Below are 115343 nucleotides of genomic sequence, written 5' to 3'. Positions count from 1 at the left end.
AAAAAAATCGTACAAACCCCCTGGTCATCTACCAAAATGGCCTCATTTCCGGGCGATTCCCTAACTTTTTTTGGGAATGATTCAAGCTGTTTTTCCCATAAGAAAATCGGCAATGACCCGGTAGGTGGCTCTGCCAACGTTCGCACGTAACCAACTGAGGTGGTCGCTTCCGGGATGAACAGTGCCAACACCAGTAAAGAAACGCCGAAAACCATTTTTCGAAACAGACACATGGATTAGGAGAATATGTAGTACTTATTCTAATTTCGAAATAAATTCGCAAATTACAAAACATCAAAATCGACCTGCCCTGGATAATCGTCCCCTCAATTTGTCAATGAAAAGGTATTTTTGACGGCTTATCACCGTCTAGAGAGCGGATAATATCCGCTAGCAAAAAAAAATATTTATTATTACTTATTATATTTGCCCCGAATTTAAGCTAAATCTATCCTTTGTGAAAGCATTCAATGTCAAACCCAAACCAATAGTCGATCAATCACTCTCATTGGTAGATAAGGTGGAACTTAATCTTCGGGAATATTTTACAGAAGCCAACCTTCAGCCGGGTGATTCCATCCCAAAGGAGGCGGAATTAGCCGCTTCCATGGGGGTGAGCAGAACCGCCTTACGGGAAGCGTTGTCCAGACTTCGGACCCTGGGTTTGATTGAATCCAAACGAAATCGGGGGATAATCCTGACCCAGCCAGACATTCTGGGGAGTTTTGAGCGAGTACTGAATCCCATGCTTTTGGACAGCACAACCCTCCAGGATATTTTTGAACTGCGCCTGGTCCTGGAAATGGGAATCGCCGATTTGCTCTACATTCGAAAAACGAAGGAAAGCATCCAAAAACTGGAAATACTCGTAGAAAAAGAGGAGAACACCAAAGATCGGTTTCTAAAAAATCGATTTGATGCCGAATTTCATTCCATGTTGTACGAAATATCCGGTAACCAAACCCTACTACGCTTTCAGAAAATGTTGTACCCCATTTTTAATCTGGTTCACAGCGGGCAAATCATTGGCAAAACGGCCGTTAGGAATGCCGTTTCGCACCGGGATTTACTGCAGGACCTAAAAGTAGGCACGCCCTCCAGCTTTCGGGAAAAAATGAGTGTGCATTTAAAAGTCTATTTTGATAACGTAGACGAATAATGAGAAGGCAAACATGGTGTTGCCTTCTCGTTCCTGTATTTCTTCGGGCGATCACGCGTTTGCCTACGGTGCCTCTACACGCTGCCTGGAAACCCCCAGACCATCTATGCCCAATTCTACTTCGTCGCCTGCCTTCAAATACCTCGGTGGCTTGAGCCCCATTCCTACCCCGGCGGGTGTTCCGGTGCTGATGATGTCTCCCGGTAACAGGCTCATGTATTGGCTAATGTAACTTACCAGCTGCGGTACGTTGAACACCAAATCAGAGGTCGTACTGTCCTGCATGGTCTCGCCATTTACCTTCAACCACAGGCGTAATTGGTGGGGATCCGCTATTTCATCCCTACTCACCAGGTACGGACCCAAGGGGGCGAAGGTGTCGCAGCTCTTTCCTTTTACCCATTGCCCGCCATGGTGCAATTGAAAATCCCGCTCGCTGACGTCGTTGTGCAGCACGTAGCCAAATACATGATCCATGGCGTCTTCCTCTGAAACATAACTCGCCTTCTTACCGATAACAATTGCCAACTCTACTTCCCAATCCGTGGCTTTGGAATTTCTGGGAAGCCTGATGGGATCAAAGGGACCGGTCAGCGCGGAGGTAGCTTTCATAAACAATACTGGCTGCTTGGGAACCTCCATCCCGCTTTCTTTGGCGTGCAGGGAATAATTCAATCCCACGCACATAATTTTCGAGGGGTAGGGCACCGGAGATCCCAGCCGCTCGGACGGAGCGATCTCCGGGCAGGAAGAAGCGTTGGCTGCAAGCCACTGCTTAAGTGCCTCCAGGCGATTCGGATCGCCCAAAAATTCAGCCGTCCAATCGGCACCGAAAGCCGAACAATCCAGCAATTTTCCCGAGTCAGTAACAATTCCGGGTTTTTCATTCCCCGCTTTTCCAAAACGAATCAGTTTCATGGGTTATTTTAGTTTTATAGTTTTAATATTTACATTTTTAGTTTACAAAAGCCGCCGTCTACCAGGTAATCTGCTCCCGTCAGAAATGCGGCTTCGTCGGATGCCAGGAAAAAGGCCATATTGGCCACTTCCTCCGGGCTACCCATTCTTCCTACCGGTTGTGTGGCCGCCAGTTGATCGAAAACCTCCTTTTCCTTTCCGGGATAGGTTTTGGCCAGGTAGTCGTCCACAAAGGGCGTATGAATCCGTGCGGGAGAAATGGCGTTGCACCGGATATTGTCGGTTACATAATCCCGGGCAATGGTCAAGGTCATATTCAATACGGCTCCCTTGGACATGGAATAGGCAAACCGGTCGGGTATACCCATGGTTGCAGATACCGAAGCCATGTTGATAATGACACCCCCTCCCTGGGATTTCATCCGTCCAATAACCGCTTTGGAGCAATGAAACACCCCCTTGATATTTACGGCATACAAGCGATCCAGGTCTGCCTCCCCCGTGCTTTCCAGGTTTCCAATATGGGAAATGCCGGCATTGTTTACCAGAACATCGATGTTCCCTGGAATGCTATCCATTACCGCCTGCACCTGTGCCCCCACGGATACATCTGCCTGCCGGAATTCTACCTCCAACCCCGCTTCTTGTAATTCCCTACTGACTTTTTGCCCGCTGGCCTCATTGAAATCCAGCAGGTACACCCTTGCACCTGCGCCAGCAAATTTTTTAACGATAGCAAGTCCAATGCCACTGGCCCCGCCGGTGACGACGATCGTTTTTTCGTTCATAAAGTATTTTCAATTATCTAGTTACGGATGAGTTAAAATCCTATTTCCCAAGCATGGGAAATAGCCGCTTTAGGTCCTCCTCGGTTGGCTGTGACCCGTATTCACACACTTCAAATGCTTCCGCGTACCCAACCTGCTCCGCCCGGGCAGACCCGTACCACTTTTCCAGGTTGCTTCTGACCGCAGGTGTAATGCTTCCAAATCGTTTTCCCTTGAGCCATTCTTTTCGCTCCTCTTTCCCTTCGGGAACTTCGTCTGCATAGCCACCAATCCAGGGCAGCCATTCATAAAACTGGGACACGTGTGCGTCCATGCCGTCAATCTTTTTATCGATCACCTGGGTAATATCAATCGCTACGTGTGGTTCAAAGGGGTTGGGCTTTTGGAAATGATCCTGGAAGTACAAAAAGACCGGGTTTTTTCGCAAGGGAGGCGTATCGGGAGCCACGTTGGGTACGCCGACCATGTAGGCGGCATCCTGCACCAACACACCCGTATAGCGGTGGTCAGGGTGGTAGTCATTTGGGCGTGGCGCGATGACTACATCCGCATCCCATTCGCGAATCTTACGGATGATCTGAAGACGGATTTCAAGCGTGGGAAGCAATTCACCGTCGTGGTTATCCAGTACGTCGTAATCCACGCCCAGCCGCCGGGCTACTTCCTGGGTTTCCGCAATACGCCTTTTCGCCAGCATGCCTCCTCCCTCTTCCATGTGTCCGGCATCGCCATTGGTCACCGAAACAAATTTGACCTTGTGCCCCATGGCTACAAACAAAGCGGCAGTACCGCCACCTTTAATGTCACAATCGTCCGGGTGGGCGCCGATCATGATGATCCGAAGGGGATCTTCCTGGGCCTGAACCCCAGCAAACGATACGAGGAATACGGCTAATGCAAAAACAGTAAATTTCATACGCTGATTAATGGGTTAAATAAAAGATAAAGTTTGAAGATAGTCAATTCGCACAATTTTGCCAATCCGCAATTCCAAAATATCCGGAATATACCCCTTGCCCGGAACTTATTCCTTATCTTTGCAGCCTAAAATTTTCAACGAAAAAAGCCCCATACACATGCTTCAGGTAAATGAAATCAGAGATAATTTCGATCGTGCCTGCGAAGGATTGAAAAAAAGAAACCTTCCTGAACCCGAATCTTTACTTCAGGAAGTGCTAAAACTGGACGATAAACGGAAGCAGACCCAGGTAGAGCGGGACGGCCTGCAAGCCGAATCCAACGCCATGGCCAGACAAATCGGGCAATTGATGAAAGAAGGTAAAAAAGAGGAAGCCGAGGCCGCCAAACGCCAAACAGCAGCAATTAAATCAAAGGTAAAAGCGCTGGAGGAGGACTACGCGACCTGCGAGGAATCACTAATCCGTCTGCTTTATACAATCCCCAATGTTCCACACCCATCCGTCCCGGCGGGAAAATCTGCTGAGGATAACGAAGTAGTTTTGCAAAAGGGAACCATTCCCGCGTTAACAGGTACGCAAAAAATGCCCCATTGGGAGTTGATCAAAAAATACGATATCGTGGATTTCGAATTGGGTGTTAAAATAACCGGCGCTGGGTTTCCCGTGTACAAAGGCAAAGGAGCCAAATTGCAACGAGCGTTGATAAACTTTTTTCTGGATGAGGCCGAAAAGGCAGGCTACAAGGAGGTACAACCCCCAATCTTAATCAACGAAGAAAGCGGCTATGCCACAGGTCAATTACCGGACAAGGAAGGGCAGATGTACCTGGCTGGCGCGGATGGGCTTTACCTGATCCCCACGGCCGAGGTACCCATCACCAACATGTACCGTAATGAGGTGCTTAGTGAAAGTGATCTTCCCAAAAAGAATGCCGGGTACACACCTTGTTTCAGAAGAGAGGCCGGAAACTGGGGAGCACACGTGCGGGGGCTAAACCGGCTGCATCAATTTGACAAAGTCGAAATTGTTCAAATCACCCACCCCGACCAATCCTATCCGAGTCTGGAGGAGATGAGCCTACATGTGCAGGGGCTGCTGCAAAAATTGGAGCTGCCCTACCGCGTGCTGCGCCTTTGCGGAGGAGACATGGGGTTCACGGCTGCCCTTACCTATGACATGGAGGTCTTCTCTGCAGCGCAGGAACGCTGGTTGGAGGTGAGTTCGGTGAGCAATTTTGAAACCTACCAATCCAATCGCCTAAAGCTCCGCTTCAAAAATCAGGACAAAAAGACCGTATTGGCGCACACGCTTAACGGCAGTGCTTTGGCATTGCCTCGAATTGTGGCAGCTCTACTCGAAAACAACCAAAGCGATCAGGGCATACGCATGCCGCAGGTGTTGGTGCCCTACCTGGGCTTCGAATGGATTAGCTGATTCCCAGCCTTTCTTTCCACTCCTGTACTTCCGCATAAGCCCGGTCGACGACAAGCCGTTGATCGGGGGTAAGCGGTTGGTTGGCACCCCGGCTTGTCAACTCCATTTGCAAACCCGATTTGTTTAGGTAATACCGGGAAGATAGCTGGTAATTTGCGGTGATCCGGGTCTCCATCTCCCGAACCTTCTCCTGAAGCCAATCCACGTCTTCCCTTCGTTCTGGGTCAGTGGCATGTTGACACATCCAGGCGATCACTTCGGGGTAATAATTCCCCGCTATTGGAGACAAACCGGCCGCTCCTTCGCGAAGCGACCCCACGGCACTTCCCATATGGGCGTTGTACAGGTCTAATCCACTACCCCGGGATGCAGCCAATTTTTCACGAATGGCATCGATATCTTCCGTGGTATCTTTATGGTATACCAGACGATCCGTTTCCAAAAGAAACGCCAATACCTTCCGGGACAAGATCCGTTTGTAGGGCCTTGGACATTCGTAGGTTCCCAAGGCCAGGGATTCGGTTTGGCCGAGATAATCCTCCAAACGGCGAATCATTGCCTCGTCCGTCTCGGCGGCCTCTGCAAAATGAGCGGTAATGCAAATGACCGCATCCACGCCAGTGTCCGCAAGCCGCTTGGTAAAATCAGCTTTTTCCCCGGCATTGCTGCCAAAGGATCCTGTGGAAACTACGGGAAACCGACCATTGACCCGTTTTACAACGGTTTTTGTGACCCTCAGGCGTTCTTCTGGTGTTAATTCATACATTTCGCTACTCAGGCAGTTAGCAAACATGCCCTTTGCTCCCGCTTCCAGGTAATGGTCGGTCAAAGCTTCCAATCCCTTGTAGTCGATGGATTTGTCCATTTTATACGGCGTCAGCATGACCGGTACAAAGGACTTTTGATCGGCTGGAAGGGTGGTTGCATTCTTCGCCTGCAGCCCGGGTAGTGGGGCTGTACCTGCGGCCATTCCTACGATGAGGTGCTTTAGAAATCTTCTCCGTTGGGCAAGTCCTGTGCTCTGCTTTTCGTTCATCTCAATTAGCTAAGGTTTGAAATTTGTTCCGTTCAGCGTCAGCCGGAAAAAAACGCGGAAACTTCTGCTGTACACGTAGGATACTTCTTTTTTGCAATTTGGGCTAATCCTCACTTGCCATGACGTAAATTAATCCCCTATCTGCCCGAAAGTATATCGGGCTATCCCTATATTTGCCCGGTATGTGGAAGGAAATTATCCTATTGGTAAAGAAAGAGGCGGTACTGGAGTGGCGCCAGAAATACGCCATCAATGGCATCCTCCTGTATGTGGTCAGCACCATATTCGTCGCCTACCTTAGTATGGGAGCGGGTAAGGGAAACCTGGGGGTTCCCGTATGGAATGCGCTGTACTGGATCATTATCCTGTTCTCTTCGGTGAATGCCGTGGCAAAAAGCTTTGTACAGGAACACCAGGGAAGGCAATTGTACTACTACATGATTGCTTCCCCGGAAGCGATCATCCTGTCCAAAACCATTTACAACACCCTTCTGACGCTGGTGCTGGCCTTACTCGGTTACCTGGTATTTGGCCTGGTATTTGGCAACCCGGTTGCCGATCAACCGCTGTTTTTGCTCAACCTACTCCTGGGAGCCATTGGCTTCTCGGCTTCGCTTACCATGGTATCTGCCATTGCTTCGAAAGCCAGCAATAACGGCACCCTGATGGCAATTTTAAGTTTTCCCGTCTTGATTCCCATTTTGCTAATGGCCATTCAGGTTTCAAAAAACGCGATCGATGGTTTGGACAGGGAAATAAATCTGGATAAAATCCTTACCCTCCTTGCCATCAACGCCATCGTAGCCGTTTCTTCGTACATTCTTTTCCCTTACTTGTGGCGCAGTTAGTACGCCTTTTAGCAGCAAAAGGAGCCACCTTCTCGGATGCTTTGACCGATAAGCAAATAAACCAGACAAATGTGAATAAATCACGTATAAACCTTTAATTTTGCCTGCGGTTATACCAAGTAATACCTTCCTTTTTTCAAGCAGCGCGGCCCTCCGAAAACTCTTCCTTACCCGAAGATCGTTTACCGGAAGTAAGCGTTCCAGAAAAGGCAATATTGCTCAAAATTTGATCGTCTATGAAAACTTACTGGTGGAAAATTCTGGCTATTCTCTTACTGGCTTACACCATCGTAGCGGGACTGCTGATAGAGGTGCCTCGACTTCCGATTCTAAACGAGACCATTCGCGCGCTTTTTTTTCACGTCACCATGTGGTTTGGGATGCTGCTAATGCTGATGGTTTCGGTGTATTACGGCGTCAAGCATCTTCGCACCGGAGAATTAAGGTACGACGACCTGGCAGTGGAGTTTACAAACACGGCCATTCTCTTTGGGGTGGTAGGGATTAGCACAGGAATGATCTGGGCAAAGTTTACCTGGGGCGACTATTGGACCAATGACCCAAAATTAAACGCTTCCGCCATTGGCTTGCTCATGTATTTTGCCTATTTGGTCTTACGTAACTCGTTGACCGACGTGTACCAACGGGCCAAAATAAGCGCTGTATACAGTATTTTTGCATTTGCCGCATTCATCCCCTTGATTTTCATTTTACCCCGCCTGACCGATAGTCTCCATCCGGGAAACGGTGGAAATCCAGGGTTTAACGCCTATGACATGGATAGCAAGCTGCGAACGGTATTTTACCCCGCCATTATCGGGTGGACCCTATTGGGAGCCTGGATCAGCACCCTTCGCGTCCGTTACAGACGTCTGGAAAGAAAATTAGAAGACCATTTGATCAATCAATAACATGAAAAAATACATCGTTGCAATGCTTTTACTGGCAAGCATCAGTCTGAAAGCGCAGGACAAAATAGGCATCACTGAGGAAGATTATCAGAACTCCTCCGTTCAAATGGCAGATGGAATGCGCTCGGATGGAAAAATATACGTTTTAGTTACCATAATTGGAATTGTTTTGGGGGGAATTCTGGTTTATGTCATACAGACAGACCGGAAGATCAGCGGACTAGAGAAAAGATTTAACAAATAAACCATGAAAAGAGGACATATTATCGGCCTGGGAATCATTGGGCTGGCCATTATCATCATCATTACCTCCATCGGAGATGCCAGCACCTACGAAAGTTTTTCCACGGCTAAAACGATGGCAGTCAACGGCAAAACCGAGGCTATCCACGTGGTGGGCGAGTTAAAAAAAGACCGGAATGGAGAGGTAGTGGGCATCGAAGTTGGTCAGGACAAAACCTCCTTTACCTTCATTATGGTTGACAATGACGGGACGGAACAGCAAGTGTACTACAACGAACCGGTTCCGGCGGATTTTATCCGATCCGAACAAGTGGTAGTCATCGGCACCTACAAGAGCGAGGAAATGTTTGTCGCGGACAAAATCCTCATGAAATGTCCTTCCAAATACCAGGAAACGGATGTCAAAACCGCCTCTTCATAAGACTGCCGAAATTTCGCACACCTTTAAAATTACGTAACACATGATGAATACCTTTATGGGTAACCTGGGCCATTTCATGGTAATTCTGGCTTTTGTCAGTGCCTTGGTATCGGCTGTTTCTTACTATTATTATACCCGTGCAGGCGAATTGGAAAAGGCATCCTGGCGAAATTTCAGCAGGATCACGTTCTACATCCACGGAATTGCATCGGTAGCCATCGCGTTTTCCTTGTTCGAAATCATATACAATCACCGGTTTGAATATTTTTATGCCTATTCGCATTCCTCCATGGGATTGCCGGTTCATTACATGATCTCGAGTTTCTGGGAAGGGCAGGAAGGAGCATTTATCCTCTGGATTTTCTGGAACGTGGTATTGGGCCTGGTCGTTATTCACACCAATAAATTTTGGGAAGGCCCTGTCATGCTGGTATTTATGCTGGTACAGGCATTTCTCGTTTCCATGATTCTGGGTGTGGTCATCGGCGACCTAAAAATCGGAAGTTCCCCGTTTATGTTGCTACGGGACGTATCCGAAGCCCCGATCTTTCAGATCAATCCGGAATTTGTCCCCGAGGACGGCACGGGATTAAATCCGCTTTTGCAAAATATTTGGATGGTCATACACCCTCCCACGCTTTTCTTAGGCTACGCTTCCACCCTGATCCCCTTTGCCTTCCTGATGGCCGGTCTTGGGCTAAAAAAATACGCCGAGTGGATCCGTCCAGCGTTGCCATGGGCCATTTTTTCCGCGATGATTCTGGGGATGGGCATCATCATGGGGGCTTACTGGGCCTATGTTACGCTCAATTTCGGCGGATACTGGAATTGGGACCCTGTTGAGAATGCCGTGTATGTTCCCTGGCTAATCATGGTAGCAGCTATTCACACCATGATCACGTTTAAAAAGAGTTCCACTGCTTTGAAAACCTCCATGGTACTGGTGATCAGCTCCTTTATTCTGGTATTGTACGCCACGTTTTTGGTCCGAAGTGGGGTATTGGGTGACTCTTCGGTGCATTCCTTTACCGATTTGGGCCTCTCCGGGCAGTTATTGATTTACATGCTCTTCTTTTTAGCCGTGGCAATCTTCCTGGCGGTCAGGGAATGGAAACACATCCCGACTTCGGAAAAAGAAGCTTCTGTGTATTCCCGGGAATTTTGGATTTTTATCGGTGCAACTACCTTGGGTTTAATGGCTTTTCAGGTCATCGTACCTACCTCCATCCCGGTTTACAACGCCCTGGTGGAGAGCTTTGGTGGGCTCTCTAATTTGGCGCCTCCAGCCGATCAGATTGGTTTTTACACCAAGTTCCAACTCTGGTTTGCCGTGGCTTTGGCCTTGCTTACCGGTATCGGGCAGTTTTTCTGGTGGAATAAAATGGATAAACAGGATTTGAAAAATGCCCTGGTTACGCCCTATATCGTATCCATGGTACTGGCCGCCCTGATCATTACCATTGGAAAAGTTTACGATATCACCTATATCGTGATCGTTTTGGCAGGGGCTTTTACCATCGTAGCCAATAGCACCATACTCATCAAGCTTCTTAAAAAGAAAACATTCAAACTCTCCGGAGGCTCCCTCGCACACATTGGACTGGGCATGGTGCTAATTGGGGTGATGTTTTCTTCCGGGTATTCGGACACCATTTCCATCAACATGTCCGGCTTGACCTATAAAAAAGACTGGGAGGACGAGTTGAACAAAGAAAATGTACTTCTCTGGATCAACAAGCCCCTGCAGATGAAAGAATATGAGGTCATCTACCGAGGCAGGTACAAGAAGGTAGTAGGCGTCCCTGGATATGTCAAAGCGGATGCGCTGGAAGCCACCGGCGAAATTAACCAATCCATAGCCGTACGAGACATCGCTGTAAATGACCAACTGTACCACCAGAAAGGAGATACGGTGAAGTTGGTACTGGAAGAAAACTCCTATTTCAAGGTGGAGTATTACCAGGAAGACGATCTGAAATTCACCCTGTTTCCCATGTCTCAGCCAAACCCCACCATGGGGTTGATCTCTTCGCCGGATTCCAAACGATACCTCACCCGGGACCTCTACACGCACGTTTCCGCAATCAACGACTACGAAGAACCGGAATGGAAAGAAGGCGATCGGGTAAATGCAGCTCCCGGGGAACAGTTTTTCATCAACGATTTTGTTACCCGCTTTGAGGGAGCCGAGGTGGTCAATGAGTTGGATGGCCTGCCGCTGGAAGAAGGAGACGTGGCGGTGAAGGCCAACCTTACCATCCTAGACTACGACGTGGAGAAAAAGCTGGCGCCCATTTTCCTGATTCGAGGAAATCAGGTAGGCAAAATTCCGGACATCGACAATGACCTGGGAATTCGGGTAGAGGTGGAAAACATTGTCCCCGAGGAAAACAAGTTTGTCTTCAAGGTAGACACCTACCAAAAGGACTACGTGGTCATGAAAGCGGCGGTGAAGCCCATGATCAATGTGCTCTGGTTGGGCACCATCGTGATGCTCATTGGGTTTTCGGTTGCGATTTTCCGTAGGTTTGACGAATTTCAGAAAATGAAAAAGAAGGGACTGGAATAAATGTCGGCGCTTTACTTGAACGATTATCCCAACCCCCAATTAATTTTGGGGGTTATTTTTTTTAATTTGCCGGCATGAAATCAAGCCGGCCGACCGCATGGCATACCCTTAAGGGAATTTATGCCGCATGCGAGATGCAACCGAAGGTAGGGACAGGCATAGTACCGCTTAACGACAATAATAAACCCCATGAAATACAAGCTAGCAATTATCGGGACCGGAAACGTGGCCTACCACCTTTCAGCAGCCCTGGAAAGCGCAGGGCACGTCGTGACCGAAGTCTACGGAAGAAACCTCGCTGCTGCCGGGCAACTTGCCTCCCGGCTTTACGGGACCGAGGCATGTGACAGCCTGGATTTCACCGAAAGTGCCGCACGCATCTACATCCTTGCTGTCAGCGATGCCGCCATCCCGGACATCGCCGAAGCCATTCTGCTCCCGGAGAGGAGTACCCTGCTGCACACCAGCGGAACACTTCCCCTGGATATTCTGGCCTACAGTTCGGCCGACTATACGGGGATCCTCTACCCCCTGCAAAGTCTAAGCAAAGGAAGAGAAATTGGTTTTGAAGAAGTCCCCTTTTTATTGGAATCCGAAGAGCCAGAAACCCTGAAAATGCTCAAAAACATCTGTAAAAGCCTTTCTTCCCCCAGTTATCTGGTCTCTTCCGCCAAGCGCCGGTCCATTCATATCGCCGCTGTTTTTGCCGCAAATTTCACAAACCATATGTTGCTACTGGCAGAATCTCTGATGAGGAAGCAAGGTCTCGATTTCAACATGCTGAAACCACTGGTGGTGGAACAAATCAACAAAAGCCTGCAGATGGGGGCGCGCGCTGCCCAGACAGGTCCGGCGGTACGAGGCGACTTCGACACCCTGGAAAACCACCTCCACTACCTTTCCTCTGACGAAAAACTGGCAGAAATTTACCAAGTGATCTCTCAAAACATCATTGACAGTTATTGATATTCCGTCAGCGGTAGCCATTTTATTTAATCACAAATGATGGGGATTTTTTCCGGGAAATAGTATCCTCATTGGTCCTTTTGTCGTTATTTTGTACCATGAGAAAATTGCAGGCATCCCCGGTCTTTACGTTTAGTGCCTTTGTGAAGATTATTCGCCCGGGAAACCTGCTCTTGGTGGCATTTGCCCAGATCATGACCGCTTTTTTCCTGATCGAAACCAGCCGCTCGGGGCAGCCGGTTTTGCTGGATTATCACCTATACCTCCTGGTCACTTCCACGGTGATTCTGACTGCCTCGGGATACATGATCAACGATTACTACGATGTGAAGATCGACTACGTAAACCGACCCAAAGCCGTGGTCATTGGGAGAGGAATGAAGCGGAGAATGGTCATGATTCTACACACCGTAATGAATCTGGTGGGTATTTTACTAGGGGTGCTGGTGCACCCAAAGATCGGTGCCATTACCTTTATTGCTGCTTTCCTGCTTTGGCTGTACAGCAATTCACTCAAGCGCCTCCCCTTTATTGGCAACCTTACCGTCGCGTCACTTACCGGCCTGGCCATTTGGATTGTAGGACTCTATTACCAAAAATCAGAGCTACTGATCCTTACCTACGCCTTGTTTGCCTTCTTTATTAATCTAATCCGGGAAATTCTGAAAGACATCGAAGACCGAAATGGGGACCGAAAACACGGCTGCCGGACCCTCCCCATTGTATTGGGCTTCAGAAAGACGAAACAAGTTATTTTCATCATCGCTTTCTTTTTCGTCGCAGCCATTCTCATCGTGACCTTCCGGCTTAACGAACCGCTTTTATTCTTTTATTTTGGCATTCTAAGCATATTTTTCTGCTTGTTCATGTTTAAAATTTACAAAGCCGACCGCAGGTCTCATTTTACAGAATTGAGTAAACTGTCTAAACTACTCATGCTAACTGGTATTCTAAGCATGAGCTTTCTTTAATCTTTTCGCACATTACTGTATATTGGAGGATGAAACACGTTTTGATACAATTCGCCTTCTTTGGTCTTGGTTTCCTTTTCTTTGCTTGCCGATCCGAATCCGGCGACACAGAAAATGGTGACCCTGCAGCCACCAATCCATTCCCCAAAGAAATCATCTCCTTTTCTCCTCTGCCTGACAACCCCATATTTAGCGGTACAGGTGAAGATACCTGGGACCGAAAGATCCGGGAAAGGGGGTTTATCCTAAAAGAGGAAGACGGGTATCACCTGTGGTATACGGGTTTTGAAGGATACGATCCGGGCACCATCCTCAAACTGGGCTATGCCTTTTCGGAAGACGGCTTTCATTGGGAGCGTTCCGACGCCAATCCCATTTTCGAAGAAAGCTGGGTAGAAGACATGATGGTTTGGAAAGAGGGAGAAACGTACTACATGTTTGCTGAAGGAAAAGACGACATTGCGAAAATGCTGACCTCTACCGATAAAATCCATTGGGAAAACCAGGGTAGCCTGGATATCCGAAAAACCGACGGGTCACCCTTGGACGAAGGTCCCTATGGTACGCCCAGTGTTTGGGTGGAAGACGGAACCTGGCACCTGTTTTACGAACGAAACGACCAGGGCATCTGGTTGGCCACCTCCACCGATCGTAAGGTATGGACCAACGTACAGGACGATCCGGTGATCCGTATGGGGCCGGAAACCTACGATCAGTACGGGTTGGCAGTAAATCAGGTAATTCGCTACCAAGGCTACTATTACGCCTACTACCACGGTACCTCACTGGAAGACTGGAGTGACTGGACGATGAATGTTGCCGTGTCCAGCGATTTGATTCACTGGACAAAATATCCTCAAAATCCCATCACTGGGGACAACAAATCAAGTGGCATATTGGTCCACGACGGCGCCCGGTTTCGGTTTTACACCATGCACCCTGAGGTAGTGGTTCATTTCCCTTCGGAGTAGCCGCTGGTTTTTTCCACACGTGACCTAAACGCCATTCATTTTCCTTTGTAATTTTGTAGCTGAACCAAAACCACCGCTTATCTTGAAAAACATTGCCATTCTAGCCTCCGGAAGTGGGACCAACGCCCAAAAAATCATGGAATACTTCCGCCAATCTCCCAAGGGAAAAATTGTCTTGCTCGCCTCCAATAAAAAAGAGGCCTACGCACTGGAACGAGCAAAAATGTTTGACGTTCCTACCGTTGTTTTTTCTAAAGCCGACCTGAAAAACGGAGGCTTGGCAGAAACACTTCGACACCACCAGGTGGATTTGCTCGTTCTTGCCGGGTTTTTGCTGCAAATCCCACCTGCGCTGATACAGCAATTCCCGGACAAAATCGTCAACATCCATCCTGCCCTACTCCCCAATTATGGTGGGAAAGGCATGTACGGGATGAACGTTCATCAGGCTGTGAAGCAAGCAGGAGACAGGGAAACCGGTATCACGATTCATTTAGTCAACGAGAATTACGATGAAGGAAAAATCGTTTTTCAGGCAGCCGTTCCGATTGCCGAGGCGGACAGTCCCGAGCAAATCGCCGAAAAAGTACACGAACTCGAACACAAATACTACCCAAATGTGATCGAAAGCCTGATTTAATGCCCTGATTTTTCTAACTTTGCCCTCTTAAACGAATCAAACTAGTTTACTTACCGATGAATTTTCCGAACTATTGGCGGTAAAGAGTTGGATCTATTGCCTGCTTCGGAAAAAGAAAAAAATAACGAACCTAATGGCTGAAAAGAAAATACAATCTGCACTAATTTCTGTCTTTTATAAAGACAACCTTGAGCCCATTATTGCCCTTCTCAAACAACAGGGCGTGAAAATATATTCTACCGGAGGCACCCAGAAGTTTATCGAAGAGCAAGGTGCCGACGTCACTCCTGTAGAGGATCTTACCGGCTATCCCTCCATTTTTGGAGGAAGGGTAAAAACCCTCCACCCGAAGGTATTTGGAGGAATCCTCCACCGAAGGGCAAACGACGCGGATGTGAACCAGGCAACAGAATATGCCATTCCAGCGATCGATTTGGTCATCGTGGACCTGTATCCGTTTGAAGAGACCGTGGCATCGGGTGCACCGGAAGAGGCCATCATTGAAAAAATCGATATCGGCGGAATTGCCCTTATTCGTGCTGCTGCAAAAAATTTTCAGGATGTGACGATCGTAGCCTCCCGGGAACAATACGGAGAATTGGAAGAAAAGCTCCGTTCCCAAAATGGAAGCCTTTCCTTAGGAGACCGAAGGTACTTTGCTGCCCGGGCTTTTCAGGTTTCTTCGCATTACGATAGCCAGATCTTTACCTATTTCAACCGGGAAGAAAAGATTCCGGCATTGAAGGTCAGCGAAAACAAGGCCAAACAGCTTCGATACGGAGAAAACCCCCATCAGAGCGCTCACTTTTTCGGTGATTTGAGCGAGTTGTTCGACCAATTAAATGGAAAAGAGCTCTCTTACAACAACCTGGTTGATGTAGATGCTGCTGTGGCACTAATCGATGAATTTCCAGACGAAACCGCATTTGCCATTCTCAAACATACCAACGCCTGTGGGGTAGCATTGGGGCAAACGGTGAAGGAAGCCTACGAAAAGGCCTTTGCTGCGGATACGATTTCTGCTTTTGGAGGGGTATTGATTACCAACAAGCCCGTAGACCTACCGGCAGCAGAGGCCATGCATGGCCTGTTCTTTGAGGTGTTGATAGCACCGGACTATGAGGAAGCTGCATTGGATCTCTTGAAAGGGAAGAAAAACCGAATTCTGCTGAAGCAAAAAATCAAACTCACTGGGACACATCAGGTAAAAACACTTCTGAACGGCTTTGTTCAGCAAGACAAAGACCTGAAAACGGAAAGCAAGGCTGATTTTGAGGTGGCAACCAAGAAAGCGCCTACGGCCGACGAGATGGACGCCCTGGTATTTTCGCTGAAAATTTGCAAACATACCAAGTCCAATACGATCGTACTGAGTAATAAAGATCAGTTGTTTTCCAGCGGGGTGGGTCAAACCAGCCGAGTGGATGCCCTGAAACAAGCCATTGAAAAAGCACGGGAATTTGGCTTTGATCTGCAAGGTGCAGTGATGGCCTCCGACGCCTTTTTCCCTTTTCCAGATTGTGTAGAAATAGCCGATCAGGCGGGAATTCGGGCAGTCGTTCAGCCAGGGGGCTCTATAAAAGACAAAGAAAGTATCGACTACTGCGATGCACACGGTATGAGTATGGTAATGACAGGAGTCCGTCATTTCAAGCATTGATACGCCGTATCCTTTTGCCAGCTGCAACCTGTGGCACAGGCTGAAAAAAAATTCAGCGAAGGTTTTCCCCTTCGCCGAATTTTTCCTGGTTTCCAAATAATTACGAATAAATAGGGGAATGCTTAACGGAATAAATCCGAAATAAGGTACTATTTTTGTGAGCACCCGTTCTTTTAAAGGGCCGAAATGTGCTAACTTTAAAGAACCAATAATCATTTAATTTAGAAAGGACCAAGATGGGATTATTTGACTTTTTTTCCAGTGACATTGCCATTGATTTGGGTACAGCCAATACACTTATAATTCATAAAGAGAAAATAGTGGTGGACGAGCCATCGATCATTGCGATCGATAAGACCAATAATAAAGTGCTCGCCGTGGGCAGGGAAGCCATGAACATGCACGAGAAAACGCATGAAAACATCAAAACCATCCGTCCCTTAAAAGACGGTGTTATCGCCGATTTTTACGCGGCGGAACAAATGATCCGGGGCCTCATTAAGATGATTCCTGGACACAACAAGGGCATGTTTCCCCAATCCCACCGGATGGTGATCTGTATTCCGTCTGGCATTACGGAAGTAGAAAAAAGAGCCGTACGGGATTCGGCCGAACATGCGGGTGGAAAAGAAGTCTACATGATCTACGAACCAATTGCCGCTGCTATAGGTATCGGGATTGACATCGAAAAACCGATGGGTTCCATGATCGTTGATATTGGAGGAGGTACCACAGAGATCGCCTTGATCGCCTTATCTGGGATTGTGGCGGATCAATCCATCCGGGTGGCCGGCGACACGTTTACCAAAGACATTTTGGACTACATGCGCCGGCAGCATAACCTGCTGATCGGCGAACGCTCTGCAGAAAAGGTCAAAATTGCGATTGGTTCTGCCCTGACCGAATTGGACGATGCGCCGGAGGATTACGAAATCCGGGGTAGGGACTTGATGACAGGTATTCCGAAAGTCATCAAAGTCTCGTATTCCGAGATTGCCTTTGCATTGGACAAATCGGTTTCGAAAATCGAAGAAGCCGTTTTAAAGGCATTGGAGATTGCACCGCCGGAGCTCTCTGCGGATATCTACGATAATGGCATTCACCTGACGGGAGGCGGCGCATTACTCAAAGGCCTGGACCGGCGGTTGCACCAAAAAACCAAATTACCGATCCATATTGCAGAAGACCCGCTACGCGCAGTGGTCAGAGGCACCGGAAATGCATTGAAAAATATCAATAATTTTAGAACCGTACTCATGACGTAAAAGCAGAATGCAACAAATAGTTTTATTTTTATACCGTCTGAGGGCACTTATTCTTTTTCTAGTCCTGGAGATGTTGGCCGTAGGGATCGTTTTCACACATAATTCACCACAGGGTGCCGTTTTTTTCAATAGTAGCAACAAACTGACCGGAAACCTGCTTGCAGTGAAAACCAATTTCATGTCTTATTTTTCGCTCTACACCGTCAACCAATCGCTGGCAGAAAAAAATGCCTCTCTGCTCAACCGGCTAGACCAACTCACCCCCGTTCGGGATTCGGTGGAGTTTACGCTGGATAGCGTCCTGGCCAATTCCTTCGAATTCTGGTCGGCCAGAGTGATCAATAACTCCATTCACCTCAGCCAAAATTACCTGACACTCAATAAGGGAATCATTCACGGAATAAAAGAGGGAATGGGGGTTTTTAATGAACAAGGGGTAATCGGCCGGGTGAAGGGGACAAGCACTCATTTTTCTTCGGTCATTTCCGTATTACATACCGACCTATTGATCTCCTCCAAAATCAAGGATACGGAAGTCATCGGGTCCACCAAATGGGACGGACTCAAATCGGATGAGGCCAAATTGCTGTATGTACCCCGCCATGTAGAGGTAGTCCCTGGGCAGGAAATCGTCACCTCGGGATACAACGCCGTCTTTCCGGAAGGAATATCCATAGGAAAAGTAAAAGAGGTCAGACCGGGGGTTGATGGGAATTACCTGGACATCACCCTGACTTTAAGTGCCGATTACAGCCGGTTGAATTACGTCTATTTGGTAGAAAACTACCTTCGGGAGGAATTGGATAGTTTGGAGATAGAAAACAGCGCCCCAGGACTATGAGCTCAGGTAAAATTTTAAAATACAGTGGTAGTTTTTTGGTCTATTTCCTGATTCAGGTATTTATTCTCAAGGATTTGGTCTTGTTTGGCTATGCCTTTTGTTTTCTCTATGTGTTTTTTATTTTAAGCCTTCCGCACGAAATGCCGACCATTCCGCTCATGCTTATTGGTTTTTTCATGGGGCTGCTCATCGATTTGTTTTACGACAGCCTGGGCATGCATGCGGCCAGTGGCGTGTTGGTGGGGTTTATCAGAAACTCCTGGATCAAGGTAAATACGCCCACTGGGGGCTATGACGACAATGTACCACCTACGTTACTAAACATGGGCATTGGTTGGTTTTCGTTTTATAGCCTGCCATTGTTACTGCTTCACCACTTGCTGTTTTTTTATATCGACAGTTTAGGAACAGAAGTATACCTGCCACTCGTTATACGTGTAGTAAGTAGCACCGCTTTCACGTTTATTCTTGGAAGTATCGTGCAAGCAATATTTTATCGAAAAGAAAGGGTACTATAAATGTATACAGGTAGGTCGTTGGTTGTTGCAGTCAGCATTGGGTTGATAGCATTTGTGCTGTTGGGAAAATTATTTTTAATTCAGGTTACGGATGACAGCTATTTGAGGAAGGCGGAAAAAAACGCCATCCAACGTGTCGTGGATCATCCCTACCGTGGACTGGTATACGACCGAAACAATTCGCTTCTTGTTTTTAACGACCCGGTTTTTGACCTGATGGTGATCCCACGGGAATTTCACCTGGAAGATACGGCCAGGTTTTGTGAGCTTTTCGGTGTGGAAAAGGAGCTTCTGGTTACCAATTTCAACGCGGCAAAAAAGTATTCCTGGGTAAAGCCCTCGCCACTGATCAAACAGATTTCCAAAGAGGAATTTGCGGGAATTCAGGATTTCCTCATCGATTACAAAGGACTGTTTGTCATGACCCGCTCCGTTCGGTCCTATCCCCAATCGGCAGCTTCCAGCGCACTTGGGTATATCGGAGAAATCAATGCTTCTCAACTTAACCGCGACAGTTCGCAGTATTATTCCCAGGGGGATTACGTAGGTTTGAGTGGAATCGAATCCTATTACGAGCCCGACTTGCGGGGAAAAAAAGGAGCCAAATACAAGCTGGTAAATGTGCGGGGGATAGAAAAAGGTGCATTTAAAAATGGCGACCTGGATACACTGTCCCTCCCCGGAGAAAACCTGCAGTCCACCCTGGACCTGGATTTACAAGTTTATGGGGAAAAGCTAATGGAAGGAAAGCGGGGTTCCGTAGTCGCTATTGAGCCAAAATCGGGAGAAATCCTGACCATGATTTCTGCCCCTGTATACGATCCCAACATTCTTACCGGAGCTAAATTTGGCCAAAATTACCAATCCCTCAACCTCGATCCGGAGAAACCCCTTTTCAACCGGCCCATTATGGCCATGTATCCCCCGGGGTCCATATTTAAAATTGTTCAATCGCTAATCGGGCTGCAGGAGGGTATATTAACCCCTAATACGACCTTTGCCTGCAACAAAGCCCTGGTAAACTGCCACGAACACGCCAGCCCCACCAACCTGTTTGGAGCCATTCGAAACTCCTGCAATCCCTATTACCATCAGGCATTTCGACAGATAATCAACCGGGAAATTTCCCCGAACACCTACAAAGACACCCAAATCGGCCTGGATCAATGGGGAGAATCGGTTAGGAAATTCGGATTGGGTGAGCGCCTGGGTATCGATATCCATGGTGAAAAAGGAGGGTCCATCCCTTCCAGCCAGCTGTATGACCGCATTTACGGGGAGGGACGCTGGAAGTATTCGACCATTTATTCCCTTTCCATTGGGCAGGGTGAAATGCTGGTGACCCCCCTTCAAATGGCCAACCTGGCGGCAATATTTGCCAATAAAGGATACTACTACACCCCGCATTTGATCAAGGCCATCGGTGGGGATCCGTCCCGAATTCCCGAAAAGTTCAAAACCAAGCGGTACACAGGGATTGATTCGGTTCATTTTGATTTGATTCAAGATGCCATGGAAGCGGCCTTATCCGGTACTGCTTCCCGGGCAATCATGAAGGACATAGCCATCGCTGGAAAAACCGGTACGGCACAAAATCCGGCAGGTGAAGACCATTCGGTTTTTATCGCATTTGCCCCGAAAGAAGATCCCAAAATCGCCATTGCGGTATACGTAGAGAATGCGGGATGGGGAGGCCGGGCCGCTGCAAGTACGGCGAGCCTTTTGATCGAAAAATACCTGACCGGAGAAATTAGTAGGCCCCTGTTGGAAGAGTATGTATTGGCCGGTGATTTTATTTATTAATTGAGACAGAAAGAAACATATTTCGATCGGATCGACTGGGTAACCATCGCGTTGTATTTTGCACTGGTTTTAGTGGGATGGCTCAACATTTATGCGGCCGTCTACGACGAGCAAAATGCCACGTCGATTTTTGACTTTTCCATCAATTCCGGGAAACAGCTGGTGTGGATTGGAACCGCCATCCTGTTAATTGTATTGATCATGGTTGCCGATTACAGGCTCTTTCAGAATCTGAGTTTGGTACTGTACCTCTTTTTTGTCGTCATTTTGTTCTTAACCCCATTTATCGGAAAGGAAATCAATGGACAGCGAGCCTGGTTTGAACTGGGTGTTTTCCGGCTCCAGCCCGCAGAGTTTGCAAAATTTGCCACCGCTTTGGCCCTGGCAAAACTCATGGAAAACCCCACCTTTGACTTGAGCAAACTGAGCTATCAGCTGAAGGCAATAGGCATCGTCTTGCTTCCTGTTTCCTTGATCATGCTCCAGCCGGACACGGGTACGGCCATGGTATACAGCTCCTTTTTTATCATGCTTTACCGGGAAGGAATGCCACAAAAGTACTACGTGTTTTCCCTTGGCTTGATCGGCCTGTCGGTAGTCACCCTTGCTGTGGAGAATTCCTGGTACGTATTCGGAGGATTGGGCTTTTTGGTGCTATTATTGGTACTGGCGAGCAAAAAATCCTGGAAAAATATGCTGGGAATAGTTCTTCTGGGGCTGCTGATGGCAGGCTACTCCTACAGCCTGGACAAGGTGGTAGAAAAACTCCCCCCACACCAGCAAAACAGAATCATGGTTCTTTTTGATCCCGACGTGGACCCATTGGGTGTCGGCTGGAACGTAACCCAGTCCAAGATCGCCATCGGCTCCGGAGGACTTCTGGGAAAAGGCTATTTGGAGGGAACCCAGACCAAATTCGATTTTGTGCCGGAACAGCACACCGATTTTATCTTCTGTACACTGGGAGAGGAATTTGGATGGACTGGAAGCCTCGTGATGATTTCGCTTTTTGTCGCCTTGTTACTGCGGCTTATTTTCCTCGCGGAGCGACAAAAGACACGCTTTTCCCGAATCTACGGCTACTGCGTGGTGAGTTTGCTCTTTTTTCATTTTGCCATCAACATCGCGATGACCATCGGCTTGTTTCCGGTGGTCGGCATTCCCTTGCCCTTTTTTAGTTACGGCGGTTCGTCCTTGTGGTCGTTTACCTTGCTTTTATTCATCTTCGTTAAACTGGACTCCCATCGCATTCAAATTCTCGGCAGAAGCTATTAATACAGGATTTATACCATGCCCCCGACACCCAAGAGCAAGTAAATTCCAGCCGCTACCGCCGCACCCAATATTGGACCAAGGATTGGCACCCAACTATACCCCCAATCGGAACTGCCCTTGCCTTTTATGGGCAACAGTTGGTGCATAATTCTGGGACCTAGATCTCTGGCCGGATTGATGGCGTACCCCGTAGTGCCTCCCAGGGAAAGACCAATCACCCAAACCAAAAACGCTACAGGGAGTGCGCCAAGCGAACCCAGGCCGATGGGTGTATTCCGGCCGTCTTCCAAAACCGGTCCGGTAGAATACAAAATCACAATGATCAACACCGAGGTACCTACCATTTCCGAAAGCAAATTGGAAGGTAGGTTTCGTATCGCAGGTACCGTCCCAAACGGGGCAAATTTTAATCCTGGGTCATCCGTTGCATCAAAATGGTCTTTGTACACCAGCCAGGCAATCCCAGAGCCAAACATGGCGCCGAGTACCTGGGCCAGCACGTACTTGGGCACCAGCATCCACTCAAAATCTCCGGCAAGCGCCAAACCAATACTTACCGCAGGATTTAAGTGTGCCCCACTGTAAGGACCAGCCACTACCACGCCAATAAAAACACCCAATGCCCAGGCAGTCGTGATAACAATCCAACCAGAATTGAAACCCTTTGTCTTGTTCAGGACCACGTTGGCCACAACACCCGAGCCCATGGCCAGCAGCAAGGATGTCCCGACGAATTCGGCTACAAATACGTTCATACAATCAGTCGGTTAACCAGTTAAGGGTTCTTTTTACAGCTCTGTGCCAATATTTCAGGTTCTTTTCCATGGCAACGTTGTCTTTTTTAGGAGTGAAGGATTCGTCTGCTTTCCAAAGGGTCCTGATTTCATCCAGATCTTTCCAATACCCTACCGCTAACCCTGCCAGGTAGGCAGCACCAAGAGCTGTCGTTTCGATGATTTCCGGTCTTTTGATTGCGCATTGGGTAAGGTCTGCCTGAAATTGCATCAAAAAATCGTTGGCCGTAGCGCCCCCATCCACACGCATTTCCTTCGTGACTTCCCCAGCATCCTTTTCCATGGCCTTGAGCACATCGTAGACTTGATAGGCAATGGCCTCCAACCCAGCCCGCACCAAATGTGCCCGGCTGGTTCCCCGGGTAATCCCAAAAAAAGAACCCCTGGCATCCTGATCCCAATAGGGTGCACCGAGCCCGGTAAGCGCCGGAACAAAATACACACCGCCATTGTCCGGAAGACTATTGGCCATTTTTTCACTATCCCTTGCATCGTTTACTACGGAGATTCCATCACGAAGCCATTGAATGGCGGCACCGCCAATAAAAACGCTCCCCTCCAGGGCGTACTGTACCTGATCCCCTATTTGCCAGGCAATGGTAGTAAGCAGTTGGTTGTTGGATTTTACCGGTTTTTCCCCCGTGTTCATTACCAAAAAACACCCGGTCCCATAGGTGGTTTTGGCCATACCGGGTTCGGTGCATAACTGCCCAAACAACGCCGCCTGCTGATCGCCAGCTATACCCGCAATGGGAATCCTGGCCGACAACAAGTCACCGGAGGTGGTGCCATATACTTCACTGCTCGATTTTACGACCGGCAAAATGGCCCGGGGGATGTCCAACAATTCCAGTAATTCCTCGTCCCAGGCCTTTTCGTGAATATTAAAAATCATGGTTCTGCTGGCATTGGTAATGTCCGTGATGTGCGCTTTACCACCAGTCATTTTCCAAACCAGCCAACTATCCACTGTACCAAAACAAATCTCTCCTTTTTCGGCCCGTGCTCTGGCCCCCTCCACATGGTCCAGTATCCATTTGATCTTGGTTCCCGAAAAATAGGCATCAATGATCAAACCGGTTTTGTCACGCACCATCTCCGAATACCCCTTCTCCTTGAGGGAATTGCAGAAGGCTGCGGTACGGCGATCCTGCCAAACGATGGCATTGAAAATTGGCTCTCCGGAATTTCGATCCCATAATATCGTGGTTTCGCGTTGGTTGGTAATGCCGATACCGGCGAGTTGGTGTGCACTGATATTCGCACGGGTGATGGCCTCTGTCGCTACCGAAGCCTGGGACGTCCAGATCTCCCTGGGATCGTGCTCCACCCAGCCCGATTGAGGAAACAGCTGTTCAAAATCCTTTTGAGCGGTAGCTACCGGCTGCCCCTTTTTGTCAAAAATTATAGCTCTGGAACTGGTCGTGCCCTGATCCAATGCCATCAGGTACTGGTTATTCTGGTCCATGGGTTTATATCTGAATTAAATATTTCTTGGCTAATTTATAAAATTCTTCGAGTTCTGACATGATCCAGTCCGCATCTTTTCCAAGTTCGGCCGCCATAAGCTCCGCTACCTTTGGCGCCATGTGCAAGGCAGCTTTCGCATCCAATAGCAAAATCCGGCACCTTCTGGAGAGGAAATCCTCCACGGTTTGGGCCATCTCCTCCCGTACCGCCCACACTACCTCTGCTCCTGTATAGGGATAATCCGGATGGATCGGTTGTGCCCATTCGGGATGGGATTCCTGTAACTTCCGAATGGTTGCCGCATCCGAACCATACAACTGCAGGGGACCCGCTTCCGGAAACTCCTGGTAACCATGTAGACGCCGGCCGGCCGACTTACTTTCCACGGGATTGATCCCATGCATTTTGTAATGCGCATCCACCGTGTCTTCCCCCATTTTTCGGAAGGTGGTCCACTTCCCCCCCGTAATGGTAATCAACTGGCTATCGGAAACGATCACCTTGTGGCTTCTGGAAATTTCCTTGGTCTTGGTACTGCCCTCCTTTGGTGCAGCCAGAGGCCTTAAGCCCGCAAAGACGGAAAGCACATCTTCTCTACGGGGTGCTTTTTCCAGGTACTCACCGGCAGTCTCCAAAATAAAAGTAATCTCTGATGAGAGTGGCTGGGGCTCCATTTTCGGCTTTTTCCGCAAGGTATCCGTGGTACCTACCACGAGTTTTCCCTGCCAGGGGACCGCAAAAAGAACCCGTCCATCGGACGTCTCCGGAATCATCAATGCATCGTTCCCTCCAAGGAACGACCCCTCCAATACCAAATGCACACCTTGACTAGGTTGAATCATCTTGGGTGCATCGGGTTCATCCATTCGGAGAATTTTATCGGCAAACACGCCGGTGGCATTCACTACTGTTTTTGCCTTCACCCGATAGCTTTTCTTGCCTATCCGGTCCCGAAATCGAAGCCCATTGATCCTTCCCGACGCATCCTTACTGAGTTCGGTGACTTTGGCATAGTTGAGCATGCAGCCACCCATATCGTCGCAGGTGCGGGCCAACATTAAAGCTAGTCGCGCATCATCAAACTGCCCATCGTGGTAGACGATGCCCCCACGAAGCTTTTCCATTCGGATTTTGGGCAGGCGACGTTGCGTCTCTTCCGGAGAAATAAAACGGGATTTTCCCAAACGTAGCCCCCCCGCCATCCAATCGTAAATCTTTAAGCCGATACCATATTTTAACCGATCGAACAAGGTATACAAGGGAATGACGAAGGGCTGATTTTCCGTGAGGTGTGGTGCATTTTTCAATAACCTCCCCCGTTCTTTCAACGCCTCGAACACCAATCCCACCTCTCCCTGAGCCAGGTAGCGCACGCCCCCATGCACGAGCTTGGTACTCCTGCTAGAGGTGCCCTTTGCAAAATCAGATTTTTCTAAAAGCAATACGCGAAGGCCGCGGGACAGCGCATCCAGGGCCACACCCAGCCCTGAAGAACCTCCTCCGATCACCACCAAATCCCAATTATCTCCTGATTCTTCTACCTTTTCTACCCGGGATAAATTCTCTTTTCTATTCATTTCATCATTTTTACCTCGCTAAAGTAGTATAAAAGGAAACAAAAAGAAATAAAAAGAAATTTTTTCTTACCTTTATTGGAAAAGTAGTGCGCCTATGGTAATTGCAGAAAGACATAAGTTTATACTGGACAAGCTGGAACAGGCCGGTTATGTTAGTGTAGCGGCACTGAGCAGGGAGATGAACGTAACCATGGTAACGGTCCGAAAGGACCTTAAAATACTCGAAGACAAGGGGTTACTTTTTCGCTCCCACGGAAGTGCCACCCCAGTAGCCCCTTACGTCAACGATAAACCTGTAAATGAAAAGCAGCTGGTGCAGGTAGAAGAAAAACGGGCGATTGCGCGGAAAGCAAGTAGTCTGGTAAACGCAAAGGACGCCATCATCATCGGTTCCGGCACCACCGTATTGGCCTTTGCCCGGGCCCTTCCGCGGGACCTGCCCCTCACGGTACTCACCGGAGCCATGAATGTCAGCATGGCACTTCTGGATTTTCCGGAGGTGGAAATTGTGCAACTGGGAGGTGTGGTACGAAAAAGCAGCAGCTCGGTGGTTGGTCATTATGCTGCCTCCATGATCGAGGATTTTGCCTGTAGCAAACTTTTTATCAGTGTGGATGGCATCGACCCGGAGTTTGGTCTCACTACCTCAAACATGATGGAAGCGCACCTGAATCATGTGATGATCCAAGCGGTACAAAAAACCATCGTACTTGCCGATAGCAGCAAGTTTGGAAAAAAGAGTTTCGGTAAGATCGCCGCACTTGAAGACATCGATACCATCATTGTCGACCAGGCACTTCCCAGGCATTACGTGCAGGTATTGGAAGACAAAGGGGTAGAGGTCTTATTGGTTTAACTGGTTGTTTTGTCAGGAGGGCTGCTCCCCGCCCCCGTTTCGGATTTGATAAACTGCTCCAGTTTCTGCTGGTACCCTGCCCTGCCGTCTTCGTAAATGGGGGTAAACCCCTGTTTTTCAGGGAATGTCTCCATGTGTAAGGTTTGGGTAGGAAACGCAAAGCGAACCTCCAGCTTGTTGGCCAGCCGAATCGCCGCCAAAATCAGGTCTTCTCGTGCCTTTAACTCCTCGGGCCAGGAGGGTACTTCAAAAAACACGTAAAACATGATATCCAGGCTGTATGCCGAAAGGTTATTCAGGTAAATATTGTAATAATCCTTTCGCGTTTTGGGGTGGTTTTGTACGATCCGGCGCAGGCCTTCCACAAACACTTCGATCAGTTCCGGCGGCGTATCGTAAGTGATGGTAATGGTGCTGTAAAAGCGTCTGTATTTCCGAAGACCATGGTTATCGACGGTAGCATCGGCGATTTTTCCATTTGGAATGTACATGAGTGAATTTCTGAACGTGCGGACCCGGGTAGACCGGAACCCTACCTCTTCCACGGTGCCGTCTACGTCCCCACTCGTGATCCAGTCTCCCACCTGAAACGGTTTATCGATAAAGATCATTACCGACCCGAAAAAGTTTTTGATGGTGTCCTGTGCCGCCAGGGCAAAGGCCAGACCGCCAATCGAAAGACCGGTCAAAAACGGAACGATATCAATTCGCAACCCATATTTCAAGACAAAAAGCGAGCCTACAATGATCACAAAGGCCTTAAGTGTCTTTCGCACCAGGGGCACCAGTTGATCATCCAGCGTAGAGGCAGTTTTTTCCGCCATCCGCTCCATGTAGCCAGAAAAGACATTCACCAATTTGTAAAAGATGATGGTGACGATAAACGGCTTTACGGCATTTAGAAATATTGTTACCCAGGAAACAATGGAAATGGGCAATTGAAGTACCCGGACAAAAATAGCCAGTAGCAATACGATCAGGTAGATGCTTACAATCCGAGCTACGGGCAGCAGGTATTTTTTTGCAATGGTACCGTAACCCGAACGGACCAGCACGTAGTACAGCCCCCTATCTACCAAAAAGGTAAACAACCGATGGCTGGCAAAAACCAGCAGCAGGAGAAAAAAGAGACCAAAAAGCTGCCATAGGTGAAGCCCGAAATACACCTGACTGCCCAGTTTGGGAAGAAGTGTCAACAACTTATCCGTTCCATACGGATAGGTTTCCTTGTGCAAGGCTTTGATGTTTTGTACCGTAGTCGATGAAAATTTCCATTGATTCCCCACCTTTTCTAAATACACAGAAGGAAGGATAATTTCATCAAACACATAAATCTGCTGACTATTCCGCACCGAATCCCGGTAATTCGGAGCATTCGGAATTTCGTTCATGCGCACGTACACGCCATTTCCATCAAAAATCTGCTTGAGCATCACGGCCAATGCGGCGGCATTCTGTCCTTCGCTACCGACCATGTTCAGCGCTCCCGCTGAAATGTCCGGATCATAGTTGCCTTCGTTCAGGTGGTAAAAAAAAGTATAGGTGCTGTGATAAGGCGTGCTGAAATTAGTATGATCGGTGGTATCTGGGAGGTAATTCACCCCGGTTTGGAAAGCGTGGGTGGCCGTAGAACCTACCCAAACCAAAAGTGCCAGAAAAAAACTGCACCTGGATACTGATCGATTTTTTTTCATTGGAGTCGTCGTCATAAAAATCGCGTTATAAGGGTATTTTGTATTCGTTTAGCCGATTCATGTAAACGGTGACCAGGCTGTATTCATTGGTACTTCCCGAAAATTCCACCCATAGGTCTCCGCTGACATTTACGGGCTTTTGGTTAATCAACGTCCCATCGCGGTTGTACAAGTAGGCAAAATCCTGCACCCGATCCAACACAGCAAAGATCTTATTTTCCGGACCGAAGGAGAAATACCGGTAATCCAGCTCTTCGGATAGAATATCCAGGCCAAACAAGAGTCTTTCGTCTGGAGAAAGCACTTTCAATTGATTGTATTCCTTGATCACCCACACAAAATCAGAATCGTTTTGGTCGTTTACAAGGGAAAATCGGGTATCCCGATCCGGCCGCAGCAATTGATTTCTGTAAGTAAGTTCGCCTTTAAAGTTCACTTTTACTACTTCTCCGGCATCGTTTATTGTTACCAACCTTGCCTGGCCTTCCACGATACCTTCTTCGATACCGTATGCAGTGGAGATACCCTCTCCCAGGACTATAGGCCCACCGGTCTTCGATTCGCCCCTACGACTGTACAAGCCGAGACTTCCGTTTGCGTGGAGCGCCACCATGAAGTCGCCAAGCCCGGGTACCCGGTGATGCGCAGGTGGGCTCGCCAGCACTCCCCGATTGGTCTGCTTGGGGGCCCAGTCATCCAACAGCTCTCCGGTTCTGGAATACAGGTAGAGATTGCCCTGCTGATCGGCCACAAAAAACCGGTAATCCCGGCTATTGTCGTAATCCAGTACGTTCAGGTGCGCGATATTCACGCCTGCTTCGAAATGAATGGGAAAGCCCGGAAGCAGGTTACCGTACCGATCCAATGCATACACGAGGTTTTGGGTGGCGAAAACCAATTGCAACTTCCCATTTTCATAGAAATCGATCTGAAATACGTCCGAGATAATTTCACCCGGAATCCGCTGAGTAAAAACCAACTCCCCTTCGTTCGTGAGTAAATGAACAAAATAATCTTCATCCTGAACCAAAAAATCCGTACTCCTATCATTGTAGTTTTGTAAGCCCGCCGGCCCGTAAATCAGCGGTTTGTCAAATGCTGAACTCCTGCTTTCTGTGAGAATGAGTGAGCGACTTGCTGCCTTTTCTTCCAAATTTATGGCTAGATCTATCGCTAGTTTACCACTTTCCAAAAAGGAAACAGACAACCAATCAAACGATCCAAAGACCTCGGCATATTTTTGAAACAAAGCCGCCCAGGACGGATCGCTGTTGCCAGTCAATGCCGGAAAAAACCGGTCATTGTTTAAAAAAAAGCGAATGGGAGCCCTGGCGTGCTGCTTTAAGTGTTCCTGTTGCCAGATGGATTTGCCCCAGGTATTATCCTGATACACATCATCTAGCAGATTTCTGAGGGTACGCAAGCTATTGGCGAAGACCAGCTGTCCGTTTACAGCGGCGAAGTAAGTCTTTGAAAATCCGGTGAAATTTCCGCTAAATAGGTGTGCTGGAAATTCTTCGAGATCCAGCAAAACCACCTCAGTACCCCGGTAGTAATCTCTAAAGACCGTTGTTGAATCGTTTTGGTTTACCGCCAGGGAAAAGGAATTTAGGTGCTCAAGGGATCCAAATGGATCATTTGTGCCAAGGATCAACAATTGTCTCGGCGATTCCTCCAGCAATCCCTCTTCGATGACAAGTACGGTCTGTCCGGTGATCGTCCTTCGAAAATTTTGGATTTCCAGACTGTTTTCCAACTCCGCCTGTACCACGGGTTTTGCTGAGAAGGATGGATTCGTAATCCTTTCGAAATCTGTCAAATCTGACATCCAATAGCTACTGACGAGCATTGATCGGTTGCTAATCAGGGAATTCATTTCCTGAGACACCTCCGAAATCGCCGCTTCCGAACCCAATTCTTGTAACGTTCCTGCTACAAAAACGTCTCCCCTGAATTCTATAGCGGCATCGGAAAATCCTGGGATGAGGTTTGCAGAAAAATCGCCTGCGCGCAGGTCTTCTACAAGTTTATTGGAACTGCCAAGGGTTAATTCCTGAATAAAATTAGCAAAATTTTTCCCGGAAAAGTGCACCAGCCCCTGAGGTGGCAGTTCGGAATCCTTCGAAAATAAGTGGGGGAAGGTTTCTTTGAAGTTTTTCAGACCCTCCGACTGTGCATAACGAATCGCATCTTCTACCAGAAAAGAATGGTAGCTACCTAGCAATACGTTGTCAACTATCGCATAAGTAAACCGCTTCTCTCCATTTTCTAGGGAGATTTCAAAGAGGGAGATGCCACTGTAACTCCGTCTTTTGACCTCCCCCCCCTGGTTTTTGAATTTCTGTTCCAGGTTTTTTATGAAAGGAAGGAATTCCCGGTTTGTAAAGGCTGTGGCAGCGAGGAAGCCGAATGATTGCTTTCCCAACGGATGGAGGGAAAGTCGAAACCGCTGCCCCTTCAAAAACTGGTGTAGGTTACCTTGATTTCCGGTGATATTATCCAGAAATACCAATTGGGATTCGAGTTGTTGCAAACCGGCGAATTGATGCAATTTTTCCCATACCGGCTGTTGCACGAGGGAATTCCAAAACCCCACGGGATCATCTGTTTCAAAGACAAATACCGCATTGGGGGGTATCATCTCGGTACCTTCCCATTGATCGTCAAAATAGCCTGTTTTCAGCATTAGAAACGCTGCAACTCCCAAAACCAGGATCAATAAAATTACCAGTAAGTTTTTTAATTGGCTCACGTTATCTACGGTTAAACCTCACCCAAAACAACAAAAAAATCCCAACGTGTGAAAGTTGGGATTTCATAAGTATACTAAGAGAAAGGATTAGTTGGCAGATAATTTATCAAGTACGGCCATTACTTCCTTCACGTGTGTACGGGATACTTCCAAAAGTGCTTTCTCCTCGTTATTCAAATCCAACTCAATAACCTTTTCAATGCCGTTTTTACCCAAAATCACAGGCACTCCAAGGTAGCAGTCATCGATCCCATATTCCCCATCCAACTTGATACAAACCGGAAAAACGCGTTTTTGATTTTTTACGATCGATTCCACCATTTGTGCGGCGGCAGAACCTGGCGCATACCATGCAGAGGTGCCCATCAGCTTGACTAACTCGCCCCCGCCAAACTTGGTACGCTCGATGATGGCGTCCAATTTGTCCTTGGCGATCAGTTCTGTCACCGGGATCCCAGCAACGGTCGTGTATCGGGGAAGGGGAACCATGGTATCCCCGTGTCCACCCATGAGAATTGCTTGAATCTCTTTCGGAGAAATATTGAGTTCTTCAGCCAAAAAAGCCCGGTATCGCGCCGTATCCAGGATACCCGCCATGCCCATGACCTGTGTTTTTGGCTTTTTGGAGGTAATATGTGCCTGATAAGTCATCACGTCCAAGGGGTTGGAAACGATGATGATAATGGCATCTGGAGAGTGTTTAATCACGTTTTCGGTAACCATTTTCACGATTCCCGCATTGGTTTCGATCAGGTCATCCCGGGTCATGCCAGGCTTTCGCGGCAAACCGGAAGTGATGACCACTACGTCAGAACCCGCGGTTTTTGAGTAATCATTGGTGCTACCAATGGTCCGGCTATCGTACACATTAATGGGTGCTTTTTGCCAAATATCCAGGGCTTTCCCTTCGGCCACCCCTTCTTTGATGTCCACCAAAACGATTTCCTCGGCTATTTCTCGGTAAGCCAAAACATCTGCACATGTTGCGCCTACATTCCCGGCTCCGACTACGGTTACTTTTGTCATTTTTTATAATCGGTTTAGATTGTTATTTTTTCAAAATTTGCGCTAAGATATTAAAGAATGCGCTTTATACGAAGGAATATCCCGAATTATTCGAACATCTGCCCCAGGTTAAAAAACCCATAGGAGTTTCTGTAGGAGGAGAATAATTGCTGGTTCGTTTGGTTGTAAAAGGCCGCAAGCGCCGTCATCATTTTCGCGCGTATTTTTTGATTGTTTTGAAAAATATCCAGTATCGCATAGTTGGGAATCACCCATAAAATCGCCTCCTCGGTACTGACGATCGCGGTGTAAATTCGTTTGGAATCGGCCAGCATCGAGTTCTCTCCAAAAGGATTGCCTTCCTTTAGTTTAATGATGGTTTCAAAGGTTCCGCGAATGTCGATGTTCAGCGTGACTTCTCCTTTTTCTAAAATATACAGCGCCTGACTGGGATCGTTTCGAAAAAAAACCACCTCGTCTCGCGCGTATTTTCGTTGGTGAATGGCTGGTAAGAATCGGGACAGCTCTTCGTAGCTCAGGTCCCGAAAAAATCTGGCCTTTTCCAAAAACGCAAACTGCTTCAACTCCGTTGCGCTGTATTTCTTTTTAAACGGATTCACCATTTTGTTTCTTTTTAAAATATACTACCTCACGTGTCGCACCGGTCAATTTAAACCGATCGTCTATCCGATATCCTACTACCCACGCTATTTCTCCTCCGGAACATAGCACTTTTACCTGATTTTTCGTAATCAGGGGAACTTTCAAATCGATCAGAAAGTCGCTCACCTTTTTAAACTGCCGCATGCCCAAAGGCCTGAAGCGATCTCCTTGCTGCCAATTTCTCAGAAGGAGGGGGAATTCAAGCAACTGCTTGTCCAACTGGGCATTTTCCGGAGACCGGTCCAGCTGCCAATCTCCTTTCAACTGGATGATTTCGTAGGTACGCCGTTCATCCGCCCTGAACGAGATGGCATGCTGTTCGAGTTCGATAGATTCCGCCCTACTGCTTTCCTTCCCCAAAATTAAGTTTTCCCGGTCGACGTTAAGCATCCATTCGCCTGAAAAAAAACACTTCCCGGAAGCATTTCCCTCCATGGCTTGCACTATTTCCAGCACCTGCCCATAGACAAACCCCTTATTTCTCAACCAATAGAAAAGAAGCGAGGCCTTCCCCGGGACGCCCTGCAGGCTGGAAAAAGGGAGGTATTCAATGGGGAATTCCTGCACCACGTTTTTTTTCCGCCATTGATCAAAAAAATAAAAAAAAGCTTTTCCTGTATCTTTTATTCGCTCGAAACTAGCGCGCATGGACTCCGGTCCACCGGGATCCCTTTTTTCCACTACCGGAATCAATTCATGGCGCAGGTAATTCCTTTTGTAAATGGTCTGACTATTGCTACTGTCTTCCCGCCAATCCAGTGCATTTTCCTCCAAAAAGGCTACGATTTCAGCTCGCTTAAATGGTAACAGTGGCCGGAAAATATAGTCCCGGCGCTCTGACATCCCGTACAGTCCTTCGATGCCTGTTCCCCGCATGAGGTTAAGCAGAATGGTTTCGAGCTGATCGTCTGCATGGTGGGCCAGGAGCACCCCATGCGTGTTTCGCGCCGCGTGCATCTGAGCGAACCACTGATACCGCAACTCCCTGGCAGCCATTTGAAGGGACAGTCCCTGCTCCTGCATGTAGGATTCCGGCGCAAAATCACGGACATGGAGCACAAGCCCCAAACGATCCGCCAGCTTCTGCACAAATGCTGCATCGCCGTCGCTTTCCTTTCCACGCAAATGGAAGTTGCAATGCAGTAACTCAAAATCAAAGCCAGCCCGATGCATCAGGTGCGCAAGAGCCACACTGTCTGCTCCTCCGCTGATTGCCAAAAGATACCTGTTGTGGACATCTAAAATGTTATTTTCCCGTACATGTTGGATAAATCGGCTGAGCATAACTCAAAAATACCATTTTATATTAATTTTGATCCGGAAATACATGCGAATGACACAAAACAACTTATTTTTACTGGGCATTTGCTTCCTGCTGGGCTGGCAATCGGCCCAAAGTCAAACCGAACAAAGCCGGTTAGAAATCCTTCATGCCGACGCGCTTCGGAAAGGAAAAGGTTATGACCGGCTGCTGGACAGCGTGGTGATGAAGCACAAAAACTCCCTTATCTATTGTGACTCGGCGCATTTTTACGGACAAGATCAACTGGCCAAACTGTTTGGAAACGTAAAAATCGAAAACCAGGAAGACTCGGTCACTGTCACCAGCCGCTATGCCGAATACGACGGGGAAACACAACTTGCCAAACTGCGAACCAATGTGGTATTGGTCAACGAAGGAACCACTCTTTATACGGACTTTTTGGATTACAACCGGGAAACAGGTGTGGCCAACTACTACAACACCGGCATGGTAAAGGACAGTATCAATACCCTTACAAGCCAACGGGGCGTATACGAAACCCGGGACGAAAAAATCACCTTCAGGGATAAAGTAGTTTTGGAGAACCCCGACTACACCATGAAGTCAAAAATACTCTACTACTACACCCTGACCAAAATCGCCGAAACAGAAAAATTGACAAACATCCTTTCCAAGGAAGGCGACAAACTCAACGCGCAACGGGGGAGCGTTTACGATACCGAAAACAAAATTTTTCGGTTTTACGATGGAAATGTGGAATCGGAAAACAGTGTTGTTTCGGGAGAAATCCTCTATTACGATGAAAATGCCCAGTATTTTGAGGCCAGAGAAAACGTGAGCATCTTCAACAAGGAGCAGAACGTGGAAGTGTTTGGTGAGGAAGGGAAGTACTGGGAAGACCTGCAATACTCCAGGGTGTACGGCAGGGCGCTGGTCCGCAAGTACTTTGAAGCCGATACCCTGTTTATGATCGCCGACACCCTCGTTACCCAGGACAGCGATGTTCCCGAGGAGCGCTACATGCTGGCTTATCCGGATATGCGGATGATCAAGTCAACGCTCGCGGGTAGGGCAGATTCCATGGCCTACACCTATGCAGATTCTACCGTGTACCTATTTTCCGATCCGGTATTATGGAACAATAAGAGTCAAATCACGGCAGACAGCATCCGCTTTTTACTGGCTAACGAGGAAATTGACCGGGCTTTATTGGTGGACAATGCCTTTGCCATTACCCGGGATACTGTAGCTAACTTCAATCAAATCAAGGGTAGAAAAATGACCAGCTATTTTGCTGAGGGAGACATCGAGTTACTGGACGTGGAAGGAAACGGCGAATCGTTGTACTTTGCCCTGGAAAATGACACCACATTTAAGGGTCTTAATAAACTGCTTTGCGGCAGAATAATCATGGAGTTTCAGGAAGGAACCGTTTCCCGAATTAGTCATTCGATCAAACCCGAAGCCTCGTTTACACCTCCTCACCTGATCGAGGTCGACCAGAAACAACTGAAAGGATTTACCTGGCGATCCGAGGAAAGACCCGACCGGCAACGCATTGATGATTGGAGGACACCCAAAAGAAGGGAAAAAAAACCTTATAGTTACTTTGACGAACCCGACGTCACCCTGCCCCTTCCGGATGAGGATGAACTGCAAAAACGTATAGATAATTTCTATTAATTATCTGTTAAATGACATTTTTTTGAAAAAGGGGCAGCCTAAAAACCATTTTTTAACGGTTGTCCAGAAAAAAAATTTTATAAGGGTTAACATTTTTTAACCCCTTTGTGCGTAAAATGTGGAACCAATTAAGTATTTTTATACGTATATACTAACAGAGAATAGAAAAAACCGAATCCTATTGATTTAAACTTTACATGAAATTTTTGCTCGCACTTGTCTTCACCCTAACCCTGTTTATTCAGCAACATGCTGAAGCGAGGCAGGTGCGTGTGCTTAGCGAGAGGGTAGAGTTCAACGGGAAGGTAAATACTACGCAACGAAAATCCCTTATTCTCCAAAACGAATCCGAAGAATTGTCGGTATATTACCTGCGTTATTTACGTGGAAATATTGGCTCTTCCCAGAATATCCAGGTTTGCCTGGGGGACAATTGCTATGACCCCAGAAAGGACCTTTCCCAGATCAAACTTACGTTGAAACCGGGAGAAATTTACACGGACTTGTACATCGAATTTGAATTGGGAATCATTCCGACCAAGGGTACATTTGATCTGCATTTTTTTAACAGCGCTACCACCCGGGATTCGTTCATTATCGAAAGTGTGTATAGCGTCTCCGGTGAAAATCCCTTGGAAGAAGTGAGTCATAAAGATGTGGATATGGGAAGCATCTACCCAAACCCCAGTGTCCGGTCCGCACAACTTGATTACAAAATTAAAAACCCTGCTGCCAACGTACGGGTGGTCATCAATAGCTTCATCGGCAACCCCATTTATGACTTCAGTTTGGATCCGGTTCAAGAGACACTGGTCATTCCGGTCACGGATTTAAATCCAGGCACCTATTTTTACACACTCATTGTCGACAATAAAAATATTGTCACCAAAAAACTCTACGTTAAAAGGTAAGCGAAACTGCTGCAGTAGGCGTTCCCTTGAAAACCAATTATTAATCCCTTATATTTGCAGGCTACATGATAAAATCAACACCATACGTTCTTGTATTACTACTGGCACTTCTACTTTCCGGCTGTGGAGAGTTTTACAAGTTAGAGAAGAGTACCAATTGGGATGAGCTGTACGAAGCGGCAAACCGGTACTACGACCAGGGCGATTACAACAAGTCCATCATTCTATACGATCGGGTGCTGCCCGTAATCAAAGGCAGTGGAAAGGCGGAATTGGCAGAATTTAATTATGCCTATGCGCATTTCCGTACAAAACGGTACATCGAATCTGCCGGTTATTTCAAAACCTTTTTTGATACGTACAACCGATCTCCCATGGCCGAAGAGGCGCTTTTTATGCATGCGTACTCGCTCTACCTGGATTCTCCCGATTACAACCTCGACCAGCGTAGTTCACGGGAAGCGGTAAATTCCATACAGTTATTTATGAATCGGTACCCGGAATCCGACTCCTACGAGCGGGCCATTTCCATGATCGATGACCTACAGAAAAGGTTTGAAGAAAAAGCCTTTGAAGAATCCAAAATGTACTACCGCCTTACGGAAGGGCTATTCCCGGGAGAATTTTACAGAGCATGCATCATTAACTTTCAAAACTTTGCCAAATCCTATCCCGATAGCGATTACAACGAAGAGCTGGCGTTTAAGCTAGTGGAAGTCAGTGCTGCTTATGCGGAACGAAGCATTTTTGATAAGAAAGAAGAGCGTTTGAAACAATCCATCGAATTTGCACAGGACTTTTCCCAAAAATATCCTGAGAGTAACTTTGTTAAAAAAGTAGAAAACATCAAAAGTAAAACCACTACCGAGCTGGAGTCTCACTACCGGTTGAAAGAACAATACGAAGCCCGTTCTGCGGAAGCGCGAAAGCTTCGTGAGGAGGAAGAGAGAAATCAGGCAGCTACGGAAGCATTGCGAAACACAGAAAACTAAAAATAAACAATCATGGCGGTTAATCCATCAATAGTAACCAGAGACCTGGATAAAGTGGCCGAAAAATCAGGCAACCTATACGAATCCATCTTTGTGATTTCACAACGGGCAAAGCAGATTTCTTCTTCCATGAAGGAGGAATTGAACAACAAGCTATCCGAATTTGCTTCCACTGTGGACAACTTGGAGGAAGTATTCGAGAACAAAGAGCAGATTGAGATTTCAAAGTTCTACGAACGGATGCCCAAACCCAGCACCCTGGCGATGGAAGAGTTCATGGAAGACAAAGTAATGTTCAGGTACCCGGAAGAGGAAACCGAATCCTAGCATGTCGTCACTTTCCGGCAAACGCATCTTACTCGGGGTTACCGGAGGAATTGCTGCCTACAAGGCGGCACACTTGATTCGATTGCTTGTCAAAGAGGGGGCAGAAGTGCAGGTCATTGTCACTGCTTCTGCCCTCGACTTTATCACGCCACTAACCTTGGCTACCTTGTCGAAAAATCCGGTGTACCGGGATTTTTTTGATAAAAACACAGGAGCATGGAACAACCACGTGGAGTTGGGAAATTGGGCCGATCTACTGGTGATTGCACCGCTGTCTGCGAATACGCTGAGCAAGCTGGTGAGTGGTCAGAGTGATAACTTGCTCTTGTGCACCTACTTGTCCTGTACCTGCCCCATACTGGCAGCACCTGCCATGGACCTGGATATGTATCGGCATCCCGCTGTTCGTCAAAACCTCCGTACCTTAGCGGCATACGGTGCCCACGTGATGGAAGCAGCTAGTGGGGAGCTGGCCAGTGGGCTGAATGGACAAGGCCGAATGCCTGAACCGGAAGAAATCGTATCCCGCATATACCAGCTGCTTTCCCCCTCCTCCTTGCTCAACGAAAAATCGGTATTGATTACAGCCGGACCAACCCGTGAAGCCATTGATCCGGTCCGCTACATCAGCAACCATTCCAGTGGTAAAATGGGAATTGCGCTTGCCGATATAGCCGCTGCGAGAGGTGCCCGCGTTACCTTGGTATTAGGTCCGACCAACCTGCGGCCCAGCGATCCAGCTGTGCAAGTAATGCCTGTCACAACGGCGCTGGAGATGTACGAAGCAGCCGAAACCGCGCACGCACAATCGGATGTAGCGATCTTTACCGCAGCGGTCGCTGACTACCGACCGGAGAACCCATCGCTAGCAAAGATTAAAAAAAAGGAGGCACACTTACACCTTTCCTTAATCAAAAACCCGGATATCGCGGGTGCCTTGGGAAAGCAAAAAACAACCCGGCAAATACACGTCGGTTTTGCACTGGAAACGGACGAAGGGTACCGCAGTGCCGAAGGCAAACTGGCCTCCAAAAACTTTGACTTCATCGTATTGAATTCCTTGCTTGATCCGGAAGCTGGATTTCAGAAAGACACCAACCAGGTCACTTTTTTCAGTGGCAACGAAAAAAGTGAAAAGACACCGGTGCTAAAAAAAGATGAATTGGCATCCCTCATCCTGGATAAAGTTGAAGCTCGCATTCGGGAAACCGAAGCCGATACAAAACGTTTAAACGCTTAGACAAACAAACAAGCCCAAACCGATGACGCGCTACCTGGTACTTTTCGGATTCCTTGCGATGGGATTTTTGCCCGGTGCGAGCCAGTGCCAGCAACTTAATTTTACTGTCACCATCAACAGCGAACGAGCAAGGACCCAGGACCGGGACATTTTTGAACAGATGAAGTCCTCGTTCGAACAATTTTTAAACGGGCGAACCTGGACCGACGATGAGTACAAACCCGAAGAACGCATCAAGGGAAATTTACTGATTACCATCAATGACATGCCGCAGGTGGGCCTTTTTTCTGCCACCGTCCAGATCCAGACGGTACGACCCATTTACGGATCCAACTACGAGAGCCTGATGTTGAATTTTGCCGATCGCAACTGGACCTTCGAATACGTAGAGTCCCAGCCGCTGGAATTCAATCAGTTTTCCTTCCTGAACAACATTACTTCACTGCTGGCCTACTATGCCTACATCGCCATAGGGTTGGACTACGATTCCTTTGCTCCAAGGGGAGGGGATCCGTATTTTGAAACTGCCAATAACATCGTCGCCAATGCCCAGCAGTCCTCCAGACCGGGCTGGAACCAAAACCCGTCCGATAAACGAAACCGCTACTGGCTAGCCAATGAGTTGTACAATTCGCAGGTAATGGTACCAGTAAGGGATGCGTACTACCTTTATCACCGAAAAGGGCTCGACTTGCTGACCTCCAAACCAGAGGAAGGTTTCGAAAACATCCTCCAAGCGATAAAAATGGTGGAAGAAGCCAATCAGGTTCAGCCCAATAGCATCCTCACGATCAGCTTCATGGATGCAAAATCAGATGAAATTAGTAAACTCCTAAAGTCCGCTCCGGATAAGATCAAAGAGGAAGCCGTTGAGGTGTTGTTGAAAGTAGATCCCAACAACGCTCGAAAATACAATGATATTTTAAAAGGATAATCCTCAATTTTGGTTAATTTTGACTCCTTAAACGAAACCAAAACAGCATGTTAACCAACCTTAGCATAACGAATTATGCTTTGATAGAAAAATTGGAGATGAACCCCTGCCCGGGACTGAACATGATTACCGGAGAAACGGGCGCGGGTAAGTCTATCATGTTAGGGGCCGTTGGCTTATTGCTGGGCAACAGGGCCGATACTAAAGCCCTGTTTGACGAAAGCAAAAAATGCATCATCGAAGGCGTAGTCGCCATACAAAGTTACGGGTTGAAGTCCTTTTTTGATCGGGAAGAATTGGATTACGAGACCACTTGCATCATTCGCAGAGAAATTGCCCCTTCGGGCAAATCCCGGGCCTTTATAAACGATACGCCGGTAAAGCTGGATGTCTTGAAAGAGCTGGGAAAAACCCTTATGGACATTCATTCCCAGCACGAAAACCTACTCCTGGGAGCTTCCGTGTACCAATTGTCCCTGGTAGACGCCTTTGCTACCACCAAGGTCGAAAAGGCGCTTTACAGCGAACAGTACAGGCATTTCCAGACCCTGAAAAAAAAGGTGCGGGCATTGGAACAGGAGAGGCTGGGCTTGCAACAGGAAGCCGACTACAACCAATTTCAGTTGGAAGAACTATCCGCCCTCAATCTGGAAAAAGGGGAACAAGCCCGGCTTGAATCGGAGGAAGAACTCCTAAACCACGCCGAAGAAATAAAATCCCAGGCCATGGAAGCCCTGGGATACCTGGATCACGATGAAATGGGCGCCCTCCAAATGCTGGGTTCTGCCAAACCCCATTTTCACTTTCTGAGCAGATTTGGAAAGGAGTTTGAGGATTTAAACCAACGCTTTACCAGCCTGCTGATTGAGTTGAAGGACATCGCGGAAAGCCTATCAACGGAAGAACAACGGATGGAGGTGGATACGGAACGATCCGAATGGATCCGTGAGCGCCTAAGTAAAATTTACCAACTACAAAAAAAGCACGGGCTACAGACGGATGCCGAACTAGTCGACCTGGCTGCCACACTTGCAGACAAGGTGTTTCGGGCCGATCACCTGGAAGAAGCCCTCGATCGAGAAAAAGCGGCACTGGAAGAGGCCCGAAACGCACTCATGGCCGCGGGACAGCGCCTTTCTGAAAAGCGCCTGGGTGTTTTCAGCAGCTTCAGCGAGGAACTACAAGCATTGTTGGCTCAACTAGGAATGGAAAATGCCAGAATCGAAATCCAACGCAAGGAAATCCCTGCCAATGAGTCTGGAATCGACGAAATCGAGGTTCTGTTTTCGGCAAACAAGGGCATATCTCCACAACCCATTGGGCAGGTCGCGTCCGGGGGTGAGTTTTCACGTTTAATGTTTGCCATCAAATACGTGATGGCCGATAAGATGGCCTTGCCCACATTGATCTTTGACGAAATCGATTCGGGTATCTCCGGAGAGGTAGCCCTTCAGATGGTACGCATGATGCAAAAGATAGCAGAAAAACACCAGGTTATCTGCATCAGCCATTTGCCTCAGGTAGCGGCAAAAGGCGAAAAGCACTACTTCGTCTACAAGGACAACAGTGCCAAAAAAACCGTCAGCAAGATAAAATTGCTGAACGAGGAGGAACGGCTCCTTGAAATTGCCACGATGATTTCCGGGTCCAATCCATCCACTACCGCTTACGAAAATGCCAGGGAATTGCTTGGCAAATAAAGCCCCCCTTGATCGTAATTTTCAAAAACTAGAAAGTTTACACTAGAATTAGTTAAATTTGTAAAATATTATTTAATCCAAGAAAGAAAATCAAAACTAAAATATGCCTGAGAACTTATTAAAAGGAAAGAAAGGAATTATTACCGGAGCCCTGGATGAGAATTCAATCGCCTGGCAAGCGGCGCTGAAAGCCAAAGAGCAAGGAGCGAAATTTGTACTTACAAATGCGCCCATCGCCATGAGAATGGGTGCCATCAAAGAACTGGCCGAGCATTGCGATACCATAATCATCCCAGCAGATGCCACTTCCGTGGAGGATATCGAAAAACTTTACGACGAAGCGAAAGAATATCTGGGAGGGAATTTTGATTTCCTTTTGCATTCCATCGGCATGTCGCCCAACGTGAGAAAAGGCAAGCCTTATGGCGACCTGAACTACGAATGGGTTCAGAAATCCTACGACGTGTCCGCTATATCCTTTCATAAAATGCTACAAGTAGCCGAGAAAAAAGATATATTAAACGAGTGGGCTTCTGTGGTGGGGTTGAGCTACATTGCTGCTCAGCGGGCGTTCCCCTTTTATTCCGATATGTCGGAAGCCAAAGCGATTCTGGAAAGCATCGCTAGAAATTATGGATTAAGGTACGGAAAGCTCAAGAAAGTCCGCGTCAATACCATTTCCCAATCGCCGACCAAAACAACGGCTGGATCCGGAATCGGAGGATTCAACGATTTTTACGATTTTGCGGACATTGCTTCCCCTCTGGGAAATGCCTCGGCCGCATCCTGCGCTGAATACATCGTGACCCTGTTTTCTGACTTCACACGGATGGTCACCATGCAAAACCTCTTCCACGACGGAGGCTATTCCTCCAGTGGCATTACCCAGGAGTTAATCGATGTTTTCATGGAAAAAAAATAGTCCAAAGTAAAAAGCCGCCCTACGACCAATCGAAGGGTGGCTTTTTTATTTAACGAGATTTGGGTCTTATGATTTTTCGATTTGTTCGGCCAGCCAGTCCCCTACCTCCGAGGTCTTGTAAGCAACCTCACCCTCGGCCAGGTCTTCCGTAACTATTCCCTTTTCCAGAGAAAGGTTCACCGCATCGGATATGGCTTTTGCTTCATCCATTAGTTCAAACGCATACTCAAACATCATGGCCGCCGAAAGTACGGTTGCCAGGGGATTGGCGATGTCTTTGCCTGCTGCCTGGGGATAGGAGCCGTGGATCGGCTCAAATAACTTCGTATTGACTCCCAGGGAGGCCGACGGCATCAGCCCCATGGACCCACTAATTACCGAAGCTTCATCTGTCAGAATATCTCCAAAAAGATTTTCCGTAATCAGCACATCATAGGCCTTGGGCCATTGAATCAGCCGCATGGCCACGGCATCTACAAATTCGTATTCCACGGTCACATCCGGATATTCGGGAGCCAATCGCTGGACCGTTTCCCTCCACAACCTGGAAGTAGCCAACACATTGGCCTTATCCACACAGGTGAGATGTTTTCTACGCTTTTGGGCAAATTCAAATCCCATTCGGGCAAGTCGCTCGATCTCTTCTACCGAATACACGCAAGTATCAAATGCCTTGGTCCCCTGCTCGTTTCGACCTCTTGGCTCTCCAAAATAGATACCTCCGGTAAGCTCCCGAAGAAAAACCAAATCCGTTCCCTCAATGCGGTCACGCTTGAGGGGCGATTTATGAACCAGGGACGGAAAAGTAAACGTGGGGCGTACGTTCGAAAACAATCCCAGTCGTTTTCTCATCTCCAACAAGCCCTGCTCCGGACGAACCTTCGCACTGGGGTCATTGTCAAACCGAGGATCACCTATGGCTCCAAAGAGTACTGCATCTGCCTGCAGACAGACCTGATGCGTCTCTTCCGGATACGGATGGCCGACGGCATCAATGGCCGCAGCTCCAGTAATTGCCTCTTTAAAAGTGATGGTATGTCCAAATTTTTTCCCGATTGCCTGTACTACTTTTACCGCCTGTGCGATTACTTCCGGTCCAATACCGTCACCAGGCAATAGGGCTATATTCATTTCCATAGGGATTCTTTTTTTCTGTTTTGTTACTGTTTTTTATTTGTTCGATGATGTTTAGCATTTTCTCGGTGGCTTTCATCGCGGCGATCGTTTGGTCGCTATCCAGACCTTTCGTCTTAAAGATTCGTCCATCAAGGTCCCAGGTAATCACGCATTCGACAAAGGCATCCGTCTTTCCTCCGGGAGGAATACTGATTTGGAAATCCGTCAGCTTGGGGAGTTCTTTGTTTAAAGATTTGTAAATCTTCTTCAGGGCCTTCATAAAGGAATCGTATTGCCCGTCCCCGGAAGCATTCTGCTCGTAAAACTCGTGGAATATTTTTACCCGCAACTGAACCGAAGGTTTCAGGCCCTTGGAATGAACCATGTGGTACCCGTCGATGACAATGTCCCGGTGTATGGAGTTGTTTTGCAACACATCTGATATGATGTACGGCAAATCCTCCGTAGTCACCCGCTCTTTTTTGTCACCCAGTTCGATGATCTTTTGGGTCACCTTGGCCAATTCATCCGGCTCCAGCGAGATTCCCAACTCCACCAGGTTTTTTAAGATATTGGCCTTGCCCGAGGTCTTTCCTAGTGCATACTTCCTCGTTCTGCCAAACCGCTCGGGTAGCAAATCACTGAAATACAGGTTCTTTTTGTGGTCTCCATCCGCATGAACGCCTGCCGTTTGGGTAAACACATTCTCACCTACCACCGGCTTATTTGCTGGAATTCGTAAGCCGGAAAATTGTTCGATCAATTTACTAATACGGTATATTTTGGTTTCCTGTATGTTTAAACCGAAATTGGTAAAATCCTGAATAACGGCTACGATCGACTCCAGAGGTGCATTTCCGGCGCGTTCCCCCAGTCCGTTCACAGTAGTATGAATGCCTTTGGCCCCTGAATTCACTGCAGTTAGCACATTGGCCACGGACAAATCGTAGTCGTTGTGCGCATGAAAGTCAAAGTGCATGTCTGGAAACTCGGTACAAATCAATCCCAAAAACTCCTTTACCTCTTCGGGACACAACAGCCCCAGGGTGTCCGGCAGCATGATGCGCCTTACTGGTAATTCGGAAAGAAACCGGATCATGGACATCGCGTATTCCCGGGAGTTCCGCATACCATTGCTCCAATCTTCCAGGTACACGTTTACTTCGATCCCCTTTTCTTCCGCGTACTGAATACAATCGGCAATCTCCTCGAAATGAACTTCCGGGGTCTTCTTCAATTGATGGGTGAGGTGGTTGAGTGAGCCTTTTGTGAGCAGATTCAACACCTTGGCTCCGGCATCCACCATCCAATCCACGGACTTGGGTGTGTCCACAAAGCCCAACACCTCTACTTTGTCCAAATACCCTTTTTCGGAAGCCCAATGTGTAATCTTTTTTACTCCCTCCAACTCCCCTTCCGAAACCCGGGCAGAGGCCACTTCGATGCGGTCCACCCGCAACTCTTCCAGTAAAAGTTTGGCAATCTGCAACTTTTCTGAAGGGAGGAAGGACACACCAGAAGTTTGCTCACCATCCCGAAGGGTGGTGTCCATGATTTCAATATTCATTTCTCTACTCATACCCAGTCCGTTAATCATTCCTTCGTTGGTTTCCCAAAAGCTTTTGGCTCGTTACCTTTCGGCCTCAAATACCTGTATCTCCTCCTGCAGGTTCAACAAATAATCGATGTCATCAAATCCGTTTTTCATATTTTGCTTTTTGTACGAATTGATGTCAAAATTTTCCGACTTCCCGGTTGCCAAAAGCGTAATTGTCTGCGTGTTGATATCCACCTCCACTTCGGTGCTGGGGTCTGCCTCAACCGCTGCAAACAGCTCGTCGGCAAACTCCGATGATATGGTCACGGGCAACACCCCGATATTCAGGCAGTTGTTTTTAAAGATGTCGGCAAAAAAACTGGAAACCACACAGCGGAATCCGTAATCGTAAATGGCCCACACCGCGTGTTCCCGGCTAGACCCCGAACCAAAATTTCTACCCGCAAGCAGAATTTTACCTTCATAGGTGGGGTCATTCAGCACGAAATCGGGTTTCGGATTTCCTTCGCTATCGTAACGCCAATCGCGAAACAGGTTGTCCCCGAACCCTTTCCGTTCGGTTGCTTTCAAAAACCTGGCCGGGATGATCTGATCCGTATCCACATTTTCGGACGAAAGGGGAACCACCCTGCTCGTCAGTATATCAAATTTATCGTATGCCATGTCTTATTTTTCTAATGCTAATTCCTCAATCAAATCCCGTGGGTCGGTAATTTCTCCAGTAATCGCTACTGCAGCCACTGTCAGTGGGGAAGCCAATAGCGTCCGGCTACCCGGTCCCTGCCTGCCTTCAAAATTACGGTTGGAGGTAGACACCGCGTACTTGCCGGAAGGGATCTTGTCGTCGTTCATCGCCAAACAGGCGGAACAGCCCGGCTGCCGGAGCTTAAAGCCTGCTTCCTCCAATATTTGCACCAGTCCCTCTTCGATGGCCTTCTTCTCGACCTCCCTGGAACCAGGTACAATCCAGGCCGTGATTCCATCTGCCTTCTTTTTACCTTTAACAAAGTTGGCAACGGTACGAAGGTCTTCAATCCGGCCATTCGTACAACTACCCACAAAAACGTAGTCAATTTTTTTCCCCTTCATCGGCTCGCCAGGCTTAAATCCCATGTACTCAAGCGACTTGAGGTAAGACTTCTTCACGCTTTCCTTCATGCCGTCGGTGGTAGGAATGCTGTCCCTCACCTTTACGCCCATACCGGGGTTGGTCCCGTAGGTAATCATCGGTTCGATATCCACCGCATTGTATTGGTACTCCAGATCAAATTCTGCTCCATCATCGGTTTGGAGGGTTTTCCAATGTGCTACTGCCTGGTCCCAGGCCTCCCCTTTGGGTGCAAAGTCTTTCCCTTTGAGGTACGCAAAGGTGGTCTCGTCGGGAGCAATCAATCCCCCCCGGGCTCCCATTTCGATGCTCATGTTGCAAATCGTCATGCGGGCTTCCATACTTAGGGAGCGAATCGCACTTCCCGCATATTCGATAAAATATCCGGTACCGCCACTGGCGGAAATCTGGGCAATGATGTACAAAATAATGTCCTTGGAGGAAACACCCGGGCCTAGTTCTCCATCCACGGTGATGCGCATCTTCTTCGGCTTTGCCTGCATGATACACTGGGTAGCCAGGACCATTTCCACCTCGGATGTACCGATACCAAAAGCAATCGTGCCGAAGGCACCATGGGTTGACGTATGACTATCGCCACAAACGATGGTCATTCCTGGCTGGGTGATGCCCAGTTCGGGCCCAATTACGTGGACAATACCGTGATGATCGGAGCCCAGGTCATGCAGTTCTATTCCATGCTTCTTGCAATTTTGCCGGAGCTTTTCCACCTGCATCCGGGAAAGCTGATCCTTGATGGTCTTGTCCTGATCGATGGTGGGCACGTTGTGGTCCGGCGTTGCCACCGTTCGTTCCGGAAACATGACCTTAACCCCTCGTTTCTCGAGGTTTAGAAATGCGACCGGACTGGTGACTTCATGGATAAAATGCTTATCGATGAAAAATACGTCCGGACCATCTGGGATAGATTTGATCACATGTGCGTCCCAAATCTTATCAAATAATGTTTTCTTCTCCATTATGGTTACATTTTTGTCAGTATCACTTGACAGGTAATTTGTTTAATGCATCTAGAAAGGCCTTTGCAGACGCCAATACGATGTCCGTTTCAGAGCCAAAACCGTGGTAGGGCTTGCCTTCGTGCATCAGACGCATGTGTACTTTGCAAATATCATCGCTACCCTTGGTAATCGCCTGAATCAGGAATTCATCCAAAATCACTTCCTGCGGGATCAATTGCTTGATGGACTTGATGACCGCGTCCACCGGGCCGTTGCCTTTTGATGCGCCTTTCTTAAGCTCATCGCCGATATTCAGAATGACCTCGGCTTGTGCCTCTTCTCCCTCCTTTCCCTGGTAGGAAATCTCTTCCAGCGCGATAAAAGGGGAATGCTCCAGGTGCTCACCCAACAAAGAAAGCAGGTCTTTTCTGCCGATGTCTCGTTTGGAATCGGCAAGGACCAGAAAATCTTCGTAGATCTCATCCAACTTCTCCTTATCGAATTCGTAACCGAGCAATTTCAGGTGATGTTTCAGCGCGGCTCTACCGCTCCGGGCCGTCAGCACAATCGACGACTCTTCCACGCCCACATCTTTGGGGTCGATGATTTCGTAATTCTCCCGGTTTTTGAGTACCCCATCCTGGTGTATCCCGCTGGAATGCGCAAAGGCATTTCTACCGACAATGGCCTTGTTTGGCTGTATCGGCATGTTCATCAGCTTGGAAATAATCCGGCTGGTTTCGTAGATTTTTTTCGTGTTGATATCCGTGTAGACGGGTATTTCCTGGTGACTTTTGATCGCCATCACCACCTCTTCCAGGGAGGTATTTCCGGCGCGCTCTCCGATCCCGTTCATGGTTACCTCCACCTGCCGGGCACCATTCAAGACACCGGAAAGACTATTGGCGGTAGCCAGACCCAGGTCGTTGTGGCAGTGAGTCGCAATGATGGCCTGATCGATGTTGGAAACATTTTCTTTCAGGTGGCGAATGATGTTGCCGTACTGCTCGGGAAGGCAGTACCCCGTCGTATCCGGGATGTTTACTACCCGCGCTCCGGCTTTGATCACTGCTTCCAGCACACGTACCAGAAATTCCGGCGATGCCCTACCCGCATCTTCTGCGTAAAACTCCACTTCCTCCACCAGGTTCCGGGCAAATTTTACTGCCTTAACGGCTTTCTCCAACACGGCTTCCGGAGTACTGCGGAGCTTGTGTTGGATATGGTACCCGGACACACCGATACCCGTGTGAATACGGCTTTTTTTTGCATACCGAAGTGCCTCAGCGGCTACCTCGATGTCTTTTTCAACCGCCCTGGAAAGGGCGCAAATGGTGGGTTCCGATACCGCCTTGGATATTTCTACAACGGAATTGAAATCCCCGGGGCTGGATATTGGAAATCCAGCCTCAAGAATATCAACACCCAATGCCTCCAAAGCCTTGGCTACTACAATTTTTTCCCTGGTATCGAGCTGACATCCCGGCACCTGTTCCCCATCTCGTAGAGTGGTATCAAATATCCAAAGCTTTTCTGACATAGGTCAATTTAATTATTTTCCGGGCGCAATTTACGTACCGTAGCACCCGCCTGCCACATTTCTGATTCTCTAAGTTCTTTTAACTCCTCTTCCAGCTTAACGCGGTAATCGGACTTGCTATTGGATTCGATCGATTTGGCGGCCTCTTTACCTGTTTTTACACTGTTGTAAAGTTCCTCAAAAACAGGCTTGGTGGCATCCCGAAAGGGTTTCCACCAATCCAGGGCACCTCGCTGGGCTGTGGTCGAACAATTGGCATACATCCAATCCATGCCGTTTTCTGCTACCAGAGGCATCAGACTTTGGGTGAGCTCTTCTACGGTTTCGTTAAATGCCTCGGAGGGAGAATGCCCGTTGGCACGCAACACCTCGTATTGAGCAGCGAAGATTCCCTGAATGGCCCCCATTAGCGTACCCCGCTCTCCGGTAAGGTCGGAAGTAACTTCTTTGTAAAAATCCGTCTCAAACAAATAGCCGGACCCTACGCCAATACCCAATGCCACTACACGATCCCGGGCATTGCCGGTTGCGTCCTGGTAAATGGCAAAGGAAGAGTTCAACCCCCTGCCTTCAACAAACATTCTTCGCAATGAAGTTCCGGAGCCCTTAGGCGCCACCAATATTACGTCCACATCTTTTGGAGGGATAATTCCCGTTTGGTCCTTATAGGTGATCCCAAAACCGTGGGAGAAATACAGCGCTTTGCCCGGAGTCAGGTGTTTCTTTACGGTTGGCCACAAGGCAATTTGACCTGCATCCGAAAGCAAAAACTGAAGAATGGTACCCTTTTCGCAGGCTTCCTCCAGCTCAAACAAGGTTTCTCCCGGCACCCAGCCATCCGCTATGGCTTTGTCCCAGGTTTTGGAACCTTTTCGCTGGCCAACAATCACATTGAAACCATTGTCCTTGAGGTTTAAGGCTTGGCCTGGTCCCTGCACACCGTATCCAAGCACGGCTATTACTTCGTCTTTTAGTACTTCTTTGGCTTTTTCAAGAGGAAATTCTTCTCTTGTTACGACATTTTCTTCAACGGTACCGAACTTCAGTTTCATAATTATCGAGTAAAATTTATTTTAAATTAGTTACAAATACTTGTCAATTGTTTCCATGGGTTTCGCGACGGCTACTCTCCCGGAACGTACAAATTCCAATACATTAAAATCTTTCAAAACCTCCAGCAATTCCTGGGTCTCCTCTTTGTGTCCCGTCATTTCGATGACCACAAAATCCTTCTCGGCGGAAATTATTCGGGCATTGTGCTGCCGGATCACTTTTTCCAGGCCGGCATCGATGCTATCGATGGGGATTTTGTACAAGGCGATTTCCTGAAAAACCATTTCCTCATCCAGGTAGTAAAATGCCTTGATCACGTCAATGATCTTTTCGATCTGTTTGGTGAGCTGGATGATTTGTGCTTCACTTGTAGTCACCACGATGGTAATTCGATAGATCCCTTCTTCCCGGCTCTCTGAAGCCGTAAACCCATCAATATTGATCCCCCTACGGGTAAATATCAAGGTGATCCGGCTAAGAATCCCAATAAAATTTTCTGTAAAAACAGAAATCGTATATTTTTTATTCATCTGAATCAACTAAGTCTAACTTCCTCTACTGAGCTTCCCGAAGCAATCATCGGGAAAACGTTGTCTTCTTTTTCTACGACTACCTCCAGGAAATAGGGGCCGTCGTGTACAAACATTTCTGCCACGGCCTGCCTCAAATCGGCACGCTCGTCCACTTTTTGTACTTTGAAGTTGTACGCCTCCGCGATTTTAATAAAGTCCGGGTTGTCCAACTCGGTAAAGGAATAGCGTTTGTCAAAAAACAATTGCTGCCATTGCCGTACCATTCCCAGAAAATTGTTGTTCAGCAATACCACTTTTACCGGTGCTTTGGTTTGCATGATCGTACCCAGTTCCTGAAAGGTCATCTGAATACCTCCATCGCCCACCACGCAAATAACCTGCCGGTTGTAATCGTGGAGTTGGGCTCCGAGAGCAGCAGGAAGTGCAAATCCCATCGTACCAAGTCCACCGGATGTGACCTGGGTACGGCTGGTCTTGTATTCAAAATACCTCCAGGCCACCATTTGGTGCTGTCCTACATCGGTTACCAGAATGGCATCATCCGCCTTGAATTCATTGATATGCCGAATTACCTCTCCCATGGTCAACCCTACCTTGGTCGGCGAAAGATCGTTCCCTACGACCACACGCTTTTCCTCGGCTTCCAACTCCCTAAACTCCTTGATCCAGTCGGGGTGGGTTTTCTTCTCCACCTTTTCGGTAAGCTTCTCCAGGCTAATCCTGCAGTCGCCTACAACCGCTACCTCGCTCTTCACCGTCTTGTCGACTTCCGCCGGATCCAATTCCAGGTGAATTACCTTTGCCTGCTTGGCATAGCGCTTTACATCTCCGGTAACCCGGTCGTCAAAACGCATCCCTACTGCGATCAATACATCACATTGATTCGTAAGTAGGTTGGGTCCGTAATTCCCGTGCATGCCTAATTTACCCACAAAATTTGGGTGCTCCTCCGAAATGGCTCCAGTACCCAGAAGGGTACATGCCGCTGGTATGCCGGATTTATCGAGGAATGCCTGCAAGGCTTTTTCAGCCTTACCCAAAATGACTCCCTGCCCAAACAAAACATAGGGCTTCCGGGCCTGATTGATCAGACTCGCCGCCTTTTCAATGATATGATCCTCTACTTTGGGATAGGGTCGGTACGAGCGGATGTTTAAACAAGGCACGTAATTGAAATCCCCAAGGCTAGTCTGGGCGTCTTTGGTAATGTCTATCAACACCGGTCCCGGCCTTCCCGACCGGGCGATGTGAAAACCTTTGGCAATCGCCGGAGCGATATCTTCCACCCGTCTAACCTGAATGTTCCACTTGGTACCCGGCATGGAAATCCCCACCACGTCGGTTTCCTGAAAGGCATCTGTACCCAACAGATGCGAAGCCACCTGTCCGGTGATGCACACCAGGGGTGTACTGTCGATCAGCGCATCGGCCAGGCCGGTGATCAAATTGGTCGCACCCGGTCCGGAGGTAGCCATGCAGACACCAACCTGACCAGAAACCCGGGCATAGCCCTGGGCCGCATGAATTGCGCCCTGTTCGTGTCGGGTCAGAATGTGCAGTATGCGATCCATGTAATCGTAGAGGGCATCGTATACAGGCATGATGGCGCCTCCGGGGTAGCCAAAAATATATCTGGCATTCTCTGCCACCAAGGACTTGATGACAATTTCAGCTCCTCTTATCTGTGAATCATTCATAGTGGTTAACTTTTATCTGTCACGCATCCTTCAGATGCAGTGGAAACTAACTGTGAATATTTTTTCAAGGTACCATTTAGATGGCTCAAGTCTTTGTTTACCCAGGTTTTCTTTCGCTCTGCAAAGGTCTCTTCCGAGACGTTGCAGCTGATTTCCAGCGTTTCGGCATTGATAGTGACCACGTCCCCATTTTGCAACAGACCGATGGGGCCACCCAAATAGGCCTCAGGCGTGACGTGGCCGACGACAAAACCGTGCGTACCTCCGGAAAAGCGGCCATCCGTAATCAAAGCCACATCCGCTCCCATACCCGAACCGATAATAATGGAGGTGGGTTTTAACATCTCCGGCATACCCGGTCCTCCTTTGGGACCTACGTACCGGATTACTACCACGTCCCCCTTCTGAATCTCCTGATTTTTCATAGCGTCGTTGGCCTCCTGCTCGGAATTAAATACCTTCGCAGGGCCGGTAAACGAAATCCCTTCCTTTCCAGAGATTTTAGCAACGGATCCTTCCGGTGCCAGGTTCCCTTTCAATACACACAAATGCCCCGTCGCTTTGATTGGATCCTCCAGCGGGTGTATGACGTTTCCGCGTTCCGCTTTCACTGGGGTAACATTGGCAAGGTTTTCGGCAACGGTCTTTCCCGTAACCGTCATGCAATCGCCATGGAGCATACCGTTGTCTAGCATGTATTTCATAAATGCCGGAAGCCCTCCCTGTTCGTGCAGGTCTTCCATCAGGTACTTGCCACTAGGTTTGAAATCCCCCAGCACCGGCGTGGTTGCATTGATTTGTTTTAAATCCTCCAGTCCAAAATCGATGCCAGCCGTACGGGCGATGGCCAATAAATGAAGTACCGCATTGGTACTCCCAGCCAAAGCAACGACCACCCTTACCGCATTTTCCATACTTTTTCTTGTAAGGATATCCTTCGGCTTGAGGTCCATGGCCAGTAGGTTTGCAATAAAGGTTCCGGCAGCTTCACATTCTGCCGCCTTTTCCGGAGAGGTAGCCGGGTTGGAAGCGCTGTAAGGAAGAGACAAACCCATTGCCTCGATTGCCGAAGACATGGTATTTGCGGTATACATCCCTCCGCAGGCACCGGCACCCGGACAGGCGTTTTTGATCACGCCCATGTAATCCTCGTCATTAATTTCGTTTTTGATACGCTTTCCATAGGCCTCAAAGGCCGATACAATGTTCAGCTTCTCCCCCTTGTATTTGCCGGAACGGATCGTCCCGCCATATACCATGATGCTGGGGCGGTTGACCCGCAACATCCCCATAACCGCTCCGGGCATGTTTTTGTCGCAACCGGCAACGGCAATCACTCCGTCGAATGCATGCCCCAAAATGAAAGATTCGATGGAGTCCGCGATGATTTCCCGCGAGGGTAAGCTATAGCGCATGCCCGCAGTACCCATCGAAATCCCGTCACTAATCCCGATGGTATTGAAAACCATTCCCGTAAGATTCGCTTCCACAGTAGAGGCCTTGATGGCTCTGGCAAAGTCGTTGAGGTGCATGTTGCAGGGATTGCTTTCGTACCCACAGCTAGCCACTCCCACAAACGGTTGCTTCATTTTCTCGTCTGAAAGACCTGTGGCATACAACATGGCCATGGAAGCAGGATTTTCCTGATTATCACTTACCTCCCAACTGTGTTTCTTCGAATTACTCATTAGTTTCTATCGGTTTTTTTTAAGGACTGGCTTATAAAAAAAAGTGCTTCACTCAAATGAAGCACTTTATTGAATTTTTCTATCGTGTAAATAGATCAGCGCTTCATCCTGTACTAGATGATAATGACGATAAGGACGACCACGCTGACTAGTAGAAACATATTTTTATCACCCGAAATGGGTTTGTTTTCTTTTTGACATGTATTTATAATGCAATATTAAAACCCTTATTCCATACTTACAATATTTTATTTCTTTTTTTAATTTGAACAAAACAAGAAAATTATGCAATTGAAATAAAACTAGAAATTATAGTTTATTATTATATTAAATGAGAAATTTTATTTTTTAAATTTTAACATTGGAAAAAATTTCAAAATATTATTCTGATGCAAATTATTGTTAATTTTTTTGTCGAAAACCCCCTTCCTTATCGCCCCGGTCTGGCATTCTGCCTTCGATTACGGATTTTCAGTTTCGTTAATTCGCCGACGCATGGGTGCTATTCCCGCGCTTTCTTTTACTTTTGAAAACAAAAGCCATCCTAACATGATCACTTTTCCAAATGCAAAAATCAATCTGGGCCTTCACATCCTCGGAAAACGGAGCGACGGGTTTCACGAGATCGAGAGTTGTCTCTACCCCATACCTCTCACCGATGCCCTGGAAATTATCCCATCCCCTGCGCTTACCTATTCCAGCAGCGGCAATGCAATCCCCGGAGCGGAGGCAGACAACCTGATTTTACGGGCATACCAACTGCTTGCCAACGATTTTCCCGAAGTTTCTCCCGTCGCCGTTCATTTGCACAAACACATTCCTATAGGTGCCGGACTCGGTGGTGGCTCATCCGATGCTGCCTTTGCATTGCAGACACTCAACCATATGTTCGATTTGGCATTGAGCGATCAAAAACTAGCGGAATATGCCGGGAAATTGGGCAGCGATTGCCCTTTTTTTATTCGGAACAACCCCCAACTGGCGCGTGGAAGAGGAGAAATGCTCGAAGAAGTGGCAGTAAGCCTGGCAGGTAATTGGTTGTTTTTGGTCCATCCGGGCATTCATGTCAGTACGGCAGAAGCCTATGCGGGTGTCCGTCCAGGGCCGGCCACAAAAAAACTAGCGGACGTTTTGGCCAACCCGGCTTCCTGGAAACAGGAGCTGGTCAATGATTTTGAAAAAAGTATTTTCGCCAATCATCCGGAAATTGCCCGCATCAAAGAGCGGCTGTACCTGGCTGGTGCCTGGTACGCAGCCATGTCCGGCTCGGGCTCGGCAGTAGTCGGCCTTTTTGCCGGGGAACCCAAAAACCTGAACTTTCCTTCGGACTATTTCTGCTTTTCCCAGCAGCTGTCCTAAGCTACTGTATGCGCCGCAATTGCCGCACACGTTTTTTCTTCAGGGCGTAGTGAATAAGGGGATACATGCCCACTGAGGCCAGTATGATGCATGTCCCGAGGTAAAATTCCGGGGTCATTTTTTCCTGTTCCCCAAACACCAAAACGGCGAGCAGGATGCCATACACTGGCTCCATATTGATGGTCAGATTGATCGAAAAAGCCGAAAGACGTTTCATCAGCGCAACCGATAGGGTAAATGCCGCCACGGTACACACCTGAGAAAGCACCAGTAACCAAAACCAGTCCCATGCAGTAGGCAGCCAGGCGATCCCCGTATCCGAAATAAACCGGGCATATACCGGCAAAAAGCAAACGGAAGCCAAAAAGGCCCCGCACATTTCGTAAAACGTGATGATAAACGAACTGCGGGTACGGGTAAGTTTTGCGTTAATCACCGTAAATACGGCGCCAACCACCGCAGAAATCACCGCCAGGCTCAAGCCCAGCCAATAGCCTCCTTCGAATTTAAATATGATGAGCAAACCGACAACGACCAGTAATCCCAGGGCCACTTCGTACCATTTTACCGGTTGCTTGTTTGCCAGCGGCTCAATCAAGGCGGTCCAAAGGGAGCAGGTAGCCATGCCGGCCAAACAAACCGAGATGGTAGACACCTGTGCCGCCCAAAAGAAAAGTATCCAATGAATAGCAATCAACGCGCCGGTTCCGAGAAACCGAACAAAATCCTGCAAAGACACCCGCAATCCCCTTCCTTTTAATCGAATCACTATCGCCAGCCCCAGCCCGGCCAACAGCGTCCGATAGGCAACCATTTCTACCGGAGGAAGGCTGATAAGCACACCCAGAACCGCCGTGAAGCCCCACAGGAAAACGACGAGGTGAAGCCAGAGATAATCTTTTACCAGCTGCTGATCCATCTTAACGGGGAACAGTTTTATACAGCACCAGTCCCGTGAGCCCAAAAACAATGTTTGGTATCCAAACCGCTAAGACCGGATAGGCCGTTCCTGCCTCGGCAAAGGTTCGGGAAAGTAGGAAAAGAATGATGTAGACAAAGGCCAAAAGAAAACCCAGGGCGATTTTAAACCCGGATCCTCCCCGGGTCTTTTTCGCCGAAACGATCACCCCGATGAACGTGAGCAGGATCGCCGCAAAAGGGGACATGAAGCGTACATATTTTTCGATCCGGTAGAAACTGATGTTGTCCGCGCCGCGTTCTTCCAGGATTTGTATCTGTTCGGTAAGTTCGGGAAGCGTAAGTGTCTCGTGATGGTTGAGCGGTAGGTCAAAATCCTTTGGCGTGACGGACAGGGTAGTGTCCATTTCCTCGCCTGTCGACCACTCTTCCTTCATCTCACGCAACTCGCGCAGCTTCCAGTTTTTTGCGCTCCAGGCGTTCTTCGTCGTATCCCACACAATACGGTCCGCCGAAAACTTGGATACCAGCTTTCCCGAATCGATCTGCTCCAGCGTAAAATCGTGGCCGGTATTGACCGAAGTATAGTACCGGGAAATGTACGCGTACACGTCGGGTGCCACTTTGATATGAATGTTTTGTTGGTTGGATTGGTATTGCTTGTCCAGGTATTCCACCTTGAATTCGGAAACCCCAGCCGTGGCTACCGGAAGAACCCAGCCATTAAGAAAAAAACTAACCACCGCGATGAGGCAGGCAGATAACAAAAACGGAACCAACATCCGAATAAAACTAACCCCACTACTCAAAATCGCAATAATCTCGGTTCTTCCGGCCATTTTCGAAGTGATAAAAATGACCGAGATAAAGACCGTAATGGGTGTGAGCAGGTTATTGAGGTACAAACCGTAATTCAACATGTACTGAAGTACCTCTTTGGTAGGAACGTTATTCCGGATGTAGGTGTCGTTTTTTTCTGTAAAGTCCAGCACTAAAACGATCAGAATCAACATCAAAACCACAAATAGGTAGGTTTTGAGAAAATCCCGGATGATCAGCTTGTCCAGTAATTTCATACCAAAGGGTCTTTCATGTCTTTCCGATACAGACGGATAATTTCCGTCATGGTTTACAAGCGCCGGCTTACTTTTTCCACCATTTCTGTTTTCCAGGACGAAAAGTCTCCGGCAAGGATCCGTTCTCTCGCCTGACCGGTCAGCCAAAGGTAAAAGGATAAATTGTGAATGCTTGCAATCTGAGCCGCCAGCATTTCTTTGCTGAGGGTCAGGTGGCGCAGGTAGCTTTTGGTGTAGAAATTACTCACGTAGGACTGAAACCCCGAATCCAGCGGGGAAAAATCCATTTTCCATTTTTCGTTCCGAATATTGACAATGCCTTCCGAGGTAAACAACATGCCGTTTCTCGCATTCCGGGTGGGCATCACGCAATCGAACATATCAATCCCCAGTGCAATCGCCTCCAAAATATTGGCCGGCGTACCGACACCCATCAGGTACCTCGGTTTGTCTGCCGGCAATAGGTCCGTGACCAGGTCGGTCATTTCGTACATCAATTCGGCCGGCTCGCCAACCGACAAACCACCGATGGCATTTCCCTCCCTATCCTGATCGGCTACGAACCGGGCTGCATCCTGGCGCAAGTCTTTATAGGTACTTCCCTGCACAATGGGAAACAGCGCCTGCTGGTACCCGTACTTTCCTTCGGTGGCATCGAAGCGCTGCATGCAGCGTCCCAGCCATCGATGCGTGAGATCCATGGAAGTTTTGGCGTAGCTCCGCTCACAGGGATAGGGCGTACACTCATCAAATGCCATGACGATATCTGCACCGATACTACGCTGTATGTCCATCACCGATTCGGGAGTGAAATGGTGCCTGGAACCATCGATATGGGATTGAAACACCACTCCCTCTTCAGATATTTTCCGGCTTTCGGCCAGGGAAAATACCTGGTAGCCGCCACTATCGGTCAGAATGGGGGCCGACCAGCCCATAAATTTATGCAATCCTCCCGCGGCCTCCAGCACCTCGAGGCCAGGCCGCAGGTACAAGTGGTACGTATTGCCAAGTATAATCTGCGCTTTCACGTCGTAGGTAAGCTCCCGCTGATGCACGGCTTTTACCGTCCCGGCGGTACCCACCGGCATAAAGATCGGGGTTTCGATCTCCCCATGGTCTGTATGTAGAACGCCTGCCCTGGCTTTGCTGTCCTGATCCTTCTCTAGAAGTTTAAATTTCATTCCTGGCATTCGTTGAAAAATCCCCCATTTACTCCGTATATTTAGGCACAAAAATAGGTGCATTTCTACAAAAGAAACGAAATTTTTGATTTAATCTTACGCTGCCTTCAAAGCGGAACACTATGGAAATGATTTTATGGGGACTGTTTTTTTTAGCTGCAGGACTTCAATTTACCTATTTGCTAATCGTCTTTGGGAGGTTTGCTTTTTTCTACACCGATGGCAACAAGCAAAACCTGGACCTGAACAGCAGTGGCGTATCCATCGTCATTGCCGCCCGAAACGAAGCCGCCCATCTCAAAGACCTGATCCCGCTGCTCATGCAGCAAAATTACCCGGAATTTGAAATCGTGGTGGTGAATGACTGTTCCACGGACGGGTCCGAAGAATTATTAAACGCTTATTCTGCCCAATTTGCCCGGCTTCGAGCTGTACACATTCGCTACACCCCCGCCCACCTGACTTCCAAAAAATACGCACTCACCCTGGGCATAAAGGTATCCCGATACGATACCGTTTTACTCACCGATGCGGATTGCCGGCCTGTATCGACCAACTGGATCAAACGCATGTCGGCACCGATACGTAACCAGGGCAAAACGTTTGCCTTAGGCCACGGCTCCTACCTGGCCTTGCCTGGCTTGCTGAACAAAGTTATTCAGTTTGAAACCCTGATGACCGCTATCTATTATTTTTCGTTTGGGCAGTGGAAGTCTCCGTTCATGGGGGTAGGGAGGAACCTTTGCTACCGGAAAGATTTTTTTATGCAACAGAAAGCATTTAAATCCCTCTGGCATATCGAAGGAGGAGACGACGACCTATTTGTAAACCGCCACGCCACCTCGGCCAACACCGCCGTGGTGGCCCACCCGGAGAGCATTACCGTGTCCGAACCAAAGACCAGTTTCCGGGAATACTTCATCCAAAAAAAGCGGCATTTCCACGCAGGGAAATATTACCAGACCAGGGACAAACTAAAACTGGGGCTGTATACGTTAAGTCATTTGGTATTTTGGACCGCAGGGGCAGGCCTGGTTATTGTTGCTAGTAACTGGGAACCAATTGCCTTGGTATTGGGGTTTGTTTTGGCAAGAGCCATGGTACAATACGTGATCATCGGTGAAGCCAGAAAAAAATTGGAAGGTAGGGGAAAAGTGGTTTGGACCCTGTTTTTCGATGTCATGTATATGGCTTATTTTTGGGTATTGGGTATGCAAGGATACCTGTCAAAAACGGTTAAATGGAAATAAACGAACGAGGATTTTCAGACAAAGCGCTAGAGGATTTTGAACTGATCGACAAGGCCGTCAGGGAGAAGGACCAGCAGGCCTATGCCACGCTGATGAAACGCTACAAAAAAGCCGTTTATTTCATGATTCTGAAAATGATTCGGGATGCGGATGATGCAGAAGACCTCACCATGGAAGCTTTTGCCAAGGCATTCCGAAACCTGCATAAATTCAAAAAAGACTACACCTTCAGTACCTGGCTATTTCGAATCGCTACCAACAATACCATTGATTTTATCCGGAAAAAGAAGCTCAAAACCATGAGCCTGAACAATACCATGACCGACGATGGCGGCAACTCGGTCACCATTGATATCGAAGACGACGAAAACAATCCCCAAGACGAATACATCAAAAGTCAACGAAAAGAAATGGTGCGGATTTTTGTTTCCAAACTGCCCGCCAAATACCGCAAATTGGTAAAACTACGTTATTTCGATGAACTTTCGTACGATGAGATTGCGGCGGAATTGGGGAAACCTTTGGGCACTGTAAAAGCCCAGCTGCACCGGTCCCGGGAGTTGCTTTTTGAAATCGCTCAAGGCAAAAACGAGCATATCTAAGCCATGAACCCCGACCATACCCTGATTCAATCCTATTTCCCAAACCTTAGTCCCCTTCAGATCGAGCAGTTTGCACGCCTGGGGGACCTTTACCAGGACTGGAACAGCAAGATCAATGTGATCAGCAGAAAGGACATGGAGCATTTTTACGTTCACCACGTGTTGCATTCCCTGGGAATTGCCCGGGTAATTGATTTTCCTGGCGGCAGCAAGGTACTGGATATTGGCACGGGAGGAGGATTTCCCGGGATTCCCCTGGCCATCTTGTTTCCCGAAGTGCACTTCCACCTGGTGGATTCCATCGGAAAAAAAATAGCCGTGGTCAAGGACGTGGTCCGGCAATTGGGATTAAAAAACGTGGAAGCGCAGCAAGCACGGGCGGAAAACTTAAACCGTACCTATCACTTTATCGTCAGCAGGGCAGTTACCCAAATGGAAAAATTTTACCCCTGGGTTCAGCGTAAATTCCGAAAGGAAGACCTGCACAAGGATTTCCAAAACGGCGTTTTTTACCTTAAAGGAGGCGAGGTAGACGAAGAATTGGAAGCCTTGCAGCTGAGTTATGTGTCCTTCTTTCTGGAAGATTATTTCACCGAACCCTATTTTTCTACAAAGAAGGTTGTTTACATTCCCTACGAAGGAAAACGGTAAGGGCAATCCATGCGCAACCCGCCGCTAACAACAGCCGATGTGTTTTCCAAATAAAAACGACCGTTTCCAATGCAGTGCGATCGGGTTTTCTAGCGGATCAACAGAAATTCTGCACGAGCTTCACCTACCGTCACCCCTTCGAAATCGAACTCCTCAAAATCGGAAGCATCCGGCACAGTGGCTACGCGAAGCCGGTTTGGCGTGAATTCAAGCACATCCATGACAAACGAGTCGTCCAAATCTTCCATCAGTAGCTGTCCATCCTTTAGCTCCCAATTTCCGGTAAAACGCTCGTTTCCTTGTATGGGAAACCGCTCGCTACGTACGGGAATGCCTGCAGCGCTTGCTTCTACCAAAAAAACGAAGCCCCCTTCTGCTACTACCGATTTGGGGTCTTCACCGAATGTCACGCTCATCTGGTACTGTTCGCCGGTACCGGTAAGGGATACGGGGATCGCTACCGGGGAGCCCGGCAGCATGGCACTGCCCGAAGCCTGTACGCTGGCCGCTTCCAGGTTCCAAACGCCGCCCGACAGTTTGGGCTGCTCCGGCGTTTCTTCCGCTGGATCACAACCAAACAACACCATCAAACTGAAAATCGATAACGGAAGCAGTCTTTTCATACGCTATTTCTTTTTGTAAGTAATTTTGACCGGAACGCCTTCAAAATCAAAATTTTCCCGCAGCCTGTTTTCCAAAAACCGCGTATAGGGAGATTTAATGTATTGGGGCAAATTGCAGAAAAAGGCAAACACCGGATTCTTGGTCGGCAACTGGGTAATGTACTTGATTTTGATGTATTTTCCCTTGTTCGCAGGGGGCGGGTATTTTTCGATTTCAGGCAGCAGCAGTTCGTTTAACTTGGAGGTCGGTACTTTCCGGTGCTTGTTTTCGTACACCTTCATGGCCAGTTCCATGGCCTGAAAGATCCGTTGCTTGGTCAATGCCGAGATAAAGATGATCGGAATCCACTTATTTTCCCCCAGTTTTTGGGTCATGTCGTCTTTAAATGTTTGCATGGTCTTGTGATCTTTTTCGATCAAATCCCATTTGTTTACCATGATCATGATTCCCTTGTTGTTTTTGATCGCCAGGGAGATCAGGTTGACATCCTGGGATTCTAGTCCCCGGGTGGCATCCACCATGACAATGACCACGTCCGAGTCTTCCAGCGTACGCAAGGACCGCATGACGGAATAAAACTCAATGTCTTCCTTTACCTTCGCTTTCTTACGTATACCGGCCGTATCGGTCAGGATGTAATCCTTTCCATAGAGTTGATACCGGGTGTGGATGGCATCCCGGGTAGTACCCGCTTCGTCCGTAACAATGGACCGTTCTTTTCCAATCAGGGCGTTAAGAAAGGAAGATTTTCCCACGTTGGGCCTGCCCAGAATGGACAGTTTGGGAACGCCTTCATCGGGGTCTTCTTCCCCTTCGTCCGGAAACTTTTGGATTACGTCGTCCAACAAGTCGCCGATTCCGCTTCCACTGGCCGAAGAGATGGGGAAGATCTTTTCTTCCCCCAGGCCCAGGGAGTAAAATTCATTGGCCATCAGCATTTTATCCAGGTTATCCGCCTTGTTGGCCACCATAAACAAGGGCTTGTCCGTGCCCCGGAGTTCTTTGGCAAATTCGGTGTCCAGGTCGGTCAATCCATCCAAACAGTCTACCACAAACAAAATCACCGAGGCTTCTTCAATGGCCAATCGTACTTGTTTTCTGATTTCCTTTTCAAAAATATCGTCCGATCCGGTCACGTACCCCCCAGTATCGATCACGGAAAAGAACTTGCCTCCCCACTGTGCATGGCCGTAATGCCGGTCACGGGTCACTCCACTAAGGTTATCTTCGATGGCTTTTCGCTCTTCAATGAGCCGGTTAAAAAGCGTGGACTTCCCCACGTTAGGTCTCCCTACAATTGCTACTATATTAGCCATAATGTGCTGTTTTATTGGTCGTAACCAAATTTTCTAAGTTTGTTTTTATTTTTCCGCCAGTTTTCCTCCACCTTTACATAGGTTTCCAGGAAAACTTTTTTGCCGAAAAATTGCTCCATTTCGTGCCGGGCTTTTGTTCCCACCTTTTTCAGTGCATTTCCCTTGTCCCCGATGATGATGCCTTTTTGGCTCTGTCGCTCCACGTAAATAATGGCCCGCATGCGGATGAGTTGGTCCGTTTCCTCAAATTCCTCCACCCGCACCTCGGTGCTGTAGGGTATTTCTTTTTTGTATTGGGTGAAGATTTTTTCCCGGATGATTTCGGAAGCAAAAAAACGTTCCGGACGATCGCTTAGTTCATCCTTGTCGTAAAAGGGTGGATGTACCGGCATTCGGTCCAGGATTTCCTGCAGCACCTTCTGCAGGTTAAAGTTTTCCAGAGCAGAAACCGGGATGGTTTCCACCGCCTGAATGCGTTCCTGCCAGTATTGGGTCACTTCCTGTAGCTTCTCGTCCTTATTCAGGTCTATTTTATTGATAAGCAACAGCACCGGCACACCGGCGGCATTGATTTTCTGAATGATTTCCTCAATATCCGCATCGTCTTCAAACAAATCCGTCACAAACACAATCACATCCGCATCCTCCAGGGAGAGGTTCACAAAGCTCATCATGCTTTTGTGCAGCTCGTACTTGGGTTTGAGCATGCCGGGTGTATCCGAAAAGACGATTTGGTACTCGGGTTCGTTCATGATTCCCAAAATCCGATGGCGAGTGGTCTGCGCTTTTGAGGAAATGATGGAGAGCTTTTCACCCAAGAGGGCATTCATCAGGGTGGACTTTCCCACGTTGGGTTTTCCTATGATATTGACAAAGCCTGCTTTGTGGTTGCTTTCGGACATGTGCTCAATTTTTTTACAAAGGTACTTGATTTTTGAGAATATGTCCTTACCTTTGTATCACAATAACGGACAGGGCAACAAAAAACGTTTGTTGCCGTATAAAATACCAAAAAGCGATTATAAGTATTTAAAAGATATATCGCGGGATGGAGCAGTTGGTAGCTCGTTGGGCTCATAACCCAAAGGTCACAGGTTCGAGTCCTGTTCCCGCTACTTTCGAAGGCACTGGAAACAGTGCCTTTTTTTTGTTATTTTTAGTACCATTTTTACCTTATATGCCCTTTACAGCGAAAAATTCGATAAAATCTATATCGGCTTTACTCGGGATTGGCGATCCTGGCGATCCCGGGCTGATAGCCGTAAGTCTTTTTGTAGGTTTTTTCGGCATCGTATTTTTCAGTGGGCTGGACCTGGTTGTCATAACCCAGATCATGGCGTTTGCTTTTTTTGAGCTGCCCGGTCTTTTTTAAAGCTTTCACCATCAGATCACTGCGTTTTGGGTTTATAAATTTGAAATTGCCTCACATTACTGGTATATTTGCATCAATAGTATGAATATTGCAACACTTAAAGGATCTGGATGATGGCAACGATCAGGAAAACAATTACACTTACAGACAAGCAAGATGATTGGATTAAAACTCAAATTAAAAATGGCGGTTTTACCAATGAAAGCGAATATATCCGCGATCTTGTGAGGCGGGATCAAAGCCAGAACGCAGAATTTTTGGCGACCAAAGCCGCTATCGAATACGGATTTAAAAGTGGGATCAGTGATATGAACGTTCCTGATATCATGAAAGAGGTGGAAGATAGGATGCGCAAGGATGGCCGTTTATAAATTATCAAAGGCCGCAAAAAATGATCTTGCCAGCATTTATGCATTTGGCATTGAGACTTTCGGCTATAATCAAGACCAGCTTTATTTAACGCAACTTCATAAGCATTTTTTAACTATGGCGGAAAATCCCAGCATAGGCCGTGACGCTTCGGAGTTCTCGGAGGGCTTAAGACGTTTTGTTTTTGAATCCCATACGATTTTTTACCAGCCAATGGATACAGGGGTGTTTATTGTACGCGTATTAGGGCAGCCCATGGATTACCAAAAGCACCTATAACTCACACATTATCGGTCGCTTAATTTCATTATTTTCTTGAATTAATCTCTTTCTTGGATTGGACAAGAATTTCTTCCCTCTTCATCTTAGTAAAGTCGCTTTTTTCAGACCTTATACGTTTTGTACGTATTGCTTCTATCTGGGATTTGGTAGCTTTTGTTGGGGAATGGTCTAGCCTTATTGATGGTGCATTTTTCATCTCCTGGTTGTTTTTGGCGATCTTAACCGGGAATTGGACCGGAGAAAAGAAACAATTTGGGAAAAAAGGAAGCACTTTGATAGTTGGATTGTTTGTCTTTTTTGCCTTTTCAGGTCTGGAGAGCTTAGGTTTTGGATTGTTAAAAAGCCTACTCGATTTTCTTATGCCCTGGCTAAAATGGAGCATTCAAAACGAAAGTAATGGCTCAGATCCTTTTGATTTTCCAAAATGTCATTTCTTCTAATTATTATAGGTCAGGGCATTGATCAAGTAAGGATTGATATAATAATTGGGTTTGCTCACTTTTTTAATGATCACGCCATCTTTGGCCAGTTGGTTGAGGTAACCGGCAGCGGTGGGGCGGCTGATGCGAAGGGCTTCCTGTACATATTCTATTTTGGTATAAGGCTGCCGGAAGAGGTGGTTGAGCAGGTCTTGACTGTAAAATTTATAGCGGTCACGGAGTACATTTTTTAGTGCTAGCATGGCTACTTTTATTTGTTCCACTTTGGTCATGGTACTAAGGGCGGTCTGCTCTACTCCACGCACCATGTACAGCAGCCAGGCTTCCCACTCATCTGTTGTCCTCACTGTTTGCAAGTGTTGGTAGTATTCGCTTTTGTTCTCAATAATGAAGCGGCTGAGGTACAGAATGGGCAGGTCAAGAAGTCCTTGAAGCACCAGGTAAAGGATATTAATGATACGACCGGTGCGGCCATTGCCATCGTAAAAGGGATGGATGCTCTCAAATTGAAAGTGGATAACAGCCATCTTGACGATGGGATCGAGTTCACTCATCTCCGGATCGTTGATAAACTGCTCCAGGTTCTGCATCAGCTTTAGAATATCATCGTACGCTTGTGGTGGGGTGTACACCACCTCCCCAGTTTGCTGGTGCTTGAGTGCTGTGCCGGGCAGTCTGCGGAAACCAGCATCATTTGCTTCCAACACGGCCTGTATCTCTAGTATGTGATTGGAAGTGAGTAGGTGATGCCGTGTGACAATGTCGTATCCGCGCTTGAGGGCCGCCACATAATTTTTTACTTCTTTGGCCTGCGGGGAAACATCAAAATCGAGGCCAAGAGTGGAGCGGTAGAGTTCATCATGCGTGGTGACAATATTTTCCACTTCCGAACTATCTTTTGCCTCCTGAATGGCCAGTGAATTAATTAGGATATCCTGACGTGGAATGCTGCGTGCAACACCTTTGAGCTCAGCCAGTGCACGGTGTGCCTGATTGAGGGCTCTGAGTACAGGCTTCGTCTCAAGCTCTGCATGGTAAGGAAGCGGTGTGGGTGTCCAGGACATTTTCAGTGTAAAGATTTTTTGATTTTCTTTATATTGCAAACCACTAATGTAAAAAAAAATGCGATTCTTTTACATTGTAAGTACGCATTGTTAAGATTTTTTCATTTCTTTAACATTAACCCAAGTGCTTTCGGTTTTCCTCCACCAGTTCCTTCAAGCCTTTTGCGCCTTCTTTCCCATGGATGATTCCTTTGGAGTATCGTATTCCCCCGCATGACAACCGAAGAAATGATAGAACAACCACTATCCCAACTTATTTTTTTGCGATAAAAAATATGTCCTACCTAAGACTGACCACACGTGCCCGCTTTCAAAAGAATGTTTGCGAGTGATCTTCTACAGTAAAAATTTACTCGGAAAATCATTTCTAAAACTACATGACCACCCCAGGCCTTTATTTCATATCCTATGCTTCCCATCAATACAGATACGGGTGGTAATCTGTTGCCGGTGCAGTCACCTTGTACTCCGATTGAAGAAAGGCGACCAAATCAATGAGTTCCTGAACCGTCATGACCTCGTTGTAATTCTTCATCTTGGAAAGACCTTCTGTGGTACGGGCGTTTTCTTTGTATATCCACGCAATTTTATGGGAAGGGTTGATGACCGAAGTGACCAATTCTCCATAGGTTTTCTGACGGCTTACTTCACCACCGAGCGGTATTCTGAGACCATCATCTGCTCCCTCCCAGGCAATCCCTGAAATACTATGGCATGCATTACAGGCCAATCGCGTATAGGTCGCTTTTCCTAATTCACTATCGCCCTCAGGTAATGCAAAACCACGCTCCTGCGTGTTACAACTACTCGCCAATAGTCCCCCGCATATTGCGATAAACAACAATAAACTACTTGGTACGAAGCTTTTCTTTTTCTTTATACAAAACATACACGATTGTTTTAATGAAAGATCTAATACAACCTACTGTCCAATGAAAATGAAGGTAGCACCTTAAGCTGCAGAACAACAATGATTTACATCAGGCCTATGATTGATTTTACTCAGTAAGTTACTTCACAGATGGCAAACCAGTACCAGCGGTGGCGATCTTCACCAGATTCTGGAAATAGGAAATGGGCATTTTTACAACCGCCTCCCTAAAATTGAACCAAAGACCTCTTCCCATTTCCTAACTTGCCATTGGTGAAAAAGCGCTGTTGTACGGGAAACAGCGTTGGATATAGTAAATCAAAAGCATCCAGCTTTCCATCTCTGGACAAATCCCGTTACACTTACCAGCTCCGTTTCTGGATATCCGGCCATTTTTTAGTGCTGCCAGGATTCAATTACCCGATGCCTTTCCCAATCAAACGCGGCAAGATTGTACCCAGAAAAGGCGATGCGCTCGAATAGAATGCGACCTATCTGAAGCCGTTCCGCTGGTACGCTAGCCGGTGATGCCTAATGAAAACGTAACAAAATAGTGATCTTATGCTTCAAGAGTTACAGCGAAAAAATGGCAAATTGCTAGCTAAAACAATCCAATGAAACACGCATATTCTATCTTCCTGACCACTTTATCCCTTCTCGTTCCCCTACTCCTTCCCGCACAGGGTCTCAAACTAAATGAGATACAGGTCATCGGCAGTCACAATAGCTACAAAAGCGCCATGGCGCCGGAAATTTTGGAATACCTGGCGGGCATCAACCCTGCTTCCTCCAAAAGCCTGGAGTATTCCCATATTCCCTTAGAGGCCCAGTTGGACCTGGGGTTGAGAAATCTCGAGCTGGACGTATTTCACGATCCCCTGGGCGGACGGTATGCCAATCCCCGGGGCTTGGAAATTAGTAAGGCCAAAGGAGGGAGCCTTTCGGACTTTGATTCCGCAAAATCCTTGCTTAAACCCGGATTAAAACTTTTTCACGTGCAGGATTTGGATATTCAGTCCCATTACCTGCTATTTGCGGATGCCCTGAAGGCGTTGAAAACCTGGAGCGAAGCGCATCCCGAGCATTCGCCCGTCTTCGTTTTAATCAATGCAAAAGACGGCACTATTCCCGGCACGCAGCCAACGTTGCCGTTTACTGCCGCTGCGCTGGATAGCATCGATTTAGAAATCCGTACCCATTTGGGTATGGACCACCTCATCACTCCGGATTTGGTCCGCGGGGAGTTTGCCCATCTGGAAGCGGCAGTCTTGGCGGGCAACTGGCCCTTGCTGGAAGATGTCAGGGGGCGGTTTCTTTTTGTTTTGGATGAAAATGAAGAGAAAATTGATCGCTACCTGAGTGTCAAGCCTGAATTGAAAGGAGCCGTATTCTTTGTGAATAAAAAAGAAGGAAATCCCACCGCCGGTTTTCGAATCATCAACGACCCCATCAAAAACGAAGCGTATATTCAGGAATTGGTCCGAAAGGGCTACATGATCCGAACCCGTGCGGATTCGGATACCCGCGAAGCGCGCACGGAAGATTACACCAAATTTGACCATGCCAAGGCTTCGGGGGCACAGGTGCTGTCCACGGATTACTACCGACCATCCACCTACTTCCCCTCCAGCTATCGCGTCCGTTTCGAAGGAGAGCTCTTCGAAAGGCCAAACCCCCTTCTTATTCCAACTCCTTAATTCTCACCTAAATTGACAACAAAATACTTTCTCCTGCTCGTGTTGACTGCCGCATCGCTGCGGATGCTCGCCCCTTCGAGCTCGCTTGCACAATCACAGGAGATCGAGGTTGCATTTCTTTCCGACATCCATTTACAGGATATCTATGCTACATTACATTCAGCGGATTTCAAGGGGGTATTCCATCCCAAAACGGGTAAGTATGCGACCATTCGCAGCATGAAAAGCCAATTGAATTCCACGCGGCTCTTCAATGAAAACTATTTTGCCTTTATCCAGGCCTTAGAGGACCTGAAGCACAAAGGCATACGACTGGTGGTCCTACCCGGAGACTTTACCGATGACGGACAGCCAATGAATGTACTGGCTTTACAAGGGATTTTGGATCAATACGCGGAAGCCTGCGGGATGCGGTTTTTTTTGACTACCGGAAACCACGATCCGGTGAAGCCTTTTGGAGGAATCGGGGGAAAGAAAGATTTCCTGGCAGCGGATGGCTCCGAACAAGCCATTGCCGGAGATGCTGATTTCTTTCCATCCGAAAAAGTGGCCGTTTCAAGTCAGATCAATTATTGGGGGTACGAAGAGATTACCCATGCACTTTCCGATTTTGGCTTTTTTCCCGCCGCCCAAGACCTATTTTGGGCGCATCCCTTTCAGGAATTGGATGTGGACGGATATGACTATCGCCGGGCAATGGAAAATTCCCGCCTGGATCAGCGCCTGTACAAGACCGAAAATTCGGAAAAGCTAGTGCCGGATGCCAGCTATGTGGTCGAACCGGTTGCCGGGGTTTGGCTTTTGGCGCTGGATGGTAACGTGTATACTCTTTCTGGAGCGAATTGGAGCGGTTCTTCCGTGGGGTTTAATCAGGCGGTAACGGCGAAGCGTCACCAGTTGGACTGGATCAAAAAAGTGGCCATGGAAGCCGAGAAACGGGGAAAAACCCTGATTTCCTTTAGTCACTACCCCTTGGTGGATTTCCACGATACCGCTTCGGATGCCATGAAATCACTATTTGGCGAACAAAAATTCCAGCTGGCAAGAGTGCCCTCCCGGGAGACCAGCAGGGAATATACCAACGCGGGCATTCGCATTCATTTTGCCGGACACATGCACATCAACGATACGGGAGTTTTTACCGATGCCGCTAGCGGAAAAACACTCGTCAATGTACAGGTCCCTTCCCTGGCCGCCTTTCCCCCGGCGTATAAAACACTGACGTTTCCAGAACCCGGTATTGCAGAAATTGCTACCATACAGCTTGAAGCAGTGGATCGTATGGATGAGTTCTTTGACCTGTATCGCAGGGAACAGCAATGGCTGCTACAGACCAACGATCCCAAACGCTGGGATCCGCGTATTTTGCATGCCAACGACTACCTGGATTATACCCGCAACCACCTGCTCCAACTGACCAAATCCCGATTTATCCCCTCGGATTGGCCGGAAAATCTTGCGGTATTGTTGCGAGGCCTTCGCCTTGAGGAATTGGATCGCTGGACCAGCATGCGCCCGGAAACAGGAGAGGTGTTCTTGAGGGAAAAACTACAGAAACTTAACGGTCCGAAGCGAAGGGATGGTTTTTCTCCCGAGCTTATCGATGATTTTTACCTGGTAAAGAACGGAGATGAGCTCGGAAAAAACCTGATTCCCCCGGTAAGGCTGCGTTTTTATGAGGGCCTTTTTTCAGAATTGGCAGAAAGACCTTTATCGGAAGAGCAGGCATTGGATGCCCAGTTGGTCCGGTTTTTTTACATTTTCGAAAAGCTTTTTCACAGCTTGCCCTCCGACCACTTTTTTATCGACCTTCAGAAAGGGAAGGTCAAACGGGTCGGTGCGGTAGCAGATTCGTAAGGAATGCCCGTGCTTATCGAGCGTCGGGCGCAGGAGCGGGAAGGCGTCCGTTTTCCAGGGCCGAAAATTTGACCAACCTCCAAAAACTAAATCGAATTTAGGCCCTGGTAGTGCATCGGTCAGACGGTTTGGAACTGTCAGACCGATTTAAAACAACCGCATAACCTTATCCGGTAAATTAACCTGATTAGATTCTTCATAGAAGTTTTCAAAGTAGAGGTTTTCCCTTGAGAAGAAAAAAGTTTCCCGATTGGTGCCTTGATTGTAAAAATGATACAGTTTGTCAGGTTGTAGGCTCATGGATTTTCGTGTTTAATCGGTCTGTGGAAACCGGTCTGACGGTTTAGAATCGTCTGACCGGTTCACTACAGTTTTTGGCTTTAAACCATTTGTCACTTGTAGGTCATGAGCCATTAAAATTCACTGATCAGCTCAAATGAGTAGATGCCAACTTATACATCGGAGAAAAAAATCCTGGAACCTACGTTCGACATAACCTAAAATTCATGTTTTATTCTACCCTTATTGATGTCACGGCTAAACTTACAGGCATCGTATAGGTAAAGTAAAAACATACTGACTTTGAGCAAAATAGAAAAAAGCCGGTAAGGAATCCCCACCGGCTTTTGCTAGCTATCAAACCGAAATGCGATCAATACCCCGGGTTCTGTACCAGAAAACCTTCTTCATTGGAGGCTCCGTCGATGGCTCGTTGCGGGATGGGAAACAGTCGTTTGTTTGGGTCGCTGTCGGTTTTTTCCGTCCAGCTGTCCTCGTATTTTCCGTACCGGATCTGATACACCCTTCGTAGACCTTCCCAATAGAGTTCGAAACCCGTCTCCCGGAAAAGAATATCCAAATCAATGGCATTCAGCGGGGGAGGTGTCTGGGCAGGGCGGGCATTTCTAGAGGTTCGCAGGGTATTCACATCGGCGAGTGCGCCGGCGTTGTCTCCCTTGCGCAATTTGGCCTCGGCTCGCATCAGGTAGATTTCTCCCAATCGGATCAACACAATGTCCACGCTACTGTTGGTACAGCAATTGGGTGCGGTTCGGCTGAATTGGTATTTGGAGAAGCGGTGACCAGTATTGTGAAGGCTGCCTTCGTTGGTAAAATCTACCTGGAAGGTATGGTCCACATACCGGATGTTTGCTCCGCTGCTTCTTCGGTTGATTACCGGGTAAACCCGTATCTTTCCGTCTTCACAGGTCAGGATGTTTCCACTTTCATCTTTTCTGGGGCCCCAAATGACCCCTCTAAGAAACCCGCGATTAATTTCAAATTCTTCTGCGTCCACACAATAGTAGTGGTCAGCATCATTCGTTGGGTTTACGCCGGTCAAATCCCTTAGGTTTTCTGGGATAAGCGTGTTTTCCTGGAAAAACCGAGCATCCGCTTCTGCGGGGTCTACGTCCCCATAAGCATCCACCCACGTTTGAATAAAATCGGGAGTGGCTGCGACGGCGTCGGTACCCCGGGTATTTGGGAATTCCGGTCGGGGAGTAAGGTCTCCTGAGATCGACCAATACTGCCATCTGCTATGTTCTGTTTGAAGTACTCCCCGCTGGTCCAGAGAAAATATAATCTCCGGATTGGTATTGTTATCGTCGTTAAACAAGGCAAAATACTCCGGTGAGAGGGAGTAAGGCCCGTTGATGATATTGGTGGTGTACTGGATAACTTTGTCCATATCCTCCGATCTAAAATCCGGCGTACCGTACGGATCGCGGTACACCGCCGCATTCAGGTACAAGCGAGCCAACAAGGCCTCCACGGCAAAGGTATTCATCCGACCGGGCCCACTGCTGTTACCGATCACATTGACTACGGAGAGGAGTTCGGACTCCAGGTAGTCAAATGCCTCTTGTCTTCTAAGAATTATCGACTGTTGATCAGAGGCATCCTTTCGGAACACAAGACCCCAATTGTCCATCGCCAGCATGTTCAGATAGGCTTTCATGGCGATCATTTCGTACAAGGGATTTTGAGCGTTGTTGTTGCCATTTTCCACTTCCAGGCGCAATTGCTCTTCTGCGGCTACTGCCCTGGACAAGGTAAGGGTAATAAACCTCCAGGCATCCCCCACCAGGCTATTGCTCGGTGTCATCAGGTGCTGGTGGACGGCAATGAATTTGCCACCGTCGAACCAGTCTGTCCCGCCCCGGTAGGGAAGAATCCCCTCGTCGGAAGCGACCTCCTGAAGTCCAAAATTGACTGTATGCAGCCAAACCTGACGCAGCATGCCGTATACCGGAGCGATGGAACCGCTGACAATCTCCGCCTGTCCGGTGCCGGTCAGGGATTCATCGAGGATTTGTTCATCCAGGTTGGTGCAGCTTAGGAATGCTAGCAAAAAAGCTGCGGTTGGTACTAAAATTCTTAAACGTATCGTCTTCATCTGATGCTTAATTTTTGAGATTTAACTACCTGTTTCCAGGTGTTTTAAAAGGTTAGGTTGAGGTTAACCATAAACGTTCGCGCCCTGGGATAGGTAAATCGGTCGATCCCGAAGGTTTGAATTCCGGCGGTGGTCGCACCTGTATTGACCTCCGGGTCAAATCCAGTGTAATCCGTAATAACAAAGAGGTTTTGGCCAGTCAGGGAAAGCCGGATGGCCTGGAAAGCATTGCCTATTCCCAGTCGGGTTGGGTTCACCGTGTACCCTAACGAGGCGTTGTTTAGCCTGAAAAAGGCACCGTTTTCCAGAAAACGGGTCGATACCGTATTCGAGTTATTGAAGGACTCTTCCGGAAACTGTACCGCAAAATCGGTTGTGTTATTGGAGCGGGAAAGCTGGGCCTTGGTGAAAAGGGACATGGTCGTGTGATTGTAGATCTTGTTTCCAGCTGCTCCGTTGAAGTTCAAACCAAGATCAAAGTTTCGGTATCGGAGATTGGTGTTGAATCCATAGATGATCCTTGGAATCGCACTTCCTACTACCACTCGGTCGTTGTCCAGGATTTCTCCGTCTCCGTTGGCATCCACAAACCGGTTTAGCCCGTCTTCCCCGATCCCGTCAAACTGCAGCATGTAAAATGCACCAATAGGCTGATTGTTGATGTAGCCGTTGATGGTCGCGCCTGTTTGTCCGGCGCCTTGAGCGGCTCCTGTGGTCAAGACCGAATACGGAGAGTCCCGGACTTCGTTTTGGATAAAGGTAACGTTGCCTCCGATGTCGTAAGAAAAGCCCTGTCCCGCCCCGCTGCTGTAATTTAAGGCCAATTCTACGCCGCTGTTGGCGATTTTCATGTTGTCGATATTGTCCCAAAACGTGGACGTAGGCTGTACGGGGTCAGCAGGAACGACTTCCAGCAGAATGTTGGAGGACACCTTGTTGAAATAATCCACCGTACCGCTCAGGCGATTGTCGAGAAGTGCAAAATCAAATCCGATATCAAACTGGGTGGATACTTCCCACTGTAGGTTTGGGTTGGCCAATCGGGTGAAGACAATCCCATACGGATAGCTATCCAGGGTAGTACCATCGGTATCGATGGGGTAGGTATTGAGACTACCTGCGCCAGTAGCCAGTCGGTCTTCGGAAAAACTAGCTTTGGTGATCTTGGAAGGAATCTCCTGGTTACCTGTTTGACCCCAGCTCGTGCGGAGTTTCAAGTTGTCAAAACCCGAGTTGGCCATAAAATCCTCCCGACTCAAATTCCATCCCAGGGCGAACGAAGGGAAGTAGCCGTATTTGTTGTTATCCCCGAATTTGGACGAGCCATCCGCACGGAAGGTAGCTGTAAAGAGGTACTTTTCAGCGAAGGTATAATTCACCCGGCCAAAAAAGGATTGCAATTCATTTTCTGTAGCCGAAGCGTTGATTGTCGTCGGAAATTCGCTGGTACTGTTGTGGTCCTGATAGCGCGGGTCAATGTTGTTGGCAGCAAAGCCCCTGGAGGAAGTTCTCCTGAATTCATCTAAAAAAATCTGGTAGGAATGTCCGGCCAGTACCGTGAAATTGTGCTGGTAATCGTTCCAGTTGTAGGTCAGCGTATTCTCTATAAGGCTGTTGGTGTTGGCGGTAATCAGTTCGTCCAGAGTACCATCCGAGACATTGGATTCGTTTACCACCTCTGTGAAGGGCCGGTATTGGATGTACCGGGCCGTATTGGAATAATCCACCCCCAGATTCATCTTGTAGGTAAGTCCGTCAAAGATTTCGAAAGAGGGAGCTATTGTACCCAAAATTCGGTTGTTTGCCGCGTCATCACTATAGAGCTCGTTTCGCTTCAGGGGGTTGAGGGCATTGGTATTCAGCAGTGTGGGTTCCCCATTCGTGTAGGCAGGGATGGTGGGATTCAAATACAGCATATCGCTGGAAATGGAGCCAATAGCCGGCCGTAGGTTTTCGGTAAAGGAGGCCGTCAGGTTGTAGTCTACGATCAACCGTCCCTCAAAAGCCTTTTGATTCATGTTCAGCTTCCCCGAATAACGCGTAAGCTCACTGTTCTTTAATATACCTTCCTGTTTCTGGTAGCCTAATGAGGCAAAATAAGAGAATCGCTCGGTATTGGCCCCACTCATGGACAGGTTATAGTCCTGCGAAAGGCCCACCTGAGTCAGTTCATCCTGCCAGTTGGTATTTCCTCCAAAATCCTCCAAGGCGCCCCCAACGGCCTGCACTTGTCGACGAAATTCATCCGCACCGAAAACATCGATTTGCCTGGCCATAGACGACCAGGCGGTTGAGGCAGACAGGTTTACCTGAGACGATCCGGACTTGCCTTTTTTGGTGGTGATGACCACTACCCCATTTGAAGCCCGAGAGCCGTACATTGCCGTGGCACTTGCATCCTTCAAGACATCGATGCTTTCAATATCGTTTGGATTTAGGAAATTAAGCGGATTGGAAGCGATGCCGGTATCGGAATTATCGAGAAGAAATCCATCCAACACATACAGCGGTTGCGTGCCGGACCGCAAACTCCCGATCCCCCGGATGATCACGTTTTGGTTGGCACCCGGCTCCCCACTGGTTGAGGTGATGTTTACCCCTGCGATCTTCCCTTGTAGCAAATCCACCGGATTGGTGATCACGCCCCGGTTAAAGTCCTCACTTTTCACGGAACCAATGGCACCGGTCACATCCGAACGCTTTTGCGTACCATAGCCTACAACGACCAGTTCTTCCAGCTGAGTAGCGTCCGGTTCCAATTGAATTTCCAGGATGGATTGCCCATCGATGGCAACTTCCTTTTGCAGGTAGCCCACGTAGGAAACCTGAAGGATGGCATTTTCGGGTACATCCAGGGAAAATTTACCATCCAGATCCGTGACGGTTCCGGTGTTGGCGCCTTTTACCAAAATGGTGGCTCCCGGTAGTGGCATACCGGTTTCGTCGGTGACTGTTCCGCTAATTAACTGGAGCAGGATTTCCTGGTCAACTTTGGAACTCTTTGCTTCTATTTCAGTCCCTAAAGCTGCTGCTCTGAGTGGGACAGGGCTGGTAGCTAGACCCGCCCAGAGGATAGAACATGCGGCGGCAAAGCGGAGTTTTGATACGTGTAATCGTCGATCCATAAAACGTTGGTGTTGGTTGATTAATAGACTGTTACCTGGCTGATTTAAAAGGTAATGGGCACAAGTACTTTTGAAACCCAGCGACAAAAGTAGGCCAAACAATGATGCGGTGTGGCATGGGTTAGCTTCCAGAATTACGAATTAAAAAAAACTTAATAGTCGGCTAAAAAGCATAATCGAAACGTAAAAAATCGATCAATTTACCTTTATACTAAGATCGTATTATAAAAGGCTTTCTACTTACGGATAGCCGTAGTTGAAGGAAGTTGGCAACGCTAAGGGATCTGTGCTGCGGTCGGATAGTTGACCCGTTGGGCTATGCGGTAAACCCTCGATCCATCTAACTGTGTAGGCTTTCCGAACCGGAATATCGTCTAAATCAATTTTATACAGAGCACTAGCCGGTTGGTTCACCAGCGAAAAATCTTCGGTTCCCGGAAAAGCCGAAAAGGTCGCAGGCTCAGGAAATCTTGAAATAGCTGGCTGCTGGCATTTCGAGACAACCCCTTGTTTGGCCAAAACCAGCTTTCCCAGGTACTTTCCTGAGCCGTTGCATTTGGACAAATGAGCAAAATGAACGCTAAATAGAAGCGTTTTTTATCGGCTTTATTGTTTACCACATCCTGGCTAACTCAGGTTCCCTGAAGGTAACGAAAAAATGAAGGAATTGTAAAATTTATAGGATTCAGTAGATACCAAAAGGCGACTACCGAAACGAAAAAGGGCTGCCCAGGTTAAGTGGACAGCCCTTTTTGGTTGCTAAGGTTCGTTTTCTCAATCAAATAGATCGAACTTCAGACCGAAATTAAACCGGGCGTTGTAGTATTCCATTTGCATCGTGCGTGATCGGATTCCCTGGTAGTAGCGTAAAGGCTGGTTGGTGAGGTTGTTCCCCTCGGCAAAGAGTCGCCATTTTGGTGTGATGGCATAGGAAGCGTTCGCATCCAGAAAAACCTGTCGATCGTAATACCGGTCTTCAAAGCCTTCCCCTCCCAATTCATCCAGGTAATCGGAGGCGTAGTTAAGCGCCAGTCGCAGTACCAATTTGTCCGTTTCGTAGGATAGCGAAGCGTTGAACATGTTCTCAGCCGTACCTGGCAACACCAGCTCATCGTTGTCTCTTCCCTCTATTCCTGTGGTGGACGACCGGGTATACGTATAGTTCAGGTAAATCCCCAGGCCTCTCCATATTTGGCGCTGAAAGGATGCTTCAAGTCCGTATACACTGGCCGTACCGCCGTTTTCTGGTCTGGAGTATTCTAGATTTGAGCCAAAAACAGGATCATTGTATCCTTGGGTAGTAATCGTGTAAACAAAATCATCAATGTCCTTATAAAAGGCACCCGCAGATAGGATACCGACACTGGAATAATACCGCTCCGCCATAAAATCAAAATTCATAGACGTGGTTGCCCGTAGGTTTGGGTTTCCCCGGGCCAATTCCTCGTCATCCGGGCTAAACTCTGCGTAGGGCACCAGGTCAAAATAATTAGGCCGGGCAATTGTATTGGTCCAGGCAAACCGGAGAACGGTATTGGCATCGGCATCGTATTTCAAATGAAGGCCTGGCAACACGTTGGTGTAGTTCTGTTCGCCAGCGGTGGGGCTGATGGTTTCTTCATCGATATTAAAGCTATTTCCCCGGTAGTCAATGGCCGTATTTTCTACCCGAAGACCTGCAATAGCCGAAAACCTTTCCGAAAACTGATGGTCAGCCATCGCATAGGCCGCCGTGATGTTTTCATTAGCGGTGTAGTTTCCGGGTGCATACTCCTCTGGCAAGTCGGTGCCATCAAAAAGGCTGGAATTCCCCAGATTTAATCCACCAAGAAATTCAGGTGTCGCAAAGTATCCTGCCTGATATTGGGATCCAGCCAGGTAGTTGGGATCCGTGTAGTCTCTGTTTGGGACGGATCCGATGCTTGCTCGAAAGCTGTCTTCATCCACTGGCTCAAATTCAAAGAAGTCATTCTGACGCTCCTTTCGTTTGCCCCTATAGCGCAAGCCGAATTGTAAGATTCCTTTGTCGGTGTAGGGCAATTTAAAGTCCAATCTGGCATTCAAATCCCGGTCAAAGGTAAACTGGTTTTCCTCCGAAATCTCTTGAAATCCTATACCTAAATTATCCTGAGGATTGGATAAATTAACGTTCGGGAATTCGGGATTGGTTAAATCTACGAATACGTCCTGGTTGGAGGACCTGTAGGAGATGTAACGCTCATTCGGACGCTCTTCGGATGCGCGGGCATAGGTGGCGCTCCAGTCCATTTTAAGTCTGTTAAATAAATGATTTCCTCCCAGGCTCATGTTATAAACCCGCTGATCTTCAAGTCTTCGGTTACCGACTCTCCCACCGTCTATGCCTCCTTTGGTCTGGTATTGCACCCTCCCTTTGGTCTGGAATACATTGGGAGTACTCTCGGTAAAATCCCCGTCATCAAAGGAATCATCCAGGTTGCCTACTCGCATTCTGAATCGGTTTTCCCAATCATCCCGGTGGTTATACATCCCGGATAGAAACAGTTGGTTGTTGTCATTGATTCTAAAATCGGTTGCGAGGTTTATGGATCTTCGGACACGCTGCACCAGGTATTTTCGGATGTCAAATTCTTCCAGTGCCACGCCGTTATCTGAATTGTACCAAACAGCCTCGACATTGTCTGAGCCAAAGTTGTGGTTGTTGTAGGAACCAGAAAGGATCAGGCCCAATTTGTCATCCAGGAAGCGGTCTCCCAAAACCAATCCCCCGGTCCAAATGGGCTTATTGGAAAGCAAGTTAATTCCGCTTGCAGCGGTACCAGATATTCTCAAATTATTTGGTGCTTGACGGGTTACCAAATTGACCGAACCTCCGATGGCATCGGCATCCATGCTCGGCAATACCGCCTTATTGACTTCGATCGTTTGGATCATATCCGAAGGAATCAGGTCCATTTGAATATTTCGGTTGTCACCTTCCGCGGACGGGATTCGCTCCCCGTTTAGCGTCACGGAGTTTAACTGCGGAGCCATTCCACGAATGATGATATCGCGCGCCTCTCCCTGATCATTTTGCATGGTAATCCCCGGAATACGCTTCAGTGCATCGCCGACGTTGGCATCGGGAAAGCGCCCGATCTGGTCAGAAGAGACGATATTGGTGATATTGGCATTGTTTTTTTGCTGATTCAGTGCCTTGGCCTGCCCCTTCAGCCGGTCACCAAATACAATAAATTCTGCTGCATCCAGCGCCGTCTGATCCATTCTGAAATTCAGCGTGGTTGTACGCCCTGTTTGAATTTCCACAGGTTGGGAAAGCTGTCCGTACCCCAGGTAGGATACACTGACTTCATACGACCCTTCCGGCAGGTTGGAGATGGAAAAGTCCCCTTTCTGATCCGAAATGGTCCCGTAATTGGTGCCGGTCAATACCACATTGGCTCCTGGCAGCGAAAGATTCTCCGCATCGATCACTCGTCCTTTCAAGACTCCTTGTGCCCATGCATTTCCTGCCAGCAGGAAAAAGAGCAACAGGGAAGAAAATAAACGTAGGTGTTTTTTCATGATTGCTTATTGTTGTTGGTTGATAAACTTTTCGAGCTGTTCCCAAGAATAAATCTGGAAGGTCTTGTCATCCGACATGGCGACAAACAGTCCTTTTGAAAAATCTCCTCCCAGGTTTACCGCCGTGACTTCGTTGCCATCACTGGAAAGGGTACTCAACGGGATTTTAACCAGGAGGGGATGATCGTGCGGCCCCTTATCGCTTCCTTCTCGTGGGAATGCGTGAAAGAGATTGGCTCCCTGGTCGGATACCAACAGGTAGCCTTCCGTAGCGGAGGATTTGTAAATGGAGATTCCCTCGTGATCATCCGTAAATCCTTCGGTAGCAAAAAGGGCCAACTCCTCGTTTCCCATCTGTGGCTCCGCATGGTACTTTCTTACTCCTGCACCCTCATCGGAATAATAGATGTAGCCCAGCTCCTGATCCACGGCAATGGCTTCGATTTCTTTCTTTCCGGAAAAATTCCCGAATTTTCGCACCAGCTCAAGCGATACCTCGCCCTCAGCTCCCTGCACTTCGTATTGCCAGAGGTACGTCCCATCTGTCGGTCCGTTTTTTCGGCCTGCGATGATATAGGTTTTGCCGGATTTGGGGCTTTGGTACACAGCAATCCCCATCAGGTCACGGTATTCTTCGCCAGTTTCTCCCGCATAGACCTCCAATCCTCCGGGGTTGATTTCCTGCATGTCGGGAAGCGAGTAAAAGCGAATACGTGAGGTCAAGCGTTCGCCCGTGATGGCAAAATCCACAGTATCCCTACCCAGGGGCAACCCGTAACCCACATCCACATTGTTGGGGCGTTGAATACCCCGCCTGACCAGACTGTCGATGACTTTTCCCCTTAGATCAAACACGTATAAGGCACCGATGGAATCTTTGTCGGTCCCGATGATGAGACTTTGATCCGGATTTGATGAATTGATCCATATAGCGGGATCGTCGGTATCGTGGATGACCGGGTCACTCACGTAAAGCGGTTGGATGATTTCGGTAGTAGTTTCCGCTGATTCATCGCCTTTTTGGGTAGTCCCTTCGCAAGCAACGAGTCCCGACAGAATAAAAAATGAGAAATAGTACGTACGTTTTTTAAGCATGATTCACCTTTTTTTTGACCCTACAAGATTCGGAAAAGCGGCGAATAAAAAAGGAAATTAACGGTTAAGAATGCAGCGCCGCTACCCAATGAAAACCGTTAACAAAACCGAAACAGTTTTAAAAAAAAGTAGTGCAATGTATTGATTTTTAGACTGTTAAAAAGTATTACCCTAAGATTAAGAAATCTTGAATCATAAACAGCGAAGGTAATGCTGCAGGTCCCTGCCCTCCGAAAGCTGCAAACGCTTTCGGAGTCTGTACCTGGAAATCCGCAGGCTTTCCATGGAGATCCCCAGTGTTGCGGCGATTTCCCTGCTGCTCAAGTTCATCTTCATCAGGCAGGCAAGTTTGACATCTCCCGTGGTGAGCGCTGGGTTCCGGCTGTTGAGGTTTTTCAAGAAATCCTGATGCACGTTTTCGAAGGTATGTTTGAAGCTTTCCCAGTCCCTGTCCTGTCCCAGGTTCGCGTCGATTTGTTTCATGAGGTTTCGAAGTTTCTTTCGTTGGTCCTTGGGATCTTGCTCCAGGGCAACCTTCAATTTCGATTGGATTTCTTTGAGTATTTCATTTTTCTCGATCACGTGAAGGGTTTGAGCAGACAGCGCCTTCTGCTGGGCTCCCACTTCGGCAGCCATTCTTGCTTCCAGGAGATTGATATTTTCCTTCTCGGTCTGAATCAAGCGTTCGTTGACTTCCAGGAGTTCCTCTTGCTTTCGCAGGGTACTCTTTGTGGCGCGTATTTTCAGCCGCTGCCGGGAGATCAGGCCCCATCCAAGTCCCAATAGCGTCAAGATTAGCATCAACAAAAGCCAACGGATTCGGGTTTCGAAAACATGAATACCTTCCAAATGGGCAATTTTCTGCTGTTTTTCTTTGATTTCATAGTGAAACTCCTGTGTGGCCAGCTGCCGTGCAGCTTCTTCAGAAAAAATCGTTTCACTCAATTTGCGGGCTTTGGCCAACTGTTCATAAGCCTTCTCAAAATCCCCCAATGCCGCATACGCCTTACCCAGGTCCACCGTAGCACTTCGTTCCAAATAGTTGTTTCCAAACTCCTGACTTATCCGGATAGCCTCCTCGTAATACGAAAGTGATTCCCCGGCCCGATTGGTTTTTCTCCGCGTATCCCCCAGGTTATTGATATTCCCCGGCATGTTCAACTTGTTTCCCATGCCGATGTTTAGCGCATAGGCCAACTGGAAATAACGCTCTGCTGAATCGAATTTTTCCAGATCCTCGTAGATGCTCCCAACGTTTTCGAACAGAATGCTCAAGTCAGTCGAATCACCGCTACCTCGAATCAGCTTGATGGCATCGTTTTGATAAATCAGTGCCTGCGTGTAGTCGCCCGACTTCTCATACATCGATCCGATCAGCCCTTTGGACCGGGCCATTCCCTGTATATCCTGCTCCTCCTCGTACAAGTGAAGCGCGGCTTTGTGCCGCTGTAGCGCTGCTGGAAGGCTTTTCGTTTTGTAATACAGCTTCCCAATTTGGTTGTAGACGTTCGCCAGACAAGCGGTGCAAGCCATCATTTTAAAAAGCCTTTCCGCTTCGTAAAACTTCGTCGTTGCTTCGTTGTACAAGCCAAATTCCATCAAGAGTTGCCCCTCCAAAAAAGTGGCTTCGGCTTGTTCGGCTAAGCTAAGGGGCGGATTTTGCCCCAGGAAATCCGAAAGCTCCTGATAGGCTTTCCTGGGATTGGTCTCGAAAAGCCGTTGTAACCGATCCAAACCATCGGCCGGATTTTGTCCAAACACGCTTCCCAGTGGGATGAAGCAAGCAATGAGACAGCATACTTTCACAAAACGAACCATCTTACAAGATACTTCGCTCATGTAACGTTATTGTGACCGGGGTTTTGTCTTTTTGTAAAGTAACGTTCTCCCACTGGAAAGTAAACCGAAGACCGGGCTTTGCGCGCCAGTTCAACGCCGGGAAGTTTAAATTTTCCGATAAAAACAGTAAATGTTGTATATTGATCCCTGGTTACCGTTGACCTAAAATTGCATCATCCATACCATGTCTTCTTTTCAACGCATTGCCTGCATCGTCTTTTTTCTTTATTGCCACCAACCAATGGCCCAAACCACCTGGCAAAACCCTATCCAAAAGCAAGAACGGCTGGGATCTCCACTGGTGGAAACCTCGCCCTTCGTATTTAAGGAAAAGCTGTACCTGCTGGAAAACTACCAACGCTTTTGGGACATCCCCGGGGCCAAACCGGGAGACCACTTTCAGGAAGACGAGGTACGCATCCGGGATCTTGCCACCAACGAAATCGTTTCCGTGCCTCTGAAAAACCATGCCTTCGGGACCGTGCTGACCTGGGAGGACCGGGTGTACGTGTTTGCCGGCTACTATGGAGAAGGCAAACCCTGGCGGAAAATCACGGAAATCGTCGTCACCAGTTCAGCCGACCTGAACGAATGGACCAAACCCGAAACCATCCTTCGGGCAAATCCGGAGGAATATTTTTTCAATACGGCCGTCTGCCGGGGCAAGAACGACTTCATCCTCCTCTACGAAACCAATGACCCCCGATGGACCCCCTTCACCTTTCGTTACCTGCGGTCCAATGACCTGAAAAACTGGCGGGATATCCCGAATGCAGTCTATGGTAAAGGCAAGTACGTCGGTGGGCCCGCCCTGTACTACGAAAAGGGCTGGTACTATACGCTATACCTGAAATCCCTGAAACCTGGCTACGAAACGCACATTTCCCGCTCCCAGGACCTGATTCATTGGGAAGATGCACCGGAAGACCGGCCCTTTGTTACCTTTGATCCTGGCCATAAAAACATTCCCTTAATCGATCCCTCAATAGCAGAAAGCAATGCCTCTGATGTGGAATTGTGCTATTTCAAGGGGCAGACTGTTCTGTATTTCACGGGTAGCGACCAGACCACCGCGGGCGATTTGCAGTGGGCCACCTTTCCCGGCACACCCGAAGAACTATTTGTTCATTTTTTTGATGAGGCCGGCACAATCGACGCAGAGCCCCCGAAACCGCAGGGCAACTGGCTGCCTGTCTTACTGGCACCGAAAAAACCAGCGAAAGGCATCGATTCCTCTTCCGAGAACCTTCAAGTCCTACCCACTCCCCAGCAATTGGGCTATCAGGAAAGGCAATTGGGCGCCTTTATTCATTTCGGTCTCGCCACCTATGCGGAAGCAGACATGATGATCGTACCGGAGGCCGTGCGCTTCAATCCGGCACAACTGAACGCCGAACAATGGGTAAAAACAGCCCAATCCTTTGGTGCCAAACATATCGTACTTACCGCCAAACACCACAATGGCTTTTGCCTTTGGCCAACTAAAACCACGGACTATTCGGTGAAAAACAGCCCCTGGAAAGGGGGTAGCGGCGATGTGGTCGCAGAATTCGTGAATGCTTGCAGAAAATACGGTATGAAAGTCGGACTGTACCTCTCAGGAGGGGACACCCATTTCGGTTGCACCAGTAGCCCGGATCCCCAGGGTGAACGAGTGATCCGGGGGGATGTTCACCGCTATTTCCCGGTTTTCCTGGAGCAATTGCGCGAACTGTTGACTGGGTACGGGGAAATTTCTTACCTCTGGTTTGATGGTGCCTACGATCCGTTCGGGTGGGATGTAACGAACCCGGTTACCGGGATTCCACTGGGCACTTCCTATGGCGATGCCATTCAGGCAATGGTCCGGCATCTGCAACCCAAGGCCGTCATCATGGGAGGTACCAAACCGGATGTGCGCTGGTCCGGAAGCGAACAAGGCTGGGCACCCTACCCCTTGGATAATGTTGTAAAACCGGGAGAAGGGCTGGCAAAATGGGTAGGGCCGCAAAATGCCGGCTACATTCCAGCAGAAGCCAACCTGCACACCCGCTCTACCTGGTTTTGGAGAGCCAATTCGGACCATACCCTAAAAGATTCCTCCTACCTGATGAAGGCCTATCTGGAGTCAATCGGCAGAGGGGCCAATCTGCTCGTAAACATGACCCCGGACGACAGCGGCCGCATCCCTGAGGCAGAGGTAAAACTTCTGGAAAAATTTGGTACGTCCATCCTAAGCACGTTCGCCAATCCGCTTGCGGTGACTTCTTCCAAAATGCACCCCACCTCCGAGATAACCTTATCCTTGACCCAACGCACAGCGGTTGACCTGCTGGAACTGGAAGAAGTGTTGGAAAAAGGACAGCATATCCGGCAATATACACTGGAAGCCTGGCTCGATGGGCATTGGCAGCCTGTTGCCAGCGGAGAGACCATTGGACGAAAGCGTATCCAGTATTTCGCTCCGGTCACCACCGACCGGCTGCGGCTCCGTGTATCGGGTGACAGCCCTAATTTAGCGTTGGAACGTTTTGCGGTGTATGGCCCGGATTTTTAAGCAGGCTGGGCAGGGCACCGCTTAGCCACCTTCCGGCGGATGCCGGTTTACCATATGTTGTGCGGCCCGAAAGAAATAAGTAGTAATGGCTTCTCGTGCTTCCGCTTCCATTGGGATCTGATCCAAAGCCTTCCCCATGCAGCCTAGCCATCGATCACGCATTTCCGGGTCAATGGCCCATTGAAAATGCCTTCTACGCAACATGGGGTGCCCCCTTTTTTCCAAATAGGTAGCCGGCCCTCCAAAGACATGAAGCAAAAACCAATACAAGCGCTGCCGGGCAGGTTCCAGGTCTTTTGGATACAATTTTCTCAGGTCGGGTGTACGCTCCACCTCCTCGTAAAAATGGTCCACGAGTTGGTGAATTTTTTCTTCACCCAGTAGGGTATAGACGGAAAGCGGGGCTGACATGGGGCAAAGATAGAGAAAACGGCGCTACTACCGAAGAAAAGTACTTCGAGCAGGGATTGAACTGGTCTGCACCCAGGTAAACAAAAAGCCACCCGCGTATACGAGTGGCCTTGGTAATCGGTGGAATGCAAGACGTCTAATCTCGAACAAATGGATAGTCGTCTTCGACGTACACGTCTTTGAAGGCGTCCTCTCCTTTCGGCCAGGGGGATTCTTCGGCAAATTTCACCGCATCGGCTACCTGCTTCTTCACCTTGGCTTCTATTTCTTTGATCTCGTCTTCCGATAGAATTTTGTTGTCGAGGATGGTGGCTTTCACCTGCTCCACCGGGTCGCGCTGCTTGTACTCCTCCACCTCTTCTTTGGTCCGGTATTTTTGCGGATCGGACATGGAGTGTCCTTTGTAGCGGTAGGTACGGAATTCCAACAAGGTTGGGCCATCTCCTTTTCTGGCGCGATCGGCTGCTTCTTTCACCGCTTCGTGCACTTCCTCCACATTCATGGCGTCTACCGGAAAGGAGGGGATATCATACGATTCACCCAGGGTGTATAACTCGTCCACATTGGAGGAGCGTTTTACCGAGGTACCCATGGCATACCCGTTGTTTTCGATTGCGAATATCACCGGAGATTTAAACAGCATGGCCAGATTCAATGCCTCGTGAAAGGCTCCCTGACGCACCGCACCGTCCCCCATATAGCAAATGCAAACATTTTTTGTACCCTTGTACTTTTCGGCAAATGCGATACCCAATCCCATGGGAATCTGCGCACCAACGATGGCGTGCCCTCCGGCAAAATTCTTCGATTTATCGAATATGTGCATGGATCCACCTTTGCCTTTGGTGGTGCCGGTTTCCTTTCCAAAAAGCTCAGCCATTACCGCACCGGGATCCGTTCCCAGCCCCAACGGCTGCGCGTGACAGCGGTAGGCCGTGATCCATTTATCGTCTTTCTCAAGAGCCGTGATGGCTCCTGCGGCGCAGGCTTCCTGGCCTATGTAAAGGTGACAAAATCCGCGGATTTTCTGCTGTCCATACAATTGCCCGGCTTTCTCTTCAAAACGCCTCATGAGCAACATGCTTTCGAACCAATAAGTGTAGGTTTCCTTGGAATATTTTGCTTTAGATTTACTCGTAGTTGAACTCTTCTTTGCCATACCGTATTCTATAAAATATGCTAACTTTGGCCTCAAATATAATGAAATCAACGCAATTTTGCGCCCGTTTGCGAAAATAGTAAAAAACATCCGTTGAATCCCTCATGCACCTGAAAAACTTAGAACTGATCCAATTTAAGAATTACGAACGGGAACAATTGGAATTCAATGCGGAAGTCAATTGCTTTTTTGGGGAAAACGGCGCTGGAAAAACCAATCTGCTTGATGCCATCCACTACCTTTGCCTAACCAAAAGTGCCTTTTTACCCCTGGATAGCCACCATATCCGGCACCAAGGGAGTTTCTTTACGCTAAAAGCAGTCTTCGAGCGGGAAAATAAAACCCTGTCGGTGACCTGTGCTTTTGAAAGCAATAAAAAAAAACGACTAGAGGTAAACGGAAAACCCCACGATCGCCTGAGCGAACACATCGGCTTGCTCCCATTGGTCATGATCGCGCCGGACGATACACAGATCATCACCGGAGGCAGCGAAGAACGAAGAAAATTTTTTGACGGCATGATTTGCCAAACCGACAGCCATTACCTGCAGCTGCTAATCCGGTACCAACACTACTTAAAACAACGAAACGCTTTGTTGAAGCGATTGGCCGAAGAAAAACAGCCCGACCGGTTGCAGCTGAGCCCCTATAATCACCGGTTGATTCAACTATCCTCCGAAATCCACGCCCTACGCCAACGCTTTCTCGAAGCGTTCAATCCCTACTTTCTGGATCACTACGCGGCGATATCCGGAGCCCGGGAAACGGTGGGAATTGGCTACAAAAGTCAGGTCGGTGAACCGGATTTTGACACAAGGTTCGAGGCCTCCATTAATCAGGACCTGACCCTTAAGCGAACAAGCATGGGCATTCATAAGGATGACTTTGTCTTTCAGCTGAACAACTATCCCATCAAAAAATACGGCTCACAAGGGCAAAAAAAGTCGTTTTTGATCAGTCTCAAACTGGCGCAATTCTTTATCTTTAAGGACCTTAAAGGGACCAAGCCTATTTTGCTACTGGATGATATCTTCGATAAACTCGACGATCAGCGGATTTTCCATCTTATGGCAAGGGTTGCAAAAAAAGAATTCGGACAGCTTTTTATTACCGACGCACGGCCGGAACGATCCAAAGAAATCCTTCAGACGATTCAGGCAGCCGCCACATTTTTTACCATCAAGTCGGGGACCATAGCGAATCGGGAAATGGGCTAATACCGGCGTCGCTTCAAAATCTGCCCGTCCAGGGAAAACTTACCTGGGCCGGTTAGCATCAGCACCAAAAATACCAGCAAATACATCAAGGCCTTTTCCTGCTGACCAAACGGGTCGCTTCCGTGTACCACGAAAGCGATAACGGCCATGTTAATAATCATGGGGACAAGAAAAATCCGGCTCATAAATCCCAGTACCAGAAAGATGGCACAAAAAAATTCGGCAAAGATGACCAGTTGCAAGGATACCGCCGAACCCAACCCAATCGGATCGGCAAAACTGTTTAGCCGATCGCTGAAGTTGGTTATCTTGGACCATCCGTGGGTCAGTAGCATCACGGAAGTACCTACCCGCAATAACAATAATGCAAGGTCTGCGCCTATTGGTGTATGAAAAAAAACAATTCGCTTCATCTGTCTTTAAGTTGTTTTTTATGGCCACTTAGCCCGCCCCAATCAGAATTGCGAGATTCCTGCCTACCGGAAGGCGGGTCGCATGGTTGAATGGCATTCCTCTGTATGCCGCTTGCATCCTGTCGCCTACAGGCAGCATCGATTTCATTGGGAGATAGGTTATTTATAACGCTTTACCGAAATAAAGTTACGCAAAATTCTTTCCCCTCAACAAAATTTTCTCAATTGTTTTCTCCTGCTGCAAAAGGGGCTTTGTCTACGAAAAACGCGACAATGCCGCCCCTGCCCGGGAAGATCCTACCAGAGCTTTTCGGGATAAACTCCCGCTGCGTGGAGCTTCTGAAGCGCATTCACCACATACTCCCGGTCCTGCCCGTAGGTCACGCCGAACCATGTTTTGCCCCCCTCCAGTATTTTTATTCGGGCAATTCCTTCTTGAATCAGGGAATTGACCACTTTTGGGATATAGAATTCGGACTTGAGGTTTCCCTGATTTTCTGCCAGAAAAGAAGTCCACAATTTTTCCGTTTGTGCAAAAACTGCCGGATGAAATCCCCAGCAATTCATGGAAACCGGGTTGTCCGGAGCAATTTCGAGTTTTTCTGCCCCGTCCTTATGAAAAATTCCATCGGCAGTACGTGCAATTGCCGTGCGTTCGACCATGCCAGTCAAAAACCCTTCGGGCGTAGACTCGCAAACGCCCCGACTTACCGTTCCGTAGTCCGACAGCACATTTTTGATCGCATAGCCTACCATGCAGTGTAACTGAGGACCGACTTCGTTGCGCAAAAACGCGGAAAGCATTTGAAACGCCTCTTCTCCGTAAAAATCATCCGCGTTGATAACCGCAAAGGGTTCGTTGATGACGTCCTTCGCACATAATAGCGCATGCGCCGTCCCATAGGGCTTTTTCCGCTCGGGATCAACGTAACGATCCGGCACCATGCTATCCAACGATTGAATGACAAACTCTACCGCGACTTTACTGCCAAATTTCGGCACAAAAATCGCCTTCGCCTCATCCAATATTTCCTTTCTGACAATAAATACGACTTTACCGAAACCGGACCGGATGGCGTCGTAAACGGAGTACTCCAGAATCGTCTCCTGATTCGGACCAAACCCATCGATCTGTTTGTCCCCCCCGTACCGGCTACCCATACCGGCTGCTAATATTAAAAGTGTTGGTGCATGCATACGTGACTCTAAATAGCTGATGAATTCCTGAAACAGGAAAAATTTAATTTTCCAAAGGTACTTTTTTTGGGCTTTTCCCCAGATTTATCCCTTGTTTTTTTTATCCCCATAGACCCAATAAAATGAAGGAAGAGGGGATATTTTTATAAACTAATAATCTATCGATTAACATTTTTTTCACCCACATAGGGTCTTTTAAAAGGTGCTGTTATTTATAATCTTGCTTTTTTTTCTAGTTTACGTGTTATTTGGTCCCATTTTCTACTTTTTTTACATTTTTTAGCTAGATTTAATTGCGAAATCGGTTTTGATTTTTAATTTTGTAAAAAACAAAATTTTTAATCATAGATTTAGCAACGAAACATTAACCCTGTTGAAAAAATGAAAAAAATTGAAGCATTAATTAGGACTTCGAAATTTGATGAAATTCACCAATGCCTGTCTGGACTTGGTGTGAAATTTCTGACCTTCTACGAGGTCAAAGGAATGGGCCTGCAACATGCCCGCACCCAAACGTACCGGGGGGTGGCCTATGAACCTACCTTTATTCCCAGAACGAAACTGGAAATCGTTGTTCCCGATGAGTTGGAAGAAGATGTTATCAGCTGTATTCTTAGAGAAGGAAGAACGGGCGAAGTAGGAGATGGAAAAATCTTCGTCTATGATGTGGGGAAAGCATTTCGAATCCGAAATGACGACGCCGGAGAAGCTGCGCTGTAAGCAGCAGCTGCCCCTATTGCTAACCATATTTTATTCCAACTTATAAAAAAATCGAAAAATGAATCAGGAATTATTTACCGTTAACAACCTTTGGATCATGGTGGCCACCATATTGGTGTTTATCATGCACCTGGGATTTGCTGCCCTGGAAGCCGGACTTACGCGGGCAAAAAATACCGTCAATATTCTTTTTAAAAATACGATCATCCCTGCCCTGGGATTGATCACCTACGCGTTTATTGGGTTCAACCTGATGTATCCCGGGGAGGCCTTTTCGGGTGGGTTCTTTGGGATTTCCGGCCTGGGATTGAGCCTTCCCGAGGGTTGGGATAGCGCTGCTTACAACGAAGGATACACCTTTTTTACGGATTTTATTTTCCAGGCCATGTTTGCCGCTACGGCAGCGACCATCGTCTCAGGAGCAGTCGCCGAGCGAATCAAGTTGGGCCCGTTTATTTTCTTTTCGTTGCTTTACGTAGGCATTTGTTACCCCATCGTCGGTATGTGGAAATGGGGAGGCGGATTTTTGGATGCCATGGCTACTCCGTTTTACGATTTTGCCGGGTCCACCATCGTCCACTCCGTCGGCGGCTGGGGTGCGGTGATCGGCGCCTATTTGCTCGGACCACGAATCGGCAAGTATAAGGATGGAAAAATGAATGCGATCCCAGGCCACAACATTCCCCTCGCAACATTTGGTGTGTTTTTGCTTTGGTTTGGCTGGTTTGGATTCAATGGAGGCTCGGTACTCTCCGCCGATCCAGGTGCCGTCTCCCTGGTATTTGTCACCACTGCACTGGCGGCCGCAGCTGGAGCATTTGGAGCATTGCTCGCTTCCTACCTAAAATTCAAAGCGTACGATATCACCATGGTTCTCAATGGCATTTTGGCTGGATTGGTTAGTATCACTGCAGGTGCAGACCTTATGTCTCCCACAGAAGCGGTTATTATTGGATTTATCGGCGGGACACTGGTCGTATTCGGCGTGGTATTCTTCGACAAAATCAAAATTGATGATCCTGTTGGTGCCATCTCCGTGCACTTGGTTTGCGGTATATGGGGTACATTGGCCGTTGGTATTTTTGGGGACCTTGCCAGCGGAGCACAGATTTTATCGCAGCTGATCGGTATTGGCGCCATCGGTGCATTCTGTGTACTTTTCAGTTTCCTTGTATTTTTTATCCTGAAAAAGACTACCGGCATCCGCGTGGACGAGCAGGAAGAAGTGGAAGGACTCGATATCAACGAACACGGCATGCATGCCTATCCGGATTTCGCTACAAAAGAATAGGTTTTTGACTACAGCTATATTTTTGGTTTAAAAGAGGCAGGGAATCCTGCCTCTTTTTTTGACCGCGCGATGATGGGTATTCCTCCCAACTCAATGGACACTTCACCATTTTGTAATATTGTTGAAACGCGCAGGTCAAGTACCGTGCTGCTCCACCGTAGACACAAATTCCTTGCTGAATACCGGGCAGCGCCATACCCACCCCATCTCCCTACACATGAATTTACTGAAGGGGGCTACAAATATACGGTATGCGTGGGGTCAGGATACATAAAGAACGGGGAACCGCAGCGTTAGCACAGCAGGCAGTCTTCGGAAGTAGGGGATTGGAAGATTCAGTGAATGTGCAAAAAAAAGGTACGTTCCCTACCTGGCGGAGAGAACGTACCGTATGGATCAAAGCCGAAGTCAATTCTCGGCTATTTTTTCTTTTTCATGGGATTGGGGCCTGTGGAAGTTCCCCGGGCTGGCTGCTGTTGTTTGAATAATTCAAACTTTGACGGCAAAAATTGCCTTGGCCAGTAGTTATTGGATTCGTCAATATCGGCCGTTTCCCGATAGGGGTCAAGTACAATTTGTTTCACCACTTTCTCTTTTGCAAACACCTTGCTTACCTGGTATTCATCCATTCGCCAGATCTGTGCGGGGACATGCTCTATTTCAGAAGTACCGTCCTCGTATTGAAACTCCAGAATGATCGGCATCACCAATCCACCGATATTTTCGAATTTGATTTCATAAAAGTTTAGCCCACTCTCCAACATGGCACGCTCTTCCGAACTAAGGCTGGCAAGAAAATCTCGATACGCTTTTTCATCATCCGGCCCCACACTGAAGCGGTTGTAACTGTTGTAAAAGTCGGCTGCTTTCGGGTCCCTTTCTACCACCGTTTCCGGAATATCCTTCGCATTCCGTAACCGGGAGATGTACGTTTCTTCCCGCTCGTATACTTCCCGCTCGTCGGCTTTCACCTCCGCAGGTTTTTTGCTATCAATTTTATACCAAGTGACGTCCTGTATGGCAATATCGACCGGATCGGTGCCAAAAAACCAGCCCCTCCAAAACCAATCCAAATCCACGGCGGAAGCATCTTCCAGGGTTCGAAACAAATCGTCCGGAGTCGGGTGTTTGAACATCCAGCGCTGCGCATAGGTTTTAAACGCAAAATCGAACAATTCTCTTCCCATAACGGTCTCCCGCAGGATGTTTAGGGCAGTTGCAGGTTTGGCATAGGCATTTGGTCCAAACTGAATAATGTTCTCGGAATTGGTCATGATTGGTTCGAGCAGGTGCTTTTCGCTGCGCATGTAGGGAGCTATTTTATGAGCGGGTCCCCTTCGAGAAGGGTATTCGCGCTCCCACTCCTGCTCCGCCAAAAATTGCAGAAAGGTATTTAGTCCTTCGTCCATCCAAGTCCACTGTCGCTCATCGGAATTGACGATCATCGGGAAAAAATTATGACCAACTTCGTGGATGATTACCGAAATCATGCCGTACTTAATGGCCTCCGAATAGGTGCCATCGGTATCGGGCCTGCCGTAATTAAAGCAAATCATGGGGTATTCCATACCATTGGTCGCTTCTACGGAAATGGCCACTGGATAGGGATAGTCAAAGGTGCGGGCAGAGTAGGACTTCAGCGTATGCGCGACGACCCGGGTAGAGTACTGTTCCCAGAGTGGATTCGCTTCTTTGGCGTAATACGACATGGCCATGACCTCTTTGCCTCCCAAGGATACGGCCATGGCATCCCAAATAAATTTTCGGGAGGAAGTCCAGGCAAAGTCCCTCACATTCTCGGCCTGATAAATCCATGTTTTGGTTCCTTCGGCTTTCCCTTTCTCCAACTTTTCTGCTTCGGCCTGGGTTCGGATAATGACCGGGGCATCAAAGGTCTTTTTGGCTAGTTCCCAGCGCTCCATTTCTGTTGCGCTCAGCACTTCCTCCGGATTTTGCAATACCCCGGTAGCGCCTACCATGTGGTCAGCCGGTACGGTAATGGCTACCTTATAATCCCCAAAGACCAGCGCAAATTCACCTCTTCCGGCAAATTGCTTGTTTTGCCACCCTTCAAAGTCGGAATACACCGCCATGCGTGGAAACCATTCTGCCATGGTATACAGGTAATTACCATCGCCTTCAAAATACTCATAACCTGGTCTGCCGCCAATAAAACTCATCCGATCATGAATGGAAAAACTCCAGTCGATGTGAAAGGAAACGCTTTCTCCGGGCAATAAGGGCGAAGACAGGTCCAAACGCATCATGGTATGGTTGACCGTGGCAGGGATTTCATTTCCCGCTGCATCGGTAACCGAATAAATCTTCAACCCCAGGTCCTGATCGTGCCAAAGGATACCTTGTAGCTGCCGCAGACCCATTTTGGGTTGGATGCTGCTGCTGCTCATTTTAGGGGTTTCCGAATCGCTGGCCCGTTGGTTCTGATCTAACTGCACCCATAGGTAATCGAGTGGATCGGGAGATTGGTTGTAATAGGTCACCTTTTCCTTGCCTCGAATGGATTGATTCGCATCATTCAATTCGACCTCGATTTCGTAATCGGCTTTTTGTTGCCAATACGCGTGGCCGGGAGCACCAGAGGCTGTCCGGTAAACATTGGGAGAACGAAGCATTGTACCCAATTGCTCGAAGCGGTTGCCGTGTCGCTGTTCATCCACCTGAGCAAAGGCGGCCACTTGAATGGCCATTCCTACCAGAAATGAGGAGAAGATACGTTTCATAAATACGATTAATTTTTAGATGGGGATAAATGGAACCCAAAAGTTAAACTATGGTCGGAATTTACGCAATTAACCCCATTTATTTTTCTTATGGTAAGCAAAAGTGCATCTTTTTTACCAATACTTGCTTTCCAACAACATCATGATCGCCATTCCAAGGACAACGGAGGAAACCACCAAAACCCATTCCTTACGGTTTACACCAAATATTCCTACTGCCAGGGAAGAAACAACCAAAAAGACGATCACGATGACTAACTGTCCCACTTCCAGTCCGAGATTAAATGCAAGCAGGGGCTGAAAGATGGATTGTTCCCTTCCGAGTAAAGAGCGCAGGTAGTTGGAAAAACCCAGGCCATGAATCAATCCAAAAAACAGGGCAAATATATAGTTGATTTGTACCCCCCTTCCACTGGAAGGACGGGGTTTGAGCAGGTTGGCAAAGGCAGTGATCGCGATGGTCACCGGAATCAAAAACTCCACCAGATCGGTATCGATGCGGACGACTTGCAAGGTGGCCAATGCCAGGGTAAGGGAATGCCCGATCGTAAATGCAGTCACCAAAATCACAATTCTCCCCCAATCCCGCATGAGGTAAACGACCGCCAGTGCAATGACAAAAAGAATGTGATCAAAACCCTTCAGATCAAGAATGTGCTGGATTCCCAGATTAAAATATAACTGAAATTGGCTCATACAACGGGTGATTTATTACTTTTGATACGAAAATTTTGTCGTAATATTAATGCATATTTCACAGATAAAACAAAAATCCTTTCTATAAATGCCTGGAATCAACCCCCTACCTGCCTTCCTCATTTTTTGGTCCCTGCTACATCCGTTTTACATAAGCCTGACAGACATGGTGTACAACGAAGGGAATCAGACGATTGAAATCGCCCAAAAAATATTTTGGGACGATTTGGAAGTAGCCCTTTCCCACGCAAACCAGGCGCCGGTAGACTTTCTTGCTCCAGCCGACCCGGCAGCACTGGACAGTATGGTTGCCAGCTACCTGCTCGCACACAACCGCATACTGATCGATGGAGATACCATTCGGCTTCATTACCTGGGACATGAAGTGGAGGCCGACGCCGCCTGGTTTTACCTGGAATCGGAACGAATTTCACCACCAACGCAGGTAACCATTTACAATTCCCTGCTGATCGATGATTTTCCGGAACAACAAAACATTGTCAATTTTTACAAAAACCGAAAGCCAAAAAGCCTGCTTACCCGAAAAGACAAGTTAGAAGGCCTGTTGATCCTGGAAGACTAATCCACCCCATGGGTTGTATCGAAAAAGCCACCCCGGTTTTTTCCAGGGTGGCTTTGCATGTTTAGCGAGACGTTGTTTTAATTGTACCCGTCATTCTGAACCAATTCCGGGTTTATGTCCAACTCGCGTTGTGGAATGGGCAAAATGGTTTTATTCTGGCCTGCCTGAGAGGCTTCAAATTGCTCGTCACCGACTGGACGCAACGCCCTGCCATAGCGTAGCAAATCCATTCTCCGGTGCCCCTCAAACGCAAGCTCTTTGCGTCGTTCTTCGAGGATGAAATCAACGAAATCCGTTTTTCCGGAAAAATCAGCCGCGGCTACCGCAGACAGTCCGGCCCTTTCCCTGAGTAAATTGATCAAATCCAGTGATTCCTGATTCACCCCGTCAAGTTGAGCCAATGCTTCTGCTCGGTTCAGCACGACTTCGGTGGTTCGGATGATGGGCGAATTATCCGAATGGTTTACCGGATCTGGAAATTTTGTCGTATACATTCGTTCATTTTCCCCTTCTTTGGAGAGTTCGGTCAAGCGTCGATCGGTGGGATCGTATGACTCCAGCAAGTATTCCGAAAAGGGCGCATCCCCTCTCGCGCCATCTTCTGCTGGGTTGTAATACGAAGCCCATCCGCCGGAACCGGTCCGTCCATTGTCAATCTCCGAATTCTGGATGGAGAACACGTATTCTGCATTGTTTTCACCCCAGAAATCGTAATTGGAAGCCAACCCATAGAGCGCTTCGTTTTCCAAAACATCTTCCGCACGATCGGCGGCCAATTGCCAGTCCTCGCGGTACAGGTGAACGCGGGAAAGCAGCGCATTGGCGGCTCCCTGCGTGGCCCTTCCCCGTGTGAAGCTCGACGACTCGTAGGATACTGGCAAATCATCCAGGGAATTCGTTAAATCACTTAGAATGAATGCGTGTACTTCCCCTACAGTACTTCGGGGATATCCGATGATTTCGCCAGTGAATGCCTCTGAAACGATGGGAATGCCTGCGGCACCTTCACCGCCAACCTGCACAGGTTGCGCGAAAAGATTGACCATTTGGAACATCAACAAGGCCCGCATAAACCTCGCTTCGGCCACAAACTGCGCCCTTTCTTCCGCTGTCAGGGATTCATCCGGAGATTCCGGGGTGAATTGAATGACGGCATTCGCTGCCAGGATAGCGCGGTAGTGCCTTCTCCAAAGATCCCGGATCGTGGCATTATCCGATTGCGTGGCGTACAGGCGAATGTCCTGTAAGGTCGGAAAGGACCCGATAAAATCCACGTTATCGGATTGGAAATCAGCAATCACGTGGGGCAGGGATCCGAAAACTTCAAATTCCTGACTAAGCGAGTACACACCCAATAGCGAGCCTTCGACGGCTTGTTTGTCGGCAAAGGCCAATTCAGTTGAAAGAGATTGCTGCGGATCGATGTCTAAGTCTTCACAGGAAAACAAACTTCCTCCGAGCAAGCCTGTATAAACGATTGTTTTTAAATTTTTCATGGCGATACTTGTTTTAAAATTCCAAAGACACACCCAGGGTAATGGATTTCGCCTGGGCGGGAGTAAAGAAGGACTCTCCCTGCCGTTGATTGTTTCCTCCACCATCGTTCACTTCAGGTTCCAAACCCGCTTCGAGGTTAGACAAGGTGAAGAAATTTTGGAGCATCCCATATACCCGGGCGCTTCGGATGATCTTGGTACGTTCTATAATCCCGGTTGGAATGGTGTACGTTAGCGATAAATTCCGCAATCGGATATGATCCCCCTTTCTCATTTGCTGGGTGGATCGCTGCGCAAAGGAAGACTGGGTATCCCCGTTAAGTTTGGGAGCAAAACTGTTCCTGTTATCGTCTGTCCAATAATTCAGCAATTGCGGATCCAGGTTAAACGAATTCAGGTTGTTTGGATTGTTTAGGAATCTCAAATCATCGTACATGATATGATTTCCCTCGACGAAGGTGATCAGTGCTGACAATACCAGGCCTTTGTAGGTAAAGGTATTTGTCAAACCGCCGGAAAGCCTGGGGATCGCCGAACCCACAATCACCCGATCGTTGGCGCTGTATGTATTCGTGGTTTCTCCGTCCTTGGTCAACCATTCCGCTTCACCCGTTTCCGGATTAATCCCTTGGTATCGCACCAGGTAAAACGTATTCACCGGGTGTCCCTCGATGGCACGCTGACTGGAAGACCCTTCCACAAAACGGCGGTCTTCGTTGTCTTTGGAAGCGCCTGGCAGGTCCAAAACTTCGTTTTGCAGGAACCCTGCGTTTAGGATCGTTCTCCATTCAAACGAGGGCGTTTGGATATTGGTGGACTGGATCATCAGATCGACCCCCCTGTTTCGCATGGATCCTGCATTTTGCGTCAGGCTGGCATAACCCGTGGTGTAGGGAATGGGCACATCCAGCAAAAGGCCCTCTGTGTCTTTGTTCCAAACCGATGCTTCAATGTCCAATCGGTTGGATAACAGGCTGGCGTTGACGGTTAGGTCAAACTGTGCCGACTCCTCCCAACCCAATAGTGGGTTTGCTGGCTGGCTGGGATAAATACCCGGGCTGCCGGCATAATCTCCCAGCGTACCTGCCTGGTAGAGTCCCAGCGATTCAAAGTTGCTGATCCGGTCGTTACCGGAGGTACCATAACTAACGTTTAATTTAAGGAAATCCAGCCAGCTGCTGTTTTGCAAAAAACCCTCTTCAGAAAGGATCCATCCGCCCGACAATGCCCAAAAGGTACCGTACCGATTATTTGCGCCAAACCGGGAAGATCCATCTCTTCTAGCACTTCCTTCGAATAAAAATTTGTCGTCGTACCGGTAATTCAAACGGGTAAAATAGGAAGCCAACCGCCAATTGGTACCCGTGGCACTGGTAATGGTAGGCGTGGCTGCAGAGGCAACGTTGGGCAGTCTATCGCTGACAAAACCAGAGCCCTCTACCGTGATGCTGGAAAAATCGGACTGTTCGTACGAATAACCCAAGAGTCCTCCCACATAATGGTCTCCAAAATATTTCTGGTAATTCAGGGTATTGGTAGACAACCACTTATAGTCCTGTATGATGCGTTTGTAGCCACTTCCGGTGGGTTCTACGATATCCGGATAGCGAAACGTCTCCTCGGTCTGAATCTGATCAATCCCCCAGTCGGTCCGAAATGTCAGATCGGGGAGTACGTCTACCTCAAAAAACGTATTGGCAGTGGTCCGCCGCGTGATGTAATCCGTGATAGCCAGATCTTCAATGGCCAACAAGTTGGGGACAAATCCAAGACGGGTATAATTTCCATTCTCGTCGTAGGGACGATTGTAGGGCAAGTGCAGAAACGCTGAGGTAAGTGGCGCGTACGTACTGTTATCCGAATTGATCCTGTCGTTATAGGTTTTGGCCAACCCGATGTTGGCACCAAAACGGGCCTTGTCGGAAAACTCGTGGGTCATGTTCAGACGACCGTTAAATCGGTCGAGCTCGTTTCCGAGCGCATACGTATCCTGTTTGAAATAGGTTCCGGAAATGAAATACGTAGTCCGATCGCTACCGCCCGACGCACTCAGGTTCAGGTTTGAGATGGCTCCCTGCTGTATTACCGCATCTGGCCAATCGAATCCCTGCTGCGGCAGGTCCGTGATCGGCGTGCCCGTACGAAGAGAGCGGTATTCGTTGTATTGTTGCAAGGACATATAGGGACGTACGGTCGTGGGATTTTGGATCCCCTGGTAGTAATCCACGTTGATTTTGGACTGCCCGCTTTTTCCCTTCTTTGTTTCAATCAAGATGACACCGTTTGCACCCCGGGAACCGTAAATGGCAACTGCCGATGCATCCTTCAACACCGAGATGGACTCGATTTCGTTTGGATTCAATTCCATCAGTGGATTCAAAGCCACCGCTCCGGACGTATTGGAATAGTCGTCGCTACTTCCGTCATTCAGGGGCACGCCGTCTACCACGAACAACGGCGAACCACCCGCTGTGAGCGAGGCCACGCCACGAATTCGGATGTTTTGCTGCGAACCGCCCACTCCGGAAGTACCGGTAAGCTGCACGCCGGCTGCCTGGCCTTGCAAGGCTTCCTGTGCAGTAAACACGGGCATACGCTCGATCTGCGAATTGTCGAGGGTAGAAATGCTTTGCAGGGATAATTTGCTCGACTGCGTACCATAGCCCACAACGACCACTTCTCCCAAGGTCTTCACATCTGGCTCCAGAAACACATCCAGCTGATTTTGATTCCCAATGGTTTTCTCCTGGGTTAAAAAACCCACAAAACTGTATACCAACACATCGGACCCTTCGGGTACCGTCAATGAATAGGAACCATCAATATCTGTGATTGTCCCTACCATGGTACCTTTTACGCTCACATTCACACCGGGTATCCCCTGTGGCTCTTCTTCGGAAGTGACCGTACCGGTCACCGTCCTACTTTGAGCCTTCAGGGAGATTACCGCCACTAGCACGAATGCCAGGCTAAGTAAAACTCGCTTCATTTGAATAAATAGATTAAGGTTTTTTAACAATAATTAAAGTGCAATATTCCATTAATTTATTTATAAACACAAAATGATTGCTAAATCATAGTGCAAACCTCAATCAAAAATATTTTGTATTCTAGAAGAAAAATAAAATGGGGATGTTGAAGAATTTTCGTTTGACTTGAATAATTATAGATAAATTGATTATTATTTCTATTTTTTAAAAAATATTATTTTATTTGATGATTTTATGTGTCTTTTAAATGATTTTTTCGAACCATAGACGATACTCCCTGATTGATTTTATTTGATTGGTCACCATTTTACCAGCGAAAATTTGTTAAATATGCCTACAACGCGAATTTACTTAGCAGTATGTTACCAGTATCTTCCCGATAAAACCATGAAAAACCAAACTTAATATAGGTAGTGGTCCTTTTTACAGAATAATCATAATTTTTAAAAAAAGTATAATTTCTATAAATCCAATCCGGTAGCTGCCGGTTTCGGCCCGGTGTGCCTCCTAATAAACCAAACCCTAGCCCTTTAATTCAAACCAGTCCAGCACTTCCCACACGGATCCTGCTTTTTTTAATAAAGCTACTCGCTGCACGTCCATTTGCCGCGTTTCAAATCGCTGCCGAAGAAAATTCATCAAGGCGTCAAACCGCTCCTTTTTTATATCCCGAAACGCAACGGTAAGATGGGGTTGGTAATTCAAATCGCTCAACTCAATCTGTTGGCCCAGTTGCCGCTTTCCGAACCGGACCAGGCGCGCTTGCAGGTCTGGTAAATCCGGTGGCCCATCTACACGCAGGTAGGCTACTCGCATGCCGAAATGCCCGACGCCTGACAACCCCAACGAGAAAGGCTTTTCCGCTTCAAAAAACCGCCTCAACCGGTTGGCGAGGTGCTGCTCTTTGTTCTCGTTGTGAGAAAACGGCATTTTAAGGGTAATATGCGGAGGTGACTTCAGAGCAAATTTGAAACCAAACCGATCGTTAATCGCTTGTTTCAAGGCCGAAATTTCCTCCCGCAGCGGATCTTCGGGAACGATGGCAATAAAATATTTCCGAATTGGTTTTGGCATTGGCTGACTATTCTGCACAAAGAAACGGCCCTGTCTGCGACCGGTGCTCTCTTATTTTTCGAAATTTGAATAAAAAAAACGTGAAAAGAAGTACTCAAAAGGTTAAATTCCTAATTTTAAGACCTATTCACACGTCATAAAAACGACCTATAAAGGGAAATACCAATGAGTCAATTCAAAAAAGCAATGGTAGGCTTGGACCTGTCACCGATGGATGAGACCCTGATCAATCAGATCAAATCGCTAGCACCGATTTTTCGCATGGAAAAAGTGTATTTTGTTCATGTCGCAAAAAATCTGATTTTGCCCGAGGAAGTAAGCCAGTCCTATCCAGATCTGATCGCTCCGGTGGACGAGACCATTGCTTCGGAAATCGAACACGAATTGGAAAAGGTGCAACCTGCCCTTGAGATTCCGTATGAAATCATTGTCAAAGAAGGAAATGCCCAGGAAACCATGTTGCGATGGGGAAAAATCAAGGACATTGACTTGCTGGTGATGGGAAGAAAAAAAGGGAAATCCCCTTCCGATTCGCTGGTAAACAATCTATCCCAAAAGTATCCGCACCCGGTACTGTTGCTTCCTGCCGCATACAGCCGAGGCAGTTTTCAAAAGATCCTCTTGCCTATCGACTTTTCACGGCACTCCGTGGTTAGTATTTCCCTGGCTACCGGTATTGCGGGGAAAACAGGAGCCGAAATCCAATGTTGCCATTTATACGAGGTGCCCCGTGGTTACAGCAAGACCGGGAAATCGTTTGAGGAATTTTCTGCGATCATGTTGGAAAACGCTAAAAAAGACTACAAAAAGTTTCTAGCGGAAAACAACTTGCCTGATTTTCCTTGTGAATTTATCCTGCGTCATGCCAAAGACGAAGCCGATAACATCATGCAGCATGCCCGGGAGGTCGGCGTGGATCTTTTGATCATTGGTAGCCGGGGAAGAACCAAATCAGCCGCGGTATTGCTGGGTAGTGTAGCCGAAAAACTGGTCAACACCAACCACGAAATACCCATGCTGGTCATGAAAGAACCGGGTGAAAACATGAGCTTTTTCGAAGCATTGTTTCGCTTGTGACGGAAGCGGTTGCTAGATGGGTTTCCGAAAATAAAAAGCAGCCTGATCTCCCTTTTGCGTTTGGTTCAAAAGTTTCGCTCTTTGTTCGTAGTCCCGCATCTGTTCGGCAGAAGGAATTTTCGAAGGATTCCTGTCGGATAGCGAAGCGCCGTCCCGGTACCGCTGACTTCCCCAAAATTGAAAGGAGGTGCTGTCGAATTCGGTACGAAAAAGTTCCAAACCGTATCGCCGGGCGAGCCGTTCCATGCCGGTGACGCTGGGTATGAAATAATGCCTCGGGGCATCTAGCTGCACCCAGTGTTCACGAAAGGTAGACCAGGCTTCTCCGTCCGAAACGGGTACACGAATCAGCAGCCTTCCTCCAGGTTGTAGCAAGCTGGCAAGTTTGGCAAAGGAGGCATTGGGGTCCCGCATGTGTTCAAACGCATGATGCAACATGATCACCTGAAAGGTTCCCAGAATCTGGTGCAGCTCTAGTTTAAACAATTCCAAGCCGCTGGCAACGCGCAGGGGCTCCGCCAAAAAGGGGTCAAACCCCGACAAGTGCTTGTATCCACTGGCATGCATCTCGTACAACAGCTGACCATTTCCACAGCCTATGTCTGCAATTTGATCGCTTTCCCGGGCAGCCAGGTGGTGCAGCCAGTTTCCGTAAACCGGTCGGAACAAGGAAAGTCCAGAAGCACGGTACAAGAGAAGCCTGATCTTCTTCATCCAGCGCACGGGTACAGTGGAACGGGACAACCCGGTAAAGGAATAATATGCCGCCGGATAGTAGCTCCCCATATTCGTAGGGGGAGAAAGCTGTTGGATGGTTCCGCACTCGGGGCATTGGGTGTACGCAAAGCGTTCACCCGAACCAAACATCATCTCGCTTACCTGGTAAACCGGACCTTGCGTAGCACTAAAGCAGATCAGGCATTTGTATGCATCCATCAATAGATTTCGTCTCTTCGGGCAATTAATTCGCCCATGGTTTTGTAAACAATGCGCACATCCAGAAAAAAGGACCAATTGCGTATATAAAAATGATCGAGCCGAACCCTTGAACGTATCTGCCAAAGGTTCGCTATTTCACCCCGGTACCCCAGCACCTGCGCCAATCCGGTGATTCCCGGCTTTATCCGGTGCCGGTTGTCGTAATAGTCCAGTCGCTTTTTAAATTCTTGGTTCATTGGCACCGTATGGGGTCTGGGGCCTACCACCGACATATCGCCTTTTACTACATTGAAAAACTGCGGGAGCTCATCCAGGGAAAAGCGCCGCAAAAATCTTCCAACCCGGGTTACACGGGGATCGTTTCTGGTCGCCTGAAGGGTATCTGCCCATGGATTGTCCAACATGGTCCGGAATTTTATGCAATAAAACTCCCGGTTGTTGAGCCCGGTTCGTTTTTGAAGAAAAAATACCGGCCCTTTGGATTCCCACCTGATCAACACTGCCACCAGTGGAATGAGCCAGCTCAACACCGAAACCAATACAATCAGGGAAAAAACAAGGTCAAAAACACGTTTAAAAACCCGATTCATCAAGCGATCCAGTGGTATTTCATTGACATTGACTACCAAAAATGACCCGTACCTGCTGAAGGACATCTCTTTGTTCCATTGCAAATGAGGACCAGGGATGATTTTAACTTTTATATGGTTTTCATCTGCATGTGCCACGATTTTTCGCACCAACTCCGGGGAAATTTCCTGGCTTAAGTACACCAGATCGAGCGCTTCTGTTGCTGCCGGTAAAAAAAAACGCGCTACATCCCCCAGACTTTCCTCTCCCCCCCACTTGGTATCGTAAAACCCCAGGAATTTGATACCCAAGGCTTTGTTGGTCTGCAAGGTATGGGCCAGCCGGATACTCAATTGATCCCTTCCCAAAATAACCGCTTTCAGGTAATTTCTTCCGCTCCGTCGGTACCGCCGAAGTGCTGCGTGTACCGATACCCGGAAAAATGCCAAAAAAGAAAGGCTCAGTGGATACACATAAAACCCGAATGCCTTTCCATAACCAGCCGCTAGCTGCTCGCGTAGCAAAAAGAAAACAAGCAGCCCCCAGGCGAAGGATCGAAAAAACTGATTGAGGGTGTCCCAGTAGTGGGACGTGCGACCGATTTTGTAGTCCTTTCTAAAAAGCAAAACCAGCACCCAGACCAAGCCAAACAAACCGAACTCCCAGAGGGCCGAGGGCAGTGTGGATTCCGTACGTTCAGCAAGCAAAAACGTGATCAGGCCCAACGTTATCCAGAGAACGATCAACTCCGCCGCTACAAATAGAAAAGGGAAATACCTATAAAAACGTTTTGCCATGAATCAATTTCAACTACGATGGTTGGGCACAGCAGGCAAAAAACCTGATCAATCTCTGGCTACAATTCCCCGTTTCTTTTAACGCACTACCTGCAATATCGAATTATCTGCAACCAATTTTTTGATATTCACTTCAAAGTACACAACTTTGTTGTAAAATTAGGAATTAATTACCATTCAGCCATGGATAGCGGGGAAAATGCCATTGACCTGATCGCCCCCATTGCCTGAACCGACTCCAGGTACACTGGTTGGAAATTTAATCAATGAAACAACAAATAAAACGACTTTTTGCTCCCTCAGACGAGCCAAAATCAATCGGTGGAAGATTCAGGCAGCGCAGATTTCGCTTTTTTGAAACCTGCTTTCGGGAAACGTTCGGGAATCAGGAAAAAATCAAAATTCTGGATGTCGGAGGAACGGAGAGCTTTTGGGCAAACCATACGTTTATTCAACCCGAGCGGATCAGCATCACATTACTGAATCTGGAAAAAGAAACTACCCGACTTCCCCATGTACAAAGTTTGGCAGGAAATGCTACGGATCTCTCGCAGTTCGGGGACCAATCGTTTGACCTGGTCTTTTCAAACTCGGTCATTGAGCACCTGTATACCTTCACCAATCAGAAAAAAATGGCCCGGGAAATTCGTCGGGTAGGCAAAAATTATTTTGTACAAACCCCGAACAAATATTTTTTCCTGGAACCGCACTACGCGCTTCCCTTTTTTCAATTTTTCCCGAACTCCCTTGCCTTTTTTATTTTAACACGTACCAAATTCAGCCGCATGCAGAAATGGGACCCTGCATTTGCCAAGGGCTACCTGGAGGAAATCCGCCTGCTGTCCCTGGAAGAAATGAAGAAGCTTTTCCCGGAATCCAGCATCTATTTTGAAAAGGTACTGGGACTAAATAAGTCCTTCGTGTTCCACACATTGGGCAAAAAAAAGCCCGGCATAGCCAGGCGTTTTATCAGTAGTTAATTTCTACCAGGTTTTCTTTAAGCTTTCGTTTACATAGCACCTTAAATACCGTTTCGTATTCATCGGTGACCGCATCCCAATTGTATTTCTGCGTCAGCCCTTCCCGGGAGTGGTTGCGCAAAGACTCCATTTTTTCCGGAGAAGCCTCGGCCCTATCAATAATCTGAACCACCGATTGGGTATTTTTGTCAAAATACCATCCGTATTTTCCTTTTTGCAGCATCTCCTGGTTAAACCGGGTGTCCATCGCCAGGATTGCGCAGCCGTATCCCAGCGCTTTGAGCATGGCCGGGTTGGTGCCCCCATACTCGTGCCCGTGGAAATAGGCGTAGCAGTTGTGGTACAAGGCAGCCAGTTGTTCCTGATCCCGTACGTAACCGGTAAATACCAGCCGCTTGTCCGGAATGCTTTTCATTTTCTGCGCAAATCGATCGTGGTACGGCACATCGCCGACGATGACCAGCTTGCGCTTGGAGTTGGACCGCACAAAACCGTCCACGATCAGGTCTGCATTGTTGTCGGGTATCAGCCGGCCCACAATCAAATAATAGGACTCCTTCTGCAGACCCCAGGTCTCGATTGTCGTGCTATCGGAAGATGCCCGGGGATTGGCGCCGTAGGCAATCATTTTGGAGGGTGCGTTGAATTTTTCCAGGTAGATTTTCTCCATCTCGTCGGAGTCGGTAATCAGCTGATCGTAGAGTTTAGTGGCGAGACGGGAAGCAAACAGGTAGTACCGGGCGCCGAGACCTTTCCACTTCGGGCGGAGCCATTCCAGCCCATCCACGTTGATGGCCGAGGGTTTCCCGAAAATCTTCGTAAGAATACCGAATGGGCCATTGGCACTATTGACAACAAAGACCACGTCTACCTTCGAAAAGCAGACGTGAATCATGGACAACAGGGAATTGGTAAGCTGACTCAGGGATTTGGTTTCCACACAGGGCATGTAAACCAAATTAATTCCATTGACTTTTTTGGGCTTTTCTTCAAACAACGGGGCATGGCAATAGACCGTCACCGCAATCCCCCGTTGGACCAGTCGTTCTCCCATTTCTTTTACAAACGTCTCGTATCCTCCGTATACGTACGGATATCCCCTTGTTCCTACAATCGCCACATGCAACGGCTTGCTGTTTTTCGACATACTGCTTTTATTTACTAAAATCAAGAAAAAATTTCCACTATCTTCTTGCTATAAGCTGGCAATGAAAAATTTTCCAAAACACACTTCCTCGCATTTAAACCTATTTTTTCAATTAGGTTTTTGTTTTCTATAAGCTTTTCGATGGTATCCGCAGCCCGTACAGGATCGTCCCAGGGAATATGAAAGCCGGTTTTCCCATTAGCAATCATCTCCAACGCACCCCCATGCCCCGTCGCCACTACCGGCTTTGCAGCCGCCATCGCCTCTAAAATCACGGTAGGAAAGGGATCCGGTAAAATGGAGGGAAGAATAAAAATATCCATGGTAGCCAGGGCCTGCGAAATATCCCTTCTAAACCCTAGATTGTGTATTCTATGTCTGTACTCCTTTTCCAATATTTTTCGCTCTAACCCTTCGAACAGGTATTCTTCACCTGGAAACGCATCTCCCACCAAAACAAAATGTAAATTTAAAAACTTTTTAGCTAATTCTTCCGAAATAGCCAAAAAGTATGATTGTCCTTTCCAGCTGTTGACCCTTCCCACCATACCAATCACGTAAGCCTCCTCCGGAATAGCCAACTGTTCCCTCAAATCAGTCGTGGGGTAAAGATACGGATTATAATCTATCCCATTATACACCAAATGGAGTTTATTCCTCGCTATGTACTTTTCCCAATGCGCTTTTACTGCTCCGGAAACCACGATCACTTTATCCGCGGACCGTTGGACCAGTTTTCCCATCAGCCTGGCAAACCATCCAGGTCTGCCAATGATCTCGTGCAGGTGCCAAATGTGGCAATACCCCTTTTGCCTCGCCAGGATCGCCCCCACCCATACGGCCGCCGTATTGGAATAAATGTGGGTAACACCCATTTCTTCTGCCATGGCGGCAAGTCGGTGATAGGCTGCGAATAAAACCTTCACCCGATTTATCAGGCCCCTTGCATTGAAATATTTCCTCCGGATAATGCCCAGCTTAACGAACACAACCCGGACCCCCTCCCGCCTGAGTTCGCTGGCCAGGGGACCGTCTTCGGACAATACCACCACTACCGCGGCTCCGTTTTTCTTCAACAAGCTTGCTGTCAGTAAAAATATCTTACTGGCACCGTACAAATCCGAAGATCCATGAAGCATCAATACCTTCGTGTTTTCTAGTGACATGGACAGGGCATTACGGAGATTGTTTTTTTTTGAGTGTATAAAAGGCCCCAAGGTGGCCGCCATGGTTGGTAAACTCCACGTGCACCTCGTCCGAATACCCGGCAAACAAGGCAAACAATTTCTCGGGTGAATAGTGGTTCATTTGCATGACTGGCTCCCGACAAAACCTGCGGTGCTTTAGGGAAGAATACAAATAATTATACAGGGGAAATCGGGTTCTGAGATAAAAATGAGCATATACCCGTCGAGGCAAACAATGCCCATAGGTTACCTGCACCTGAAAAACCCCTCCATGCCGGGTGTGCTCCAGCAAATCCCGCATCAACTTCATGCCTTGCTTCGGTTCAATGTGTTGGAAGACGATGTACGCGTTCACAAAATCAACTACCGGAATGTTGGCGATACGCGCACCATCGTAGGCGGAAAAGTGAAGATGCTCCAGACCCTGGGCCGCTGCGTGCGCCTTTGCCCTGACAATGATGTCCTCCGAAATATCCAAGCCCCACACCTCCTTTTGCGTGATGCGGGCAAAGGGAATGGCCAGCCTTCCCACACCGCATCCAAAGTCCAGAATGCTTCCCTTCGCAATATCCAGCCCAAATCGGTCCTGAATTCTTTTTCTGCTTTGTGCGACAAACGCTTCTCCCGTTTCAAAAAACTCCGTCAATGCCTGTTCGGAAAGGTGCTGCATGCGAAATTTTTCCTCCGACAATACACCGTAGTAGGGGTCTTTTTTTCCCCACTCCTTCCAATTTTTGAGCGATTCGGATTTCATTCCTCTTTCCTGCTTTTAAGAATCCTTGCCGGATTTCCCCCAACTACACTGTATGGGGGAACATCCTTGGTGACGATGCTGCCTGCAGCTACTACGGACCCCTTTCCTACCGTCACTCCCGCCAATATCACCGCATGCGAGGCGATCCAACAATCGTCCTCAATCGTGACAAACGAACGCCGCACCCCCTGATCGATCATGGGTAGGCTCGTGGATTCGAAGACATGGTTTTCGGAATAGATACTAACCCGTGGGGATATCATGACGTTGGCGCCGATTTCGATGTACCCGGAACAACCAATGTAGGCATAGGGACCAATGCTGGAATTGTCCCCCACACGCAGCCCCTCGCCCGGCTCGCCCCCGTACAAATTGGTCGGCCGGATGAGGGCAAAACTACCCACGGTCACCTTATCACCAAAGACGATGCCCCTACGCGAAAGACAATTGATCTCGCATTGATCCTGTGCCACAAAATTCTTCCCAACACGAAAATAACTCGCCTGCCGGATGGTAACACCTTTGCCGATGAGTAACATTCCCTGAGCCGATTTCATCCGCCATCGGAGCCCCAAACCGCGGAGCCACCAAATACCCATTCTGGCCAAAACCGAAAAAGCAGACAAGTGGTCCCACCCGGGCCCAAACCGGTCCGAAAAATCCATTCCGGAAATGGTCGAAATCAACTTTCCTAACCTAGTCGCCATGCAAGAGTTTAGTAAAATACGTCTGTAAAGATAGAAAAAACTTTTCCCCGGTAAACGCCTGAAGTCGTTCTCTCCCAAGCGAGGCCAGCTTCGACCTCAATGCCGGGTCGTTTGCCAACCGTCCCATGGCCGCTGCGAAGTCCTCCGGGGCATAGCTGTCACTGACCAGGACTCCGGAGCCACCCACTTCCTTAAGCGCTCCCTGAGGACCGATGATTACGGGCAAGTCAACGGAAAATGCCTCCAATACAGGTAACCCAAATCCTTCATTTTTTGATGGAAATACGTAGGCCAACGCAAACCGAAAATACCTGTTCAGATCGCTTTTGCTCAGGTAGCCCGGTAACAGCACCTTCCCCGCCAGGTCCAGGCGGTCGATTTCCTGAAGTACCCCGTCGTAGGCATCCAACGTAGGCCTTGGCCCGCGTGCTCCCACCAGCACCAATCTAAAATGTTGCCCGTAATCCCGGACGAAAACCGCAAACGCCTGTACCAGTGTCACGAGGTTTTTTCGGTGCTCCATCACACCTACATGTAAAAAATACGGGGAATCAACCGGAGAAATCTCAGTTCCGGATTCCTGCCGGGGACCGGCATCCAGACCGGTGGGGATGGCCGTTATGGGTTCGGGTGTTTTTAGAAACAATTCAATGCGGTTTCTTGCGTATTCACTGACAGTAAGTACCCGAGCTCCACGCTGAATTCCCGCTTCTAAAAAACAAAGGTAAATTTTCCGCCATAGGGGATGATAGTGCTCCGGGCTTTCCCAGAAAAATGCATCGTGTATCACCACCACGCGCCGCCCCTTCGACCAAAGCGGAGGAAGTATATCGGGACAAAAAACCAGATCGGCGCGAAAGCGAATGCTTTGCCAGGGCAGTACTACTAGTTTGTGAAGGAAATACCTTCCTTGAAACAACCAATTTTTCCAACGAGGCGTCTTACCTTTAAAAAAAGTACCCTTTCTGATTTTCTCCGGAGAGGGGTACACGATAAAGTGAAAATCGGATCCCAGATACGAAGCAATTTGCCCAAGAAGGCTGTCGGTATAGGTCTTTATTCCGGTCTGTGCCAGGTGAAGGTAAAACACATCCACGAGAACTATTTTTGGCCTGCTTTTCATGAAGGAGCAGAAAGGTAGGAGGAACGTTTAACGGAGGGCAAGAGCCTGTTGTATACCGAGAGACTGTACCCAATCGCCCACCAGGAAACAAGAGAAACGTAGGCATACAGTTCTGCATTCGCCGTAAACAAGGGGAGCAACAATCCGAATTTGGTACTGGCCGCCACAAATGCCACCCGCGCATCGGAGACATTTTCGGTGTGCCTAAACACCTGTAGGGATTTTACGATCCCCAGGGCCAATGCCCCGATGTACAGGAGCATTCCGAGAACACCCAATTGCACCCCGTAAATCAGAAACTGGTTTTCGCCACCCACCCGGACATCGTCCTCCACACTTCCGGTGTTGCCACTCATGGCAAGACCGATTCCTTCCGGATTTGCCACCATGGCATCCAATGCCAAAAACCACTCTACCGCGTGTCCAAGACTCGAGGCGTTCTGAAACGTCAGCGTATCGTACACAAAATAATAAAAGTCCTCGGAGGCAAAATACACTACGTACACAACAAAGCCAAACAGCAGGAACACCCCCATAAGTAACAGGCGGTATAGTCTGAAAACCAGCGCAATAAAAAACAGCATGGCAAAAAAGGCCCCAAAAGCAGCGCGGGAGGCAGAAAAAAACAAACTCCCTACCGCAGCAAGCATTACAAACAGGTAAAAGCCACTTTCTTCTCGTTTTTTAGTGAGGAACCAAATCAAGCCCGTTGCAAAGGCCAGCAAGCTCGAACTGGCCATTTCCAGCGGATCGGAAAAAAACGAGGCCAGGCGCATTCCGGTGGTTTGGGTTTCAAAGGTCCAGGAAAGCCCATAATTTCCGGAAGGTTCGATGCCGTTTACCGCAAAATTAAACAGCGCATAGCCTGTCCATTGTTGAAAATGGACCCCCATTACTTTTTCCAGGCAATTCAAAGCAAAGGCGCCGACCGCAATGAGCATTACCCATCCAAAAACCCGATCCAGTTGTTCTCCCGCCAACCGGGTATTTCGGCCAAGAAAATAGAATGCACCGATCAGTAAGGTGTTTTTTAAGTAAAGCAACTTATTTAGAAACAGGGCCTCCCCCAGGGGCAAAAACAAATACAAAGTAGCCAATCCAAAAAAAGCCAGAAGTACCACATCCACGGTATTCAAGCGAAAAGGATAGTGCCAAAAATCTCTTTGGTAGAGGAAAAAACCAAGAAACGCCAGCAGCAAAAGCAGCTCTTTCAGGTATTGAAAAAGCCCCACGATGATCTCCGATCCCGTCGCCTGGTAGACAATGCTCAGGATCGAGATGTAAAACGGCAAATAAAGGATCATGAAAACGATGATAAATTCCCATTTTCCCTGAAACACGATCTTTCTGACGGTGATTACGACCAGCAGCAGCACGTAGAGGAGTACCAGAAGAAATAATATCGTACCGATCATTTCGCTTCGTTTAGTGAAAATTTCAATCCATCGATTATGCCGGAAAGTACTGCCTTCCGCTTTGCTGTTCTGCCTCTCAAGGTGAAATACCCCATGAACAGGCCAAATTTAATCAGATGGAACGGCCAGGACAACCAGTTTACCGGATGCCTCCCATATTTTCTTAGGTGAAAGAGCTGGTTGCGTACATTCAAGTAATGAATCGTTGGATTCAAAAAGCCCTCCTTTCCCGGTTGTTTGGTTTTGGAGGCGGCACCAGCCTCGTGAAAAATAACCGATTCCGGAACCACCTTCAATCTGTACCCCCGCTTTCTAATCCGAAGCGACCAGTCTACGTCCTCAAAATACGCAAAATACCGCTCGTCCAATAGCCCAACTTCTTCCAATACCGCGGACCGGACCAGGAAGGCGCAGCCGGTAATCCAGTCAGTGGAATAGGGGGCCTTACCCGGCAGACTATAGCTGGTTTGGGAAATACCCAGCCAGGATAGGTACCTACCGCCTGCATTCCAGATTTTGGTTTTGTCGTGAAGAAAATAGATCAGGGGCTGCACTGCTCCGGTATCCGGATACCTGTCCATTTCCTCGAGCAGTGGTTTCCAAAAACCCGCGCTGACTTCCGTGTCGTTGTTGAGTAGCAGCACAAACGCATAGCCTTGCGCAGAAGCGGCCTGTATGCCTGCATTATTGCCTCCGGTAAATCCCGTATTTATTGGATTCCGAATTAGCTGAACGGTTGGAAAGCTGCGTTGAATTTCGTCCGCTGACCCGTCTTCTGAGCCATTATCGACCACAATAATATGCTCCATTGCAAATCCGGAAAGACGTAACGATTCCAGGCAAGGACGGGTAAATGCCCAACCATTCCAATTAAGAAGAACGATGGCGATTGAAGAGTGCACGGTAATGATTGGTTAAAATCTGCGGCTGGTTTTTCCACAACAAAAACGTGGTCAGCAGGTACACCACCAGTTCGGTAGACAGCAAGGCTACGGCCAAGCCCGGGCTGCCAAAAAAGGTAGTCAGCAAAACCGAAGTACCCAGCATGTACAGCCCAAATCCCCAGGTTGCGTGGAAGAGTATTTTCTTTTGGTCGGTCACCAGTATGATGAGCATATTGCCAATATTAAGCCCCGCAAAAAAAGGCAAAAAAGCGAGTATTTTTAAAATGGCAACGGCTTCGCTGTGGCTTCTCCCTGCGACCAACTGAATAATCATCGGGGCGAAAACATGGACCAATACGCTTATTCCCCCGCCCAAAAGCAAGGAGGCCCACTGGACCTTCCGTATAAACGCATAAAAACCAGCTGTATCGGAATAGAAAAGAACACTTGCTCTCGGATAGGCTGCCTGGGTAATCAAAGTGGGCGCTATTCGCAGAACCATAGCCACCCGTTCTGCCATTCCATACAGGCCCAATACCTGTGCAGTAGCGAAAAAACTCAGTACGATCACCCCTCCGTTAACGGCAAGATGGGCCGTCATCCCTGAGAAAAAAAGCAGCAGGTTATCTCTCCAGGATTGCCATATAACACCCACTCTAGGCCAGCGAAAGCGAATTTTCAATCCAAAATGGATGTAGAGCAGTAAGCCAATGTTTGTTAAAAAGGCCGTTCCACCCAGAAAAAAATTGGCCAGGTAACTTTGCGAGGGATCCTCTACCAAGCTAAGTATCAGACCAAGGTACATCAACTTTGCAAAAACATTTGCCAGGGAAGCCCAGTGGAGGCTCTCCTTTCCCTGAAAAAACCAAACGGTCGTGGTAGCCTCACTGAGCAATAACAGCGTAGACCAGGCCAAAATAACCCAATAGTCGCTAAAAAAACCGAACCCCAGCCCCAAAACAAAAATACCTGCAAGCGCAATCAGTGCCAGCAGGCATTTACTTCCGATTACTTCGGAAAAAGCTTTGCTTACTTGCTCCGGATCTGCCTCGCCCAGGGCTATATTTCGTGGACCGCTCAAGTTGTACCCATAACTTACCAGCACATTAAAAGCCAGAATTACGGAAAAGGAGAGGTTTACCAGACCAAACTCTGCCACACCGATGGCCCGGATAAGCACGGGCATGGCCAGGAGGGAAACAAGGATGTTGGAGGATTGGATCAGGAAGAGAAAGCCAAAATTCCTGATGGACTTGTGTCGTAAAAGATCGAAAAATGGCAGCCGATGAATGATTCCACGCATAAAAGACCGGGAAGGCTACTGCTTGAAATGCCGGTAAAACAAAGTCTGAAGGTATACGAATGCCATTCCCAGGAGAAAGAAAATAATTGCCCCGAGCAGTATACCGGTTATCAATTTTATCTCAGAACGCTCGAGCGGGTATCGCGGCTGATCAATGATCTGGATTAGCGGTGTATTGTTCCGATGGTTGATTTTGGCAATTTCCAGATTGGTGACAATTTCCTCGTACACGGCGGCTGACGCCTGTATATCTATTTGCAGGCTTCTGGATGCCACCATGCCTTCCTGCAGCAGCGGGTTGGGATTTGGGTTCTTGTCCTGAAAACGCGCCAGTTGCTGGATCTTTTCATCCAGAACGGTACGCACACTATCTGCCTGCTGCTGCAATACGGAAAGATTTTCAGCCGTTTTTTTGGTTTTGGTTTTGAGGTAAAAGTCATTTACCGTCTCGACCAGCGTCTCATTGAAACGTTTCGCAAAGTCTTCGTCTTTTGACGCGACGGTGACCTTGATAATGTTAAGCTTTCGATCGGGCTTATCCACCAACAGGCTCACTTTTCGAATCTCCTTTACCACTTCCCGAAGCACACTGTCCTGTTGTACCGAAAAACGCTGCCTCGGAAGGCTAAAATTGAGGGATTCGAAATCGACCTTTCGTTTCCATTTTTCATCCAGTTCATGAAAACGGATGTACCGTTCCACCAAAAGCTGGCTTTCGCCTGCAGTGTCAAATGGAGTCAGTAGCGCCAGGGAGAGCATGGCATCCGATCGATACAATTCCAAAATATTGTCTCCCTTAAACAAGCCG

At 48.0% G+C, this 115343-nt stretch carries 98 protein-coding genes and 1 tRNA gene (2 of these 99 running past the window's edge); 43 read left to right on the top strand and 56 right to left on the bottom strand.

Annotated elements, in window-relative coordinates:
• Nucleotides 1-233: the 5' end (the start) of a sialidase family protein gene (locus tag GCU44_RS00965; protein ID WP_154852549.1), read on the bottom strand. It extends 1465 nt beyond the left edge of the window; only the first 233 of its 1698 coding nucleotides appear in the window; its start codon is at nucleotides 231-233; the stop codon falls past the left edge of the window.
• A 224-nt stretch (nucleotides 234-457) separates the two neighbouring features.
• On the opposite strand from GCU44_RS00965, the gene GCU44_RS00960 reads away from it, so the two are divergent.
• Nucleotides 458-1159 carry a FadR/GntR family transcriptional regulator gene (locus GCU44_RS00960; protein ID WP_154852546.1) on the top strand — a complete coding sequence of 234 codons (702 nt, stop codon included), beginning with the start codon at nucleotides 458-460 and terminating at the stop codon, nucleotides 1157-1159.
• Nucleotides 1160-1222: 63 nt separating this feature from the next.
• Here GCU44_RS00960 and GCU44_RS00955 read toward each other — a convergent pair whose 3' ends face one another.
• From GCU44_RS00955 to GCU44_RS00945, 3 genes are read right to left on the bottom strand one after another with little or no spacing between them, the layout of a single operon-like run.
• Nucleotides 1223-2077 carry a fumarylacetoacetate hydrolase family protein gene (locus GCU44_RS00955; RefSeq protein ID WP_154852543.1) on the bottom strand — a complete coding sequence of 285 codons (855 nt, stop codon included), beginning with the start codon at nucleotides 2075-2077 and terminating at the stop codon, nucleotides 1223-1225.
• Between the two features lie 29 nt (nucleotides 2078-2106).
• Nucleotides 2107-2865 carry an SDR family NAD(P)-dependent oxidoreductase gene (locus GCU44_RS00950; RefSeq protein ID WP_154852540.1) on the bottom strand — a complete coding sequence of 253 codons (759 nt, stop codon included), beginning with the start codon at nucleotides 2863-2865 and terminating at the stop codon, nucleotides 2107-2109.
• Nucleotides 2866-2905: 40 nt separating this feature from the next.
• Nucleotides 2906-3781 (bottom strand): PIG-L deacetylase family protein, encoded by an 876-nt coding sequence (locus GCU44_RS00945; RefSeq protein WP_154852537.1) that lies wholly within the window; start codon nucleotides 3779-3781, stop codon nucleotides 2906-2908.
• 160 nt (nucleotides 3782-3941) lie between these two features.
• Here GCU44_RS00945 and serS point away from each other — a divergent pair, with 160 nt between their 5' ends.
• Nucleotides 3942-5219 (top strand): serine--tRNA ligase, encoded by a 1278-nt coding sequence (serS, locus tag GCU44_RS00940; protein ID WP_154852534.1) that lies wholly within the window; start codon nucleotides 3942-3944, stop codon nucleotides 5217-5219.
• On the opposite strand, the gene GCU44_RS00935 is transcribed toward serS, so the two are convergent.
• Complete coding sequence (locus GCU44_RS00935; protein WP_241684794.1) at nucleotides 5212-6255, bottom strand: dihydrodipicolinate synthase family protein; 1044 nt, start codon at nucleotides 6253-6255, stop codon at nucleotides 5212-5214. The two genes, serS and GCU44_RS00935, sit on opposite strands and share 8 nt — an antisense overlap.
• Before the next feature lie 182 nt (nucleotides 6256-6437).
• Between GCU44_RS00935 and GCU44_RS00930 the strand changes: the two genes are divergently transcribed.
• From GCU44_RS00930 to rodA, 15 genes are all read left to right on the top strand, one after another.
• On the top strand, nucleotides 6438-7103 hold the full coding sequence (locus GCU44_RS00930) for a heme exporter protein CcmB (protein ID WP_154852531.1): 666 nt from the start codon (nucleotides 6438-6440) through the stop codon (nucleotides 7101-7103).
• A 236-nt stretch (nucleotides 7104-7339) separates the two neighbouring features.
• Nucleotides 7340-8014, top strand: coding sequence for a cytochrome c biogenesis protein CcsA (gene ccsA / locus GCU44_RS00925; protein ID WP_092172538.1), 675 nt, complete (start codon nucleotides 7340-7342; stop codon nucleotides 8012-8014).
• 1 nt (nucleotide 8015) lies between these two features.
• Nucleotides 8016-8258: a CcmD family protein gene (locus GCU44_RS00920; protein ID WP_092172536.1), complete on the top strand. Its 243-nt coding sequence runs from the start codon at nucleotides 8016-8018 to the stop codon at nucleotides 8256-8258.
• Nucleotides 8259-8261: 3 nt separating this feature from the next.
• The gene (locus tag GCU44_RS00915; protein ID WP_092172533.1) at nucleotides 8262-8678 is read left to right on the top strand and encodes a cytochrome c maturation protein CcmE domain-containing protein; all 417 of its coding nucleotides are present in this window, start codon (nucleotides 8262-8264) and stop codon (nucleotides 8676-8678) included.
• 40 nt (nucleotides 8679-8718) lie between these two features.
• Nucleotides 8719-11247, top strand: a complete 2529-nt coding sequence (gene ccsA / locus GCU44_RS00910) for a cytochrome c biogenesis protein CcsA (RefSeq protein WP_154852528.1) — start codon at nucleotides 8719-8721, stop codon at nucleotides 11245-11247.
• A 189-nt stretch (nucleotides 11248-11436) separates the two neighbouring features.
• Nucleotides 11437-12213 (top strand): Rossmann-like and DUF2520 domain-containing protein, encoded by a 777-nt coding sequence (locus tag GCU44_RS00905; protein ID WP_154852525.1) that lies wholly within the window; start codon nucleotides 11437-11439, stop codon nucleotides 12211-12213.
• 98 nt (nucleotides 12214-12311) lie between these two features.
• Nucleotides 12312-13184: a geranylgeranylglycerol-phosphate geranylgeranyltransferase gene (locus tag GCU44_RS00900; RefSeq protein WP_154852522.1), complete on the top strand. Its 873-nt coding sequence runs from the start codon at nucleotides 12312-12314 to the stop codon at nucleotides 13182-13184.
• Between the two features lie 29 nt (nucleotides 13185-13213).
• A complete protein-coding gene (locus tag GCU44_RS00895; protein WP_194201666.1) occupies nucleotides 13214-14155 on the top strand; it encodes a glycoside hydrolase family protein in 942 nt (313 codons plus the stop codon).
• An 82-nt stretch (nucleotides 14156-14237) separates the two neighbouring features.
• Nucleotides 14238-14795, top strand: a complete 558-nt coding sequence (gene purN, locus GCU44_RS00890) for a phosphoribosylglycinamide formyltransferase (protein ID WP_154852519.1) — start codon at nucleotides 14238-14240, stop codon at nucleotides 14793-14795.
• A gap of 133 nt (nucleotides 14796-14928) precedes the next feature.
• Nucleotides 14929-16455, top strand: a complete 1527-nt coding sequence (gene purH / locus GCU44_RS00885; protein ID WP_154852516.1) for a bifunctional phosphoribosylaminoimidazolecarboxamide formyltransferase/IMP cyclohydrolase — start codon at nucleotides 14929-14931, stop codon at nucleotides 16453-16455.
• Nucleotides 16456-16691: 236 nt separating this feature from the next.
• A complete protein-coding gene (locus GCU44_RS00880; protein WP_092172517.1) occupies nucleotides 16692-17720 on the top strand; it encodes a rod shape-determining protein in 1029 nt (342 codons plus the stop codon).
• Between the two features lie 7 nt (nucleotides 17721-17727).
• Nucleotides 17728-18561, top strand: a complete 834-nt coding sequence (mreC, locus tag GCU44_RS00875) for a rod shape-determining protein MreC (RefSeq protein WP_154852513.1) — start codon at nucleotides 17728-17730, stop codon at nucleotides 18559-18561.
• Nucleotides 18558-19079, top strand: a complete 522-nt coding sequence (gene mreD / locus GCU44_RS00870; RefSeq protein WP_092172511.1) for a rod shape-determining protein MreD — start codon at nucleotides 18558-18560, stop codon at nucleotides 19077-19079. Before mreC ends, mreD begins: the two co-directional genes overlap by 4 nt.
• Nucleotides 19080-20882, top strand: coding sequence for a penicillin-binding protein 2 (gene mrdA / locus GCU44_RS00865; protein WP_154852510.1), 1803 nt, complete (start codon nucleotides 19080-19082; stop codon nucleotides 20880-20882).
• Nucleotides 20883-22157: a rod shape-determining protein RodA gene (rodA, locus tag GCU44_RS00860; RefSeq protein WP_154852507.1), complete on the top strand. Its 1275-nt coding sequence runs from the start codon at nucleotides 20883-20885 to the stop codon at nucleotides 22155-22157.
• 8 nt (nucleotides 22158-22165) lie between these two features.
• On the opposite strand, the gene GCU44_RS00855 is transcribed toward rodA, so the two are convergent.
• The 3 genes from GCU44_RS00855 to GCU44_RS00845 are packed head-to-tail and all read right to left on the bottom strand — an operon-like array spanning nucleotide 22166 to nucleotide 25998.
• Nucleotides 22166-22912 carry an MIP/aquaporin family protein gene (locus GCU44_RS00855; protein WP_092172503.1) on the bottom strand — a complete coding sequence of 249 codons (747 nt, stop codon included), beginning with the start codon at nucleotides 22910-22912 and terminating at the stop codon, nucleotides 22166-22168.
• Between the two features lie 4 nt (nucleotides 22913-22916).
• Nucleotides 22917-24419 (bottom strand): glycerol kinase GlpK, encoded by a 1503-nt coding sequence (gene glpK, locus GCU44_RS00850; RefSeq protein WP_154852504.1) that lies wholly within the window; start codon nucleotides 24417-24419, stop codon nucleotides 22917-22919.
• Between the two features lie 4 nt (nucleotides 24420-24423).
• Nucleotides 24424-25998, bottom strand: a complete 1575-nt coding sequence (locus GCU44_RS00845) for a glycerol-3-phosphate dehydrogenase/oxidase (protein WP_154852501.1) — start codon at nucleotides 25996-25998, stop codon at nucleotides 24424-24426.
• A gap of 94 nt (nucleotides 25999-26092) precedes the next feature.
• On the opposite strand from GCU44_RS00845, the gene GCU44_RS00840 reads away from it, so the two are divergent.
• Nucleotides 26093-26854, top strand: a complete 762-nt coding sequence (locus GCU44_RS00840) for a DeoR/GlpR family DNA-binding transcription regulator (protein ID WP_154852497.1) — start codon at nucleotides 26093-26095, stop codon at nucleotides 26852-26854.
• Here GCU44_RS00840 and GCU44_RS00835 read toward each other — a convergent pair.
• From GCU44_RS00835 to tilS, 5 genes are all read right to left on the bottom strand, one after another.
• Nucleotides 26851-28548 (bottom strand): mechanosensitive ion channel family protein, encoded by a 1698-nt coding sequence (locus tag GCU44_RS00835; RefSeq protein WP_092172491.1) that lies wholly within the window; start codon nucleotides 28546-28548, stop codon nucleotides 26851-26853. The two genes, GCU44_RS00840 and GCU44_RS00835, sit on opposite strands and share 4 nt — an antisense overlap.
• 25 nt (nucleotides 28549-28573) lie before the next feature.
• On the bottom strand, nucleotides 28574-31300 hold the full coding sequence (locus tag GCU44_RS00830; protein WP_154852494.1) for a hypothetical protein: 2727 nt from the start codon (nucleotides 31298-31300) through the stop codon (nucleotides 28574-28576).
• 87 nt (nucleotides 31301-31387) lie between these two features.
• On the bottom strand, nucleotides 31388-32326 hold the full coding sequence (gene mdh / locus GCU44_RS00825; RefSeq protein ID WP_092172485.1) for a malate dehydrogenase: 939 nt from the start codon (nucleotides 32324-32326) through the stop codon (nucleotides 31388-31390).
• 86 nt (nucleotides 32327-32412) lie between these two features.
• Nucleotides 32413-32928, bottom strand: a complete 516-nt coding sequence (locus GCU44_RS00820) for a Crp/Fnr family transcriptional regulator (RefSeq protein ID WP_092172482.1) — start codon at nucleotides 32926-32928, stop codon at nucleotides 32413-32415.
• On the bottom strand, nucleotides 32912-34252 hold the full coding sequence (gene tilS / locus GCU44_RS00815) for a tRNA lysidine(34) synthetase TilS (RefSeq protein WP_154852491.1): 1341 nt from the start codon (nucleotides 34250-34252) through the stop codon (nucleotides 32912-32914). Before tilS ends, GCU44_RS00820 begins: the two co-directional genes overlap by 17 nt.
• Nucleotides 34253-34301: 49 nt before the next feature.
• Between tilS and GCU44_RS00810 the strand changes: the two genes are divergently transcribed.
• The 8 genes from GCU44_RS00810 to GCU44_RS00775 all read left to right on the top strand — a co-directional run bounded on the left by GCU44_RS00810 (nucleotide 34302) and on the right by GCU44_RS00775 (nucleotide 42941).
• On the top strand, nucleotides 34302-35915 hold the full coding sequence (locus tag GCU44_RS00810; protein WP_154852488.1) for an OstA-like protein: 1614 nt from the start codon (nucleotides 34302-34304) through the stop codon (nucleotides 35913-35915).
• A gap of 197 nt (nucleotides 35916-36112) precedes the next feature.
• On the top strand, nucleotides 36113-36826 hold the full coding sequence (locus GCU44_RS00805; protein WP_092172474.1) for a T9SS type A sorting domain-containing protein: 714 nt from the start codon (nucleotides 36113-36115) through the stop codon (nucleotides 36824-36826).
• A 65-nt stretch (nucleotides 36827-36891) separates the two neighbouring features.
• Nucleotides 36892-37818 (top strand): outer membrane protein assembly factor BamD, encoded by a 927-nt coding sequence (locus GCU44_RS00800; protein ID WP_154852485.1) that lies wholly within the window; start codon nucleotides 36892-36894, stop codon nucleotides 37816-37818.
• 12 nt (nucleotides 37819-37830) lie between these two features.
• Complete coding sequence (locus tag GCU44_RS00795; protein ID WP_092172468.1) at nucleotides 37831-38145, top strand: DNA-directed RNA polymerase subunit omega; 315 nt, start codon at nucleotides 37831-37833, stop codon at nucleotides 38143-38145.
• A 1-nt stretch (nucleotide 38146) separates the two neighbouring features.
• Nucleotides 38147-39385: a bifunctional phosphopantothenoylcysteine decarboxylase/phosphopantothenate--cysteine ligase CoaBC gene (gene coaBC / locus GCU44_RS00790; protein WP_154852482.1), complete on the top strand. Its 1239-nt coding sequence runs from the start codon at nucleotides 38147-38149 to the stop codon at nucleotides 39383-39385.
• Between the two features lie 58 nt (nucleotides 39386-39443).
• A complete protein-coding gene (porD, locus tag GCU44_RS00785) occupies nucleotides 39444-40319 on the top strand; it encodes a type IX secretion system protein PorD (protein ID WP_174238220.1) in 876 nt (291 codons plus the stop codon).
• A gap of 47 nt (nucleotides 40320-40366) precedes the next feature.
• The gene (gene recN, locus GCU44_RS00780; RefSeq protein WP_154852476.1) at nucleotides 40367-42019 is read left to right on the top strand and encodes a DNA repair protein RecN; all 1653 of its coding nucleotides are present in this window, start codon (nucleotides 40367-40369) and stop codon (nucleotides 42017-42019) included.
• 103 nt (nucleotides 42020-42122) lie between these two features.
• Nucleotides 42123-42941: an enoyl-ACP reductase FabI gene (locus GCU44_RS00775; protein WP_092172455.1), complete on the top strand. Its 819-nt coding sequence runs from the start codon at nucleotides 42123-42125 to the stop codon at nucleotides 42939-42941.
• Nucleotides 42942-43007: 66 nt separating this feature from the next.
• Here the strand turns inward: GCU44_RS00775 and leuB are convergent, their stop codons facing one another.
• Genes leuB through ilvD form a run of 9 tightly spaced genes read right to left on the bottom strand, consistent with a single transcriptional unit; the run spans nucleotide 43008 to nucleotide 54196 of the window.
• Complete coding sequence (gene leuB, locus GCU44_RS00770) at nucleotides 43008-44078, bottom strand: 3-isopropylmalate dehydrogenase (RefSeq protein WP_154852473.1); 1071 nt, start codon at nucleotides 44076-44078, stop codon at nucleotides 43008-43010.
• Entirely contained in the window at nucleotides 44047-45636 is a 1590-nt protein-coding gene (locus GCU44_RS00765) for an alpha-isopropylmalate synthase regulatory domain-containing protein (RefSeq protein WP_154852808.1), read from the bottom strand. The genes leuB and GCU44_RS00765 overlap by 32 nt, the downstream gene beginning before the upstream one ends.
• A gap of 51 nt (nucleotides 45637-45687) precedes the next feature.
• A complete protein-coding gene (leuD, locus tag GCU44_RS00760; protein ID WP_092172449.1) occupies nucleotides 45688-46278 on the bottom strand; it encodes a 3-isopropylmalate dehydratase small subunit in 591 nt (196 codons plus the stop codon).
• Between the two features lie 3 nt (nucleotides 46279-46281).
• On the bottom strand, nucleotides 46282-47703 hold the full coding sequence (leuC, locus tag GCU44_RS00755) for a 3-isopropylmalate dehydratase large subunit (RefSeq protein ID WP_154852470.1): 1422 nt from the start codon (nucleotides 47701-47703) through the stop codon (nucleotides 46282-46284).
• A gap of 22 nt (nucleotides 47704-47725) precedes the next feature.
• Nucleotides 47726-49225: a 2-isopropylmalate synthase gene (locus GCU44_RS00750; RefSeq protein WP_092172444.1), complete on the bottom strand. Its 1500-nt coding sequence runs from the start codon at nucleotides 49223-49225 to the stop codon at nucleotides 47726-47728.
• 8 nt (nucleotides 49226-49233) lie between these two features.
• A complete protein-coding gene (gene ilvC, locus GCU44_RS00745) occupies nucleotides 49234-50277 on the bottom strand; it encodes a ketol-acid reductoisomerase (protein WP_092172441.1) in 1044 nt (347 codons plus the stop codon).
• Nucleotides 50278-50307: 30 nt separating this feature from the next.
• On the bottom strand, nucleotides 50308-50808 hold the full coding sequence (gene ilvN / locus GCU44_RS00740; protein WP_092172832.1) for an acetolactate synthase small subunit: 501 nt from the start codon (nucleotides 50806-50808) through the stop codon (nucleotides 50308-50310).
• 5 nt (nucleotides 50809-50813) lie between these two features.
• Nucleotides 50814-52508 (bottom strand): biosynthetic-type acetolactate synthase large subunit, encoded by a 1695-nt coding sequence (gene ilvB / locus GCU44_RS00735; protein WP_154852467.1) that lies wholly within the window; start codon nucleotides 52506-52508, stop codon nucleotides 50814-50816.
• 5 nt (nucleotides 52509-52513) lie between these two features.
• Nucleotides 52514-54196, bottom strand: coding sequence for a dihydroxy-acid dehydratase (gene ilvD, locus GCU44_RS00730; protein ID WP_154852464.1), 1683 nt, complete (start codon nucleotides 54194-54196; stop codon nucleotides 52514-52516).
• A gap of 549 nt (nucleotides 54197-54745) precedes the next feature.
• Here ilvD and ispE point away from each other — a divergent pair.
• Complete coding sequence (ispE, locus tag GCU44_RS00725; RefSeq protein WP_154852461.1) at nucleotides 54746-55555, top strand: 4-(cytidine 5'-diphospho)-2-C-methyl-D-erythritol kinase; 810 nt, start codon at nucleotides 54746-54748, stop codon at nucleotides 55553-55555.
• A 1-nt stretch (nucleotide 55556) separates the two neighbouring features.
• Here ispE and GCU44_RS00720 read toward each other — a convergent pair whose 3' ends face one another.
• The 3 genes from GCU44_RS00720 to tgt are packed head-to-tail and all read right to left on the bottom strand — an operon-like array spanning nucleotide 55557 to nucleotide 58733.
• Complete coding sequence (locus GCU44_RS00720; RefSeq protein ID WP_092172432.1) at nucleotides 55557-56474, bottom strand: DMT family transporter; 918 nt, start codon at nucleotides 56472-56474, stop codon at nucleotides 55557-55559.
• Nucleotide 56475: 1 nt separating this feature from the next.
• Complete coding sequence (locus GCU44_RS00715; RefSeq protein WP_092172429.1) at nucleotides 56476-57549, bottom strand: LptF/LptG family permease; 1074 nt, start codon at nucleotides 57547-57549, stop codon at nucleotides 56476-56478.
• Between the two features lie 53 nt (nucleotides 57550-57602).
• Nucleotides 57603-58733 carry a tRNA guanosine(34) transglycosylase Tgt gene (tgt, locus tag GCU44_RS00710; RefSeq protein ID WP_154852458.1) on the bottom strand — a complete coding sequence of 377 codons (1131 nt, stop codon included), beginning with the start codon at nucleotides 58731-58733 and terminating at the stop codon, nucleotides 57603-57605.
• A 122-nt stretch (nucleotides 58734-58855) separates the two neighbouring features.
• On the opposite strand from tgt, the gene GCU44_RS00705 reads away from it, so the two are divergent.
• From GCU44_RS00705 to rsmG, 3 genes are read left to right on the top strand one after another with little or no spacing between them, the layout of a single operon-like run.
• Nucleotides 58856-59983 carry a glycosyltransferase gene (locus tag GCU44_RS00705; RefSeq protein WP_154852455.1) on the top strand — a complete coding sequence of 376 codons (1128 nt, stop codon included), beginning with the start codon at nucleotides 58856-58858 and terminating at the stop codon, nucleotides 59981-59983.
• On the top strand, nucleotides 59974-60585 hold the full coding sequence (locus tag GCU44_RS00700) for an RNA polymerase sigma factor (protein ID WP_092172420.1): 612 nt from the start codon (nucleotides 59974-59976) through the stop codon (nucleotides 60583-60585). Before GCU44_RS00705 ends, GCU44_RS00700 begins: the two co-directional genes overlap by 10 nt.
• A 3-nt stretch (nucleotides 60586-60588) precedes the next feature.
• Nucleotides 60589-61236: a 16S rRNA (guanine(527)-N(7))-methyltransferase RsmG gene (gene rsmG / locus GCU44_RS00695; protein ID WP_092172417.1), complete on the top strand. Its 648-nt coding sequence runs from the start codon at nucleotides 60589-60591 to the stop codon at nucleotides 61234-61236.
• Nucleotides 61237-61325: 89 nt separating this feature from the next.
• On the opposite strand, the gene GCU44_RS00690 is transcribed toward rsmG, so the two are convergent.
• The 3 genes from GCU44_RS00690 to era are packed head-to-tail and all read right to left on the bottom strand — an operon-like array spanning nucleotide 61326 to nucleotide 64078.
• On the bottom strand, nucleotides 61326-61859 hold the full coding sequence (locus GCU44_RS00690; RefSeq protein WP_154852452.1) for a hypothetical protein: 534 nt from the start codon (nucleotides 61857-61859) through the stop codon (nucleotides 61326-61328).
• A 3-nt stretch (nucleotides 61860-61862) separates the two neighbouring features.
• Nucleotides 61863-63176, bottom strand: a complete 1314-nt coding sequence (gene der / locus GCU44_RS00685; RefSeq protein WP_092172411.1) for a ribosome biogenesis GTPase Der — start codon at nucleotides 63174-63176, stop codon at nucleotides 61863-61865.
• A gap of 11 nt (nucleotides 63177-63187) precedes the next feature.
• Nucleotides 63188-64078, bottom strand: a complete 891-nt coding sequence (gene era, locus GCU44_RS00680; RefSeq protein ID WP_092172408.1) for a GTPase Era — start codon at nucleotides 64076-64078, stop codon at nucleotides 63188-63190.
• A gap of 140 nt (nucleotides 64079-64218) precedes the next feature.
• Here era and GCU44_RS00675 point away from each other — a divergent pair.
• Nucleotides 64219-64291 (top strand) — tRNA-Met (locus GCU44_RS00675).
• Nucleotides 64292-64395: 104 nt separating this feature from the next.
• Here GCU44_RS00675 and GCU44_RS00670 read toward each other — a convergent pair.
• Nucleotides 64396-64560 (bottom strand): hypothetical protein, encoded by a 165-nt coding sequence (locus tag GCU44_RS00670; protein ID WP_154852449.1) that lies wholly within the window; start codon nucleotides 64558-64560, stop codon nucleotides 64396-64398.
• 98 nt (nucleotides 64561-64658) lie between these two features.
• On the opposite strand from GCU44_RS00670, the gene GCU44_RS00665 reads away from it, so the two are divergent.
• From GCU44_RS00665 to GCU44_RS00655, 3 genes are read left to right on the top strand one after another with little or no spacing between them, the layout of a single operon-like run.
• Complete coding sequence (locus GCU44_RS00665; RefSeq protein WP_206670791.1) at nucleotides 64659-64919, top strand: type II toxin-antitoxin system ParD family antitoxin; 261 nt, start codon at nucleotides 64659-64661, stop codon at nucleotides 64917-64919.
• Complete coding sequence (locus GCU44_RS00660) at nucleotides 64906-65196, top strand: type II toxin-antitoxin system RelE/ParE family toxin (protein WP_154852446.1); 291 nt, start codon at nucleotides 64906-64908, stop codon at nucleotides 65194-65196. The genes GCU44_RS00665 and GCU44_RS00660 overlap by 14 nt, the downstream gene beginning before the upstream one ends.
• Nucleotides 65197-65249: 53 nt before the next feature.
• Nucleotides 65250-65639 carry a hypothetical protein gene (locus GCU44_RS00655; protein ID WP_154852443.1) on the top strand — a complete coding sequence of 130 codons (390 nt, stop codon included), beginning with the start codon at nucleotides 65250-65252 and terminating at the stop codon, nucleotides 65637-65639.
• On the opposite strand, the gene GCU44_RS00650 is transcribed toward GCU44_RS00655, so the two are convergent.
• Nucleotides 65636-66703: a Fic family protein gene (locus GCU44_RS00650; RefSeq protein WP_154852440.1), complete on the bottom strand. Its 1068-nt coding sequence runs from the start codon at nucleotides 66701-66703 to the stop codon at nucleotides 65636-65638. The genes GCU44_RS00655 and GCU44_RS00650 overlap by 4 nt on opposite strands.
• Nucleotides 66704-67121: 418 nt before the next feature.
• Nucleotides 67122-67592, bottom strand: coding sequence for a c-type cytochrome (locus GCU44_RS00645; protein ID WP_154852435.1), 471 nt, complete (start codon nucleotides 67590-67592; stop codon nucleotides 67122-67124).
• Nucleotides 67593-68188: 596 nt separating this feature from the next.
• On the opposite strand from GCU44_RS00645, the gene GCU44_RS00640 reads away from it, so the two are divergent.
• Entirely contained in the window at nucleotides 68189-69271 is a 1083-nt protein-coding gene (locus GCU44_RS00640; RefSeq protein WP_154852432.1) for a phosphatidylinositol-specific phospholipase C1-like protein, read from the top strand.
• A 12-nt stretch (nucleotides 69272-69283) separates the two neighbouring features.
• A complete protein-coding gene (locus tag GCU44_RS00635; protein WP_241684793.1) occupies nucleotides 69284-71128 on the top strand; it encodes a metallophosphoesterase family protein in 1845 nt (614 codons plus the stop codon).
• A 652-nt stretch (nucleotides 71129-71780) separates the two neighbouring features.
• Here GCU44_RS00635 and GCU44_RS00630 read toward each other — a convergent pair.
• From GCU44_RS00630 to GCU44_RS00610, 5 genes are all read right to left on the bottom strand, one after another.
• On the bottom strand, nucleotides 71781-73481 hold the full coding sequence (locus GCU44_RS00630; protein WP_394366460.1) for a RagB/SusD family nutrient uptake outer membrane protein: 1701 nt from the start codon (nucleotides 73479-73481) through the stop codon (nucleotides 71781-71783).
• 89 nt (nucleotides 73482-73570) lie between these two features.
• Complete coding sequence (locus GCU44_RS00625) at nucleotides 73571-76651, bottom strand: SusC/RagA family TonB-linked outer membrane protein (protein ID WP_154852426.1); 3081 nt, start codon at nucleotides 76649-76651, stop codon at nucleotides 73571-73573.
• 774 nt (nucleotides 76652-77425) lie between these two features.
• Entirely contained in the window at nucleotides 77426-80194 is a 2769-nt protein-coding gene (locus GCU44_RS00620; RefSeq protein ID WP_154852423.1) for a TonB-dependent receptor, read from the bottom strand.
• 6 nt (nucleotides 80195-80200) lie between these two features.
• Entirely contained in the window at nucleotides 80201-81289 is a 1089-nt protein-coding gene (locus GCU44_RS00615) for a phytase (protein WP_154852420.1), read from the bottom strand.
• Nucleotides 81290-81481: 192 nt separating this feature from the next.
• Nucleotides 81482-83128: a tetratricopeptide repeat protein gene (locus tag GCU44_RS00610; protein ID WP_154852417.1), complete on the bottom strand. Its 1647-nt coding sequence runs from the start codon at nucleotides 83126-83128 to the stop codon at nucleotides 81482-81484.
• A 184-nt stretch (nucleotides 83129-83312) separates the two neighbouring features.
• Here GCU44_RS00610 and GCU44_RS00605 point away from each other — a divergent pair, with 184 nt between their 5' ends.
• Nucleotides 83313-85664: an alpha-L-fucosidase gene (locus GCU44_RS00605; protein ID WP_154852414.1), complete on the top strand. Its 2352-nt coding sequence runs from the start codon at nucleotides 83313-83315 to the stop codon at nucleotides 85662-85664.
• Between the two features lie 21 nt (nucleotides 85665-85685).
• On the opposite strand, the gene GCU44_RS00600 is transcribed toward GCU44_RS00605, so the two are convergent.
• Nucleotides 85686-86075, bottom strand: a complete 390-nt coding sequence (locus GCU44_RS00600; RefSeq protein WP_154852411.1) for a globin domain-containing protein — start codon at nucleotides 86073-86075, stop codon at nucleotides 85686-85688.
• A 136-nt stretch (nucleotides 86076-86211) separates the two neighbouring features.
• Nucleotides 86212-87234 (bottom strand): pyruvate dehydrogenase (acetyl-transferring) E1 component subunit alpha, encoded by a 1023-nt coding sequence (pdhA, locus tag GCU44_RS00595; RefSeq protein ID WP_092172824.1) that lies wholly within the window; start codon nucleotides 87232-87234, stop codon nucleotides 86212-86214.
• A gap of 104 nt (nucleotides 87235-87338) precedes the next feature.
• Between pdhA and recF the strand changes: the two genes are divergently transcribed.
• Nucleotides 87339-88451, top strand: a complete 1113-nt coding sequence (gene recF, locus GCU44_RS00590) for a DNA replication/repair protein RecF (RefSeq protein ID WP_154852404.1) — start codon at nucleotides 87339-87341, stop codon at nucleotides 88449-88451.
• On the opposite strand, the gene GCU44_RS00585 is transcribed toward recF, so the two are convergent.
• Nucleotides 88448-88864, bottom strand: coding sequence for a DoxX family protein (locus tag GCU44_RS00585; RefSeq protein WP_154852402.1), 417 nt, complete (start codon nucleotides 88862-88864; stop codon nucleotides 88448-88450). The two genes, recF and GCU44_RS00585, sit on opposite strands and share 4 nt — an antisense overlap.
• Nucleotides 88865-89161: 297 nt before the next feature.
• Nucleotides 89162-90061: a nucleotidyltransferase family protein gene (locus tag GCU44_RS00580; RefSeq protein WP_154852399.1), complete on the bottom strand. Its 900-nt coding sequence runs from the start codon at nucleotides 90059-90061 to the stop codon at nucleotides 89162-89164.
• A gap of 381 nt (nucleotides 90062-90442) precedes the next feature.
• Here GCU44_RS00580 and GCU44_RS00575 point away from each other — a divergent pair, with 381 nt between their 5' ends.
• The gene (locus tag GCU44_RS00575) at nucleotides 90443-90781 is read left to right on the top strand and encodes a P-II family nitrogen regulator (protein WP_154852396.1); all 339 of its coding nucleotides are present in this window, start codon (nucleotides 90443-90445) and stop codon (nucleotides 90779-90781) included.
• Between the two features lie 58 nt (nucleotides 90782-90839).
• On the top strand, nucleotides 90840-92072 hold the full coding sequence (locus GCU44_RS00570; RefSeq protein ID WP_154852393.1) for an ammonium transporter: 1233 nt from the start codon (nucleotides 90840-90842) through the stop codon (nucleotides 92070-92072).
• Nucleotides 92073-92491: 419 nt separating this feature from the next.
• Here the strand turns inward: GCU44_RS00570 and GCU44_RS00565 are convergent, their stop codons facing one another.
• Both GCU44_RS00565 and GCU44_RS00560 read right to left on the bottom strand, forming a co-directional pair.
• The gene (locus GCU44_RS00565) at nucleotides 92492-94813 is read right to left on the bottom strand and encodes a M1 family metallopeptidase (RefSeq protein WP_154852390.1); all 2322 of its coding nucleotides are present in this window, start codon (nucleotides 94811-94813) and stop codon (nucleotides 92492-92494) included.
• Between the two features lie 114 nt (nucleotides 94814-94927).
• A complete protein-coding gene (locus tag GCU44_RS00560) occupies nucleotides 94928-95509 on the bottom strand; it encodes a HupE/UreJ family protein (protein ID WP_154852387.1) in 582 nt (193 codons plus the stop codon).
• Between the two features lie 88 nt (nucleotides 95510-95597).
• Between GCU44_RS00560 and GCU44_RS00555 the strand changes: the two genes are divergently transcribed.
• A complete protein-coding gene (locus tag GCU44_RS00555) occupies nucleotides 95598-96092 on the top strand; it encodes a DUF6702 family protein (protein WP_154852384.1) in 495 nt (164 codons plus the stop codon).
• 77 nt (nucleotides 96093-96169) lie between these two features.
• Here GCU44_RS00555 and GCU44_RS00550 read toward each other — a convergent pair whose 3' ends face one another.
• The 3 genes from GCU44_RS00550 to GCU44_RS00540 form a co-directional block, all read right to left on the bottom strand.
• The gene (locus GCU44_RS00550) at nucleotides 96170-97588 is read right to left on the bottom strand and encodes a RagB/SusD family nutrient uptake outer membrane protein (RefSeq protein WP_154852381.1); all 1419 of its coding nucleotides are present in this window, start codon (nucleotides 97586-97588) and stop codon (nucleotides 96170-96172) included.
• 13 nt (nucleotides 97589-97601) lie between these two features.
• Complete coding sequence (locus tag GCU44_RS00545; protein WP_241684792.1) at nucleotides 97602-100577, bottom strand: SusC/RagA family TonB-linked outer membrane protein; 2976 nt, start codon at nucleotides 100575-100577, stop codon at nucleotides 97602-97604.
• Between the two features lie 523 nt (nucleotides 100578-101100).
• Nucleotides 101101-101652, bottom strand: coding sequence for a 2'-5' RNA ligase family protein (locus tag GCU44_RS00540; protein ID WP_154852375.1), 552 nt, complete (start codon nucleotides 101650-101652; stop codon nucleotides 101101-101103).
• A 165-nt stretch (nucleotides 101653-101817) separates the two neighbouring features.
• Here GCU44_RS00540 and GCU44_RS00535 point away from each other — a divergent pair, with 165 nt between their 5' ends.
• Nucleotides 101818-102729, top strand: a complete 912-nt coding sequence (locus tag GCU44_RS00535) for a universal stress protein (RefSeq protein ID WP_154852372.1) — start codon at nucleotides 101818-101820, stop codon at nucleotides 102727-102729.
• A gap of 12 nt (nucleotides 102730-102741) precedes the next feature.
• Here the strand turns inward: GCU44_RS00535 and GCU44_RS00530 are convergent, their stop codons facing one another.
• Nucleotides 102742-103665: a class I SAM-dependent methyltransferase gene (locus GCU44_RS00530; RefSeq protein ID WP_154852369.1), complete on the bottom strand. Its 924-nt coding sequence runs from the start codon at nucleotides 103663-103665 to the stop codon at nucleotides 102742-102744.
• On the bottom strand, nucleotides 103665-105035 hold the full coding sequence (locus GCU44_RS00525) for an exopolysaccharide biosynthesis polyprenyl glycosylphosphotransferase (RefSeq protein WP_154852366.1): 1371 nt from the start codon (nucleotides 105033-105035) through the stop codon (nucleotides 103665-103667). The genes GCU44_RS00530 and GCU44_RS00525 overlap by 1 nt, the downstream gene beginning before the upstream one ends.
• Nucleotides 105036-105301: 266 nt before the next feature.
• On the opposite strand from GCU44_RS00525, the gene GCU44_RS00520 reads away from it, so the two are divergent.
• Nucleotides 105302-106015 (top strand): methyltransferase domain-containing protein, encoded by a 714-nt coding sequence (locus GCU44_RS00520; RefSeq protein WP_092172301.1) that lies wholly within the window; start codon nucleotides 105302-105304, stop codon nucleotides 106013-106015.
• Here the strand turns inward: GCU44_RS00520 and GCU44_RS00515 are convergent.
• The 9 genes in view from GCU44_RS00515 to GCU44_RS00475 are tightly spaced (at most 20 nt apart) and all read right to left on the bottom strand, a layout consistent with a single transcriptional unit that may run on beyond the window.
• Complete coding sequence (locus GCU44_RS00515) at nucleotides 106005-107162, bottom strand: DUF1972 domain-containing protein (protein ID WP_154852350.1); 1158 nt, start codon at nucleotides 107160-107162, stop codon at nucleotides 106005-106007. The two genes, GCU44_RS00520 and GCU44_RS00515, sit on opposite strands and share 11 nt — an antisense overlap.
• Nucleotides 107163-107182: 20 nt before the next feature.
• The gene (locus GCU44_RS00510) at nucleotides 107183-108328 is read right to left on the bottom strand and encodes a glycosyltransferase family 4 protein (RefSeq protein ID WP_154852347.1); all 1146 of its coding nucleotides are present in this window, start codon (nucleotides 108326-108328) and stop codon (nucleotides 107183-107185) included.
• Nucleotides 108329-108338: 10 nt separating this feature from the next.
• On the bottom strand, nucleotides 108339-109103 hold the full coding sequence (locus GCU44_RS00505) for a class I SAM-dependent methyltransferase (protein WP_154852344.1): 765 nt from the start codon (nucleotides 109101-109103) through the stop codon (nucleotides 108339-108341).
• Entirely contained in the window at nucleotides 109100-109810 is a 711-nt protein-coding gene (locus GCU44_RS00500) for an acyltransferase (RefSeq protein WP_092172289.1), read from the bottom strand. Before GCU44_RS00500 ends, GCU44_RS00505 begins: the two co-directional genes overlap by 4 nt.
• Nucleotides 109800-110933 carry a glycosyltransferase family 4 protein gene (locus GCU44_RS00495; RefSeq protein WP_154852341.1) on the bottom strand — a complete coding sequence of 378 codons (1134 nt, stop codon included), beginning with the start codon at nucleotides 110931-110933 and terminating at the stop codon, nucleotides 109800-109802. Before GCU44_RS00495 ends, GCU44_RS00500 begins: the two co-directional genes overlap by 11 nt.
• Nucleotides 110930-112348 carry an O-antigen ligase domain-containing protein gene (locus tag GCU44_RS00490; RefSeq protein WP_154852338.1) on the bottom strand — a complete coding sequence of 473 codons (1419 nt, stop codon included), beginning with the start codon at nucleotides 112346-112348 and terminating at the stop codon, nucleotides 110930-110932. Before GCU44_RS00490 ends, GCU44_RS00495 begins: the two co-directional genes overlap by 4 nt.
• The gene (locus GCU44_RS00485) at nucleotides 112345-113250 is read right to left on the bottom strand and encodes a glycosyltransferase family 2 protein (protein ID WP_154852335.1); all 906 of its coding nucleotides are present in this window, start codon (nucleotides 113248-113250) and stop codon (nucleotides 112345-112347) included. The genes GCU44_RS00490 and GCU44_RS00485 overlap by 4 nt, the downstream gene beginning before the upstream one ends.
• Nucleotides 113219-114535, bottom strand: coding sequence for an oligosaccharide flippase family protein (locus GCU44_RS00480; RefSeq protein ID WP_154852332.1), 1317 nt, complete (start codon nucleotides 114533-114535; stop codon nucleotides 113219-113221). Before GCU44_RS00480 ends, GCU44_RS00485 begins: the two co-directional genes overlap by 32 nt.
• Nucleotides 114536-114550: 15 nt before the next feature.
• Nucleotides 114551-115343, bottom strand: the 3' portion of a protein-coding gene (locus tag GCU44_RS00475; RefSeq protein ID WP_154852329.1) for a GumC domain-containing protein. Its footprint extends 284 nt past the window's final position; only the last 793 of its 1077 coding nucleotides appear in the window; its start codon lies off the right edge, out of view — the gene reads right to left on this strand; it ends in the stop codon at nucleotides 114551-114553.

Origin of the sequence: Cyclobacterium xiamenense, from assembly GCF_009467825.1 — a bacterium.
In the GTDB taxonomy this organism is placed as follows: domain Bacteria; phylum Bacteroidota; class Bacteroidia; order Cytophagales; family Cyclobacteriaceae; genus Cyclobacterium; species Cyclobacterium xiamenense.
Note: the sequence above shows the minus strand (reverse complement) of the source record. Positions and strands in the feature narration are given on the sequence as shown.

Coding starts and splice junctions, on each gene's coding strand:
- GCU44_RS00955 (WP_154852543.1), bottom strand. CDS start 2,077: ATGAAACTGATTCGTTTTGGAAAAGCGGGGAATGAAAAACCCGGAATT.
- GCU44_RS00950 (WP_154852540.1), bottom strand. CDS start 2,865: ATGAACGAAAAAACGATCGTCGTCACCGGCGGGGCCAGTGGCATTGGA.
- GCU44_RS00945 (WP_154852537.1), bottom strand. CDS start 3,781: ATGAAATTTACTGTTTTTGCATTAGCCGTATTCCTCGTATCGTTTGCT.
- serS (WP_154852534.1), top strand. CDS start 3,942: ATGCTTCAGGTAAATGAAATCAGAGATAATTTCGATCGTGCCTGCGAA.
- GCU44_RS00935 (WP_241684794.1), bottom strand. CDS start 6,255: ATGAACGAAAAGCAGAGCACAGGACTTGCCCAACGGAGAAGATTTCTA.
- GCU44_RS00930 (WP_154852531.1), top strand. CDS start 6,438: ATGTGGAAGGAAATTATCCTATTGGTAAAGAAAGAGGCGGTACTGGAG.
- ccsA (WP_092172538.1), top strand. CDS start 7,340: ATGAAAACTTACTGGTGGAAAATTCTGGCTATTCTCTTACTGGCTTAC.
- GCU44_RS00920 (WP_092172536.1), top strand. CDS start 8,016: ATGAAAAAATACATCGTTGCAATGCTTTTACTGGCAAGCATCAGTCTG.
- GCU44_RS00915 (WP_092172533.1), top strand. CDS start 8,262: ATGAAAAGAGGACATATTATCGGCCTGGGAATCATTGGGCTGGCCATT.
- ccsA (WP_154852528.1), top strand. CDS start 8,719: ATGATGAATACCTTTATGGGTAACCTGGGCCATTTCATGGTAATTCTG.
- GCU44_RS00905 (WP_154852525.1), top strand. CDS start 11,437: ATGAAATACAAGCTAGCAATTATCGGGACCGGAAACGTGGCCTACCAC.
- GCU44_RS00900 (WP_154852522.1), top strand. CDS start 12,312: ATGAGAAAATTGCAGGCATCCCCGGTCTTTACGTTTAGTGCCTTTGTG.
- GCU44_RS00895 (WP_194201666.1), top strand. CDS start 13,214: ATGAAACACGTTTTGATACAATTCGCCTTCTTTGGTCTTGGTTTCCTT.
- purH (WP_154852516.1), top strand. CDS start 14,929: ATGGCTGAAAAGAAAATACAATCTGCACTAATTTCTGTCTTTTATAAA.
- GCU44_RS00880 (WP_092172517.1), top strand. CDS start 16,692: ATGGGATTATTTGACTTTTTTTCCAGTGACATTGCCATTGATTTGGGT.
- mreC (WP_154852513.1), top strand. CDS start 17,728: ATGCAACAAATAGTTTTATTTTTATACCGTCTGAGGGCACTTATTCTT.
- mreD (WP_092172511.1), top strand. CDS start 18,558: ATGAGCTCAGGTAAAATTTTAAAATACAGTGGTAGTTTTTTGGTCTAT.
- mrdA (WP_154852510.1), top strand. CDS start 19,080: ATGTATACAGGTAGGTCGTTGGTTGTTGCAGTCAGCATTGGGTTGATA.
- GCU44_RS00855 (WP_092172503.1), bottom strand. CDS start 22,912: ATGAACGTATTTGTAGCCGAATTCGTCGGGACATCCTTGCTGCTGGCC.
- glpK (WP_154852504.1), bottom strand. CDS start 24,419: ATGGACCAGAATAACCAGTACCTGATGGCATTGGATCAGGGCACGACC.
- GCU44_RS00845 (WP_154852501.1), bottom strand. CDS start 25,998: ATGAATAGAAAAGAGAATTTATCCCGGGTAGAAAAGGTAGAAGAATCA.
- GCU44_RS00840 (WP_154852497.1), top strand. CDS start 26,093: ATGGTAATTGCAGAAAGACATAAGTTTATACTGGACAAGCTGGAACAG.
- GCU44_RS00835 (WP_092172491.1), bottom strand. CDS start 28,548: ATGAAAAAAAATCGATCAGTATCCAGGTGCAGTTTTTTTCTGGCACTT.
- mdh (WP_092172485.1), bottom strand. CDS start 32,326: ATGACAAAAGTAACCGTAGTCGGAGCCGGGAATGTAGGCGCAACATGT.
- GCU44_RS00820 (WP_092172482.1), bottom strand. CDS start 32,928: ATGGTGAATCCGTTTAAAAAGAAATACAGCGCAACGGAGTTGAAGCAG.
- tilS (WP_154852491.1), bottom strand. CDS start 34,252: ATGCTCAGCCGATTTATCCAACATGTACGGGAAAATAACATTTTAGAT.
- GCU44_RS00810 (WP_154852488.1), top strand. CDS start 34,302: ATGACACAAAACAACTTATTTTTACTGGGCATTTGCTTCCTGCTGGGC.
- GCU44_RS00805 (WP_092172474.1), top strand. CDS start 36,113: ATGAAATTTTTGCTCGCACTTGTCTTCACCCTAACCCTGTTTATTCAG.
- GCU44_RS00800 (WP_154852485.1), top strand. CDS start 36,892: ATGATAAAATCAACACCATACGTTCTTGTATTACTACTGGCACTTCTA.
- GCU44_RS00795 (WP_092172468.1), top strand. CDS start 37,831: ATGGCGGTTAATCCATCAATAGTAACCAGAGACCTGGATAAAGTGGCC.
- coaBC (WP_154852482.1), top strand. CDS start 38,147: ATGTCGTCACTTTCCGGCAAACGCATCTTACTCGGGGTTACCGGAGGA.
- porD (WP_174238220.1), top strand. CDS start 39,444: ATGGGATTTTTGCCCGGTGCGAGCCAGTGCCAGCAACTTAATTTTACT.
- recN (WP_154852476.1), top strand. CDS start 40,367: ATGTTAACCAACCTTAGCATAACGAATTATGCTTTGATAGAAAAATTG.
- GCU44_RS00775 (WP_092172455.1), top strand. CDS start 42,123: ATGCCTGAGAACTTATTAAAAGGAAAGAAAGGAATTATTACCGGAGCC.
- leuB (WP_154852473.1), bottom strand. CDS start 44,078: ATGGAAATGAATATAGCCCTATTGCCTGGTGACGGTATTGGACCGGAA.
- GCU44_RS00765 (WP_154852808.1), bottom strand. CDS start 45,636: ATGAGTAGAGAAATGAATATTGAAATCATGGACACCACCCTTCGGGAT.
- leuD (WP_092172449.1), bottom strand. CDS start 46,278: ATGGCATACGATAAATTTGATATACTGACGAGCAGGGTGGTTCCCCTT.
- leuC (WP_154852470.1), bottom strand. CDS start 47,703: ATGGAGAAGAAAACATTATTTGATAAGATTTGGGACGCACATGTGATC.
- GCU44_RS00750 (WP_092172444.1), bottom strand. CDS start 49,225: ATGTCAGAAAAGCTTTGGATATTTGATACCACTCTACGAGATGGGGAA.
- ilvC (WP_092172441.1), bottom strand. CDS start 50,277: ATGAAACTGAAGTTCGGTACCGTTGAAGAAAATGTCGTAACAAGAGAA.
- ilvN (WP_092172832.1), bottom strand. CDS start 50,808: ATGAATAAAAAATATACGATTTCTGTTTTTACAGAAAATTTTATTGGG.
- ilvB (WP_154852467.1), bottom strand. CDS start 52,508: ATGAATGATTCACAGATAAGAGGAGCTGAAATTGTCATCAAGTCCTTG.
- ilvD (WP_154852464.1), bottom strand. CDS start 54,196: ATGAGTAATTCGAAGAAACACAGTTGGGAGGTAAGTGATAATCAGGAA.
- ispE (WP_154852461.1), top strand. CDS start 54,746: ATGATCACTTTTCCAAATGCAAAAATCAATCTGGGCCTTCACATCCTC.
- GCU44_RS00720 (WP_092172432.1), bottom strand. CDS start 56,474: ATGGATCAGCAGCTGGTAAAAGATTATCTCTGGCTTCACCTCGTCGTT.
- GCU44_RS00715 (WP_092172429.1), bottom strand. CDS start 57,549: ATGAAATTACTGGACAAGCTGATCATCCGGGATTTTCTCAAAACCTAC.
- tgt (WP_154852458.1), bottom strand. CDS start 58,733: ATGAAATTTAAACTTCTAGAGAAGGATCAGGACAGCAAAGCCAGGGCA.
- GCU44_RS00705 (WP_154852455.1), top strand. CDS start 58,856: ATGGAAATGATTTTATGGGGACTGTTTTTTTTAGCTGCAGGACTTCAA.
- GCU44_RS00700 (WP_092172420.1), top strand. CDS start 59,974: ATGGAAATAAACGAACGAGGATTTTCAGACAAAGCGCTAGAGGATTTT.
- rsmG (WP_092172417.1), top strand. CDS start 60,589: ATGAACCCCGACCATACCCTGATTCAATCCTATTTCCCAAACCTTAGT.
- GCU44_RS00690 (WP_154852452.1), bottom strand. CDS start 61,859: ATGAAAAGACTGCTTCCGTTATCGATTTTCAGTTTGATGGTGTTGTTT.
- der (WP_092172411.1), bottom strand. CDS start 63,176: ATGGCTAATATAGTAGCAATTGTAGGGAGACCTAACGTGGGGAAGTCC.
- era (WP_092172408.1), bottom strand. CDS start 64,078: ATGTCCGAAAGCAACCACAAAGCAGGCTTTGTCAATATCATAGGAAAA.
- GCU44_RS00670 (WP_154852449.1), bottom strand. CDS start 64,560: ATGGTGAAAGCTTTAAAAAAGACCGGGCAGCTCAAAAAAAGCAAACGC.
- GCU44_RS00665 (WP_206670791.1), top strand. CDS start 64,659: ATGATGGCAACGATCAGGAAAACAATTACACTTACAGACAAGCAAGAT.
- GCU44_RS00660 (WP_154852446.1), top strand. CDS start 64,906: ATGGCCGTTTATAAATTATCAAAGGCCGCAAAAAATGATCTTGCCAGC.
- GCU44_RS00650 (WP_154852440.1), bottom strand. CDS start 66,703: ATGTCCTGGACACCCACACCGCTTCCTTACCATGCAGAGCTTGAGACG.
- GCU44_RS00645 (WP_154852435.1), bottom strand. CDS start 67,592: ATGTTTTGTATAAAGAAAAAGAAAAGCTTCGTACCAAGTAGTTTATTG.
- GCU44_RS00640 (WP_154852432.1), top strand. CDS start 68,189: ATGAAACACGCATATTCTATCTTCCTGACCACTTTATCCCTTCTCGTT.
- GCU44_RS00625 (WP_154852426.1), bottom strand. CDS start 76,651: ATGGATCGACGATTACACGTATCAAAACTCCGCTTTGCCGCCGCATGT.
- GCU44_RS00620 (WP_154852423.1), bottom strand. CDS start 80,194: ATGAAAAAACACCTACGTTTATTTTCTTCCCTGTTGCTCTTTTTCCTG.
- GCU44_RS00615 (WP_154852420.1), bottom strand. CDS start 81,289: ATGCTTAAAAAACGTACGTACTATTTCTCATTTTTTATTCTGTCGGGA.
- GCU44_RS00610 (WP_154852417.1), bottom strand. CDS start 83,128: ATGAGCGAAGTATCTTGTAAGATGGTTCGTTTTGTGAAAGTATGCTGT.
- GCU44_RS00605 (WP_154852414.1), top strand. CDS start 83,313: ATGTCTTCTTTTCAACGCATTGCCTGCATCGTCTTTTTTCTTTATTGC.
- GCU44_RS00600 (WP_154852411.1), bottom strand. CDS start 86,075: ATGTCAGCCCCGCTTTCCGTCTATACCCTACTGGGTGAAGAAAAAATT.
- pdhA (WP_092172824.1), bottom strand. CDS start 87,234: ATGGCAAAGAAGAGTTCAACTACGAGTAAATCTAAAGCAAAATATTCC.
- recF (WP_154852404.1), top strand. CDS start 87,339: ATGCACCTGAAAAACTTAGAACTGATCCAATTTAAGAATTACGAACGG.
- GCU44_RS00585 (WP_154852402.1), bottom strand. CDS start 88,864: ATGAAGCGAATTGTTTTTTTTCATACACCAATAGGCGCAGACCTTGCA.
- GCU44_RS00580 (WP_154852399.1), bottom strand. CDS start 90,061: ATGCATGCACCAACACTTTTAATATTAGCAGCCGGTATGGGTAGCCGG.
- GCU44_RS00575 (WP_154852396.1), top strand. CDS start 90,443: ATGAAAAAAATTGAAGCATTAATTAGGACTTCGAAATTTGATGAAATT.
- GCU44_RS00570 (WP_154852393.1), top strand. CDS start 90,840: ATGAATCAGGAATTATTTACCGTTAACAACCTTTGGATCATGGTGGCC.
- GCU44_RS00565 (WP_154852390.1), bottom strand. CDS start 94,813: ATGAAACGTATCTTCTCCTCATTTCTGGTAGGAATGGCCATTCAAGTG.
- GCU44_RS00560 (WP_154852387.1), bottom strand. CDS start 95,509: ATGAGCCAATTTCAGTTATATTTTAATCTGGGAATCCAGCACATTCTT.
- GCU44_RS00555 (WP_154852384.1), top strand. CDS start 95,598: ATGCCTGGAATCAACCCCCTACCTGCCTTCCTCATTTTTTGGTCCCTG.
- GCU44_RS00550 (WP_154852381.1), bottom strand. CDS start 97,588: ATGAAAAATTTAAAAACAATCGTTTATACAGGCTTGCTCGGAGGAAGT.
- GCU44_RS00545 (WP_241684792.1), bottom strand. CDS start 100,577: ATGAAGCGAGTTTTACTTAGCCTGGCATTCGTGCTAGTGGCGGTAATC.
- GCU44_RS00540 (WP_154852375.1), bottom strand. CDS start 101,652: ATGCCAAAACCAATTCGGAAATATTTTATTGCCATCGTTCCCGAAGAT.
- GCU44_RS00535 (WP_154852372.1), top strand. CDS start 101,818: ATGAGTCAATTCAAAAAAGCAATGGTAGGCTTGGACCTGTCACCGATG.
- GCU44_RS00530 (WP_154852369.1), bottom strand. CDS start 103,665: ATGGATGCATACAAATGCCTGATCTGCTTTAGTGCTACGCAAGGTCCG.
- GCU44_RS00525 (WP_154852366.1), bottom strand. CDS start 105,035: ATGGCAAAACGTTTTTATAGGTATTTCCCTTTTCTATTTGTAGCGGCG.
- GCU44_RS00520 (WP_092172301.1), top strand. CDS start 105,302: ATGAAACAACAAATAAAACGACTTTTTGCTCCCTCAGACGAGCCAAAA.
- GCU44_RS00515 (WP_154852350.1), bottom strand. CDS start 107,162: ATGTCGAAAAACAGCAAGCCGTTGCATGTGGCGATTGTAGGAACAAGG.
- GCU44_RS00510 (WP_154852347.1), bottom strand. CDS start 108,328: ATGTCACTAGAAAACACGAAGGTATTGATGCTTCATGGATCTTCGGAT.
- GCU44_RS00505 (WP_154852344.1), bottom strand. CDS start 109,103: ATGAAATCCGAATCGCTCAAAAATTGGAAGGAGTGGGGAAAAAAAGAC.
- GCU44_RS00500 (WP_092172289.1), bottom strand. CDS start 109,810: ATGGCGACTAGGTTAGGAAAGTTGATTTCGACCATTTCCGGAATGGAT.
- GCU44_RS00495 (WP_154852341.1), bottom strand. CDS start 110,933: ATGAAAAGCAGGCCAAAAATAGTTCTCGTGGATGTGTTTTACCTTCAC.
- GCU44_RS00490 (WP_154852338.1), bottom strand. CDS start 112,348: ATGATCGGTACGATATTATTTCTTCTGGTACTCCTCTACGTGCTGCTG.
- GCU44_RS00480 (WP_154852332.1), bottom strand. CDS start 114,535: ATGCGTGGAATCATTCATCGGCTGCCATTTTTCGATCTTTTACGACAC.